The organism is Halomonas citrativorans (assembly GCF_014898005.1).
GTDB classification, from domain to species: domain Bacteria; phylum Pseudomonadota; class Gammaproteobacteria; order Pseudomonadales; family Halomonadaceae; genus Vreelandella; species Vreelandella citrativorans.
Genome location: NZ_JABUYX010000011.1, coordinates 1 through 85,179, shown reverse-complemented (window position 1 = coordinate 85,179; position 85,179 = coordinate 1). Strand labels below are relative to the sequence as shown.

The following is an 85,179-nucleotide window of genomic DNA, read 5'->3' as shown; positions in this document are numbered from 1 at the left end:
TTCCGAAGCGACGGGCCTATCTATTCATGATATTGCAAAACTGCGTATCGAAGGTAAGCACTGACTGAGAAAGCAGCGCCCCGCGCTGCCGGGGTAAGGGCAGCTAGCGCCGCCATCGCCGAGTGAACTCAGCTCCCACAAAACCACTGGCTCCGCTTCGAAAACCGCGCATTGCCCCAATCATTACCCGCTGGGTGAAGCGCCACCTGCAACGGCTTGGCGCAGGCATCAACCTGGAAGCGCTTACAAGTTTGGTGGAGGATAAAAACATGCTGGCAGAAAACCTGGAAAACCTGGTGAAAAAAGAGCGTCAGGAAGGCCGCCAAGAAGGTCGTCAAGAGGCTGAGAAGTACGCGTTACAAGAAAAACGTGAAACGGTACGCCACCTCTTGTCGTTTGGAGTGCTAAATGATGAGCAGATTTCCGAAGCGACGGGCCTATCTATTCATGATATTGCAAAACTGCGTATCGAAGGTAAGCACTGACTGAGAAAGCAGCCCCGCGCTGCCGGGTAAAGGGCGGCTAGCGCCGCCATTGCCGAGTGAACTCAGCTCCCACAAAACCGCTGGCTCCGCTCATTGTGAGAAACCAACCGTAGAGCGGCGTAACGAGCGAAGCGAGGCACCCGCAACGCAGCGCCCCGCGCTGCCGGGGTTGAGTAACGCAGCTCTATAGGCCAACATGGCAGCTAGCGCCGGGTAACCTCAGCCTCCACAAGAGTCAGCATAAACGTATCCCCCACAAAGCGCCTGCCACCACATGCCTTGTGTCGAATGTTGATAATCCCCTCGTTACCAAAAATTACATAATTTTTTACGACTTCCCCCTAAAGATTTCCTCCGTTGCGCCGTTATTAAGTATAACGGCGCACAACACGCCGAACAGCGGGCCACGTGGCCAGTCTTATTGAAAGGGGAATACCACCATGTCAGTGATCAATACCAACATCACAGCAATGATCGGTCAGCAAAACCTGAGCAAATCTCAGAGCGCGCTGTCTACCTCTATGGAGCGTCTGAGCTCTGGTCTGCGTATCAACAGTGCGAAAGATGATGCAGCTGGTCAAGCCATCGCTAACCGCATGTCATCACAGATCACTGGCCTGTCTCAGGCGCAGCGTAATGCCAACGACGGTATCTCTGTTGCGCAAACCGCTGAAGGCGCCCTGAACCAGGTAAACGACAACCTGCAGCGTGTGCGTGAACTGACGGTTCAAGCCCAGAACGACACCAACTCTGCTGAAGACCGTAAATCCATCCAGGATGAAATCGATCAGCGCCTGACTGAGATCGACCGTATCTCTGAACAGACTGACTTCAACGGCGTTAAAGTGCTTGCTGACGACCAAAGCCTGTCTATCCAGGTAGGTGCCAACGACGGTGAGTCTATCGATGTTGTCTTGGAAAAAATCACTGCAGGCACTTTGAACCTTGATAGCTTTAACGTTAATGGTCCGGATGGTGCTTTGACTGCTCTAGACACTACTGCGGGCGGTGCTGCTGAAGCCGCTTTTGAGAAGGCATACGGTACTGCTACAAGCATCAATACCACTACAGTAGCTGCATTTGATGCTGATTTGGCAACTGAGTTGGGTGTAGGTGCTGATGCAATCACTACTGGCACCACAGCTCAGGTTGATGAAGCCGGCAACTGGTACGTTGATGTAGTTGTTGAGACAAACAATGCCGCTGAAATTAACTCCTTGAACTTGCAAGGGCTTGAGATGGAGGCGGGCACTGCTAAAACCTTCCGTGTTGCCTTGGATCCAGCAGACGCTAATATTACTGGTACCGCTGATACTGCAGCTTTCACTGTTGATGGCTCCACGTTGGGTGCCAAAGACCTGCTAAGCGGAGCCACTGCTAATCCGATGGAGCAGCTCGATAGTGCTCTGAAGCAAGTTGATGAGCTGCGTTCTGGTTTGGGTGCGATCCAAAACCGCTTTGAGTCTGCAATTACCAACCTGCAAACCAACGAAACTAACCTATCCGCTGCTCGGTCACGTATCGAAGATGCTGACTACGCCAGTGAGGTGGCTAACATGACCCGTGCTCAGATCCTGCAACAGGCGGGCACCTCGGTTCTGGCCCAGGCGAACCAAATGCCGCAGAACGTACTGTCTCTGCTGGGTTAAACTTCCGCAGCTAGAAAGCTTCGGTAGGTATATCGAAACAGGCCCTGTTTACAGGGCCTGTTTTTTTTATAAAGCCAGTGTGCAAGTTGATATGATGGCTTGAGCCCTCTTTCCAGCAGTGAGTTTATATATGAGTCGTCATAAATCTCGTCGGTCTTCTTCAGTTAAGCTAGCCAACAAGTCAATTGCAACGCCCACTAATTCTCATACTGCCCGCAGAAGCAAAGGGGATGCTCTTCTTAAAAGTGGCAGATACTTGGAAGCAGCGAGTGAGTACCAAAAGCTGGTTGATGAAAATAGGGCAAACCATCAGGTTTATGGGCGCTTATCAGAAGCCAAATATCGACTAGGCAATGTTCAGGAAGCCGAAGAACTATTAGCTAAAGCCTTGGAAATAGAGCCAAATTATGCCGAAGCACACCACGGCATAGCTTATTTATTACACCATCGCCGTCAAAATCAGCAAGCATTGACTCATATACAGACCGCATGCCGTTTGGATCCGGATAAAGCAGAGTACCTTTCGCTTCAAGGAATGGTATTGGTCGCCTTGCATCAGCATAGTGAAGCATTAAACTGCTATGAAAAAGGGCTTCAAGTTTCTCCTGGTTATACATCACTATGGAATAATTATGGTAATGCCTTGAACGATTTGGGCCGACTTGATGAAAGTATGGCTGCTTATCGTAGAGCGTTAGAACTTCCTAATAGTAGTCGTTTAGCTTTTTCCAACCTTTTAACAACAGCTCATTATCATCCTGGAATGTCCGAAAAGGATATTTTAGATATTATACAACAGTGGGGGGTTAAATATTCTCCTTCTAATGTAAATAGAAGACCTGGAACTAGTAAAGTTTTGGATCGCAAGCTAAAAATTGGAATGGTTTCTGATGGTTTTCGAAGCCATCCCGTTGGTCAAATGATCATATCCGTACTCGAAGAGTGTGGGAGTGCGCAGTTTAAATTCTTTTTTTACTCTACAAATAATCATGAAGATCATATAACTAGTCGATTCAAAAAGGTTGCTGATGTTTTTCTATCAGTTGAGTACATGAGTGACGAGCAATTTGAACGGCAAGTGTTGGGAGATGATGTCGACATACTCTTCGATCTTTCCGGGCACAATGCTGGTAATCGAATGATGGCTATTGCAAATGCCCCAGCTCCGATAATAGTTAAATGGGTTGGCGGTTTGATTAATACTACTGGTGTAGCTTCAATAGATTATTTGTTGAGTGATAGCCTGGAAACTCCTTTAGGCGTTGATAGCAATTATACAGAAAAAATAATTCGATTGCCTGATGACTATATTTGTTATACGCCTCCTCGTTACAGACCTTCAGTGTCATCGCTGCCCGCTGACAAAAATGGGTATGTAACTTTTGGCTGTTTTAATAATGCTACTAAATTAAATGAGCAGGTGTTAGCTCAATGGTCTAAGTTGATGCATAAAATACCAAACTCAAGGTTGTACCTTAAAAGCATGCAGCTCGGTAGCCCTGAAATGCGTGAGCGTATTATTAATTTAATGAAGGCAGAAGGGGTTTCGGCAGACCGACTGCGTATTGAAGGACCTTCCCCTCATGTTGAGCTCCTCCAGTGCTACAATGATGTGGATATTTCTTTAGACCCATGGCCATATTCAGGTGGATTAACTACCTGTGAATCTTTATTAATGGGAGTTCCGGTGGTCACTCTCCCAGGGCCAACCTTTGCAGGGCGCCACAGTGCTACTCATTTAATTAATGCGGGCATGCCAGAACTTGTCGTTAGTTCTTGGGAGGAGTATCGAGAAAGAGTTTTAGAGCTTGCATCTGATTTAGATAGCCTTGCCACTATCAGGCAGCACCTCCGTCAAGTCTTATTAGAGTCGCCTGTATGCGATGCTACCCGCTTTGCAAAACACTTTACCGATGCCATGCGCGCTATTTGGCAGCGTCACTGCGAAGGAAAGCAGCCTGCTGCGCTAACGTTTGATAAAACTGGGCTGGCGAAATTTGAAGATGAAGAAATACCCGTTGATGTTGTTTATGCAGAAAGTATGGAAGTCGAAGCGACTGGGTTTAACTGGTCGCTACCTGGCAAGATTATAGTGCTGGATAATGGCTCAAAATTGGTTGTTGAGAAGGGCATCGATACCCTTAGGCAGCTAAATTCTTTTGGCATAGTGGCCTTCGATCCAGCAAGCCAAGTAATAAATGCTGAGCGGTTCGAGGGCAGTAAAGGTGTCCAAGTCTTTACCCATGCTGTTTTAGGGGATGGAAAGCCAGCGACACTTTATTCCTGTTTAGACCCAGTGTTTAGCAGCACCTTGGAACCGCTGCCAATGGAGCAGCAGTACGGAGCCAACCCTGCTGGTGCAAGCGTGCTTGCTAAGCTTCCGATCAATACCATCGCGTTAGATAGCATCGAAGGGCTGGATAGTTTGGATTGGTTAATTCTGGACGATTTAAGCGATGCGGCCGTAATTCTTGAAAATGGTGAAAAAGCCCTTAAAGACACGCTGGTCATTCAAGTGCGTATTGCCTTTCAACCGACGCATAAACGACAGCCAAACTTAGCTGAAATTCAGCACTGGATGTCACGTCATGGTTTCCGTCTATACCGTTTCAACAACCAACAGCACTTAAGCCACCTGCCGGACAGCGTGCCTGCAGAAATTCGCCAAGCTACCGAGCTTCAAAGTGCCGATGCAGTTTTTCTCCCCACTTACGAGCGGTTGGCTGAGCTAAATGAAAATCAGCGCTCCAAACTGGCTTTTTTGTTGCACACGGTGTATGGCATCAAGGATCTAACATATAAGCTATTGGTTGAAATTGATGAAGAAAAGGCAGAAGAGTATTTGATTCTGCAAAAGTTAGCTGACACTCAACTCGAAACTTCTACTGAGTCATTGTTGAATGAAAAAATAGAAGTGTCTGACAAAATAGAAGTATTGGAATTCCCGCTTCCTGATGCTCCTTTCATGTCGCATGCGGAACGAAAGCTGTTTAAGAAATATTTAAAAAAAGCAAAGCACTATTTTGAATTTGGCTCAGGTGGATCTACAGTTTGGGCGATAAAAGAAGGCTTGAGAGTAGAAGGTGTGGAAAGCGACGCTAAATGGGTGAGGGCACTAAAAGATAAACTGGGTGATAAGTGCCAAGTTGAGTCTGTCAATATCGGGCCAACTAAGGAGTGGGGGGTACCAGTCTCAGGTGAATTCCAGCATCATTTTTCTGAATACAGTCAGGCGATTCATCACCATAAACAGTCATTTGATTTGATTCTTGTGGATGGTCGTTTTAGGGTCGCATGTACGATTGCATCAGTTATCCATATTATAGAGCACATGCATGACCAGGAAATGGCTCGGATTTTTATCCATGATTTTTGGAACCGACCACAATACCATGTAGTGCTTGAGTTTTTAGAGGTGGTCGATCAGGTTGATACTGCTGGCGTATTTAAAGTTAGGCAAGGTGTTGATAGGAAGAAATTAGATGCTTTGTGGGCTAAATTCTCGAAGAACCCGCTATAGGTTGTTTCTTAAAGGAGAGCGGCTCTTTTTCGTGTTTTCGAATTACGTTAGTTCAGTGGGGGTGATTAACAAGATGCAGGTGCTTTAGTGCCTGCATCTTGTGAGTGATAATTGACCGAGCATTCTTTGTGTATGTATGGACATTTAGACGTCTGGTCGCATGGTGCGAGCGTCGGGCCGACATCCACTATGCGCTTTCGCTTATGGGGGCTCGTTTTCTTTAATCGATGCCAGGGCAGGTGTTGAAACGTGCTTTTGGCAGATTTTTTAGTTGTGTGCATAGACTCTGTGGCGAAGGGTAGGGAGTTAATAGCTCTCCATACCTGACGACCAGTTGAGTTCTTGTAACTCACTGGTAAAGTTTTTTATAGCCGGGCCGATAAGCAAGTAATTACTACTAATAGGCAGGCCCGTAAATGGCGTCGATCCATACCAATTTGCCATCTATGAACGGCCAAGCGAACCTGAAGCGCAATCAGTCTGCGCTGGCGACGTCCATGGAGCGCCTTTCATCCGGCTTGCGTATCAACGGCGCTAAGGATGATGCCGCAGGCCAGGCAATTGCTAACCGCATGACCAGCCAGATTAGCGGGCGCGGCATGGCGATGCGTAATGCCAACGATGGCGTGTCGTTGTCGCAAACCGCACAAGGCGTGCTGGAGGCAGTGAACGGTAAGTTGCAGCGTATCCGTGAGCTTACCGTGCAGGGGTTGAGTGAAATTTATAACGGCGAAATGGGCGACCGTATCCAGGCGGAGATTAATCTCAACCTGAAGGAAATCGAGCGCTTGAACCAGGTGGCCGAATATAACGGCATTCCGCTTCTGGATGGCACGGCGGGGCATCTTTCCCTGCAAGTAGGCGCCAACGATGGCGAAACCCTGAGCGTTAATTTAGACGCCCCCGGCTTTAGTGTGCAAACACTGGGGCTTAAGGATTTTACCTTCCAGGGTGAACCTGACACCATCACGCATACTGACACCCTGCCGGGCCGCTCGGCGCGTATTCCTATCGACGATGCGGAGCATTCACGCGTTGCTTATGTGCCTGCTGATAACGAACCACATTTAGTGCGCTTTAATAACCGCGATGTTATCCAGCTAGGTGGCGATGGCGGGCAGCTTAAAAATGTATCGATTAACGCATCACACGATACGGATACCCGCAATAACGACGTAACGATTAATGTTCGAGAGGCAGTGACTGAACGCACGTTAGGTGAAGCTATATACACCCGACGCGCTGTCGACTTGGACGGCAATAGTGGGCCGTTAGGTAGCGCGGATATCGTACGTTCGGGAGGGGAGTACTGGATAGCGCGTGGGAACGACTATACGCCCGTTGAACTTATCATGGATAACAGCCAGCGAAGTGTGGTGGCTCAGGTGCTGGAAGACACGCATGTAGCCCCGGCTGATATGCCAGGCCCCATTAGTGAAGTACGTTATATGCCAGCAGTGCAAAAAGGCAGCGCGGACTATAGCCTGACTCTGGATGGTCAGGATGAAAGCAGCAGCGGTAGCATCTCTCTCGTGCAGTTAAATAGCACATATTATGTCGAAGAGCAGTTGGCGGGAGGGCAGTATGCGTATTATCCCGCCGATGTGACCAGCCAAACAGGTGGTTCGGAGAGTACGTTCACCGTGGTAAGTGAACGTACACCCATGGGGGCAGTCACCGACCAGCCTTTTGTTGCTGGTTCGTCGTTCGTGCATTTTAAGCCGAGTAATGCCAATGTGCAGGTTAACTATGTCGAGTTAAACGGTACAACGCATCAAGATGTTATGGCCGCTGAGCCTGAAAATGGTTACGTGTTTAATGTAAATGCCTTTTCAAATGGCAGCGGTGCGATGAAAACAGCCAACATCGTGCTGAACCAAAAAGGCGAACATTTGCTGCAAACCGTTAATGGAAACGGTGAAGTAATCCTTTATTACCCAGTGCGTAGTTCACTTAGTACAGACGTGGATAACAACCTGACCACGGTAACAATACGTGAGACAGATGAAGCTCGCCGCATCCGCAACCCTGCTGATCCACTGGCGGCATTAGACCGAGCAATCGCCCAAGTGGATAACAAGCGCAGCGAGTTTGGCGCTTTGGATAACCGGCTATTAGCCATCATTGAAAATCATGACGAAACCAATCGTCACCTTTCTGCCGCCCGCTCGCGTATTATGGATGCTGACTACGCGGTGGAAGTGGCCAGTATGACCAAAGCGCAGATTCTGGAGCAGGCAGGTACGTCTGTACTGGCCCAAGCGAACCAGGTTCCACAGAACGTGCTTTCTCTGTTGGAGTAATTGAGGCTTGAGGATAAAGCTCATGCCTTATTATTAGACATTATAAATAGGCTTCTTAAAGGGGCCATTTTTTAGAAGAACTTATGAAAACGAATGTGCCGACTATTTCAGCCTACGATGTTATTTATGACGTAGTGCCTAAGCTTGATACCCTCGAAAAGCTGGTGGGGGGCACCCTTGATGAAGCGCTAATGGCTAACCAGGAACTGGAAAGCATTGCGCATATAAACACGCTGAAAACGGAGTTTCAGCTGGAACTGACCATGATCCGTATGAACCTGGAGCATTTGTTAAAGCGTTATCAGAAAGAGTTGAATGCCGTGGTAGAAGATAAGCGCCATGATCAGCTATTAACGCTTGACGCGTTCGAGGCAATGGCGATTGAAAGTGCTGCCCAGCTTTATCGGCGAGCGCAAGCTCGTTAAGCACTCATCCATGAAACCCAAACAACCATCGAGCAGGCCGAAACCCACGGGCTTGATACAACCATGCCTGATGATGACACACAGCGTTTCTATATCCTCGATGAAAAGTAGTGCCAACGTGCCTGGGCTATGTTGTCTAATAGGAAGGCGACAGTTTCTGAATAACACTTCGATAGAACCAGTCGGGCAGGTTCTCTTCTTTTAGCTGAATGTCGCCATTGGGGGTTACTTCCGCTAGCCATATGTCTTGAGTGCCCGAGTTGTCGAATATAAAAGCACGATCAGCAAGCTTGATAGCCTTCAAGAGTAAATCAAGAGAACGATCATAACGCTGACGGATTTTTTCTTCAGGTACGGGGTGACCGCCGGTTTTTACTCGGTTATGCACTCTCTGAACATTGATCGCTGGGTCGTCGGTAGCAATATAGTAAAGGTAGTTTTTAAAACCTTTAGCACGAGACGCTTTCAGTACGTCAATCTTGTCTTCTGATGACATGACTGTTTCAAAGGTGAAGCTGATGTTAGACGCAGTGAGTTGCTCTCGAATAAGTGCAGAGGCAATAGACGCAATATAAGAATTTGGTGGTAAGGAGGGAGGGAATCTAATGCAGTTGTCTGCAAAGACTAATGCATCAAGCTGCGGTGCTAATGACGCTTTTAACGTTAATGACGACTGATAGAAGTAGTGCTTGATAGCCGTGCTGGATAAATAAACCGAGTAGTCCTCGAAATAGAGAGTACCTGACTCTTTGGCATTACTTTCTATGTCATCAGGGTTAATATAAACCCCTTTTTGATGAGTGGGGATGACATCCTTGATCGTACTTTTTCCTGAGCCGTTAGGCCCAGCAAACATACGCAACCGTGGCGTCTCGGCCATCAGGTCACCTTGAGCTTTATATCAATTGAAACCTTGTGCTTAGGCGGTGCCTTTCTTATAAAACGAACACTGCCGTCTGGTGAGGTTTCAACAAGATTGTCATCGACTATTTCAACCACGGTATGGCCGCTATTTAATGATGCCTGGTATGCACGACGTGTGTAAAGCGATGTCTGTGCTGCAAATCGCTGTTCTGCATCTTGCATGATAACCATGGGAACTCCTTCACATAATGGGTTCACTATATAGCATACTACAAATGGCGGGGGGAAAGCGCCAGGGCTATGTTCGTGTCTTGCGCATTGAAGGCCGCGCATAAAAGTCGTTAGGGTAGCCACATAAACAGTGCGCAAATGAAGGATGACGATAGGTATGACGCCTGATGAGCATGAGCGTGTAGCACTGGAATTGGAAAGCGTCATACGCGAAACCCAAACAACCATCGAGCAGGCCGAAGCCCACGGGCTAGATACAACTATGCCTGATGATTATGCCCACCTTCTCGATATTCTCGATAAAGCGATCAAGCAGCAGCGCGACCATACGTTAACGATGCTAAAAGACGATAGCTAGTCGTTAATTTTCCACACATGCAACGGATGTTTTGCCTTTCTCTCCTTCTCTCGTTCCCCACCATGCCACTAATTGCCTAGCCCGCTAAAATTGCTTTTTCGCCATACTGGCCGATACTTTTCGTCTAACAATAAAACGTGGGTTATAAGCAATGAATGCGCATACGCTGGCGCTGACCTGTGCCATTGGGGCCGGGTGGTTAAGCTTTAATACATTGGTGGTGGCTGGTTATTTATTGGTATATAAAAGAGAGACGCTGGGGCTGGGAGAGCGGAATAGCTTTTGGCTAACGGTTGCGGGTAAACGTGATGAAAAATCCGCGGCTTCCCCTGCGGTTCCCCCACGCTCACAGCCTAGCCAAAAGCCTATAGAAGAACGTGTGCCCATGGGCTTGCCTGAGCAAGAAGAGCCGTTCCTGGAGGAGCCCATTGGCAAGCCTGAAGAGGTACCTACGCATGTATTTTACGTAATGTTCCAACAGCCGAGCATTGAGCTTAATCAGAAGGTGCAATTAGTCCTGAATAAATGGGGCGCTTACTTCGATGCAGAGTTGAAAATTTATGTGGCATTGGGCGTTACCCCACAAAACCCCTTACGTATTGCCAATGCGTATCCGCCTGGCTTGATGCCTACAGAAGAGGTATTCCAACAAGAGGACCACCTGCTGGGCGGGGTCAGCATTATCCTCAATAAGCCCAAGCGCAAACGTGGCTTTGACAAAGTGCAATTGGGCAAAATGGTGGAGTTGAGTGAAGAACTTGCCGCGTTAGGTGGGGCCTTGCTTGATGAAGAGCGCCAGCCAGCTTCGCGTAAAACCATCAGGGATATTACTGGCGGTTAATGCCCATTATGACTGCGCTATTAAGCGTGGTGGTAATTTGTAGCTACCTTTCTATTAGCGCCTGCTATCAAACACATGGCGCAGAGTGGTTTCGCTTGTCGAACTCTAATAACCTCAATGCATAAAAACTATTTTTAATATTCTTTTTTGTGTTTATGATGTGCGTGTAACGGCTACGCTGTCTTTGTGCCTGCCGCGCCTATACTCTGCAAAAGGCAAACGATCTTGCCGATGAGGATGCTTCTGATGACTCGATCACGTCGTTTAAACACGTTAGTCGCCGCGCTTACCTTAAGTGTGGCAGGTGGTTTTGCTGCGGTTCAGGCCCAGGCAGATACGCTGCGAGTGGGCATGTCGGGCGGCTATTTCCCGTTTACCTTTGTTGAGCGCGACGAACTCAAGGGCTTTGAGGTCGATGTCATGAACGCGGTGGGGGAGGTCACCGGTGATGATGTCGAGTTTGTCACGGCGAGTTTTTCGGGGCTAGCGGGCATGCTGGATTCCGGGCGTATCGACACTATTGCCAACCAGATTACGATGACGCCGGAGCGTGAAGCCAAGTATGTATTTACGGCGCCCTATGTGTATGACGGTGCGCAGGTCGTTGTCCGGAAGGGTAATGATGCTATTAACGGTGTTGAGGATCTTTCCGGTAAATCGGTTGCGGTTAATCTGGGCTCCAACTACGAGCAGTTGTTACGCGAGCTGCCGAACGCCGACGAAATTGATATCCGCACCTACGAATCCAACGTAGAGCAGGACGTAGCATTGGGGCGCACCAATGCCTTTATTATGGACCGCGTTAGTGCGACTCAGGTGATTAAGGAGCGCGGTTTGCCTTTGGAACTGGCGGGCCAACCCTTCACCGTTATCGAGAATGCGCTGCCGTTTCGTGACAACGAGGCAGGCAATGCCCAGCGCGACCGTGTGGATGAAGCGCTAACTGAACTTCGTGATAACGGCACGCTGCGTGAAATTTCCGAAAAATGGTTTGATACCGATATCACGCAGCAGCCGGAATAACCGCTACGCTGTAAACGGAAGCCTGTATTGAACGCGGCCGTGGGTAATCCACGGCCGTTTTGCTTATAAGCGATGCTGACATGCTAAACCTGGATTATATGTGGGGGCTGTTACCGGTCCTTTTAAGCTATGTGCCGCTCACGCTTGAAATGGCAACCCTCGCCATGCTGCTGGCGCTGGTGCTTGCCTGTCTTCTGGCCGTGATTCGCGTGACCCGTGTGCCGGTGTTGAACGGCTTTTCGCTGCTGTTTATCTCGTTTTTCCGCGGTACACCGCTGTTGGTTCAGCTTTTTCTGTTCTATTACGGGTTGCCCCAACTGGTGGAGGCGTTGGTGTCGATTAACGGCATAACTGCCGCCGTGATGGGCCTGACACTGCACTTTTCCGCCTATATGGCTGAGTCTATTCGGGCGGCCATTGTGGGGATTGACCGCAGCCAGACAGAAGCGGCGCTCTCTATCGGCATGACGCAGTCGCAGCTAATGCGACGTATTATTCTCCCTCAGGCGACCCGTGTGGCGACGCCCACATTGATGAACTACTTCATTGATATCATCAAGGCGACGTCGCTGGCCTTTACGCTGGGCGTCACAGAATTGATGGGAGCCACACAAAAAGAGGCCGCCAGTAGCTTTCTTTATCTGGAGGCTTTTTTACTCGCGGCGATGATTTACTGGGTCATAGTGGAAATTCTCTCCTGGGGGCAGCGTCGCCTGGAAATTTACCTGAATAAGGCGTACCAACGATGATCTCGCTTGAGGCCGTTACCAAGCGCTTTGGTAAACAAGATGTATTCACCGACATTGATTTGTCGCTTGAGCGGGGCGAGATCATTGTCATCATTGGCCCTTCAGGCACGGGTAAGTCAACGCTATTACGCTGCATTAACTTTTTAGAGCGGCCTGAGTCGGGGCGTATTACCGTCGGCGATGTGCGCGTGGATGCGCAGCAGGCGAGCCGTGCCGATATTTTAAAGCTGCGTCGGCGTACCGCGTTTGTCTTTCAAAACTATGGTTTGTTTGCCAACAAAACGGCGCTTGAGAATATCAGCGAGGGCATGATCGTCGTTGATAAAATTCCCAAGGAAAAGGCCCATGCCCGCGCCCGAGAAATCCTTGAGCGGATTGGGCTTTCAGATAAAGCTGATGCTTACCCGGCGGCGCTTTCTGGCGGGCAGCAGCAGCGTATCGGCATTGGCCGCGCCATGGCCGCGAACGCCGATGTCATTCTGTTTGATGAGCCCACGTCATCGCTGGACCCGCAGTGGGTGGAGGAAGTGCTGAGCCTGATGAAGCAGCTTGCCGCCGAGCAGCAAACCATGATTATCGTTACCCACGAGATGCAGTTTGCGCGTGACGTAGCGGATCGCGTGATCTTTATGGATGAAGGGCAAATTATTGAACAAGCACCGCCCGAGGAGCTGTTCACCGCCCCCAAGGACCCGCGCACGCAGCATTTCCTGCGCAAAATTCTTGCCCCAACAGGCCAGCCGCTGCCTTAACAGCATGTGGTTATTGGCAACTGCAGTCGGCAGCTTACGGCGTTGAAGCATCGTTTGTGCGTTATATCGACATTAACCACATATTAATGTGTGCTTTTCGTACCTATGGTATTCTTGGTGGACATGAATGGCGCTTTTTAACGTGGTTTCTGTAGCCCAAGGGGGTGAGGTGAAACAAAGCGAAGCGATCAAACGTCTTGCTGAGTTCGACCAGCGCGAGCGTTATGTCTTTGCTGTACGAGACATGTCGAAAGTGCTTCATGATGATACGCCCCGTAGCCGAGAGGCCACACTGAAACGCCTGGTTAACGCGGGCATTCTGGAGCGCCCATCCAAGGGCGTGTATTTGTATGCGTTGTCGAAGAACAAAGGCCCGGATACCCTGGAGCTGATTGCCAAGACACTACGCAGGGGGGAATATAGTTACATCAGCCTTGAGTCTGCTCTATCAGAGTATGGCGTGATCTCCCAAATCCCGGTAGGCCGACTAACGGTGATGACCACTGGCCGTAAAGGCGAATATAAAACACCTTATGGGGTCATTGAGTTCACTCATACAAAGCGTCCGATATCGGATATTTTATCTGTTATCAAGGATCGCGGGCGCCCTTTGAAGGTTGCAACCAGGCAGGCGGCACTCCGGGATCTTAAGCGCGTTGGTCGCAACACCCACCTGGTTGATGAGGGGGATGCATATGATGATTGAGTCTGTTGATTTCAAATCCCTGGTAGATCAAGTAATGAAAGATGCAGTGTTAGGGCATATGCGGCCGGTTGTCGAAAAGGAGTTGCTGCATTACGACCTGTTGTATGCGCTGGATAAAGAAAGCATGCTCGACAGCCTGGTTTTTCAGGGCGGTACATCGCTGAGGTTGTGCTATGGAGGCAGTCGTTTCAGCGAAGTTCAGTCTTACCTGACCGCTACCTTGAGGGATCAACTGATAACCGTTCAGACAGCCTTGGGTCGTGAGCAATCAGCAGAGCCATCTTTCCGGATGTAACGATTGCTTGATGTAGCACTGTTTTAAACGTCATGGTTTCTCAGGTGTAGGCGTTTTTCAGCAGCTCACCGCTGCCCGTCGTGGGCAGCGGGGCACTAACCGATGAGCATCGATTACATCACCGGGCTGAAAATGGTGGCAACGTTATCGCCGATGCGGCGTAACAACGAGCGATGAATGACCTGGTCGGGGACCACTTCATTGGCATCGGAAAGCCAGGCGTTTTGGCGTTCTCTAATGCTTTTCGCTACGTCGGGGGAGTGCAGTAGAATATTATTCTCGAAATTAAGTTCAAGGCTGCGTCGGTCCATGTTCGCCGAGCCGACTAGCGCCACTGCTTCATCCACCACCAGTGTTTTTGCGTGCAAAAGGCCACCGCGAAACTCAAAGATCTTCACGCCAGCGGCAACAAGCTGTGCATAGTAGGCTTTGCTGATGGCGCCTACCACGAAGGAGTCGTTGCGTTGGGGCAGGATGAGCGTGGTTTGAACGCCGCGCCTGGCGCATCCAATCAGTGCCGAAAGCAGTGAGGCGTCCGGAACAAAGTAGGGGTTCGAAATCACGACCTCATGCTGGGCACAATGCAGAAGGCTGGCGAACACATCCGACATGGCACCTTTTGGTGACAGCGGCCCGGTGCCAAAGGCAATAGCCGCGCTGGCGCTGTTCATGGCGTCCGTGCTGGCTTCTGTGCAGGGTTGCGGCGGTGCCTCCCAGGCGACATCAAGGTGCTCGTTGGATTCGATCAGCCAGTTGGCCGCAAACAGCAGTTGGTTTTGCATCACTACTGGCCCCTCGAAACGCAGCATGATATCCACCCAGGGTGCATACTTTGCCTTGACGCGAAACTCGGGGTCGGCGCAGTTTTGGCTTCCGCAGTAGGTTAGTCGGTTATCCACCACGACGATCTTGCGATGGTTTCGAAGGTCTGCGCGGTTTCCAAGCAGCGCGTCAAGCCCAAAAGAGACCTTCAGCGATACGCACAGTTGAACACCGGCGGCTTTCATTGCGGCCCAGTGCTCCGAACGGGTAAGCGCTCGCGAACCAATACCGTCCACAATGATGCGGCATGTCACGCCACGTTCAGCCGCGCGCTTAACGGCCTCTACAATCTTGAGCCCGTTGTTGTCAGTAAGCCAAATATAAAAGGAGATATGAATGCTCTCCTTGGCGGCATCGAAGTCTTCCACCATCGCGTCGATCGCTGCATTGGAGTCGGCGGTTAGCGTAGCGGTGTTGTGGTTAGTGACGCCGCTATGCGCCAGATGCTCACAGGCGCGAAAGGCGGGCCGAAAGCGGTCTGGTACATGCTCCAGAGCCGATGTTTTCCCTACGTTATAGGCTTTTACCAACCGTGTGACGGTGCCAATTGCTTTGCGTCGTGAACGGCGCGATATCCATGGTTCGCCAAGTAGCAGGTAAGCAATGATGCCTAAACCAGGTAGAAACGAGAGAATCAATATCCATGCGGCTCGGGAGGCGGGCTCTTTGCCCTCTACCGTCAGCACGCGGATCACCAGGGCGACGTAGGCCAGCATATGAGCGGCAAACCAAAGAGAAAAATCCGACATAGTGAGTCCGTCTTTAATAGTGAAGTTGTTCGAGAGTCTGACTATCCCTGAGCGCCATAGGGCCTCCATTAGTAGCCACGGGGGCTGTGCGGCTAACGCAGGCCTCAGAGGTAAATAAGCTAGCGGATCGGCCGCCAAAGAACGCCGCTGCAAACACCGGTTTTTTATATTTAATAGCAATAATGTAGAAGATGCTGGGCAAAGTCCATGTCGCTTCTTTTGAGAGCGCCTTGTAAACCATTCGGTTAGCCGGCTGATGCAATAAAACATTGACAACGTGTGGCAAGCAAGAATAGTGCGTGATAGACTACGCCATCCTCTCAGACAAGACCCGTGGGCGGGCAGGCAATTTGACTGCCGGTCACACTATTTGACAGAGCTTAAAGGCTTGTCGAATCAATTGGTTGTTAAGGAAAGTCGCGTTTAGAGTGAACATGAGCGTGGCGAACACATAGTTAATCCGTTGCCGAATTTGCGGCAACCTTTATTCTCCAAGGAGATACCTGTGGCGAACAGCAAGCAAGCACGCAAGCGCGCCCGCCAGGCCGAGACTCGTCGCGTCCTGAAAGCCAGCCAGCGCAGCATGGTCCGCACCTATATCAAGCGTGTGATCAAAGCGATCAACACCGGCGACCACGGCAAGGCGATGGAAGAGTTCAAGGTAATGCAGCCGGTCGTTGACCGTATTGCTGATAAAGACGTGCTGTCCAAGAAGAAAGCAGCGCGCCTGAAAAGCCGTTTGAACAAGCGTATTAAGGCACTGGCGGCGTAAGCCGGCAGGCGCCATAAAAAAAACCGGCTACGGCCGGTTTTTTTGTGTCTGATGGTTTTATCTAATGACTCTATGATGGGTATTGGCCATCCGCGCCTATGGATCCAAAATGACCTCAAACACGCCGCCGAATGAAACTTCCGCCGCGCCTGGCGCGCCGCCACGCCGTGGGCTAATGCGCTCGGGGCTGGTGGTTAGCTCCATGACCATGCTTTCTCGCGTGATGGGCCTGATCCGTGATGTGGTGGTGGCGACGCTTTTGGGCGCCGGGAATGGCGCGGATGCCTTTTTTGTCGCTTTTAAAATCCCTAATTTTTTGCGTCGTCTGTTTGCTGAAGGTGCCTTTAACCAGGCCTTTGTGCCGGTACTTTCCGAGTACTCGACCCAGCGCAGTAAGCAGGAAATTCGCGAGTTACTCAACGCCGTAGCCGGTAGTTTAACCGCACTGCTGGCTTTGATTACCGCGCTTGCGATGCTGTGCGCGCCCTGGCTTATCTGGGTGTTTGCGCCCGGTTTTGGCAGTGACCCCGCCAAGCATGCCTTGACCGCCGATATGCTGCGTCTAACGTTTCCGTATTTGCTGCTGATTTCGCTCACGGCTTTTTCTGGCAGCGTGCTAAATACCTGGAACCGTTTTGCAGTGCCCGCCTTTACGCCGGTTTTGCTCAACCTGTCACTCATTGGCGCCGCGCTCTTTTTAATGCCGTTAATGGATGAGCCCGCCATGGCGCTGGCCTGGGGCGTGCTGATAGCAGGTGCTGCCCAACTGATTTTCCAGGTGCCGTTTTTAATGCGTTTGGGCTTGATGCCCACGCCTTGGCCGAACTTCGCTCATGAAGGCGTTAAACGCATTTTAAAGCTGATGGGCCCGGCGCTGTTTGGGGTCTCGGTCTCGCAAATTAACCTGCTGCTGGATACGGTGTTGGCGTCACTGCTGGTGGCGGGCAGTGTCTCCTGGCTTTACTACTCTGACCGCTTGGTAGAGCTGCCGCTCGGCGTCTTTGGTGTGGCGATAGCAACGGTGATATTGCCCGCGCTTTCCAAGCGCCACGCTGAGCAGTCAAAGGCGCATTTTGCCGCCATGCTCGACTGGGCGATTCGGTTAGTGCTTTTGGTGGGCCTGCCTGCCGCACTGGCGCTGGCGGTATTGGCCGAGCCGCTATTGATCACGCTATTTCACTATGGCGCAATGACCGACCACGATATTCAGATGGCCGCGATGAGCCTGCGTGCCTATGCCTTTGGCCTGGTCGCCTTTATGCTGATTAAGGTATTGGCACCAGGTTTTTTTGCCCGCCAGGACACCAAAACGCCGGTGAAGGTGGGTATTATCGCCATGGTCGCTAATATGGTGTTCAACCTGATGTTGATTTGGCCGCTTGCCCATGCCGGGTTGGCGCTTGCTACGGCGCTTTCGGCATTTTTGAACGCGGGTATGCTGGGGGTGTTGCTGTACAGGCAGGATGTGCTGGTTTTCCAGCCGGGCTGGGGTCGGTACGCGGTGCAACTGCTGGGCGGTAGCGGTTTGATGTGTGCCGCGCTCTATATGGTGTCGCCAGAGTGGCACGCGTGGCTTGCGTTTAGCCTGTGGCAGCGTGTTGCCTGGGTGGCCGGGCTGGTAGGTTTAGGGGGCGGGATTTATGTTGTCTGGCTTACCGCGCTGGGTCTGCGGCCACGGCATTTTAAAATGCAGAGCTAAACCCTACAGCGGCAATGCGTGGCCGAACGCTTAAAAGTCACGTTGGATCGGCAGAGAGTTAGACATATATCACGGTAGGTTCGCTATAATCAGAGCTTTTTAAGCTTCACCCAAACCCAACAAGGCTTGGGAGCGGCAAATTATTAACACGGCTGAGGTGCCATGCGCGTCATTCGAGGACTGCACAATCTGGTAGCGGCACAGCGTGGCTGCGTCGCTACTATTGGAAATTTTGACGGTGTGCATCGTGGCCATCAGGCAATTTTGCAGCAGTGCCGCGAGCACGCCGCACGCCTAAACGTGCCGCTAACCGTGGTCGTGTTTGAGCCCCAGCCGCGTGAGTACTTTGCGGGTGACCAGGCACCACCACGGCTAACGCGCTTGCGTGAAAAGGTGCGTCTGTTGGGCCAGTACGGCGCTGAACAGGTGCTGTGCCTGCCGTTTAATAATGCCCTTAGAAGCCTGACCGGGCGCGAATTTATTGATCAGGTGCTGATCGAAGGGCTAGGTGTTAAACATCTGGTCGTTGGTGATGACTTCCGTTTTGGCTGTGACCGTCAGGGCGACTTTACGCTGCTGGCAGCGGTGGGCGAAGAGCAGGGCTTTGGGGTTGAACATACCCGCACCTTTACGGTTGAGAACGAGCGAGTTTCAAGCTCACGCGTGCGTACCTTGCTTGCCAGCGGTAACTTTGCCGCAGCGGCCAATCTGTTAGGGCGGGCGTATTCGCTGGATGGGCGTGTGGTACGTGACCAGCAGCTTGGTCGCACCATTGGTGTGCCCACGGCGAACCTGCCCCTGTTGCCTCAGCCCTTAACGCTGCGCGGTGTTTATGCCGTTGGGGTGACGCTTGAAAACGGCCAGCGCTACCACGGAATTGCTAACGTCGGCTTTCGGCCGACGGTTGGCTCCAAGCGGCCCACGCTGGAAGTTAACCTGTTTGATTTTGACGGTGACCTCTACGACAAACGCATGACGGTATTTCCCTGTGCGCGGCTTCGTGGGGAAGTGAAATTCGACAACTTTGATGCGCTAAAAGCGCAAATTGAGCGCGATCAGAGCCAGGCACATCGCTACTTTGCGACGGCCGTCACTGACTGTCATAACGCGCTGCCACTAGCTTCGGCCCCGCTTGGGCGTGAGGCTATGGCCTCCAAGACTCAGGCTTCCAAGCCCCAGGTTTCCAAGACTCAGGTTTCCAAGACAATTTCTTCTGATCCTTCTTCGGCGGATGACGCTGCCGATGCTAACAACGGCTGACCGAACCATGGACTATAAGCACACGCTAAACTTGCCTGAAACCGACTTTCCTATGCGTGGCATGTTGCCCAAGCAGGAGCCGGGACGCGTTTCACGCTGGCAAGATATGAACCTGTACCAGCGCCTGCGCGAAGCGCGTGCTGGCGCACCGCTGTTTGTACTGCACGATGGCCCTCCCTACGCCAACGGCAGTATCCATATTGGTCACGCCGTTAATAAAATTTTAAAAGATATTATCGTTAAATCGAAAAACCTGGCGGGCTTTGATGCGCCTTACGTGCCGGGCTGGGACTGCCATGGTCTGCCCATTGAGCACAAGGTAGAAACCACGCACGGTAAGCACCTGGCGCCTGCAAAAGCGCGTGAGCTTTGCCGTGAGTACGCGGGCGCTCAGGTTGAAACACAGCTGGCTGATTTTGTGCGCTTGGGAATTATCGGCGATTGGAATCATCCCTACCGCACTATGGACTACGCCAATGAAGCAGGCGAGATTCGCGCACTGGCCGACATGGTCGAAGCGGGCTACGTCTTTAAAGGCCTGAAGCCGGTTAACTGGTGCTTTGACTGTGGCTCGGCGCTGGCTGAGGCGGAAGTCGAGTATCAAGACAAAAAGTCCGACGCGATTGATGTCGCCTTCCCAGTGGAAGATGCCGATAAGCTGGCCGCTGCGTTTGGCCTGAGCGAGCTGCCCAAACCGGCGGCGGTGGTGATCTGGACCACCACGCCCTGGACGATCCCAGCCAACCAGGCGCTGAACGTTCACCCCGAATTTACCTACGCGCTGGTCGATACCGGCGAGCGCCTGCTGTTGCTAGCCGAAGAACTGGTGGAGAGCTGCCTTGAACGCTTTAGTTTACAGGGCGAGGTCATCGCTACCACTCGCGGTGAAAAGCTAGACCTGATCAACTTCCGCCACCCGTTCTATGATCGCCTGTCGCCAGTTTACCTGGCTTATTACGTCGAGTCGGAAGTGGGCAGCACCGGTATCGTTCACTCCGCGCCTTCTTACGGCCTGGATGACTTTAATACCTGCCGCGCCCACGACATGAGCTTTGACGACATGCTGAACCCGGTACAGGGCAACGGCGTGTACGTTGATGACCTGCCGTTCTTTGGCGGCCAGATGATCTGGAAAGCCAACCCGAACATCGTCGCCAAGCTTGACGAAGTGGGTGCGCTGATGGCGCATAAGCCCATCGTGCACAGCTACATGCACTGCTGGCGCCATAAAACGCCGGTCATCTACCGCGCGACAGCCCAGTGGTTTGTGGGCATGGATATTCAGGGGAAAGACGGTAAAACCCTGCGTGAACGTGCGCTGGAAGGCATCGAGGCGACCCAGTTCACGCCCGCCTGGGGGCAGGCGCGCCTGCACAGCATGATCGCTAATCGCCCGGATTGGTGCATCTCGCGTCAGCGTAACTGGGGCGTGCCGATTCCGTTCTTCCTGCACAAACAAACCGGCGAGCTGCATCCGCGCACCATTGAGCTGATGGAAGAAGTCGCCAAGCGCGTGCAGGAGCAAGGCATTGATGCCTGGTTTAGCCTCGACGCTGCTGAGCTGCTGGGCGCGGAAGCTGCCGAATACGACAAGACGACTGATACGCTGGATGTCTGGTTTGACTCCGGCACCACGCACCGCCATGTGCTGCGCGGCTCTCATCCGCATGGCCATGAAAGCGGCCCGCGAGCTGATTTGTATCTGGAAGGCTCTGACCAGCATCGCGGCTGGTTCCACTCGTCGCTACTAACCGGTTCAGCAATTGACGGTCACGCGCCGTATCGTCAGCTATTGACCCACGGCTTTACCGTCGATTCGCAAGGCCGTAAGCAGTCCAAGTCGTTGGGTAATGTCATCGCGCCGCAGTCGGTGATGGATAAGCTGGGTGCCGACATTCTACGTCTCTGGGTGGCCTCGACGGATTACTCCAATGAAATGGCCGTGTCGGATGAGATCCTCAAGCGTACAGCGGACGTGTATCGGCGTATTCGTAACACGTCGCGCTTTCTTTTGGCCAACCTGACCGGCTTTGACCCGGCGCGCGATATGGTGGCTTTTGAGGATATGATCGCCCTGGATCGCTGGGTCATCGACCGCGCACTGCAGCTCCAGGAGCGCATTCAGAAAGCGTATGAAGAGTACCGCTTCCTGGACGTGTATCAGCAGGTGCATACGTTCTGCGCGCGCGACCTGGGTGGTTTTTATCTGGATATCATCAAGGATCGCCAGTACACCACGCAGGCTGATTCGCTGGCACGCCGCAGCTGTCAGAGCGCGCTCTATCATGTTATCGAGGCGCTTTCGCGTTGGGTCGCTCCGATTCTCTCCTTCACCGCTGAGGAGATTTACGAGCATATCCCGGGCAAGCGTGGCGACAGCGTGCTGCTGGAAACCTACTATACCGACCTGAAGCCCCTTGATGCTGACGCTGAGATGGGGCATGAATACTGGGAAGCAGTGCTAGAGGTCAAGCAGGCGGTGAATAAGCGCTTGGAAGAAGCGCGTAGCGAAGGGGCCATCAAAGGCTCGCTGGACAGCGAAGTCACCCTTTACGTCAGCGACGAACTCAATGTGTTGCTGTCACAACTGGGCGACGAGTTACGCTTTGTGCTGATTACCTCGGAAGCGACCCTCAAGCCGCTAGCGGATGCCGAGGCATCTGCCTACAGCGAGCTAGAAGGGCTCAAAGTAGCGGTGGTCGTCAGTGCGTTTGAGAAGTGCGAACGTAGCTGGGAGCGCCGCCCTGACGTAGGCTCGCATCCTGAGCATCCCACGCTGTGCAAGCGCTCGATTCTTAACCTGCCGGATGGCCCGGGTGAGGTGCGTCACTATGCCTGAGTCGGTCTCGTCCAACGCGCGGCCGCCCATGCGCCAGCCGCTGCGCTGGCTGTGGTTGGCCGTTGCCGTGATTGTGCTGGATTTAGCCACCAAGGCGATTGCCAGCAGCCAGCTGGGGTATCTGCAGCCGGTAGAAGTGCTGCCGTTTTTTAACTTCACCTTAATGCATAACACGGGGGCGGCCTTTAGTTTTTTGGCTTCCCACCCTGGTTGGCAGCGTTGGTTTTTCGCCATTATTGCCATTGGTGCAAGCGTGGGCCTGACCATCTGGCTTTCGCGGGTCAGGGCCGATGAAAAGCTGCTGGCCATTTCGCTTCCGCTGATTATCGGTGGGGCGCTTGGGAATCTCTATGACCGCCTGGTGCATGGCTACGTGGTCGATTTTTTATCGTTTCATGTGGCCGGTTGGTACTATCCCGCCTTTAACGTGGCAGACATCGGGATTACTCTGGGGGCCATTGGGTTGATTTGGGAGTCAGTGATGGGCGACCGGCGGCGTAAAAAAGCCCACTCAACGAAGTAACCCGCGACCTCTAACTCGGTTAGCATTAATCAGGCCCTGGTGGCAGTATGCCAGGGCCTTACCACATAGCGAGCAGTGTAATGAGTGATTACCTGATTGATGAGGGGATGGAAGTGACCCTGCACTTCACCCTGAAACTTGAAGATGGCACGGTAGTAGACTCTACCAAAGAGAAGGCACCGGCCACCTTTCAGTACGGTGACGGCAATTTGCCACCCGGCTTTGAGCACCCGGTTAAAGGCATGACAACGGGCGAGACAGGTACTTTTCAGGTCTCTCCCGAGCATGCCTTTGGGCAGCACAATCCGCAAAATATCCAGACGTTAAAGCGCGCTGATTTTGGCGATGAAACGCCTGAAATTGGTATGGTGATGTCGTTTGCCGATAAAGCGGGAACGGAATTGCCTGGTGTGGTCAAAACCATTGAAGGCGACCGCGTCGAGGTGGATTTTAATCATCCGCTGGCGGGGCGCACGTTAACCTTTGAGGTTGACGTACTGGATGTAAAACCGGTTACAACGCACTAGTCTTTAGCATTGGCTTTAGCATTAGCTGGGTTCTTATTCACTAAACGGTGCGGTAACGCATCAAGGCACTACTATGCAATCGACGCAAGCACAGCCCATACAGATCAAATTGGCCAATCCGCGTGGTTTTTGTGCCGGCGTGGATCGCGCTATAGACATCGTCAACCGTGCACTGGATGTGTTCGGGCCGCCTATCTATGTGCGCCATGAAGTTGTCCACAACCGCTTTGTAGTGGAAACGCTGCGCGAGCGTGGGGCTGTCTTCGTGGAAGAGCTCGACGAAGTGCCGGATGACGTGATCGTCATTTTCTCTGCGCATGGCGTGTCTCAAGCCGTACAGTCCGATGCTGACCGGCGTGGGCTGAAAGTGTTTGATGCCACTTGCCCGCTGGTCACCAAGGTGCATTTGGAAGTCTTGCGCTACGCCAAGCGGGGGCACGAGTGCGTGCTGATTGGGCACGCAGGCCATCCCGAAGTAGAAGGCACCATGGGGCGCTATGACACGGCGCATGGCGGTCGCATCTATCTAGTCGAAGATGAGCAGGACGTTGCCAGCCTGGAGGTCAAGGATCCTTCCAGCCTTGCCTTTGTGACCCAAACGACGCTGTCGATGGATGACACGGCCAAAGTGATTGATGCGCTGCGCGAGAGGTTTCCCGAGATCAGTGGGCCGCGTAAAGATGATATTTGTTACGCCACACAAAACCGTCAGGATGCGGTGCGTGAACTGGCCGCGGACAGTGATCTAGTGCTTGTAGTGGGCAGCCCCAATAGTTCCAACTCTAACCGCTTGCGCGAGCTTTCCGAGCGTATGGGAACACCGGCGTACCTGATAGATAATGCCGACCAGATTGAGCCAACGTGGCTTGAAAACGTCGGCCGCATCGGCGTAACGGCGGGTGCCAGTGCCCCGGAAGTGCTGGTGAAAGGCGTAATTGGCAAGCTTCAGTCATTGGGTGCTTCCATGCCGGAAGAGCTAAAAGGCCGCGAGGAGAGCATTACGTTCTCCATGCCCAAAGAGCTGCGCGAGCAGGTAATCGTCAGCAGCTGATGCACTGCGTATGCGGTGGCTGATGCAGGAGCATCACGTGAGGTTTTCGCTTTATCCTTACTCTATTCGCGCAGGCCGCTCGATAGAGCGTCAGCGCGGTTTTACGCTTCTTGAGCTTGTGGTGGTGATGGGCATTCTCGGCCTTGTCGCTGGCATGGCTTACTCTGCCTACACCCGCTACCTGCAAACATCCCTGCGCACGGATGCGCATGCGGGGTTAAGGCAGGCGGCGGCTGAGCTAGCGCGCTGTCACGCCCGAACCTACTCCTACCAAGAGTGTGAGATGTCCCGCTTGTCACCAAGCGGGCATTATCGCATTGCCTATTCTGAACGCCAGGACAGTCGCTATGTGCTAAGCGCGTCGACTGAGCGAAAAGATGGCTGTGGCCAGGCCATAACGCTCAGTAGTCAAGGTGAACGCTTGCCCGAGACGTGCTGGTAAGTGCGGCGCCAAGAGGGGGTTACTCTGGTTGAGGTGTTAATTGCCTTGGCCTTGCTGGCGTTTGGGCTGATTGGCATCGCCGCCATTCAGCTAACGTCGCTGCAAAGTGCCGCTTCGGGCTACCAATACTCCGTGGCAAGTGTGGCAGCCCTGGATGCCCAGGAGCGCGCCTGGGCGCAGCTGGCGGCGAAGCAGAACTGCCGACACCTCACGGCGGGGCTGGAGAGTGACTGGCAGGCCGAGTGGTTTACGCCTTCACAAGCACCGCTTAACGGCGCAACGGGCACGGTTGAGAGTGCTTTTGTATCCGGAGGCTGTCAATTGACCGTCTCCATTACGATGCGTGCACGGCCTTCCCATCAAGCGGCTGACCATTTTGACTACGTGTTTACCTTGCCCTTTATTGAAGCGCGCTATGCTGGCGAGGCGCCTAATGCTCAATAAGCGCCAAGGGGGATTTACACTGGTTGAAATGATGGTCGCGATGGTGATCGGCGCCATTATTATTTTGGGTGCAGGCCAGCTTTTGTTAACCACTGTGACGACCTTTCAGCGCGTCGAGGCCATCAGTCGCGAGCAGGAAGCGCTTGTTTTTGCCGTTCAATCGCTCACCCGGGACATTCGTAAAGGCAAGGCAGGCCAATATGAGATCAATGACTCGCTGGTCGATGCGACCACCTGTGCATTACGCCATAACAGCCAGCCCTTGATAGAAGGGCTTTATAAAGGCGGTCACGCATGCGACTCGCTTAGCCTGTTTGAGAAAGACGCCGGTGGTATAGCAGGGCTTTATCGGATAACGCTCCAATTTGCGGGCGAGCGCCAAGCACCGTTTGTATGGCATGTGATGCAGCGTGATCACGTTATTACGCGTCGTACACCTCTTCCCGCCACGGAGGGCAGCCCATGAAGCATCAGCAGGGTGCTGCGCTGGTGATCGTTATGGCACTTCTTTCTGCCGCGCTGCTGCTGGGCGTAGCGAGTATGCGGACGGCGTTAGTCGATGAGCGTTTGGCGGGTAATTTTCGAATTGCCGTTCAGGCCCAAATGCTGGACGAGAGCCTGCTGGCTGTCTTGTCGGACCGCCAGTATGCAGCATCGCGGGATGCCTTCTTGAACCGTTTACTAACGTATCCACCCGCCTTCAATATCGGCGATAAGCGACAGCTGCAAAGCGATGATAGTCAGGCGTTGTTGCCACGCCAGGCGCTCAACGCACTGCTTGAGGCATTGCCAATAGCGCAAGCCGAGGGCCAAAGGCGGTTACTTGATGACCTCATCATTGATATTGAACGGCTGGCGGATCAGCGCGTTGCCATCACGGCCAGAAGCGGTGGTACGTCTGCCAGTACACACGCTGTTTTTGTGAGGCAAAGCCCGGAAGAAGCAACGTGGCGGCTGGCAGGATTGCGCTGATGGCATTCGCCACGCGTAAATCTGCGCGTTATGATAGGGCTATTTGCCCAAGAGCCTAAACACAATGAGTCAAACTGCTAAAACCCGCGTCTTAACCGGTATTACGACGACCGGTACACCGCACTTAGGCAACTACGTTGGTGCGATTAAACCGGCGATTGAAGCAAGCCAGGACCCCAATGTTCAGTCGTTCTATTTTTTGGCGGATTACCACGCCCTGATCAAGTGCCAGGACCCTGCGCGCGTGCAAGCGTCACGCCTGGAAATTGCCGCTACCTGGCTGGCGCTTGGGCTGGATACCGACAACGCCATTTTTTACCGCCAGTCTGATTTGATTGAAGTTCAAGAACTCTCGTGGATGCTTTCCTGCGTGTGTGCCAAAGGCCTGATGAACCGCGCCCACGCCTACAAGGCCGCCGTGGCTGAGAACGAAGAAGCAGGCGACCAGGACGCGGACAAAGGCATCACCATGGGGCTTTTTGGCTATCCGGTATTGATGGCTGCCGATATCCTGATGTTCAACGCCAAAAAGGTGCCGGTAGGGCGCGACCAGATTCAGCATATCGAAATGGCACGTGATATGGCCGGGCGGTTCAACCACCTCTATAAAGGGCAGTACTTTACGCTGCCCGAAGCGGTGGTGAATGAGAAGGTGGAAGTGTTGAAAGGGCTGGACGGGCGCAAAATGTCCAAAAGCTATAACAATACGATTCCGCTGTTCTCACCCGAGAAAAAGCTTCAAAAGCTGGTGCGTAAAATCAAGACCAACTCGCTTGAGCCCGGCGAACCGAAAGACCCGGATACCTGCACCCTGTTCCAGATATACGCGGCATTTGCCAATGAGAGCGAAACGTCTGCTCTGCGTGAACAGTACGCCGCCGGTATTGGCTGGGGCGATGCTAAAAACCAGGTGTTTGAGTATATCAATGCGCAACTGAGCGAACCCCGCGAGCGCTACAATGCGCTAATGGATGACCCTGCCTATATTGAAGCGGTGCTGCAAAAAGGCGCTCAGCGTGCTCGGGAGGAGGCTGCGATAACCATGGATAAACTGCGCTCAGCGGTCGGCCTTGGGCGTTTTATTTAAGCTTATTAGCGGCTGAGTAACTAAAAACCCCTTCCAATTGGAAGGGGTTTTTTAATGCGAGCATCGAAAAGGTTTAGCCTTCGATAGGTGCGCGCCAATCGTCCGAGCCAGAGGTGCCGGCAACGGTGTGTTCCCAGTCAATCTTACGGTACGCCAAGGAGACGTCCATCAACTGGGTGAATTCTGACTTGTTAATGTCCTGAGCGTGCGGCATGCGCAGGTTGATATCAACAATAGTGGCATCCGTCAGTGACGTGGTGAAGAAGTGCTCTTGCTTGCCTTCCACAGAGGTGCGGTACCATTTCAGTGTCACATTGGGCAGCATCTCACCAGAGGCGAGAGCGTTATACATCAGTGGCACAGACTTGTTTAAAGCAACTGTGAAAACGAAGGGTTTGTGGGCGCGCTGACCGGAAGGCTGGCCTGACTGCGGGTCAGTTGGCACAGTGACGACATGCTTGAACTCTTGTACCAGCATTTCGTCTTCGTGGCCCTCAACGTAGATGTTGCCTACGGAATCAGGTGTAAAAGCACCGGCAGTAATGTTGCCCTGAGTTTGGCCTTCGATGCTGATATAACATGGTGTTGGCATAGTCTGCTCCTTGACGAAAAAGTGAATAATGTCCAGTGGACACGAATATAGAGGGCAAGTGCTATGCCATTGTTTTTTTTTGTTTATTATTCATAGGGTTATTTGTTTAGTTAGTTATAATTAGGCAATGGTTCGCTTGTTTTCAAGCAACTCCTTGCCTGCCTGGCAATAAATTGCTTGTTTTCGCGCTAGAAATAGGTATGTGCGTAACTTTGTGTATAAAAAGATTCTTTTTGTATCTTTGGGTAAGTAGTGTTGTTCGTGTTTGTTATTGGCTTGGCCTGTTTTACAGCTAAAAACAGCCTTGGCCTCCTCTTATTCTGTTTCCTTTCCATGAAGATTGCGCTTAAAAGTGGGTAATCATGTAAGCCATCACTGATAGTTTTTGTAAGATATTTCTTACAAGCGCCTTTTCTAAAAATATAATATTTAAGTCTTGCTCTAATATGCTGCGTTCTTCGCGGATAATCCGGTTAAATGGACGGTTTTTCACTGCCAGCGTTTTGTCTCCACTTTTTGGGGGCAGGTAGAGAATTTATCCCTGTTTCGCTAACGTTGCCTGATTGAGAATTGTTCACGGTTACATTAAGAAACTTCTTCCAGGGCGGAGTGACATGGCTAAACAAGGAACCGTTGCGCCTAAAGAGCGCATCAACATTAAGTACGTGCCAGCTACCGATGGCCAACAGGCTGAGACTGAGCTTCCGTTAAAATTGCTGGTTGTTGGCGATTTTAAAGGCGGTGAAGAAGAAACCCCTATCGAAGAACGTCAGGCTGTTTCGGTTGATAAAAACAACTTCCAGTCTGTTATGCGTGAAGCCGGACTGACGCTTCAAGCTGCTGTGCCTAATCGCTTGGACGATAGCGAAGAGCCGTCGGATATGGCGGTTGATCTCACCTTCAAATCGCTCGACGATTTCTCGCCAGATGCCATTGCCAAGCAAGTTCCCGAACTGCGTAAGCTGGTCGAGTTGCGCGAAGCCCTGGTAGCCCTTAAGGGGCCGTTGGGCAATGTCCCGGCATTTCGTGACCGTTTGCAGAAGCTTCTTGAGAACGATGATGCTCGCCAGCAACTTTTGAACGAGCTGGAACTGCTGGATACCGATAGCACGAGCGAATAACGGTTTATCGCAAGTAGCGCACCTATCAAACGGTAAAACGAATTCGAGGCACAGCAATGAGCAAAACGGCTAAGCAGCAAGCAGCAGTAACAGAAACAACAGAAGGTTCGCTTCTTGATCAGGTCATGGCCCAAACGCGGATGGCCCCGGCAGATGAAGGCTACGACGTTGCCAAGCAGGGCGTGGCTGCCTTTATAGCAGAGCTTTTGAACAGTAACGATGAAGCACCTACCGTCAATAAATCACTTGTTGATAGCATGATTGTTGAGCTTGATCGCAAAATTAGCTATCAAGTCGACGAAATTCTGCATGAACATGATTTCCAGCAGCTGGAATCTGCCTGGCGTGGTTTGAAGCTGCTCGTGGATCGCACTGATTTTCGTGAAAATATAAAATTAGACGTTCTACATGCAACAAAGCAGGAACTGCTTGAGGACTTTGAATTCGCCCCTGAAATAAGTCAAAGCGGTCTCTACCATCACGTTTATAACGCGGGATATGGTCAATTTGGTGGTGAACCTGTTGCCGGCATCATTGGGCATTACGATTTCACGCCTTCCACCCCGGACATGAAGCTTCTGCAGCACTCCGCAGCCGTAGGTGCAATGGCGCACGCTCCCTTCATGTCGTCGGTCGCGCCTTCCTTCTTCGGTATTGATAGCTTTGAAGAACTGCCTAACATCAAGGATTTCAAGGCTATTTTTGAAGGCCCGAAATACGCGCGCTGGCGCAGCTTGCGTGAGTCCGACGATGCACGCTACCTGGGGTTAACGGCGCCACGTTTTCTGCTACGCACTCCGTACGACCCTATTGAAAATCCGGTTAAAACCTTTAACTACCGCGAAACGGTTAGTGAAGATCACGAGCATTATCTCTGGGGCAACACCTCCTACCTGTTGGCCGAGCGCTTAACGGACAGCTTCGCTAAATACCGCTGGTGCCCCAATATTATTGGCCCGCAAAGTGGCGGTGCTGTCGAAAATTTGCCGGTGCACACTTATGAGGCTTTTGGCCAGCTACAAGCCAAAATCCCGACCGAAGTATTGATTACTGACCGGCGCGAGTTTGAGATGGCCGAAGAGGGCTTTATCTCACTAACCATGCGCAAAGGCAGTGACAATGCTGCTTTCTTCTCAGCTAACTCAGTGCAAAAGCCGAAGGTGTTTCCTAATACCGCTGAAGGTAAAGCGGCGGAAACAAACTTCAAGCTGGGTACACAGCTTCCCTACATGTTCATCATTAACCGCTTGGCGCATTACATCAAAGTGCTGCAGCGTGAGCAGATTGGTTCCTGGAAAGAGCGCCAGGATCTTGAACGCGAACTTAACGCATGGATTCGCCAATACGTAGCTGATCAGGAAAACCCGCCATCCGATGTGCGCAGCCGCCGTCCGCTGCGTGCCGCCTCGATTCAAGTATCCGATGTTGAAGGCGAGCCAGGCTGGTACCAGGTCTCAATGGCAGTACGCCCGCATTTCAAATATATGGGGGCAAATTTTGAGCTATCACTGGTCGGACGTCTCGACAAGGAATAAAGGGCTGGCGAGGTCATGGCAACTGGCAGTAGTAGCTTGTTAAGTAGTCGGTTGTTTGAACGCCTTGCTGCACCCCATCAACCTGCGACTCTTAAAGAAGAGGAGCGGTTGATGGAGGTGGTCGAGTCGATCAAACGTCACTTGGTTGAATTGCTTAATAGCCATCCAGGCAACAGCCCCTGCGCGCCTGAACTGGGCCTGCTTGATTTCAATGACGCCACCATTGGTGTGCTGGACCTGGAACTCAACATCCAGCAGGCCATTCGCCAATGCATTGAACAATTTGAACCGCGTGTAAAGCGGGTTGATGTCGAGTCGCTGCCCAATTCCGGCGACCCGTTGCAGCTGCATTTTCAGGTTCATGCAACGGTAGCGTTAGGCAGGGACAGTGCGCTCACCACTATAGATCTACTGTTAAACAACAAGCGTTATCAGTGTCTCAATTGATGGACCCAAGGGGCACACATGCTCAACCGTTATTATCGCGATGAACTCAATTTTTTAAAACGCCAGGGACGCGAGTTTGCTGAAGCAAACCCGAGCCTGAGCCGGTTTCTGTCTGAACGAAGCACGGACCCGGACGTTGAGCGGTTGCTTGAGGGCTTTGCATTCCTGACCGGGCGCATGCGAGAAAAAGTGGAAGATGAGTTCCCGGAACTTACTCACTCATTGATCAGCATGTTGTGGCCGAACTACTTGCGGCCCGTGCCAAGCATGACCGTTGTGCAGTTCACGCCCATGTGGCACTCCTTGAGCCAGCATCAGCAGGTGAGCCGGGGAACCGAGCTTGCCAGTAACGCTGTTGAAAACACGTCTTGTCAGTTTCGTACCTGTCATGACGTTAGGCTTTATCCGCTGGAGCATGCAGGTGTAGAGGCGCGGCACACGCGTGAAACCTCACTTGTCGAGCTAGCGATGGATGTACAAAGTGACCAGCCCATGAACGAAATGGGGATAACGTCACTGCGTTTGCACTTGGGAGGCGATACTTACACAGCGCGCACGCTTTATTTGTGGATGAGCCATTACCTTTCACGTCTTGAACTCGACATTGATGGGAACCGTCAAACGCTTCCTGCCAGTGCGCTGAAGGCCGTGGGGTTTGAGCGTGAGCAGGCATTGCTACCCTATCCAAGCAATGTGCACCAGGGGTATCGCATACTGCAGGAGTATCTCTGTTTTCCAGAGGCATTCCATTTCTTTGATGTGCTGGGACTGGATCAGGCGCTACCGGCAACGCCTGCGCAACGGGTCACGCTTCGGTTTGTTTTTGCGCGGCCGTTGCCTACGGATGCTCGCCTCCAAAACGAACACCTGGCGCTTTACTGTACGCCTGCCATTAATCTTTTTGAGCATGATGCAGAGCCTATCGACCTGACGGGCGAGCGTAGCGAGTACCGCATTAGGCCCAGTAGTAAGGCGCCCTCGCATTATGAAATATTCAGCGTGGATAATGTGTCAGGCCGCCTGGAAGGCGAACAAAGTAGCTCGCAGACCGTTTCGCGGCGATATGTTCCCTTTGAGAGTTTTCAGCATCAGATTGAACGGGATAGAGGGCGCCAAGCGCTTCACTTTCGTGTGCGTGTTGGCAATAGCCTGCGCAGCGATGGGTTTGATCACGATATTGCGTTTATACGTGAGGATGAGCAGGAGTGCCTGGGGCGCCGGGAAACCGTTTCTCTTGCGCTGACCTGTTCCAATCGGGAACTGCCAGAGCAGCTAACCGTTGGCGATATATGTGTCGGCACGGAAAAAAGCCCCTCGTTTGCCACGTTTTCCAATATTACCCGGCCCACTCCCGTGCTTCGGCCAGCCATTGACGATGGGTTGTTATGGATACTGATTTCAAACCTGTCGCTTAACTATCTTTCGCTGCTCAATCGCGATGCGCTGTGTTCGGTATTGAGAGCGTATGACTTCCGCGCCCTGGTTGATCGTCAGGCCGAGCGCATTGCCCAAAAACGTTTGGCGGGCATTATCAGTATCGACACACAGCCGGTTGATCGTCTTCGTAAAGGCCTACCGGTGCGCGGTTTGCGCTCCGTCATGACGCTTGATCAGGATGCGTTCGGCGATGAAGGCAGTTTGTACCTGTTTGGCAGCGTGCTCGCCCGCTTCTTATCACTTTACGCCAGCATTAATTCGTTTCACGAGTTGCAGGTCATTAATCGCCATAACCAGGAACGCTACGTATGGAGCCTACAGGAAGGGCAACAGCCACAGATGTAGCGTTGGCACCCCTGATTCAAAAGGCGCGCCGCTACGAGTTTTTTCAACTGGTCGAACTGCTGCACCGGCATCACGAAGATGATCAGGAGCAACGCCATAGTGAGGGCGTGCCTTCTTTTCAACGGGTGCGCTACAAGGCCTCATCCTCGCTCGGTTTTCCGGGAAGCGATGTGTTGGCACTGGGCGTTGGTGAGCGTGGCCAGTATGAAATGGAAGTGAGTTTCCTGGGACTGCAGGGGGCGCAATCTCCGTTACCCAGCTACTACCTGGAGGCACTGGCGCATGAGTCTGCGCATCAGGAGGGCGCGGCAGGCGACTTTTTGGATTTTTTCAATCATCGCCTGTTGACCCTGATGCATCAGAACTGGCGGAAGTATCGTCACTACGTGCGCTATCAGGACAATGCGCGGGATGGCTTTTCAGCAGCCGTCTTTGCATTGGTGGGGCTTGCCGACAGTGACCTGCGCGGCGAGACCCCCATCAACTGGAGCAAGATGCTGGCTTATGCGGGGCTTCTGGCAGGTCGCTCACGCTCGCCGGATGTGGTCACTGGTATCGTCAGCCACTGCTTTGACTTGGCCAGTGTGGACATCGAGGAGTGGGTTCACCGTTGGGTGGAGATCCCGCTGAACCAGCGTAGCCGCATGGGAATGACGGGAATGACGCTGGGTGAGGACATGGTCGCAGGCGAGCGTGTGGCCGATGTAAAAGGCAAATTTGCGCTGTGTCTGCGTGGCTTGACCCTGGAGCGTTTCCGAGACTTTCTGCCCGATGGGGAAGAGCATCAACCGCTAAAGACGTTGGTTAGCTTTGTACTGCGAGAGCCGCTCGCCTATGACCTGGAGCTTGAGCTGCTGGAAAGTGAGGTTAAGCCCATGCGCTTGGGTGATGGTGGATCATGTCAGTTGGGCTGGACAACGTTTGTAGACCCTGATGGTGACGATACCTCTACGCGTCGCCGTGTACGCATTCAGATGATGAGTTAACGCATGCAAGTCGATCCGTTTGACGCCGTGACCTTAGTGGTTATGAACAGCGAACAGCTGGAAGGCTGTTCGTCCAGTAGCTATGTCTTCCAGGGGGAGGGAGGAACGCTTGGCAGCAGTGATTACGATGACTGGTTGCTACAGGACCACGCCGGAAAAGTGCGCCCTCAGCATGCCGAGATTACCAGGATGGATGGCAAGTTTTGCCTGATTGACTCAAGCGGCCACACGTATATCAATCGCGCCACGCTGCCGGTAGGGCGCAATCGTAAAGTTGCCCTGCGCGATGGTGATGAGCTGACGATTGGCGTCTATCGCCTGAAAGTACACTCAGGCGACCGGCACGCCTGGCAGCCTGGGGTCCATTCGCTCACCACGCTGATTGATGAAGAGCAAGACGACGTCACGGCGCATGAACATGCCGCTTGGCCGGTGGGAAGTAGGCAGGAGCGGCAACACCCTACTCAGCAGGAAGACCCTATAGAAGCGTTAGGCGGTGTTGTGCCCGGGGCCATGCAGCATGACCCCATGGTCGCGCTTGATAAGGAGGCCGCGCCACCCTCCACGTTGGAGCCATTGGATGCGAATCCCGGCTCGTACCGTAGCCACGCCAACGAGTGGCCACAGAAAGAGCATCGCGATGACGCGGTGCGCCTTCCCGATATCAAACCCTTGAATGGCACGACAAAACAGAGGAGCAGTGGCATGGATGAACGGCAGCTAAACGACTTGGAGCGCTCTGTTGGCGAACAGTTAGAAGATCGCTGGCAGCAGCCAACCACTCAGGCGCTGGGTCATATAGGTGCCGACCCGTTGCTGAGAGGGTTAGGGCTTGATCTGCCTTTTCGAAATAGTGAAGAACAGCAGGCGTTCCTGGAAGAGGCGGGCCATACGCTACGCGCTACTATCGATGGTCTCCGGTTACTGCAACAGAGCCAAAACGATAGCAAGTACCCGCTTCGCGATCGGCGTTTGCAGCCTATTGAAGATAATCCTATCCGGCTTGGCCTGTCGTTTGAAGAGACGGCAGAAACCATGTTCTCTGCACAACGCAGCCCCGTTCACCTGTCAGCCCCTGAAGCGGTTGCTGAAAGCCTGCGTCATCAAGGGCAGCATCAGGCAGCGGTTGAAGAGGCCATCGGTCAAGCGCTGGGTGCCATTTTGGATGCCTTCTCTCCCGAGGCGTTGCTCAAACGTTTTCACGCCTATCGAGGCGCTGGAAATCGCATTGAGAACGAAGATGGCTGGGCCTGGGAGATGTATCAGCACTATTACCGCGAGTTGAACTCTGGCCGTCAGCAGGGCTTTCAAAAGCTTTTCTGGGAAGTGTTTGAGCAAGGCTATGACCAGTCCGTACGCCGCCAGCAACGGGAGGGTGCATGAGCGCCTCAGGCCTGAGCGTGACGCTAATTCGCCTTGCCGGGCTGTTCTGCGTGCTTCTTCTGTTGGCCGGTTGTGCATCGACTCGGGAGGCTGCGGGTAAAACGTGGCAGGTAATGCGCGATCCCTCCATTCCCGTCGGCTACCCCGAAGAGCGCCCCACGACGGTGGATCTCAGCATGGTGGCCGAGCCCAACATGAACCCCAATGTGGAAGGCGATGGCGCGCCGCTACGTTTTCAGGTGCTACAGCTGAAAGATGACTCCATGTTGATGGCTGCTGACTTAAGCCAGCTGCAGGAAGACCTGGAGGGAGCGCTGGGTACGAATTACCTGACCCATGACGACTTTACCTTGCTGCCGGGCCAGTGGAAGTTCTATGAACCGTTCGCGGTTGATGAAGAAACACGCTACATCGGGCTAATTGCTTTTTATGCCACGCCTAACGAGGCGGAATGGAAAAAAGTCGTGAAAGTAACCAGCAGTGGAGAGCATTACCACCTGTTGGTTCACCTCCGTGACAATGAAGTTGAGCTAAGGAAGGAGGAGTAATGGCTAGCCGGAATCGAGTGGTATGGAGCGAAGGCCTGTTTATCAAGCCTCAGCACTTCCAACAGCAGCAACGTAGCCTTGAAGGGCTGTTGGACACGCGTCTAAAAGGGGTCAGCCACTACCTTTACGGGTTTTTGTCCCTTGAGTTGAATAACGAATTTCTAAGCTTTGGGCGGGTAGCGATCAGTCGGGCCAGCGGTGTCATGCCTGATGGCGTGGCCTTTCATTTGCCTGTCGACGATGTCGAGCCAACGCCGCTTGAAATTGATGATGCAAGCATCACCAACCAGGTCGTCTATCTTGGCTTGCCGCTGGCAACCGATGGGGTGGGCGAGGTGCGCTGGCCAGGCGATGACCTTCCTGCCCGTTATCGTCACGCATCGCGTAGCGTACGGGATCTTCACTCACAAGATGGCGCCACCGCCGAACTTGAAGTCGCCAGGGTGTCGCCGCGCTTACTGCTGGAGCGTGATGACCGCAGTGGCTATGCCTGTCTAGCCGTGGCGCGCATCGTTGAGCGTCGGCCAGACGGTAGCCTGGTATTGGATGAACAGTTCCTGCCCACCCTGCTAAACGTGCAAGCGGCGCCGGGGTTACAGCGCTTTGTGGGCGAAATGGCGGGCCTGATGCGCGAGCGCGCTCGCAATATCGCCCAGAGGCTTTCTACGCCCCACCAGGCAGGCGTTGCGGATGTGGCTGATTTTATGCTCCTTCAGCTGCTTAATCGTGCTCAGCCTCGCTTCCAGCATCTGGCGCGTTTGGGGCAGCTGCATCCTGAGCGTCTCTACGACACCATGCATGAAATCGCCTGTGAGCTGGTGACTTTTACGGATGAGTCCCGGCTGCCGCCCGAATGCCCGGCCTACGACCATGATCACCCCGAACGGGCCTTCAAGCCGTTGATGAAAATGCTGCGCCAAGCGCTTTCTACCGTGCTTGAACCACGGGCAGTGGCTATCCAGTTGCAGTCACGCCGCTTTGGCCTGCTGGTCGCACCGCTTTCTGATCTCAGCCTGATCGAATCTGCCGAGTTTATCCTTGCCGTGCGCGCTGACATGCCCAACGAGCGCCTGCGCAAGCTGTTTCTTCAGCAAACCAAAGTCGCCAGCGTCGAGCGGATCCGTGATCTTATTAGCCTGCAATTGCCCGGCATACCGCTTGAGCCGCTGCCGGTGGCACCTCGCGAGCTGCCTTATCACGCAGGCTACACCTACTTCCAGTTGGACCGCCAAAGCGAAGCGTGGGGAATGCTTAACGGTGCCAGCGGCTTTGCGTTCCACGTGGCCGGGGAGTTTCCGGGGTTGGAAATGCAGTTCTGGGCGATCAGGAGTTAAACCATGCAACATCTTGTCACTGATGGGCAACGCTCGACGCGTGGGGTTGCCGCGCCGCAAAAAATGCGCCACGAGGACCTCATTAACGAGCGAGGGTTAGAGCACCTCATTCATAGCCATGCAGAGCAGCTGGACGCTGACGAGGACTACTGGTTCCGGCTGCGCGGGCATAACCTGAATCCCTTGGTAGATGCTGCCAGCAGCCTGTTAGGCATGGTGGTTAGAGTTCGCCAACTTGATAGCGCGAGTGATATCGAGCGTCTTTACCGCCAAGTGGTGGATGAAATTGCGGCTATTGAGATCGAACTGACCGAGCAGGGCTATGATCGCGCCACGCTGCTTGCCTACCGCTATGTGCTTTGCTCCTTTATCGACGAAGCGGTGATGGGTATGCCTTGGGGGCGGCAAAGCAAGTGGGCCGAACACTCGTTGTTAACCCGGTTTCATAACGAAACATGGGGAGGCGAAAAAGTGTTCTCCATTCTGGCGCGCCTGCAGCAAGAGCCTCAGCGCTATCGCGACATGCTGGCCTTTATCTACCTGTGCCTGTGTCTTGGGTTTGAAGGCCGTTATCGCGTCATGTCCCATGGCCGCGATGAATATGAACAGATTGTTCGCGCGCTAGGCGACCAGCTCTCCTCTCTGGAACAACCCGCTGAAGACACACTGACTCAGCCGCTTAAAAACGTGGTGCAGGGGCGCTCTCAGCGCACGGGTAGTTTTCCGACCTGGGGAATTTTTGCGCTCTTCGGCATCGCCATGGTGGCTGTTTATCTAGGGTTCTCATGGTCGCTTGATCAGCAGGCCGAACAGATTACGACGCTTCTTAACCAACTTTATCGCTAGGAGATACCATGCTCAGGGTAGAGCTACCGGCGCTTATTGACCGCCTTAATACGATTGCTCGCCAAGGGCTTGAGCAAGCGGCCGTGCTGTGCGCGCAGCAGCAGGCGCCTGAGGTTACCGCCGGGCATTTGCTACAGGCGATGCTTGATCAACCCCTATGCGATGTACGCTGTATCTGTGAAGACCTTGAGGTCGATACCGCTGCCTTGCGTGCCCAGTTGGCAGAAGAAACGCGCCCGCCGCGCAATCTGGAGGTGGCAACTCCCAGCTTTTCACCGTTGCTGGTTGAACTGCTCCAGGATGCGTGGCTACTGGCATCCACCGAGTACCAGCATCAGACGCTGCGTAGCGGTGCCGTCTTTACTGCTCTTTTGCATAACCCGGAGCGCTATCTTGGCGCGGGTTCAGTGCGTTTGCTTGCCGAGATTAACCGGGAAAACCTGCGCCGCCACCTTAACCGCTTGACGGCTGATTCGGCAGAGGCGCCTCAGGAAGCGAGTGCCAGCACTCAGCGTGTAGGCACGCATGGCTCTGGCGATGATAGTGCGCTTGCACGCTTTGCGACCTCACTTACGGAGCAGGCACGCAAGGGTGAACTTGACCCTGTACTTGGCCGGGATCCTGAAATTGACCAGATGCTCGATATCCTTGGGCGTCGGCGTAAAAATAACCCTATTGTGATTGGCGATGCGGGGGTCGGCAAAAGTGCGGTGGTAGAAGGGCTGGCTGCACGTATTGTGGCAGGCCAAGTGCCTACCGCGCTGGCAGGTGTAGAGCTATTGACGCTGGACCTCGGCGCTTTACAAGCGGGTGCTGCGGTCAAAGGCGAGTTTGAAAAACGCCTTAAGGCGGTGATTGATGAAGTTAAAAACGCCCCGTGCCCCACGCTACTGTTTATCGACGAAGCGCATACGTTAATTGGTGCCGGTAATCAGGAAGGTGGTGGCGATGCGGCCAATTTATTGAAACCGGCGCTGGCGCGTGGCGAGCTACGCACGATTGCCGCGACGACCTGGCGCGAGTACAAAAAGTACTTTGAGAAAGACCCGGCGCTTTCACGCCGTTTCCAGCCCGTCGCGCTTTCCGAGCCCAGCGTCGATCAGGCCTTGGTCATTCTACGCGGATTACGAGACGTGTATGAGCGTGCCCACGGCGTACTGGTCGGCGACAGCGGCCTGCGCGCGGCGGCGTCTCTTTCTGCCCGCTATTTGGCCGGTCGTCAATTGCCGGATAAAGCCATTGATGTACTGGATACGGCGTGTACACGGTTGGCGCAAGCACTGGATACGCCGCCGCGCAAATTAAGTCACCTGCAAAGCGAGCACACCGCTGCCCTGCGCGAGCGCGATCACCTGGCTCGCGAACAGTTACTGGGCCGTGAACCAGATGCCTCGATGAGCCAAGCGCTTAACGAGCGTTTGATGTCGCTTGAAGCTGAACTCGCCACGCTTGAAGCCGCTTGGCACGAGCAGCGTGAATGCGTTGATGCGATTGTGACCCTGCACCGCCAACTGTTGGATGCCGATGGCGTCTATGACAGCGATCAAAACGACGATCAACATGCTGAACTTGCCGAGCGTGAACAACAGCTGGCGCGACTGCAGCAGTCTCATGCGCTGGTCAATCCAAGCGTTGAAGAGGCCCAGATCGCTCAAGTCATTGGTGACTGGACGGGCGTACCGGTTGAGCGGATGACCAGCGATGAGCTGACGCGTTTGACCGAACTCCCCGCTCACTTGGGCGAACAGATTCAAGGCCAGAACACGGCGATCGAACGTATTCACCGCCATCTGCTGACGGCGCGTGCCGATTTGCGTCGTCCGGGTCGCCCGTTAGGTGCTTTCCTGCTTGTTGGCCCGAGTGGCGTGGGTAAAACGGAAACCGTGGTACAGATTGCCGACCAGCTGTACGGCGGTCGCCAGTTCCTGACCACTATCAATATGTCTGAGTATCAGGAAAAGCACACGGTTTCACGGTTGATAGGTTCTCCTCCTGGCTATGTAGGGTTTGGCGAGGGCGGGTTACTGACCGAAGCGATACGCCAGCGCCCTTACTCGGTGGTCCTGTTGGATGAAGTCGAGAAAGCTCACCCTGATGTGCTGAATCTCTTCTACCAGGCGTTCGATAAAGGCGAGCTGGCCGATGGCGAAGGGCGACTGATCGATTGTAAAAACGTACTGTTCTTCCTCACCTCTAACCTGGGCTACGAAGCGATTGTGGCCCACGGGCAGAATGCCACAGCGCTGGATGCGGCGCTTTATCCCGTGCTTGCCGAGTTTTTCAAACCGGCTCTGCTGGCGCGCATGGAAGTGGTGCCTTACTTGCCGCTGGATAGCGATACGCTGCGCGACATTGTTAAAGCCAAGCTCAATACCCTGTCAGCCCGTATCCGTGAGCGTCATCGTCAGGCGGATGTGGTGCTGGAAGAGGCCTTGGCTGAGGCGATATGTGCACGTGCCACACGCAGCGAAAACGGCGCTCGTATGTTGGAGTCAGTGATCGATGGTGAGCTGCTGCCGCCGCTTTCCAAGGCACTGCTTGAGCGCATGGCGCGCCGTGAGGCGGTTTCCAGCGTAGTGCTGGGCGTCGACGCGCAAAGCGGCACCTTCACGGCAGAGGTTGCCTAGCCCATGACGGAGCCTGCTGTTCCCACTACCGCTGGTTCGGCGCTATCGGCTGAGCTTTCGGCCATGCCGTTGGCGTTAACCCTGGTGGAGAGCCTCAGCGCTGCTGCTCTGCGTCAGCGCTCGGCCACGCTCTTGCAGCGCCACCTTGGGTTGGCGCTCGCGGAGTGCCTTTACATTGATGGGAGCGGGCGCTGGCTGGGTCGAGATGTCGGCGAGGACCAGTTCGACTGCGGCGACTTTCATCATCCCTATGCGCATGTTATTCGCAGTGGCAAGCCGCTGCTGCTTAGCGTTGCTGATGCACGCATTCGCTTGGATCATCCCGGCTTCCAGTCCCAGGTGGCATCGCTAGGCGCTTCACTGCATCTTCACATTCGGCCACTGCGTGGAGGGCAAAGCGGGCGTGAATGGTTGGGAGTAATCGTGCTGGCGGGTACGCAAGCACGGTTGAAGGTGCTCGCTGAAGATCCCGGCATGGCAGCGTTTGAAGGGCTTCTGTGTCGGCTATGGACGCGACTTGCCAGGGAGCAGGGCGAGCGTCACCGCTCGCAGATACTGCAAGACTCCTTGACCAAACTGAACGATGGCGCGCGGCGTCAGGCGCTGGCTGATCGGCTAGCTGAGGAGCTGCTCGGACACTCTAGCGCCATGCAGGCACTGCGTCGGCATATCGTACGAGCGGCAGAGACAAACCTGGCGGTACTTTTGCAAGGTGAAACCGGTACCGGCAAGGATCGCGTAGCGCGCGCCATGCACCAGCTTTCGGCGCGCGCGGAAGGCCCCTTTATGGCGATCAATTGCGCCGCCATCCCTGAAACGCTGCTGGAGTCTGAATTGTTTGGGCATGGTAAGGGCGCGTTCTCGGGGGCTGAGCATGCTCGAGAAGGGCTTATCAGTCAGGCTGATGGCGGTACGTTGTTTCTCGATGAGATCGGGGATATGCCGCTGGCGCTGCAAGCCAAGTTGTTACGCGTACTCGAAAGCGGTCGCTACCGCCCGCTGGGAGAAAACGAGGAGCGCTGCGCCGACCTGCGCGTGGTGGCTGCAACGCACCAGCCACTGCGTGAACAGATCAAGGAACAGCGATTTCGTGCGGACCTTTACTACCGGCTCGGTCAGTTTCCGATCACCCTGCCGCCCCTGAGCGAGCGCCGGGATGATATCGCCCAGCTAGCACAATCCTTTATTACCGATTTCTGCGCCCGAGAGGGGCGCGACGAAATGGGAATTACCCCAGCGGCCTTGCGCCTGCTTTATCGTCGGGAGTATCCGGGCAACGTCCGTGAGCTTAAAAACGTGATTGATTACGCCTGTGCGATGACACCTCACGATGCAGACATTGATACGTACCTGCTGCCCGGCGAGCAAGGTGGCTTTTTAACCGGCAGCGGTTTGGAAGAAACGCCGCCACCTGGCGAAGACGCTACGCTGGCACTGCCCAACGACATTGTTGATCTTCGCCAAGCGATGCGTGATATCGAATCCATCATTATTCGTCAGCGATTGAGTCGCTTTGGTGGTAATCGTGCGCAAACGGCGCAAAGCCTTGGGCTGCCCAAGCGAACTCTGGCTCATAAATGTCAGCTACTGGAACTGGATATTAAATGAACGCGATGCTGCTAAAACGCCAGTGGACCATCGGTGGCTTGCTGATGCTCTGCCTGTTGGCCTGTGCGCCTTCAAAGGCAGATGAACAAAGCGGATTGCTTAAGAGCGCTCAAACCTGTGCGGAAGAGACCTCGCGCCTGGAGCGACTGAATTGCTATGACGCGCTTTTTCTGGAGGCAAATCTCAGTGTTGGTGAAAACGAACTGCCCGCGCTCTGGCGAGCCATTGAGCGTCAGGAGTCAGCCCGGCCTGATGACAACGTTGGGCTGATAGTGAATGAATCCGGCGAGAGCGTGCTGATCAGCGTGCCCGCACTGGGAACGACACCACCCAGGCCCATCATGGTGGTGGCCTGCGAAAGGCTGATCACTCGTTTCCAGCTACATCTTCCCACGCCTATCAGCGGTGCCCGAGTGGACCTGCAGATCACAGGAAATGGGCGTGCAGTGCAGCAGCAGTGGCGCATACGCGACGGTGGCCGGGTCGTTAGTGGTGGGCGTGGACTACCTGCCATCGACACGCTGCGCCAATTGCTTGATGCCAATGAAGTCACGCTGCGCAGCGATATAAAAGAACTGGATGGACTGCGTTTTAACGTGGCGGGGCTGCGCCAGGACATTGCCCCGCTACGCGAAGCGTGCCGCTGGTAAGGAAGGTTTTATGCGCATTACTGCCGAGTCACAACTAGCCCCCTTACTGGCACCCTTGGCCGCCAATGCTCAGGGGGAGCAGGTGGGCGTTCCCGTTGAAGATAGCAATGACTATCTGACGCTGGATGAGGAAATGATGAAGATAGGTTCGCTCCAGCACGCAACGGTGGAGTGGGACGTCGCCGAGGCGCTGGCCATCCGTATGCTGAGCGAGCGAGGCAAGGACCTAAAAGTGCTGGGGCATTTGATGCACTGTATGCAGCACGGTAGTAGCGGCGTGCGCTTTGCACTCTCGCTTCGTTTGCTTGCCCGGAGTATTGCCCAGCCCTGGTGGGAACAGGCTTACCCGTTTGCAGGAAAACGCGGCGCCAAGATGCGCCCCAGGCTGTTTCAGCAGTTAATCCAGCGCAGCGTCAAGCTCGTATCAACGCTCGATTTTCACAATGCCGATGATGAGTTTGAAGCGTGCCAATCCTCGCTGAAAGAGCTTGAGCATCAGGTGGCCGAGAAGTCGCTGCCGGACGAGGCGGTTGCCGAATTAAGCCGCCAGTTAAACGCCAAGCGGCCCACTCAACAGCCTGCGCAAGCCGCTTCTCAAGCGCCTTCTCAAGAGTCATCCGGGCAGGCAGCAGGGCAATCTGCTGGCCGCCAGGAGCAGGCCACCACCACGCCTTCAGCGGCCAAGGCGCCTGAGCTTCGCCTGGAGGCGGGAAACGAGCGTTCTAACCGTCAAGCGCTGCTCAAGATGGCGGAGTTTTTAGGCGAGCAATCGCCAGGAGAACCCTTAGCCTACCGCCTGCGCCGTTATGCGGTATGGAGCACGATTCAAGCGCTGCCCGCCGCCAAGGAGAACGGCAAAACTGAACTTGCGCCGGTGTCGGCTGATCGTGTCGCTGATTATCGTGAGGCGCTAGCCAAGGGGGGAGACAACGAGCTTTGGCAGCGTATCGAAAATAGCCTGGCGCTAAGCCCCTATTGGTTGGAAGGGCATCGCCTGAGCGCCGGGCTTGCCAAGCAGCTTGGCCACACCCGCTGCGCGGAGGCGATCCGAGATGAAACACTGCGGTTTGTAGAGCGCTTGGCGGGTATCGAGGCGCTTACTTTTAACAGCGGCGCTTTGTTTGTTGATGAAGAAACGAAGCGCTGGCTATACAGCACCGAAAACAGCGGCGGCGCGGTTGGGGGTGGCGAGGCTTGGCATGCCGGGCTTGAAGAGGCGCGCGAAGCCGTGGAAAGCGGCGATATAGGCAAGGCGCTAAAGGTGCTTGATCAGGGCCTAAGCAGTGCCAGAACACCAAGGGAAAGTGCGTACTGGCGACTGGCCAGTGCTGATTTGCTGCATGAGACAGGGCTGGAAAGCCTGGCTCAGCAGCACTATCGCACGTTGCAGCAAACGGTAACTGCGCTTGCGTTAGAGCAGTGGGAACCCGCGTTGGTATCACGCTTGAACGCTGCGGTCCAAGAAACGCACTGATAACGGTCATCATTAAAGGGACGAGGGATAAGGCTAATGTGGTCAACCATAACGTCGAAGCTGAGCCGCTGGGTGCCTGGCTTGTCGCGGGCGCAAACAGCAAAAAATCGAGCCAATGCTCACGGCAATAAAGCCAAAGGGCTGCTGCGGCTATCCACGCTGCTATGGGCGCTACTGTTGGTTGTCCTAGTGGTCGCAATCTGGTGGTTGGGGCCACGCTGGGAAGTGGGTGACATGATGCCTCTTGCCCCGCTGACCAACCGCCTGCTGGCAACGCTAGCGGTCGTAACGCTCGTTGCTGTTATATGGGGCGTACGTCTTGCCCGGCGGCTACGCAGCCTGGATGACGAGCGCCAGCAAGAAGAAGCGCGCCTGCAAGACCCGATCATGTCTCAGGTTGAGCGTCAGGAAACCTCTCTTAACCTTGCGCTCAACGAGATTTCCGACAGCCTGGGGGGCAGCAACAGCCGTTATCGCTTGCCGTGGTATTTGGTGATGGGCGTGGAAAATGCTGGAAAAACCAGCCTGATCAACCGCTCCGGCCAGAACTTTGCCCTCACCCATGTCATGAAAGCCTCGGGGCAGAGCAGTAAACAAGGCCAACTGGGGTTCGATTGGTGGATTGGCGATAAGGCCGTACTGATTGACCCTGATGGCGAGCTGTTAACCCAAGGGGCAATGGAAGGAGGCGAGCCTCAAGAGCTTCAGCGCAGGCTGTGGGACCACTTTGTTGGCTGGCTGGAGCGTAATCGCCCCCAGCGCCCGCTGGATGGTGTCGTGCTGGTGCTGGATCTTGCACGACTAAGCCATGCCCAGGTTGCCGTTCGCAAAGCCTATGCCGCGCTTCTGCGCAGCCGATTACGCGAACTGATGGAGCGTCACGGCACTCGCCTGCCCGTTTACGTCACGTTCAGCAAGATGGATTTGCTGCACGGCTTTGATGATTTCTTTCGTCACTACTCTCGTGCTGCTCGCCGAGCGCCGCTGGGCTTTACGTTTACCCCTGCATCCATGGACACCCCGGGCAAGTGGGAAGCAGAGTTCGAGGCCGACTACGACGCCATGCTGGCGCGCCTGAACCAACTGATGCCTTCCATGCTTTCCGAGTGCCGCGACCGTGAAGAGCGTGAATCCGTCTTCCGTTTTGTGCGGCAACTGGCAGGGCTGCGCGAGGTGCTGTTTGGCTTTTTGACGGAGGCACTTTCCAGTGACCGCTTTTCAACCGCTGCCATGGTGCGTGGTGCCTACTTTACGTCGGTGTATCAGCAAGGCGTGCCGGAAGACCCGTTCGTGGATGCTGCTGCCCGGCGCTATGGAATGGATGACAGTGTTCAGCCTGCTCATCGGGCCACGCGCAGCGCGCTCTACTTTACCGAAGAGCTGTTCGATAAGGTTATTTACCCGGAGGCGGGGCTTGCCGGTGACAACGCCCGAGTTACTCAACGGCGCAGGCGCGTGCGCAAGGCAAGCCTGGCGGCATGCCTGGTGCTAGGGGTTATTCTGGTAGGCGGTTGGACGCATTTTTATCAGAAAAACAGCGTATCGCTCGCGGCGGTTGAGCAGCGAGCAGAAACCTTTTTGGCCACCCAGCCTGAAGCCTTCCAGAGTGATGATCCCACTGGTTTTGAACTACTGGACCCACTTGACCGGCTGCGCTATGCCCTGGAAACGTTCGACGGATACCGCACACATACGCCTTATTTAGCGGATATGGGGCTGTATCAGGGGCATGTCATTGGTGCCCAGGTGGAACGTGCCTATCTTGCCATGCTGGAGCGTCAGTTCCTGCCCGCGCTGATGATCGGCATCATGGACGATATGAACCGCGCCGAAGAGGGCAGTAACACGAAGCTTTCTCTATTGCGTGTACTGCGCATGATGTCGGATGCCAGTGGCCGTCAGCCGGAGCGCGTTGAGCGATTTATGGCCAACCGCTGGCAGGGGAGCTTTCCCCAGCAGGGCGAGGTTCAGCAGCGACTATTGATGCATTTGGACTACGCGCTGGAACATAGCGACCTTGAAGGCCGTATTGCCGAAGGCAGCCCGAGCGCCGAGCAGGCTATGGCCCCGCTTCAGGGAAGTATTGCCGCCTCTCAGCAGGAGTTGTCACGCCAGCCCATCGACGAACGGGTATACGCTGCCCTTAAGGCCGCCGGTAATCGTCAAGGGGAGCCGTTGGACCTACGCCGCAGCGTGGGCACGCTGTTCAACACCGTGTTTATGTCGCGTAACGATGACCCTGAAAATGTGCGCTTGCCGCATCTGCTCACCCGCGATGGCTTTGAGAACTACTTCCTACAAGAGCTTGACCGGGCGACGGAGCTTGCTCTGATTGATGTCTGGGTGCTGGGTCAGCGCGATAACATCAATTTCAGCGAAGCCGACCGGCAGCAGCTTCAGGTGGCCCTGCGTGAGCATTATGTAGGGGATTACCATGCCAGCTGGCGCGATGCCCTGCGTGATACCCAGCTAGTGCCACTGCCCGATATTCATCAGGCCATTGTGGTGGCAGATGCTCTGGTGGGCAGTCAGCGTCCGCTTGACAGGTTGTTGGCCGCGGTGGAACGCAATACCAGCCTCTACCCCGAGCTCCCCGACGATGACGAGCAGGCCCGTGAGGCGCTCCGCCAATCGCAGCGTTACCAGCTTGCGTTTGCCATTGAGCAGCCGTTCACGCCCATCAATCAGCTAAGCCAAGCGCGTAACAATAATCCCTCTTCGCTTGAGGAGATTAAAACGGCGGTAACCGCGTTGCGTGATTACTTGATGGAGATTGAGGAGTCGAGCAATACAGGGCGTGCCGCCTTCGTTAGCGTGCGTGACCGCCTGTCGCTGCGCGGTAATGACCCCATCTACAACCTGCAGCGCATTGCCGATAGTACGCCAGAGCCGGTGGGCCGCATGCTGCACAACCTGGCCGACCAGAGCTGGCAACTGATGATGGCCAGTGCCACGCGTCACCTTGAAAGCCAGTGGCTGGATGACGTGGTCGCGCCCTATCAGGAGCGCCTGGCAGGCCGCTACCCGCTGGCGCCTAATGCCAGCCAGGAAGTGGCGCTGAGCGATTTTGAGGACTTCTTCGCCCCAGGTGGCACGCTGGACACCTTCTACCAGGACAGCTTGCAGCCTTTTATCGAAGGTGCGCCTGAGTACCTGGTGGATGCCGAAGGTAATTCGCTGCTGCGCGACAGCCTGTACACCGCCATTCAGCAGGCCGAGCAGATCCGTCGCGCCTACTTCAGCCGCGACGGCGCGCTGGACGTGGAGTTTGCGCTTGAACCCATCAGCCTTTCACCGGACAAGCGGCGCAGCGTGATCAGCGTCGATGGGCAACTGATCGAGTATGCCCACAGTGCTAGCCAGCGTGTGTCGATGATTTGGCCAAACGCGCTACGCGGCGGCACCGAAAGCCGCATCACCATGGTGCCGAGCGAGGTGAACCGCTCACCGCGCAGCGTTACCCAGGATGGCGCCTGGGCATGGTTTCGGCTTCTGGAACAGGCCGATATTACCAGTGTAAGCGAGCGCGAACTTGAACTCAGGTTCAACGTTGACGGCGGCACCATGCGCTATCGCCTGTTTGCCAACGGCGCGCCTAACCCCTTCACACGCCCGCTGGCGGCAGGCTTCCAACTGCCGTCTGCCCTTTACGCCGAGCGAGGTGGCAATGCTGACCAAACTTAAGCAGCTGTTTACCTCGGGCGGGGTAACGCCCGCCACACGCCAGCGTCATGGCGCAAAGCGCTCGCGCCCATTGGAGGATGCGCGCAACGAGGATATCGACAGCTTTATCGAGGCGGTGTATCACGCCGATGCAAAAGGCCACTCACCATGGGTGCTGCGCGATAAAAGCGTGCTCGACACGTTGCGTCGAGCGCTTGAATTCACCGTTAATCGCCAGGTGTGGATGCAGCGGGAAAATGGCCAGGTAGTGCACTGGCAGGGCCGCCTGCTAGCACTTCGTCATGGTGAAGGCCCACCGCTGGGTATGGTGCTTGTCTGTCGGCCTGATGACGAAGCCGCCTGGCAGCTCAAGTTTTTCTATATCAGTCGGGAGTGGAAGGGCAGTGGCCACGGTACTCGCCTGCTGATGGCGATACGGCGCAGCTTAAGTGGCGTACCACTGCAAACACGCCTGCCGCTGGCCTGCCATTCGGCCATCGACAGCCTGGAGGCGGCAGGCTTTACCCGTCAGCACGTGGATGCCCTGGAAGTGGCAAGTTACGAAGCCCCCGCTCAGTGGGATGAGTAGCCCGCCAGCACGACAGCAGAGTGGCAGGCAGGACGGAAGATACGGGACCAGAAAAGGAGCAGTGGTAATGGGCCAGAAATTTGTACTCGTAGGTGATATAGGAACCGACCATGATGGTTATCCCCCTACGCCCGTCATTGCGGGTAGTGGCACGGTCATCATGGATGGCAAACCGGTGGCCCGAGTAGGTGACCCGTTAGAGCCTCACGATAAGCCCAATCACCCCCCGCACCCACGGGCGATAGCCCAGGGTTCCGGCACGATTCTTATTGACGGCAAACCAGCTGCTTTAACAGGCCATGCGGTCGATTGCGGTGGTGTCGTCATTGGTTCAGGTTCAGGAGAGGGCAGTTAAGATGGCAAGCACAGGATTGCAATTTACCCTGACGTTACCCGGCGTTGATGATATCGCGGTGATCGACTTTACCCACCGCGAAGCGCTCTCCCAGCCTTTTGAACTGGTACTCAACCTGGCCAGCCGCGACGGCCGCCTGGACGCCGCCGAGCTGCTGGACCGCGAAGCCACCCTGACCGTTTGGCAGGATGGTGAAGCGTTGCGTCACGTGCACGGTATCGTTAGCGAGTTTGGTCGCGGCGACCGCGGCCATCGGCGCACCTTCTACTCCCTGGTGCTGCGCCCGGCGCTCTGGCGGCTTTCGTTGCGCCATAACTCGCGTATCTTCCAGAAAGTCGACCCGCTAACCATCATCAATACCCTGTGTGATGAGCGCGGCATTACCGATGTGGCCTTCGCCGTCACCCGCGAGCTGCCCGAGCGTGAATACTGCGTGCAGTACCGCGAGACCGATCTGGCATTTATCGAACGCCTCGCCGCCGAAGAGGGCTTGTTCTACTTCCATGAATTTGAAGAGAGCGCTCACCGGCTAGTGTTTGCCGATGATCCTCAAGTGCTGGCAAATTTAGGCGAGCGCACCTACCACAGCCGTGCTGGCGGCACCGCGCCCACCCGCCATGTGCGCAAGCTCAGCCACACTGCCCGTGTGGCGGCGGCCACTGCCACCCTGAAAGACTACAGCTTCAAGAACCCGGCCTACGCCCAACTGCACGAACACCTGGGCCGCGACGTGGAAGCTCACGGCCAGCAGACGGATTACGAACACTTCGATTACCCCGGCCGCTACAAGCAGGACGCCTCGGGCCAGCCGTTTACCCGCATCCGTCTGGAAGAGCTTCGCCGCGAAGCGATCACCGCGAATGCTGAAAGCGACCTGCCCGAACTTGCCCCCGGCGTGCGCTTCAGCCTGACCGACCACGACACGCAAAGCCTTAACCGCGACTGGCAAGTGGTAGAGGCACGCCACGTAGGCGAGCAGCCCCAGGCGCTGGAAGAAGATGGTATGACGCACAGCGATGCCAGCGGCATGACACGCTACGCCAACCAGGTCACCCTCATACCCGGCGACGCCCCCTGGCGCCCCACGCCCAATCCCAAACCCCGCGTGGACGGCCCCCAGGTCGCGTTTGTGGTCGGCCCGGAAGGCGAGGAGATCTACTGCGACGAACACGGTCGCGTAAAAGTACAGTTCCCTTGGGACCGCTACGCCGAACCCAATGAAACCGCCAGCTGCTGGGTGCGTGTGGCTCAGGGCTGGGCAGGCGGCGGTTATGGAAGCATTGCGATTCCGCGCATCGGCCACGAAGTGATCGTTTCCTTCCTCGAAGGCGACCCCGACCAGCCGCTGGTCACCGGACGTACCTATCATGCGGGTAATCTTTCACCGTACCCCTTACCCGAGCATAAAACCCGTACCAGTATTAAAACCCAGACCCATCAGGGCGAAGGGTTTAACGAACTCTGTTTTGAAGACCAGGCGGGGGAAGAGTTCATCTACATGCATGCTCAGAAGAATCTGGAGCTGCATGTCCTGAACTCCCGCCAGAAGCGCGTCGAGTTCGATGATACCGCCACCATTGGCAATAACTCACACCTGGCGGTGGCCAAGGATCGTGTGGAAACCATTGATGGCAATCGTGATGTCACCGTGCACACCAACCACACCGAACAGATCGATGGCGAGCGCGGGTTAAAGGTTGGGGGCAACTATCAAACCCATGCCAATGGCGATATTACCTTCAAGGCCGACGGCGAACTCATTCTCGATGCGACCAAGATCACGCTGGTCGCGGGCGGGTCGGCACTGGTACTCTCCGGCGGCAGTGTGGATGTGACACCGGTACTGAACGTGGGTTCGGCATCACCTAGCGCCGCAGCTCTGCCACCGGTGCCTGCCGTACTGGAAGTAGCCGCGGGCGAAGGCAGCCCCTTCGTGTCTCACTGTCCGCTGGAAGAGGAGTAACCATGGCGACGCCGGATTACTGGGTTGCCCGTTGCCATATTGTGGCCAATACCCCGGCAGCCAGACAGTGGGAGGAAGAAGCCGATGAGGCCGTCGTTTCCGTAGCGGTACTGGCCGCATCAGAAGATGAGGTGCGTGCGCTTCTTCAAACCCGGCTCCAGGAAGAAGGCTTGAGCCTTCTGAAGCTGGAGTCAGTGCAAACGCTTTTACAACGCTTTCGGCGCCAGGGAATGTCGCAGATGCTGGTGGAACTGGCCCATGCGACGTCATCTAAACAGCCGGTGGTGTACGGCGAGATGCTGCCCCTCATCGCCGAGCCGGAGCCTGTTGTGCCCGCGCCTTACATTGCCCCCATGACTTATAGCGAAACCTCATGGCAGGCATTGCTGAGTGCCAACCAGCCGCCCCTATGGGCAGTGGTGGACGGGGTGAACTGTCGCGAGGTGCAGGCACGCCTGGCTCAAACCGATGCGCAGCATACGTGCCTGTACGCCTCTACCAATGCCACGACTCAGGCCAATGCCCCCTGGCTTGTGCGTATTGAAGCCGACAGCGACATTCGCACTTGGCTGGAAAGCCTGCCCCAGGACCAGCACTGGGGCGTGCTGTTTCACTCCCACGCCACGCTCAAGCAACTGCGCACGCACCTTCGCAAGTTCACCATGCTCTGGACGTCCGCCAACGACCAGGCCCCGGTGTACTTCCGCTTCTACGACCCCCGTGTAGCCCTGGATATGACCCAGGCGCTCGAGCCCTGGAAGCTGGCGGCCTTTATGGCGCCGCTGGAAGCGATCATCGCGCCGGTGTCGCCGCTGATGGCGTTGCCATCGGAGCTAACGCTAACGCCGTCGGTAGCACTTGATACCCAGGCAAGCGAGGTGCAGGGCCGGCTGGTGCAGGTGTCGCTGAGTAGCCAAGCCCGCGATACCGGTAGGCAGAGCCGTCAGTTTGCTATCGGCCAGGAAGAGTTCGAACGCTTTGGCGTCCTGATGCAGCAGCGCGCCCAGGCGAACCTCGCCCTATCGCTTGGTGAGCAATACCCCCGAACCTTGATTGACCAACGTTTGTCAGCTGTTCAAACCGCCGCACAACTGGGGCAACGCTACGGGCTGGGGTCCAAAAAGCAGGTGCGAACGTTGACGAAGTGCGTGATCGAGTTTGGTGAAACGTTCCCCGACGGCCACATTGAGGCTCAGCGCATCCTGGAAAATCCCAAAATGGCTGGCTGGCGAAAGCGTGACCAGTTGGATGCTTGGCTACCCCGAGGACGCATTCGGCATGTGTTACTCGCACCGTATCGTCATGAGGAAGGCAATATGCAGCACGACAACTATCGACCCATTGTCAGTGAGGAGCGGTCATGAGTTATCAACCGACTCTTGAGGACATGGCGTATCTGGTGCAAGAGCAGTCAGAGGCTTTCAGACAGCCTGAAAGGTTACTAAGCAGGATCCAAAATGCGATGGCGAACGACGATAGCCATCCAGGAACGGTCGTCGCTCAGGGGCAAGTCAGCAATAGTATTTATAGTGAATATGTCTCTAGCGGCGCTGACCGGCTCACTGAAAGCCCAATTCCTTGGGAGCCAGCAGACGGAGAAAGCCGTCAAGACCCTGAATTTGGTGAAATGTGTGTTATATGCGCTTCGCAAACCCCTTGTATCGAGAAGGTTGAAGTTGTCTGTCACGGTGGTAGCAATGCACGGGTAGTTTTGCAGGGCGTAAATGAGCTAGAAGATACCGACTGCAAAATCTATTTCGTAGCCGACCAAGCGGTAGCGGGGGAGTTGAGCTTTGAAGGATTTCTGAGCGGTTCGACGTTCAAGGATGAGGGCACTGTCACCATCATGCTTGCCGATGACTGCCCACATCAAATGCACACGTTGTATTGGACCGAAGAGTTAAGGGGTACGCCTATTGGCTCGGGAGTTGAGATACCATTTAAAGTTGAAACGAATCCCCGTTCTCCTCTGACCAACATTCCTCGGTTAGGGGATTATGGCCTTGCTTTCGAGACGGCTGTCATTATTCTCGATATCATCATGAATCGAGGCATCATGGCAAAGGAGGAGCAATTCAGGATCAGTTATGACGGTACAAGAGACTTTCTTTTTACCTCTGTCACTGTGCCTAGCCTGAAATTTAAAGGAAAAGTGAGTGTACAGCCGCCTCAAATAGGAACCGAGAATATTCCACGAAGTGAGGCTAGGCGATTACGTGTTGAATTGGATATGGGGAGTAACCCCAGGCAGATTACGCATGAGCAGGGCTGGCAAGTCGATGCTGAAATAGGCGTAACGTGTGGCAGTAATACCAAAAATATCAAAGTAGGAAAATATCGTAGCGCAACCACGACCTACGATAGTGCTCCATCGCTTCGCAGGCAGCAAAATGCTCGTCAGCAAGGGAGTTCAATTGATCAATTTATTGATTCGTTGACAACCAATGCCAAGAGCTTGGCAAAAAGGCTGAGTACTGAACATGATACAGATAAATTAGCCAATATTTTTACGGTAGGCCCAAAGCTAAGTATGCAAGTTGGGACCGAGCAGATTGAGCAGGATGGAGGCCCTGAGCTTACGTGGAAGCTAGATGTAGGCCTTTCGTTGGATTTTGCATTTGGTGTCAAGGTCGATATTTATCTAGCGCTGAAGCGTGCGTTAAGAAGGCTGCCCGTCGTTACTCCTTTAGGAGCAGCGGCTCATACGCTAGTCACATTCTTGGAAGATGCGGAAACAGGAAGAAACCTGCTTGTTGCCCAATATCAAATTGATCCTTCGCTTTTCATGGCAATCTCGCTTGGGGCGGGGTTCAAGGCATCGGAGGATGCTACTGCCGATGAACTGCTTGGAGGCGTTTACGACTTTCATGAGGGGAAATTCGACGAATCAACTGTCAGAGGTCAGGTTGAAGTCAAACTTACCGCTAAGGCCATGGGCGGTATTCTTGGCTATTTTGACTCGATCATCACCGATAGACATGTTTTCAAATACGAGGCTGAAGTCGTTACCGAAGGTGGTATTCGAATTAAAACAAACGAAGGCCGTTGGGGGTATCAGCTTTACCACAAAGGCGCTGCCTTAAAAATAAAGTCGTTCAAGAAAGTGAATGTAGAGTCAGGTGGTCGACAATCAGATGCTGGTGGTCGCCCAAGCCCCAGTTCTAATAATTCACGACAAGCCGTACTAAACACCATGACAATCAACTGGGTTGAAGATTCAGAAAATACTAACACTTACCCCCTCGCAGAGGGCTATACAGGGGAGTTTATAACTTTCTCATGAAAACATTAGTGGCGTTATTACTATCTTTTTTAGTTATGATGGAGACACAGGCAATGGCCCAAGAAACACAGTACCAGTTCGGCGTACGCTGGAGCGTGAATGGGTTGGCATCTTCAGTAGACATGCAAGAGATAATGCTAAATTTTTCAGGGGTGCCGGGGCATCAAAATACAATGCTGCCAGCATCCCAATACATACGTAATGGTCGTAACGAAATCCAGTTCTACGCATGGCCAGTGCCCTCTGATAAACCATTTGAAGAGCAGCATGAGTTGCGCCTCTCCATGGAGTATTGGGAGCAGGGGGAAAACCCCAACACTGAAGCCAAAACCGCCTTTGAGGTTGTTATACAACCTGGTCTCGAAGGTTTTAAACCAGAAGTTGTTAATGTAGATGATCAAGCTCCATTAAATGTGGTAGCTAGTTCCATCCGTTGGGATGATGACTATTTCAGACTGGAGGTGCCTTTTAACAACCGTCAGCCGATGCCCACTTGGTGCTGGGAGGAAGGCGACGTATTAAGAGACAGTAATGCTACCCGTGATAGCCTAGCCCGTGAATATCGCCGACTATATACACTCTTTGAGGCCCAAGATAACAATGCGCTAATGGACGCATCGAAAACCATGATTGAAGAGCTTGCTTTAGCTTCAGGAGAATCCGAAGCCTACGTGCGCCAGCGAGCAAGTTTTAGCATGTTCTTTGATAATCCTAACCTTTTCCAGCTAGATCCTTTTCCAGAAGAGCCGATGACATTGAATTTAGGAGCGGATAATCGTGTGGCTTGGCTTACCCGTGAGGGAGTAGCAGCGCCGATTCGATTTGGGCACGCAGGAAGTGATGAACAAGTCTCAAACGTAAGACTCTACTTCATCCAACGCGATGGCCAGTGGGAAATCTGCCGATGAAACCCGTAGCTCGTAAAGGCGACCTGCACAGTTGCCCCATCCATGGCCACGGCACTACCGAAATCACCTCCGGTTCGCCCTCTCAAGTAGAGGGCCAGCCCGTAGCGCGGGTGGGGGATAAAACCGGCTGCGGTGCGACCATTATCGAAGGTTCCAGCCACTCCCATCATGATGGCCGCCCCACGGCATATCTTGGCTGCAAGACGGATCATGGCGGTGAGATTATTACCGCGTCGAGCAGTGCTAAGGTCGAGCCCTAAACCGCGTGTAGGCCAGCTGCTGAATCCGCGCTTCCCTAGGCAGGCGGCTACGGCAGTATCGTCATCCCCAAGATTGGCCACGAGGTCATCGTTTCCTTCCTGGAAGGCGACCCGGATCAGCCGTTGGTCACTGGGCGTACCTGTCACGCGGATAATCTTTCACCGTACCCATTTCCCGAGCATAAAACCCGTACTGGCATTAAAACGCAGACCCATCAGGGCAAAGGGTTTAACGAACTCTGTTTCGAAGACCAGGTGGGGGAAGAGTTCATCTACATGCATGCCCAGGAAAACATGGAGCTGCATGTTCTGAACTCCCGCCAGAGGCGGGTAGAGTTCGATGACATCGCGACCATTGGTAATAATTCCCGCTTGTTGGTCGCCAAGGACCGCATCGAAACCATTGACGGCAATCGCGATGTCACCGTGCACACCAACCACACTGAACAGATTGATGGAGAGCGCGGGTTAAAGGTTGGGGGTAGCTATCAAACCCGTGCCAATGGCGATATTACCTTCAAGGCGGACGGGGAGCTTATGGCGCGTGTCAAAGAGCAATGTCTGCTGGCCGCAGCATGTCAAAACCTCAAGAAGATCGCGCAGGCGCGTTGGCGCTGGCTTTTTTACGTGTTGTTACGTCACCTGAGGGCTCATATGGCTTATCAACGGGCGCGTGAAGAGGCAACCAAAACAATGGACAAGCTTCGTTCAGCGGTCGGCCTTGGGCGGTTTTGTCTGATGGATGATTGACGCACTTTTTAGCGTAAAAAAGCCAGCCTCAACGAGGCTGGCTAGCGGTTTTCAATGACTGCCCAACTGTATTACTTCACTACCGGGCAACGCTCGCGGCGCAGTGACTTCATTAGTGTGTCATCGACGTCCAGGTGGCCTTGAGCAATGCTGGCGGGTGTCAGTGCCAGCCATTGGTTCAGTGAGACATCGCGGTAGTCGCCCTTGTTGAATACGTTGAGAACATACACTGGCTCGTCACCGATATTCTCAATGTAGTGCGCCAGGTTTTTTGGCACATAGCCGACGTCGCCGGGGCCGTAGTTAAAAGTACGCGCATTGCTGACAGCATTGAACACCGTCATGCGTGCTTGGCCAGACAGGTAGTACTGAATTTCATCAGCATCGGGGTGTCAGTGAATTTCTCGCATACCGCCGGGCTCAAGCTTAATCATCAACATCGCCATGGTCGTGACGTCGAAACTTTTCGAATCGATGATTTTGGTCGCGCCGCCTTGCCATGTGTTTTCAGGAATATCGCCTCCCCGGAACACATATTTGCCGGTCATGTTACCAGCGCCGAGCTCTTCGCGAACCTGCTCAATGGGCGCTGGTTGTGGCTGACGGAAAATATACTTTTCAGAAGGCGGGATGTTGTCGAAGGCACTTTCCGGAACACCGAAGTTCTTGGCCAGCACCTCTTTCGGCATATGTGCGAAGAGCTCTGTGACGAGCAGTGTCTCGTTTTCGGAGAAGTTACCGTCATTGAAGATCAGCACGAATTCGGTACCTTCTTCAAGACCCTGAATGGCATGTGGAACGCCTGCGGGGGCAAACCAGAGATCACCTGGCCCGAGATCTTCAACCAGCGTTTGACGGTTTTCGTCAACCAGGTAGAAACGCACGCGGCCTTCCGTTACATAGGCCCATTCGGCTTCTTTATGCCAATGGAGTTCACGAATAACACCAGGGCCAAGGCGCATATTAACGATAGCGAGTTCTTCCAAAGCCGGGCACTCGCGCAGCGTCACTTCCCGCGCCCAGCCGCCGTCTTCAAGACGGTTATGAGCCATGGCGAACGGAAACTTCAGGTTCGGGATCCCGGCATTGTCGGTTTCTGGAGGCAGGAAGATATCTGGGTTCATTTTATCCAGAACAACATTACGTGGGCCTGGGTCGTCAGCGCCCTGGGTTCCGCGAATGGGCTGAGGTACGTCTTTATCAGTCATGGCTTTGCTCCTGTATTTACTTACAACGTATTGGTCAATGTAGTTATTGTTACAGTTGAAGTGGATAACAGCCGGGTGATGCTATTCAGAAATTAAACGAACTCCTCACTCTCCTTCGCGCTATATAACCGTACGGCCAGAGCATCAAACTCCAGGTTCGATATGTCTGCTTTAGAAACGTTATCATTGAACTTTCAAGATAAAGTGGTGTGCTATTTTTCTTAGGCACCTGCAAGTCCACTGCCAACCATATCTAGCGGCTTAATAGTCTTGTCGAAGAGTTCGGCACTAACCTTGCCTGAAGCCAAGGCAGCATCACGCAGGCTTGTGCCGTCCGCGATTGCCTTTTCGGCTATGTGCGCTGCATTTTGATAACCGATCACGGGCGATAGAGCCGTTACTAGCATCACACTTCCTGCGACGTATTCTTTGATTTTCTTCTCGTTCAGTTCCGTGCCTTCCACAGAAAACTCACAAAATCTACCGCATCCATCGGCGATAATCCGGGCAGAATGCAAAAAGTTATTGATGATCACAGGCCGCATGGCGTTAAGTTCGAAGTTGCCTTGGCTGCCAGCGACGGAAACAGCTGTATCGTTGCCCATTACCTGGATAGCAATCATGACGATTGCTTCGCACTGGGTTGGATTAACCTTTCCAGGCATGATAGAAGAGCCAGGTTCGTTGGACGGCAAGGTGAGTTCGGCGAAGCCGCAACGCGGTCCAGAAGCCAGCCAGCGCATGTCGTTGGCAATCTTCATTAACGCTACTGCAAGCCCACGAAGTGCTGCATGTGCTCGGACCATTGCATCCAACGAGCCTTGTGCGGTGAACTTGTTAGGTGCTGTAATGAAAGGCTTGAAAGTCAGTTCGGCGATTTTTGCAGCAACGTCGACGGCAAAGCCTTTAGGCGCATTCAGGCCAGTGCCAACGGCCGTTCCACCGACAGCCAGCTCGTAGAGCCCCGAGCGGCTGGCCTCAATGTCAGCAATTGCTGCTCTAATCTGCCCGGCCCAACCGTGCCATTCCTGGCCAACCGTTAAAGGGACAGCATCTTCCAGGTGCGTACGTCCAATTTTTACTACGTCCATCCAGCGGTTGGCTTTGCTCTCAATCGTCTCCACAAGCTTTGTTACTTGGGGCAACAGTACCTCATCAATCGCGAATACTGAGGCGATGTGCATGGCGGTAGGAAATGTATCGTTTGACGACTGGCCCATATTGACGTCGTCGTTTGGAGCAACGGGTTGCTGAGAACCGATGCTACCGCCAAGAAGCTGAATTGCCCGGTTCGAAAGTACCTCATTAACATTCATGTTCGACTGAGTACCAGATCCTGTCTGCCAGACATACAGCGGGAAGTGGGCGTCGAGCTTACCGGTGATCGCCTCATCAGCGGCATGAATGATTGCGTCGCGCTTAGTGTCAGACAATCGACCAGCCGCCGCATTTACCATAGCGCATGCCTTTTTCACGTATCCATAGGCGTGATATACCTCTTTTGGCATTAAATCATCACCAATATTAAAGTGAATCAGCGAGCGCTGAGTCTGGGCACCCCAGTAACGATCCGCCGGCACGTCGACACTTCCCATAGAATCGAATTCAGAACGTGTGCCGTCGGCCTCAATGCCAATGGGGAGATCACGTAAGGCATCTGCTTGATTATTCGTCGTCATAGCTTATTATCCTGTATACAAAGATATAAAAGCGTAGCTGTCGTTGGAATGGGGGGAGACGCTGATGGCGTCATTGAAATATCGTCAGCGACAATGAACTGACAGCCTGCCCCCTATGTGAAGGTAGACTGTCAGTTCGCACTACTTTAATCAGCTTCCACAGGGTTATAGACTGGCCACCACTGAGCCTCACGTACGGCTTCCACAGGGTCCGAAAGATCCTTGGCGCGCACCAGCCCTTGACTCTGAGCAACCCGAATTACTTCCACAGCGACTGCACTGGATGTGGTGCGCAGCTCTGCATTCGATGGTAGAAGCGAAGCGCCGGGCTTATCTTCAGGACCTTGGCCCGCGACCGCTTGCGCGGCAGCAAAAATCATTTCATCCGTAATCTTGGCCACGCGTCCAACAATGGCGCCAAAGCCCAACCCAGGATAGAGAGCTGCATTATTAGCCTGGCCAATGACATAGTTGACACCCTTGTACTGCACGTCATCGAAGGGAGCGCCGGTGGCGACAAGTACCTTGCCGTCTGTCCACTCTATGAGATGAGCAGGAGTTGCTTCATGCAGTAAGGTGGGATTAGAAAGCGGAAAGATGATGGGCCTCTCAACATTGGACGCCATGTCACGGACGATGCTTTCGGTAAATCGGCCTGGGGTCGTCGACGTTCCAATAAGGATAGTTGGCTTCACTTCGGAGACTACCGCCGCAAGGTCGATAATTCCGCTAGCGGCAGCGCGTGCTGCGCGTAGAGCCTCCATTGCAGGCCAGCGACTTTCGTCGGCCGGAATTGGCTCACAGGGTGTGCGTTTCCAATTAGTGACTTCATCAAGGGGCCGCGCATATGGACGCTGGAAATCAAGTAGGCCGTCCGTCATGTCGTCAGTAAGCAAGCCAGGAAGGTCCACCAACCAAATTTTACGAGTCGCCTCTTCTTTAGATACTCCGTGGCGAACCATTTGGTCCCGAATCTGATCTGCAATGCCGCACCCTGCTGTACCAGACCCTACGACTACAACGCGTTGTTCATTCCAGGGGTTTCCTGTGCGTTCTACCGCGTTTAGTAGACCTGCGAGTACGATTGCGCCCGTACCCTGCATGTCATCATTGAACGTTGGCAGCTTATCTCGATGACGCGCCAGAATGCGGCGTGCATTGGTGGAACCGAAGTCTTCCCAGTGCAACATTGCTTTAGGGAACAACTTATGCGCTGCGGCCGCATAGGCGTCCACAAAATCATCATACTGCTTGCCTCGTATACGACCATGGCGGTACCCAACATACTGGGGGTCATTCAACAATTTCTCATTGTCAGTCCCTACATCCAGTATCACCGGCACCACTCGGTGCGGATCTACGCCAGCAGCTGCAGTGTAAACAGCCAACTTACCAATAGAAATATCGATGCCGTTGGCCCCCCAATCACCGATACCAAGGATTTCCTCGGCATCAGATGCCACAAGCAAATCAATGTCATTCGCGCCTGCACCGAAGGCCGCAAGTTTCTCCTCGATTTTTTCTGGCTCATTGATTGAAAGGAAGATCCCACGTGGCCGGTGCATGATCTCACTAAAGTTCTCAATTGCCTCACCAACGATAGGGTCATAGACGATGGGAAGCATTTCCATCATATGACGTTGAAGGAGAGCATAAAATATTGTCACGTTGTCATCATGGAGATCCCACATATATATATGTTTTGCGAGATCAGTAGGTGCCGCGCTATAGGCCGCATAAGCGCGGATGAGTTGCGGTTCAAGTTCAGTAGTAATAATTGGGGGAAGCAGCCCGTTAAGACCAAGTGCGTCACGCTCACTCTGACTAAACGATGTTCCCTTATTTAAAGATGGGTCGCGAAGTACTGCGTACCCACGTGCTGCTGTTGTAATGCGCGTGCGACCAGAGCTATCTTTCGATATGTTGGCTTGCCTGCTAAACATTATAACTCTCCGTTTAATCGTTGCGACCCATCGTCGCTTTTTTCGCCAAAAGCCTGTAGTACAGGCGTTATTAGTTACCCATCATCTGATCTTGATAGTTCTTGTAATGGTTGTTGCTCATGAATAACTTCTTTTTAAACTGCTTAAGAGGTCATTAATGATACTTACCAATGTAGATTAGCTTATGAAAAAAACAATATAAAAGTTAGGATGATTTGACGCTTTTTATGGATAGGTATGAGAGAAGCAAATAAGCCTTTAATATTAATATTGTTTTATAAAAAATATTGCTTATTTATTTTTAAAGTGATGGATGCAGCTTCTAAGTGAGCAACAAAACAGTCATCATGGAGTGGGTGGCGGAGCACCCGTGGTGCTTCGCCATCAGTTCGCTCATCATCTCAACACTGGAAGTCAAGCCGCTTCACGGATGCATGTTGAATTTTATGAAAAACTGTTGGCGCACTGCCCTCTTGATCAGATGGCCTTCTCAGCGTCCTTGAAATTCGTGTTTTCCACCTCGGGAAGACATGGTTGAATGCTGGCGATGCTAAAAACCAGGTGTTTGAGTATATCAATGCGCAACTGAGCGAACCCTGCGAGCGCTACAATGCGCTATAGAGTACTTCGTATTTCTAGTCAATCTAATATAAATAATATTTGGGATGTGTTTTTTGTTATTGATTGTTCTTTCATGATGGGGTATTAATTATTTTTTTGTCTTATATTGGTAGTAATAATGCAGCTAGTTTGTGTTAGCGGGATTTTTTGGTTAGGACTGTGCGAGGGTTAACGGTTCTGCGTTATGCTTTTTCTGACTATGTAAAGAAACGCTATAGAAGTTGATAAGAATAGGTTTTTAAAAGGTATTCAGAAAGTGCTAGGGCGGTAATCGTTGCTGCACAGAGGTTGTTCTTGGTGTTCTCTCTAAATTCTTCTTATAAAATATCGCAGCGATTTCAAATTCGTTATTAGACGCTATACGGTAGCGTCTATATTGAATTACCCCGTAAGCGCGTTAACGGTTCGGTCGTTTCGCGTTAACCGCGTATTTCAGGCCTTGCTAGGTCGATAGCACTGCAGTACCAGGTATTCGTTTGTACGGCTCCGGAATGGGGCAGCGAATACTTTCGTGTGCTGTATTGAGAGGGTCTTCCCGCTTGGACGTGTATTGGATCAGTAAGGCCATCACATATCACACAAACCCACTGTTCACTTCGCTGCTAGCCTGATGTATTCAAAGCATCCGCAAAGGGAGTATTGAATGCGATCAACGTATTTACATCAGCGGTTCACGGAGTGCGTACTTATCACCTTCATGTTGGCAGCCCTCGCTCTGATACTTTGGAAGCTCGTAGGGTTGTTGATCTTGATTTTTGGTGCGGTGGTGGGCGCCTGTGTTTTGCAAAGCTGCATGGCGCCACTACTAAACCGCGGCGTGCCGCGTTGGCTATCGTTGCTTATTGTGTTGGTAGTGTTGTGCGGTGGATTGGGATTCATGAGCTGGGGGTTCGGGGCACAGATTGCAGCTGAAATGGAGTCGCTTACGACCATGCTGCCTGAGGCGTGGGAACAACTACGAGAACGTCTTGAAGATTCGCAGTTGGCGCCCTTGATCGATAATGCCGTGGAAAATGCGGGAAGCATCATGCAAGGCGGTGTGTCTCAGGTCGGCATGATCGTGGTTTCAATGGGCGGCAGTATTATCAATTTGTTCGTGTTGATTGTTGGGATGGTCTATTTTGCGGCTCAGCCGGACTTATACCGCCGTGGTCTTTTATTACTGGCACCGGTTAAAAGCCGTCCGCGCTTGGGCGAGGCGTTGGATGCGAGTGGTAAGGCATTGCGCTATTGGCTAGGCGGTCAGGTAGTCGCCATGACGGTAACGGGCGTACTGGTGGGTATCAGCATGTGGCTGCTGGGCGTGCCAGCGCCATTAGGACTGGGACTAGTTGCCGGTCTTCTGGACTTTGTACCGTTGGTCGGCCCCATTGCCGCCGCTATTCCTGCCCTGCTGTTGGCGTATACGGTCAGCCCTGAGACGGCGCTCTTCGTACTGATGGCTTACGTTATTATTCAGCAGATTGAAGGTAATATTTTGCAGCCTTTGGTGCAGCAGCGTGCCGTCAGCCTGCCACCGGCGCTATTGTTGTTTGCGCTCCTTGCAAGCAGCACGTTGTTTGGCTTACCTGGCGTTATTTTGGCCGCACCCTTGGCGGTTGTTTTATTCGTAATGGTGAATCGTCTCTATGTGGCGCATGAAGACGACGATAAAAAAGAGCCGTAATTTTTCGTTAGCCCTGTAACGATTAGCCATAAATGATTTACCCCCTGTTGGCTGGGCGGTAAGCTTATAACGATTATCCACATCGACCAGAGCGCCTGTCTATCCACGGGCGCTTTTGGCGTTACCTATAGGTGAATTTATGTCGACGACGGCTGCCGCGACTCCGGCCAGTTATCGGGTACCACTACTGGCGACTGCGGCGATTGTATTAGGAGCGCTAACGATTGGCGTCATATTTGGCGCTAATACCGGTTTGCTAATGATTGTAGGCGGTCTGCTGGGCATGGTGTTGTATCACGCTGCCTTTGGGTTTACCTCTGCCTGGCGCGTGTTTATTACCGAGCGCCGCGGCCGCGGGCTGCGTGCGCAAATGGTGATGCTGGCCATTGCCGTGGTGCTGTTTTTCCCAGCGCTGGGTGCCGGTACATTGTTTGGTACGCCGGTGAGTGGTTTTGTCTCCCCTATCGGCATTTCCGTGCTGGTGGGCGCGTTTCTTTTCGGGATTGGTATGCAGTTGGGCGGCGGGTGCGCTTCAGGCACGCTGTTTACGGCGGGTGGCGGTAATGCCCGTATGTTGATTACGCTTGTCTTCTTTATCATCGGTTCGGTAATTGGCTCGGCGCATTTTGCGTGGTGGCAGCGTTTGCCAGCGTTTGAGCCGATATCGTTGATTGATATTGCAGGTACGACGGGCGGTATCGCCATCAGCCTGGTACTGTTTGTGGCGATTGCGGTGTTTACCCTCGTGATGGAAAAGCGTCGTCATGGTCAACTTGAACAGGTACCCATGGTTGAGAAACCCGCTACTCTGCGTTGGTTAAGCGGGCCTTGGCCGTTATTGGCGGGTGCCGTGGCCTTGGCGCTGCTGAATTTCGCAACGCTTGCGCTAGCTGGTCGCCCGTGGGGCATTACGTCGGCCTTCGCGCTTTGGGGAGCCAAGGTATATGAATTGTTCGGCGGTAGCGTAACGGGTTGGGGATATTGGCAGGCGCCAGGTAATGCGGCAGCGCTTGACGCTAGCGTGTGGAGTGATATGACGACGGTCATGAACGTCGGTATTATGTTGGGCGCTTTAATGGCTGCACATTTGGCCGGTCGGTTTGCGCCTAATTTTAGAATCCCTCTGCGCTCGGTGGTGGCTGCGGTAATTGGTGGCTTAATGCTGGGTTATGGCGCGCGCCTGGCGTTTGGTTGCAACATCGGTGCTTACTTCAGTGGTATCGCGTCGGGTAGCTTGCACGGTTGGGTGTGGCTGGTGGCTGCCTTTGCGGGCAATATTGTCGGTGTGAAGCTGCGTCCGCTGTTCTTTACCGGTGAAGCAGGGCGCCAGCCAGCGGCAAAAACCTGCTAATTATAACGTATTGATTTTCAGCTGCCCCGGCAAATGTCGGGGCATTTTTTTGGCTAGAGAAGTATGACTGTGCCACCTTTGTCGTAGTGACATGGTACATTATGTCGATAAACCGTAAACGCTTGAAATTGCTGCGATGCAGCGGTAATGGAAAAGAAGAGAGCCCCTATGACGACGAGTAAGCGCCCCTTATATATTCCTTACGCCGGTCCTTCCTTACTTGAAATGCCGCTATTGAACAAAGGCAGCGCGTTTACTCAAGAGGAGCGTTTGGCGTTTAACTTGATTGGTTTGCTGCCGCAAAATGTTGAAACCATTGATGATCAGCTAGAGCGCGCTTATCGGCAGTACCAGCAGTGCAATAGCGATCTTGAGCGCCATATTTATTTGCGCGCCATTCAAGACGACAACGAAACGCTCTACTTCCGCTTGGTATCTGAGCATCTTGAAGAGATGCTGCCGATCATCTATACGCCAACCGTTGGCCAGGCATGTCAGGAATTTTCCAATATTTATCGCAATCACCGGGGCTTGTTTATCGGCTACCAGGACCGCGATCATCTGGATGATATTCTGCGCAGCGCCACCAAGGATAACGTTAAAGTTATCGTAGTCACTGACGGCGAACGTATTTTAGGGCTGGGTGACCAGGGGATCGGTGGTATGGGGATTCCCATTGGTAAGCTGGCGCTTTATACCGCCTGTGGCGGTATTAGTCCGGCCCATACGCTACCCATCGTGATTGATGTGGGCACTAATAATCAGGCGCTGCTGGATGACCCCATGTACATGGGCTGGCGCCATAAACGCGTGGGCCAGGAAGAGTACAACGCCTTTATGGCAGCGTTCATCTCAGCGCTGAAGCGCCGCTGGCCGAATGTTTTGCTGCAGTTTGAAGATTTTGCCCAAGCCAACGCCGTACCGCTGCTTGAGCGCTATCGCAACGAGTTGTGCTGCTTTAACGATGATGTTCAGGGCACGGCATCCGTTGTCGTGGGAACGCTCATGGCAGCCTGTCAGGCGCGTGAAGAAAGCATTGCCCAGCAACGCGTGGTGTTTGTTGGCGGTGGTTCAGCCGGTTGTGGTATCGCCGAGCAGGTCGTGGTGGCCATGGAGGCCGAAGGTCTCTCCGAACATGAAGCGCGTGCGCGTATTTTTGTTGTCGACCGCGAAGGCTTGATGACGACGGATCAAGAGTGGCAGCGCGATTTTCAGCGTCGTTTGGCCCACGATCCTGCGCTGGTCGCGGATTGGAATGGCCAAGGGTTGGAAGAAACCATTGCCCAGATGAAACCGACTATTCTGGTCGGTGTTTGCGGTCAGCGTGGGATATTCACCGAGCAGGTGGTTAAAACCATGCATGCAGGCTGTGAGCACCCGGTGATTATGCCGCTCTCTAATCCAACGTCTCAGGCAGAAGCTGTTCCTGAGGATGTGATCCGCTGGACCGACGGCCAAGCACTGGTCGCCACCGGTAGTCCGTTTGCTCCTGTGGTGTATAACGGGCGCACATACCCCATTGCCCAGTGCAACAACGCGTATATCTTCCCGGGCATCGGGTTGGGCGTCATTGCTTCGAATGCAAATCGGGTGACCGATGAGATGTTGATGAGCGCGTCTCGTGCGCTGGCGCGTGAAGCACCCATCGTTAAAGAGGGTAAAGGTGCGCTGTTACCGCCGCTTTCGCGTATTCGTGAAATCAGCCAGTCGATTGCCTTTGAAGTAGCCGCCACTGCTCAGCATAACGGCGTTGCGCTAACGACCAGTGGCACCAAACTGCGCGAAGACATCGAGAAAGCAAGCTGGTCACCTGAGTATCGTACCTATCGCCGCCGCGCCGTTTAAACGAGCGCTCATAAAAAACCCCCACCGAGGTGGGGGCATACAAGCATTGGTAGGTATTACTTATGCGGCGCCGATCATTTTGCGCAGCACGTAGTGAAGGATACCACCATGACGGTAGTAAGCCAGCTCATTGACCGTATCAATTCGACACTTGGCATCAACGGTATGCTCTTTTTCACCGGTTTTAATCACTACCTGCACCGTTTTGCCGGGGCTTAAATCACTTAGTCCCGCAATGGATATCTCTTCATCGCCGGTTAATCCCAGCGTTTCGCGGGTTTCACCTTCCGGGAACTGCAGCGGCACCACGCCCATGCCGATCAGGTTGGAGCGGTGAATACGCTCAAAGGATTCCGCGAGAACCGCGCGAACGCCTAGCAAGCGCGTACCTTTGGCTGCCCAGTCACGCGAAGAGCCGGTGCCATACTCTTTACCAGCAATAACGACCAGCGGTGTGCCAGCCTCTTGGTATTTCATGGCGGCATCGTAAATCGCCATTTGCTCGCCACTGGGAACATAGCGCGTTTCGCCGCCGACCACGCCGTCCAGCATCTCGTTTTTGATACGTACGTTGGCAAAGGTGCCGCGCATCATGACCTCATGATTCCCCCGGCGCGAGCCGTAGGAGTTAAAGTCGACCGGCTTAACGCCATGTTCTTGCAGGTAACGGCCTGCGGGGCTATCCGGTTTGATCGCGCCTGCGGGTGAAATATGGTCAGTGGTCACCGAGTCGCCCAGCATGGCCAGAACGCGGGCATTGCTGACGTCCTCGATCGCATCTGGTTCGCGTCCCATGCCTTCAAAGAAGGGTGGGTGCTGGATGTAAGTAGATTCGGGCCATTGGTAGACCTGACTTTCAGGAACATCAATTGCCTGCCAGGTTTCATCGCCTTTAAATACCTCACCGTACTCTTTACGGAACATATCAGTATTTACTTTCTCGACGGCCTCGGCAATTTCGGCTTGAGAGGGCCAAATATCCTTTAGATAAACCGGGTTGCCGTCACTGTCCTGGCCGAGTGGCTCCTGGGTTAAATCACGCTGTACATTGCCCGCCAGCGCATAAGCGACGACCAAGGGGGGAGAGGCAAGCCAGTTGGTTTTGACCAGCGGATGAACACGGCCTTCAAAGTTACGGTTGCCTGAAAGGACCGATGCGACGGTTAAATCTCCCTGGTTTACCGCTTTCTCAATCGCTTCAGGCAGTGGGCCTGAGTTGCCGATGCATGTCGTGCAGCCATAACCCACCAGGTTAAAGCCCAGCGCATTCAAATCCTCGTTCAAGTTGGCCGCGGCCAGGTAGTCGGTGACGACCTTGGAGCCAGGCGCCAGCGAGGTTTTAACCCAAGGCTTAGTGGTTAGGCCTTTTTCACGCGCTTTGCGCGCCAGTAGGCCTGCAGCCATCATCACGCTGGGGTTGGACGTATTGGTGCATGAGGTGATGGCAGCAATGACCACCGCGCCCGGGTCCAGGCTGAAATCCTGGTCGTCAATGGTGACTTTCTGGCTGGAGGCGTGCTTGAAGTCCCCCTCAAGGCTGCGCTCAATGCCCACGGCTGTCTGGCCGCCTTCTGAGTCGAATTTGCCTTTTTCCGCGTTGGGCTGTGCCTTGGCATCCTCCTGCATGACTTTATTAAAGGCGGCGGCCATGTCTTTTAAGGCAACGCGATCCTGCGGGCGTTTAGGGCCAGCGAGACTGGCTTCCACTTCGGTCATATCAAGGTGCAGGGCATCGGTGAACACTGGCTCATCGCCTGGCTCACGCCATAAGCCCTGCATTTTGCTATAGGCTTCTACTAGCGCAATCTGGTCATCTTCGCGCCCGGTTAAGCGCATATAGTTTAGCGTTTCGTCATCGACCGGGAAGAAGCCGCAGGTAGCGCCGTATTCCGGGGCCATATTGGCAATGGTGGCGCGGTCAGCAAGCGGCAGGTCTTTTAGGCCATCGCCGTAGAATTCGACAAACTTACCCACAACCCCTTTTTTGCGCAGCATCTCCGTCACGGTGAGTACCAGGTCGGTGGCGGTAATGCCTTCTCGCAGTTTGCCGGTCAGTTTGAAGCCGATAACTTCTGGGATCAGCATGGAGACTGGCTGGCCGAGCATGGCCGCTTCCGCCTCAATACCACCCACGCCCCAGCCTAGCACGCCCAGGCCGTTGATCATGGTGGTGTGGGAGTCGGTGCCCACGAGGGTATCCGGGTAGGCAAATGTGATGCCGTCCTCTTCCTTGGTCCACACGCTTCGGCCCAGGTACTCAAGGTTTACCTGATGGCAAATGCCGGTGCCGGGCGGCACCACGCTGAAGTTATTAAAGGCCTGTTGGCCCCAGCGCAGAAACTCATAACGCTCACGGTTGCGCTGCATTTCAATTTCGACGTTCTCTTCAAACGCTGTCGCGTTACCAAACTTGTCGACCATGACCGAGTGGTCAATCACCAGGTCAACCGGGGAAAGAGGATTGATGCGGGCCGGGTCTTCACCCAGTTTTTCTACCGCTGCGCGCATGGAGGCCAAATCGACCACACCGGGTACGCCGGTGAAATCCTGCATTAATACGCGCGCCGGGCGATAACCGATTTCACGACTGGATTTGCCCTCTTTCTGCCAATCGACAAGGGCTTGCATATCGTCTTTTTCAACGCTTTCATCGTCGGCAAAGCGCAGTTGGTTTTCGAGTAAAATTTTGAGCGACTTGGGGAGTCGGTCAATGTTGCCAAGCGCATCGGCCGCCTTGGGAAGGCTGTAGTAGCGGTACTGTTTGCTACCTACTTCCAACGTTTGAAGCGTATCGGGTGTATTGCTCATGCCTTTCTCCTCTCATTGCGTTGCACGGTATGTCACGCCGCGAAACGGTCACAGTCTTCCTTTTTAGTATGGCTTACATAGTAGTAGGACATGGGTGTTTATAAAGGTTGATTCAAGGTGTCTTCGCCTAATAGTCAATACTTAACCTTGCAATAGCTTGTACTTGGCACCATTTCAGGCAAACTCTTTGCGACTTTATCAGCTAGACATTTACAAGGTGGTGTCATGGAAACGCGTCATGAACGTTTGATTATTCTTGGGTCCGGCCCGGCAGGTTATACAGCGGCCGTGTATGCAGCACGGGCTAACTTAAAGCCTTTGCTGATCACCGGAATGCAAGCGGGTGGCCAGTTAACCACCACGACAGACGTTGATAATTGGCCAGGCGATGCCCAAGGGGTACAAGGCCCTGAGCTGATGGAGCGGATGAAAGCGCACGCCGAGCGCTTTAATACCGAGGTGCTGTTCGATCATATCAATGAAGTTAGCCTTGATGAAAAACCGTTCACCCTCAAGGGCGACAGCGGTATTTACACCTGTGACGCGCTGATTGTGGCCACGGGCGCCAGTGCTCGCTATATCGGGCTACCGTCTGAGCAGCAGTTTATGGGCCAAGGTGTTTCAGCATGTGCCACCTGCGACGGGTTCTTCTACCGTAACCAGGAAGTCATTGTGGTGGGCGGCGGCAATACGGCCGTGGAAGAGGCGCTGTATCTCTCTAATATTGCGTCGAAAGTTACTCTGGTACACCGCCGCGACTCCCTTCGCGCGGAAAAGATCCTGCAAGACAAGCTGTTTGAAAAAGTCGAAGCAGGCACTATTGCGCTGGAGTGGTTCCAGGAAATTGATGAAGTACTGGGCGACAACACTGGCGTTACCGGCGTACGGTTGAAATCAACACGGGATGGCACGGTAAAAGAAATCCAGGCGCCAGGCCTCTTTATTGCCATCGGCCATCACCCCAACACCGGGATGTTTGAAGGCCAACTGGTCATGAACGGCGGCTATATCAAGGTGAATTCAGGGCTTGAAGGAAATGCTACCGCCACCAGCGTGCCGGGTGTGTTCGCGTGTGGCGATGTGATGGATCACATCTATCGTCAGGCCATTACTTCGGCGGGCAGTGGCTGCATGGCCGCGCTGGATGCCGAGCGTTATCTGGACGGTATCGCCTAATCAAGTTGTTCAAGAGGGGAAAGCCGCCTGCTGCTAACAGCTGGCAGGCGGCTCTGCAATACGAGCCTGGCCAAGCGTACTGAGTACCAGGCTCGCTCCCGCAGTGCTGCTGTGTGTGCTGGGGCAGATGGAGAACGTACTGTTAAACCCCGTGGCATGCCCGAGCGGGGTATATTTGATCCGCGCATGACCGTTCTTGCTAACGTTAACGCCGTTGGTGGATGGAAACACCCGGATTATCTCGTCTTTATGGATGCCACGGGTCTTGTCGGCGCTAACCACCATCAGTTCATTCCCCCAATCACGGGCACAAGCGCTGCGGTCAGCCGTCGCGGGGCACAAGGTAATATCGCGGTGCTGAGTAATGGCGGTACTGCGGGCTAACGTGAGTGCGGTTTGTAGTCGGTTCACTTCGCTGGTAACCGCAGTACGCTCACTCAGTGATTGAAGGCCGGGTATGCCCCAAGCCGCCAATATGCCTGCCAGAATCAGCACAATCAGCAGCTCAATGAGCGTAAACCCTTGAAGGTAGGTTGGATATTCGCTGTGCTTGTGCGTCATGCAGTCTTCCCTGTGACTTGACCTGCTCGGCCTCCTCGCTATGCTCACTGTCCGTATCCGGCCTGGGCCGGTCATCAAGTAAGCCAGAGTAGGCAATGCCTGTGAGCGATTTTCTAATTATTGGCGGCGGTGTGATCGGCATGCTGACCGCGTTGCAGTTAGCGGATGCCGGTCAACACGTCACTCTTGTTGAGCGCGGCATGTGTGGCAAAGAGGCCTCCTGGGCGGGTGGTGGCATTGTATCACCGCTCTATCCGTGGCGTTACGCACCGCCCATTTCGCAACTTTCTCGCTGGTCGGAAGGAGTTTACCCAACGCTTGCGCTACGTTTGCTGGAAGAAACCGGCATTGACCCTGAGTATCGTCAAAAGGGGTTGCTCTATTTAAATGTCGATGATGACGATAAAGCACTGCAGTGGGCGCGTCAGCTAGGCAAACCGCTGGTGCAGGTTAACGCTGATTTCGTGCAACAAAAAGAACCCGATGTTGCCATTGCCCATGAAAACGCCTTGTGGATGCCAACCCTTGGCAGTGTGCGAAACCCACGGCTTGGCCAGGCGCTGCGCGCTAAATTACTCGCCATGCCCAATGTAACGCTACGGGAGCAGTGCGAGGTGCATGGCGTGATACGCCGTGGCGGCCAGGTGGTGGGTGTTAACACCTCGCAAGGCGTGGTGGAGGCGGGGCGGTTGGTCGTGTGCGGTGGTGCCTGGAGTGCAGGGCTTTTGGCTACGCTTGACGTGGCGTTACCCGTACGCCCAGTGAAAGGCCAGATGATCGCCTACCAGGCGCCTGCCGGGCTTGTGCAGCGGGTCGTCTTGAAAGATGGTCGCTATGTAATTCCGCGCAGCGACGGTCTGCTGCTTGTCGGCTCCACCCTGGAAGACACCGGGTTTGATAAAGCTACCGATGAGGAGGCGCTGGCCTCATTAAAGCAGAGCGCTGAGCGTATTGTTCCCGCGTTGGCGGACTGCCCGGTTGCTTATCACTGGGCAGGCCTGCGCCCCGGCTCACCCGATGGCATCCCGTTTATTGGCGCACTTCCAGAGCTGCCCAACGTCTACGTAAACGCCGGGCATTACCGCAATGGGCTCGTGCTGGCGCCTGCTTCCACCCACTTGCTGGTGGACCAGCTGCTTGATCGGATGCCGTTGATTGATCCTACGCCCTACTTGCCGACGCAAGCACGGTTAAAGGGTTAAGCGCCGTCGTTTTTATCCTGTTGTTCTTGAAGATAACGGTCGCGATGGGCGCTGCAGCAGAACCACTGTTCGTGGTCGCGCAGTGCCTCGCTTTCCGGTACATGGACCTCACACCAGCGGCAGCGCACCATTTGGCCGCCTTCGTGACGGTTCAAGGCATTGCGCTTTGCGTCGCGGTCGAGTTTGTGCTGCCGATACATGCCGTAAAGCTTTAGGCCTGCGTAAAACAGCACAGCGAAAATTATCAAGCGAATAATCAAAAGGTTCATCCTTGCCAGTCCTCCTGAACGGAGCCGAAAACGATCAATGCGCATGCGGGCTTTGCCAGCAGGCAGTCCTTGCGGGACAATGCATTGACGCAGGTAATAATGTTCCAAGGATTCTCAAGAGATTTTAACGCCCATGCAAGATTTAACGCTGGTAATGGCCCAACTCGATCCGCTTGTCGGGGATATTCCCGGTAATGCGGCGCGCGCTATTGAAGCCGTGCGCGAAGCGCGCATTGAGCATGGGGCAGATATTGTTATCTTCCCTGAGCTGTTTTTGTCCGGTTACCCACCGGAAGATTTATTGCTGCGCCCCTCTATGGAAGCACGGTTGCGCGAAGCGCGGGCCAAAATGGCAGAAAAGGTCGCCCGCGACGTGCTGGTGATTATTGGTTATCCGGGGACCCGTGAAGGCAAGTGCTATAACATGGCGGGCGTGCTGTATAACGGCCAGTGGGAGGCCGAATACGCCAAGCAAGCGCTACCCAATTACCAGGTTTTCGATGAGCAGCGCTACTTTACCCCAGGCACAGAGCCGTTGGTGTATGAGCATAAGGGTGCCAAGCTCGGTCTTTTAATTTGTGAGGACCTGTGGGAAGGCGCGCCTGCACGGGCTGCCACCGCTGCCGGGGCGGAAGTGCTGATTAGCCTGAACGCCTCCCCTTATCATCAGGATAAACCAGACGAACGGCTCCGCTTGCTGGAGCTGCGCGCGCAAGATGTAAGCCGCCCGATTGTGTATGTGAATACCATTGGTGGCCAGGATGAGCTGGTGTTCGACGGCGGTTCCAGTTGTGTGGATGCACAGGGCCAGCTAAAAGTGCTTGCTCCGTATTGGCAGGCAGGCTTAATGCCGGTGCAACTGCTGCAAACCAGCGCCTCTACCTGGGAGCCGCAGTCAGGTGAAATTGAGCCGGATGCCGAGCCAGAAGAGAGCCTGTACTGTGCGCTGGTAACGGGGCTGCGTGATTACGTCAATAAAAGTGGCTTTGAAGGCGTGGTGCTGGGTCTTTCCGGCGGAATCGACTCGGCGCTGTCCTTGGCGATTGCGGTAGACGCACTGGGCCCACAGCGCGTTCAGGCAGTGATGATGCCGTACCACTACACTGCGGATATCTCTCGGCAGGATGCTGCCCTTCAGGCAGAAATGCTTGGCGTGCATTACGACATTTTGCCTATCGAGTCCATGGTCGATGCCTTTATGGCGACGCTTTCGGAAAGCTTTACGGGCACTGAACGTGATACCACCGAAGAGAACCTCCAGTCGCGCTGTCGGGGCGTACTGCTGATGGCACTTTCCAATAAGAAAGGCCTGATGGTACTGACCACCGGCAACAAAAGTGAAATGGCGGTGGGCTATGCCACGCTGTATGGCGACATGGTGGGTGGCTATAACGCCATCAAGGATGTCTATAAAACCTGGGTATACCGCCTGGCCCGCTGGCGTAATACGCAGTCTCCTGCTATTCCTGAGCGCGTCATTGAGCGTCCGCCCAGCGCAGAGCTTGCGCCTGACCAGCAGGATAGTGATTCGCTACCGGATTACGATGCGTTGGACGCCATCCTTATGCGCTATATAGAAGGTGATATGAGTGCTGAAGCGATTATCGCGGCGGGTTATGACCATGAAGATGTGTATCAAGTGGTCAAGCTGGTAGACCGCTGTGAGTACAAGCGCCGCCAGGCACCGGTGGGCGTGCGCGTTACATCGCGCGGCTTTGGCCGCGACCGCCGTTACCCCATTGTTAACGGCTGGCAGCCGGGCGATTAACAGGTATTAGCGTAACGCCAACTAAAAAACCACGCCGAGGCGTGGTTTTTTGGGAGGGTAAACCGTACTGTCATCAGTCCATTGCGTTCATTTTAGTGCTTGGGTACAAAGCGGTCGCCTTGAAGTTGCTCGTGGTCGGGAGCATTTTCACGCAGTACGATGATGACTTCTTGAGCGCGATCGTTCATGCCCAAACCCTGATAACCCTCGATCATAACGGCCAGTGCGTCGCGGGTGGCATTGGATTCGGGGTAGTTTTCGATCACCCAACGCCCACGCTCGACAGCGGCCAGGTAAGCCCCACGGCGCAGGTAATAGTCGGCAACATGCAGTTCATGCTGGGCCAGCAAGTCGCGCAAATAAATAATGCGCTGCTGCGCATCCGGGGCGTATTCACTTTGCGGGTAGCGCTGGATCAGTTCACGGAAGTCGTTATACGCATCACGCGAGGCGCCTATGTCGCGCTTGGAAATATCAATTAAGCGAAGGCGCTCAAGGCTGAAACGACCCGCCTGCCAGGCAGAAAGTCCGCGCAGGTAGTAGGCATAATCAACCTGCGGGTGGTCGGGGTGCAGGCGAATAAACCGACTGGCGGCGGCGCGTGCTTCTTCCCAGTCACCGTTTTCATAGTAGGCGTACACCAGCTCTAATTGCGCCTGTTCAGCATGGGGGCCGAAAGGATAGCGTGTATCCAACGCTTCCAGCCGCTCAATCGCAATGGGGTAGCGATTGCTATCCAGCGCGGTGCGAGCAAGTTCGTAGAGCTCACGCTCTTGCACTCCGGAAAACTCATCTTCTTCTTCCGGGGTCGTGTCATTACTGGCGCAGCCTGCCAATAAGGCAAGACTTAAAGCAAGGGCACCAAAGCGGTTGGCAGCAGAAAAAACGCGCATCATCATCCTCGTTGCAAACAAGCCTCAATCACCGAAAAGCGACGATGGCCATAAGTAGAAATGGTAGAATAGGTCGCAGTAAGCCCACTATAAATCACCTCGACGCAAAACGCAGGCTTAGTGGCGTTTTGTCGAGTGTTGTCAAAGGAAATAACGTCATGCCCCGGATAGTTGAAGCCATGCAGCGCGTGCCCGCAACACTTGCAGGTGCACGGTTGGATCAAGCAGCGGCGGAGTTATTCAGCGATTACTCACGCGAGCGCCTGAAAGCATGGATCAACGCGGGTGAGCTAACCATCGATGGCGCCCAGGCCAAGCCGAAAGCGAAGCTGCACGGTGATGAAATGCTGGTGCTAAAGGCCACCATTGAAGAGGATCTGCGTTTTGAAGCGCAGGACATACCGCTGAGCATTGTCTATGAAGATGATGCCGTGATGGTGATCAACAAACCCACCAATATGGTGGTGCATCCTGCGGCGGGCAATCGTGATGGCACTTTGCTCAACGCGCTGCTTTATCATCACCCGGCGCTTGCTGAAGTGCCTCGCGCGGGGATTGTTCACCGCTTGGATAAAGATACCACTGGCTTGATGATGGTGGCTAAAACCATTCAAGCGCAAACGGCCCTGGTTGAGCAACTGCAGGCACGCAGCGTATCACGCCAGTATGATGCGGTGGTGATCGGTAAGCTCGTGGCAGGCAGCACCATTGATGCGCCTATTGGCCGCCATCCTAAAGACCGTAAACGCCAGGCTGTCACCAACGCTGGTAAACCTGCCGTGACCCACTTTCGCGTTGTGGAGCGTTTTCGCGCGCATACGCACGTTCGCTGTAAGCTGGAAACCGGGCGCACGCATCAGATACGCGTGCATATGTCCCATGCCCGTTACCCATTGATTGGCGACCCGCTCTATAGCGGACGTGCCAAGCTGCCACCTGGTGCTGCCGGACCGCTTAAGGAGATCCTGCGTGAGTTCCCACGCCAGGCGCTGCATGCCCGCGAGCTAAGCTTTGTGCACCCGGTGAGCGGTGAAACGCTGACTTTTTACGCCGATCTGCCCGATGATCTACTAATGTTGTTGGACTACCTGCGCGAAGACAGTGAGACCATGCAATGAGTGATGCCATTGATTTACGGCCAACGCTACTAATACCGGATTGGCCTGCGCCTGATAATGTGCAGGCCTTTGTGAGCACCCGGGAAACGGGCCCTAGCCAAGAAGAATTTGCCGCTTTTAACCCCGCCTCTCACGTCGGTGATAACCCTGAGCATGTGGCGCTTTGCCGCCGCTTGATGCAAAAAGAGATTGGCGATGAGCGCCCGCTGCTATGGCTAAATCAAACGCATGGCGCGCGCGTTCAGCAGGGCTACCAGGCCGACGTGCCAGAGGCCGATGCTGCCGTCGCCACCTCCAATGAATACGCCTGTGTCGTGCTGACCGCAGACTGCCTGCCGGTGATGTTTTGTAATCAAGCCGGAACGCAAGTGGCGGTTGCTCACGCCGGTTGGCGCGGGCTGGCCGGAGGCGTTTTAGAGGCGACAGTGGCCGCCATGAATAGCGAGCCCGAGGGTATTCTCGTATGGCTAGGCCCGGCTATTTCCAATGCTCAGTTTGAAGTTGGGCCGGAAGTGTATGGCGCCTTTGTTGCCGTACACCCAGAAACTGCGGAAGCGTTTGACCATAGTCCCTATCGAATGGGGCACTACATGGCCGATTTGTACCGGCTGGCGCGGTTTCGCTTGGAAGCGCTCGGTGTTGAACATATTAGCGGTGGGCACTTCTGTACGGCCTGCGAATCGCGTTTTTACTCTTATCGGCGTGATGGCGGTACGACGGGGCGCATGGCCAGTGTGATCTGGATCAAAAAATAACCAGGTTGGCATTATCTCCTCTTGAAAACGGCGGAACTAGCACCATTTAACTTACAAAGCTAATATTTATTAGGAAAGTGGACAGCAGTTTTTTCCGAAACGCCGTGCGTTCGGGCGCAGGGCTAATCCAAGAGGCTCACTATGCGTTTTGATAAGTTTACTGCCAAGCTTCAGGCCGCTATTGCTGAAGCGCAATCCTTGGCCGTTGGCCGCGGTCATAACCAGTTAGACCCTTCCCATCTTCTTCTTGCGCTACTGGATACCAAGGATACGGGTATTAAAGCCCTGATCGAAAAATCCGGAGGCTCAAGCTCGCGTCTGCGTGATGGGTTAGTGCAGCAGCTTGATAACTTACCTAAAGTAAGCCAGTTCGATGGCGAAGTGCAGCCATCACGGGATTTCATTAAATTATTCAACCTGACCGACCGTGAAGCACAAGCGCGTGGCGACCAGTTCATTGCCAGCGAACTCGTGCTGCTGGCGGCGCTGGAAATGAATGGCCCGCTTGCCAAGTTAATGAAAGAGGCGGGCGTTAACCGGGAGTCCCTTGAGGCGGCGATTAATAGCCTGCGCGGTGGGGCAAGCGTTGATGATCCTAACGCTGAAGATCAGCGGGAATCGCTCAACAAGTACACCCTTGACCTTACTCAGCGCGCGCTGGATGGCAAGCTTGACCCGGTGATTGGCCGTGATGATGAAATCCGCCGCACCATTCAGGTATTGCAGCGCCGTACCAAAAATAACCCGGTTTTGATTGGCGAGCCTGGCGTCGGTAAAACGGCGATTGTTGAAGGGTTGGCGCAGCGTATCGTTAATGGTGAAGTGCCGGAAGGCTTAAAAGACAAACGCGTACTGTCGCTGGATATGGGCTCGCTGTTAGCAGGTGCCAAATTCCGCGGTGAGTTTGAAGAGCGCTTAAAGTCGGTTCTTAAAGAGCTTGCCCAGGAAGAGGGGCGGGTCATTCTGTTTATCGATGAGTTGCACACCATGGTCGGCGCCGGTAAGGCGGAAGGCGCGATGGACGCGGGCAATATGCTCAAACCTGCGCTTGCACGGGGTGAGCTGCACTGCGTAGGCGCGACCACGCTGGACGAGTATCGTAAATATATTGAAAAGGACGCGGCACTTGAGCGTCGGTTCCAGAAAGTGTTGGTCGATGAGCCGACGGAAGAAGATACCGTGGCCATTCTGCGCGGCTTAAAAGAGCGTTATGAAGTGCACCACGGCGTGGATATTACCGACTCGGCGATTATTGCTGCGGCGAAGCTTTCCACTCGCTATATCACTGATCGGCAGTTGCCCGATAAAGCGATAGATCTGATTGATGAAGCGGCTTCGCGGATCCGTATGGAGCTTGATTCCAAGCCCGAAGCAATGGACCGCCTGGACCGGCGTTTAATCCAGCTCAAGATGGAGCGGGAAGCGCTTAAAAAAGAGACCGACGAGGCGACTAAAAAACGCCTTGAAGCGCTTAACAACCAGATTCATGAGTTTGAGCGCGAGTATGCCGACCTGGATGAAGTCTGGAAGGCAGAAAAAGCCAGTATCCAAGGCTCGGCTCAGTTCAAGGCAGAATTGGAGCAGGCGCGCCTTGACCTGGAACAGGCGCGACGGCAGGGCGATTTAGGACGCATGTCGGAAATTCAGTACGGGCAAATCCCTGAGCTGGAAAAGAAAATTGCCGAAAGCGGTGAAAGTGAAGCCGATATTACCAAGCACCAGCTGCTACGCTCCAACGTGACGGAAGAAGAAATAGCAGAGGTGGTATCGCGCTGGACCGGCATTCCAGTGTCCAAAATGCTGGAAGGCGAGCGCGATAAATTGCTGCGGATGGAAGATGCTCTGCATGAGCGGGTCATTGGCCAGGATGAGGCAGTTGAAGCTGTTGCCAACGCCGTGCGGCGCTCACGTGCGGGGTTGTCCGACCCTAACCGGCCGAACGGTTCGTTCCTGTTCCTTGGGCCTACCGGGGTGGGTAAAACCGAGCTTTGCAAGTCATTGGCCAACTTCCTGTTCGACACCGAAGAGGCCATGGTGCGTATTGATATGTCGGAATTCATGGAGAAGCACTCCGTGGCGCGGTTGATCGGTGCGCCTCCCGGCTATGTAGGTTACGAAGAGGGCGGCTATTTAACCGAGGCGGTGCGCCGTAAACCTTACTCCGTGCTGTTGCTGGATGAGGTGGAAAAGGCCCACCCGGATGTTTTCAATATTCTGCTGCAGGTATTGGAAGATGGTCGGTTAACGGATGGCCAGGGCCGCACGGTGGACTTTCGCAATACAGTGATCGTGATGACCTCCAACATGGGCTCAGACATTATTCAGCGCATGGGCGGTGACGTCAGCGCTGATAAAGAAAGTGCCTATGAGGACATGAAAAACAAGGTCATGGAGGTGGTGGGCAATCACTTCCGCCCTGAGTTGATCAATCGGATTGATGAAGTGGTCGTCTTCCATGCCTTGGGCCAGGAGCAAATTCAGGCAATTGCAGGCATTCAACTGGAGCGCTTGAGAGCCCGCTTGGCTGAGCACGATTTAGGCCTTGAGGTGAGTGATGACGCTATGGCGCAGCTGGCGGTTGTTGGGTTTGACCCTGTCTATGGCGCGCGGCCACTCAAACGTGCTATTCAGAGCCGGATCGAGAATCCGCTGGCGCAAGACTTGCTGGCAGGCAAGTTTTCACCCGGCGATGTCATTCGGGTGAGTGCCTCGGACGGTAAGCTTGCGTTTAATAGCTAACCGCCCACTGATAATCAGACGTTCCTGGTTATAACCATATGCCCCGCTCGGCCTTGCCAGCGGGGCTTTTTTTGTCTCAAATCGCTCCTTTGCACATTCATCGGGCATTGATGGTTGACATGCCAAGAGCCTAATGGAATCTTATCTGTTCCTGATTTGCGGGCGCGGACCTACGGGTAACCCCTTTTCACCGCGCGAAGGGTAGGCGTAAGCCTTTACCCGCCGAAGGACTTCCGGGTTTGAGCTAACCGCTCAGCCTGGCCAACGCCCCGACACGGCAATCAGCCGTGAAAGAGAGCCACTGATGTATGTTGTCATGGATCAGTGCCTCTCAGAGAGTGCAGGCCCTAACCGGGCCGTATGCCAGGGTTTGGCATCAGGTGCCGGCATGGGCCGGCAGCGGCATACCGCCGCACTCGACACCGCAGGATGTCCTGCGGATCGCACTCGAGACCTCCAGGGGAGAAATACAGTGGAACTGCTTTCCGGCGCAGATATGATCGCCCGCTTCTTGAAAGATGAGGGCGTTGAGTACATTTATGGTTATCCCGGCGGCGCGGCGCTGCATATTTATGATGCGCTGTTCCGCCAGGACGATGTGAAGCACATTCTTGTGCGTCACGAACAAGCGGCCACGCATGCCGCCGACGGTTACGCCCGCGCCTCGGGTAAGCCAGGTGTGGTGCTGGTCACATCAGGGCCTGGTGCAACCAATGCCGTTACCGGTATTGCGACTGCCTATATGGATTCCATTCCGATGGTGGTGCTGTGCGGCCAAGTGGCCAGCCATCTGATTGGCGAAGACGCCTTCCAGGAAACCGATATCGTGGGTGTCACCCGGCCTATCGTGAAGCACAGCTTTTCGATTCGTCATCCGTCTGAAATTCCGGAAGTGCTTAAAAAAGCCTTTTATCTGGCTTCTACCGGGCGCCCCGGCCCTGTGGTGGTCGATATTCCCAAGGATATGACCGCGCCGACCGAGCGCTACGAGTACATCTACCCGAAAAAGGTCAAGCTGCGCTCGTATAACCCGGTGACACGTGGCCATACAGGGCAGATTAAAAAAGCCATTGAGCTAATGCTCAAAGCCAAGCGCCCGGTGTTTTATACCGGTGGTGGTGTAGTAACCGGTAAGGCCAGTGAAGGCTTAACCGATCTGGTCAAAAAGCTGGGTTTCCCGATTACCACCACGCTGATGGGCATTGGCGCGTACCCGCAAAGTGATCGTCAAAGCCTTGGCTGGCTGGGCATGCACGGCTCTTATGAGTCCAACATGGCCATGCACCACGCTGATTTGATTATCGCTATTGGTGCACGCTTTGATGACCGGGTTACCAACAACACGTCGAAGTTCTGCCCCACGGCGAAAATTATTCACGTCGATGTTGATCCCAGCTCTATCTCTAAAACCGTGCGTGCCGATGTGCCTATCGTAGGGCCTGCCGCTAGCGTTATTAATGAGATGATTAGCCTGGTTCAGGGCCATCCCATTGCGCATCCTGAAGCACTTGCTGAGTGGTGGGAAAAGATCGACGGCTGGCGTGCCGAGCGTAAAGGCAAGCTTTACGAGCCCTCCAAGCCAGGTGAAGCGTTAAAGTCGCAGGAAGTTGTTGAAGCGCTGTGCCGGATAACGCGCGGTGAAGCATTTGTTACGACCGACGTAGGTCAGCACCAGATGTTTGCGGCTCAGTACTACAAGTTTGATAAGCCCAACCGGCTGATTACCTCAGGCGGTCTTGGCACCATGGGCTTTGGCTTCCCGGCCGCCATGGGGATCAAGCAGAACTACCCGGACGACGACGTCGTGTGTGTTACCGGGGAAGGCAGCTTCCAGATGATGATGCAGGAACTTTCCACCTGTAAGCAGTACGGCGTAGGTGTCAAAATTCTCAATCTGAACAATGCCTCGCTAGGCATGGTGCGTCAGTGGCAGGACCTGAACTACAAGTCACGTCATGCGCACTCTTATATGGAATCACTGCCTGATTTCCATCTGTTGATTGAGGCTTATGGATTTACCGCGATTACCGTCACTACTCAGGATGAGCTTGAACCGGCGCTTGAGCGTGCGTTTGCCGACAAGCACGAACTGGTGTTCCTTGACGTGAAGGTGGATCCTTTCGAGCACGTCTACCCGATGCAGGTGCCGTTAGGCTCCATGCGCGACATGCTGCTGTCTAAAACGGAGCGTACCTGATGCGACATATCATCTCGATTCTGTTGGAAAACGAACCGGGTGCGCTGTCACGTGTGGTCGGCCTGTTTTCCCAGCGTAACTTCAACATTGAAACGCTTAACGTAGCGCCTACGGAAGATGCGTCGCTTTCGCGGTTGACGGTGACCACGGTTGGCGATGATCGTGTTATTGAGCAGATCACCAAGCACCTCAACAAGCTGATTGATGTGGTGAAGCTGGTTGACTTGACCGAAGGCAACCACATCGAGCGTGAGCTGATGATGGTGAAGGTAAAGGCATTGGGGGCTGCCCGCGATGAAGTGAAGCGTACCGTGGATATTTTTCGGGCGCAGATCGTCGATGTCACACCTAATCTGTATACCGTGCAGATTACCGGTGATGCCGCCAAGTTGGATGCTTTTCTGCAGGCCATGGCGCCAGTAGGGATTCTTGAAGTAGCACGTACCGGCGTTTCTGGTATTGCGCGTGGTGACAAGGTGCTATCGATTTAATTACCTGATCACTGCACGTTTAGCCAAGCCGTATTGCTCGACTCAAAAGCACCGTCTCGCCGAGGCGGTGCTTTTTATAATCGATTAGCGTTCGCTAATCGCAGACCAAAGCGCCTCAATAAGCGGATTTTTTAAACGCCGATTTAGAACGCAAAGGCCCACGTCATAGTGGGGCAGCTCAGGTTTTACGTTTAACATGCGAACGCGGTTGGCAAGCGGGCTGTTATCCAACACGATTTTGGGAACCACGCCTACGCCAAAGCCCAGCCCCACCATACTAACAATCGCTTCGTGCCCGGCCACCTGAGCGTAAATTCGTGGCGTGATACCCATCGCTTTAAACCAAGTGTTGGCGTACTCCCGCGATAAGCCTGCTTCAGAAAGAATCATGGGCACTTGCTGCCACTGCGCTGCCGTGGAGCTTTCAGGGAAGCTGGGTAGCCAATCGCACGGTTCGTTAGGCGCAATAAACACCAGCGGTGAACGTGTTAATGACTTAAACGCCAGCGCATTAGGGGGAATGCGGGGGCGCGGCGTAATCGCCATATCATCGTCACCCTCCATTACTCTTTTCATGGCATTCGCCGGATCACCGGTATGCAGCTTTAACTCAATACCGGGATGACGTGTTCGTACATCGCTTAATAGCTCATACAGAAAGCTGTAACTGGCAGTTACTGAGCAGTAGATGCTGATCTCACCGCTCAGCATGGTCGCTTCATTGGCCAGGCGACGCTTGGTCATTTCCCACTGTTCTAACGTTTCGCGTGCGTAGTGCTGAAAACTGAGCCCTTGGGGAGTCAGTGCGACATGGCGGTTGTCACGCTCGAACAGCCGAGTGGCCAACTCTTCCTCCAACTGCTGAATAGAGCGGCTAAGCGTCGAGGGGCTAATGTGGCTCAACTCGCTGGCGCGGCCAAAATGGAGCGTGTCAGAAAGCGTGACAAAGTGCTTCAGTAAGCGAAAATCCATGCCAGTACCGTCATTTCAATATGTGAAATAGTTTGTTGCAAATACAGCGTTTTACGCAAATATGCGTGTGTCGTAAAGTTGCTTGACGCTTTACCAGCGCTGCACTAGACGGCGCGGTGGCCATCAGCGCTGACACGCTACTATAACAACGTAATGACTAATAATGGTTTTCTGAAACCTCGCTTACGGTTGTCACGGTAAAAATGGTGACCTTTTCCTGGTTTAAGACCAAAAGTCACTGCAGATGAAATTGCCAGATAAGCCCTAAACTGCATGATGCTCTGGATCACGGTCAGTTGGTTGGCAAATCCAGGGTTAGTGTTTTCAAGCAGTAGGTGCTTACTAACTTGGTGACGGGGTGCGCTTTGGCGCACCCCGTTTGTTTTATAGGGCTAGCCGTCATGCATTTTTGTCTACGTGCGGTAATTGACTGGCTGACTAAAGCTCACCGTGTAGAATGAAAGTGTTCACTATTTGTGGCTTTTTATTAAACGGATGACACCTATGATTCAGGACGCTCGCGATCAAGAGCAGGCCAGTACACCCCAGCCCGAAAACCACGACCAGACTCAAAAGGTCGACAATGAGGATTTAGCTGCCGCCTTTCTACGCGACACAGAGATCGTCGAAGATGCGGTAGAGGATGGCAAGAAAGTTCGCCGCAAGGGAATCTACTTACTGCCCAACCTGTTTACTACGTCCGCTCTGTTTTCAGGCTTCTTTGCCGTTGTCGCCGGTATTAACGGTGATTTTACGTCGGCTGCAGTCGCTATTTTCATTGCTATGGTGCTGGATGGACTGGATGGCCGCGTTGCGCGTATGACCAATACGCAAAGCGAATTTGGGGCTGAGTACGATAGCCTGGCCGATATGATTTCCTTTGGTATGGCGCCTGCGCTTGTCGCGTTCACCTGGATTTTGCAGGATATCGGGAAGACCGGCTGGGTGGTCGCGTTTCTCTATGTCGCCTGCGCGGCACTTCGCTTGGCACGCTTTAATGTACAAAACGGAAGTGTTGATAAGAAGTGGTTTATCGGCCTTCCTAGTCCATCAGCGGCAGCACTAGTGGCTGCGTGTGTTTGGACCTTCCACAGCTTTGATGCGGATGCGTTTGGCTTCAAGCTGTTGATGTTGGTCGTTGTGGCGGCCGCCGGCATTCTGATGGTCAGCAACATCCGCTATTACAGCTTCAAAGATCTCGACTTTAGAAAGCCCGTACCCTTTGTAGTGTTGCTGGCCGTTGTATTGGGGTTTGTCATGATTTCGGTTGAACCGTCCGTAATGCTGCTCTTGCTGTTTGGTGCCTATGTGCTCTCAGGCCCGGCGTATGCGCTTATGCGCAAGGCAAAACCTAAAAGCTGAGCTTTTTAACTGAACTTTTTGAAACTATCTTTAAAAAGGCCTTGCCAAACCGGCAGCGAATCCGTAAAGTACGCATCCGCTGCCGGGGACGCCCAGCGTTACCAGCGGTGAAGAAGGTGAAAACCTTCGGTTTGTCAGGAAGTTAGCGAGGTTTAAGTCGCTTGCTTCACCCGCTGAAAACAACGGTTGACAAACATCAGGAAATGCGTAGAATACGCCTTCCTCGCTGAGGCAAGCGGCTCCGGTCATCGAGTCGAGTGTTGGTAGTCTCAAGCGAAACAGCTCTTTAACAATTTGATCAGGTAATTCATGTGGGCGTTTGCCGATGAGGGTGACAAGTCACCAAATATCAAGGCAAGCGCACAAGAAGAATTTTCGAATTCTTCAAATTCGTTTGAACCTTGAGCCAGGATTGATTCACCTTTGTCACTTTCGAGTGACAAGCAAGAATCACACTGATTTT

The 85,179-nt window shown here is 54.0% G+C and carries 71 protein-coding genes and 1 pseudogene; 58 read left to right on the top strand and 14 right to left on the bottom strand.

Annotated features, from left to right (window positions below; genetic code table 11):
• Nucleotides 1-122: 122 nt before the first annotated feature.
• The 5 genes from INT20_RS11660 (at nucleotide 123) to INT20_RS11640 (ending at nucleotide 8,382) form a co-directional block, all read left to right on the top strand.
• A complete protein-coding gene (locus tag INT20_RS11660) occupies nucleotides 123-485 on the top strand; it encodes a hypothetical protein (RefSeq protein ID WP_226912150.1) in 363 nt (120 codons plus the stop codon).
• A gap of 440 nt (nucleotides 486-925) precedes the next feature.
• Complete coding sequence (locus INT20_RS11655; RefSeq protein WP_193056977.1) at nucleotides 926-2,134, top strand: FliC/FljB family flagellin; 1,209 nt, start codon at nucleotides 926-928, stop codon at nucleotides 2,132-2,134.
• A 130-nt stretch (nucleotides 2,135-2,264) separates the two neighbouring features.
• Nucleotides 2,265-5,654, top strand: coding sequence for an O-linked N-acetylglucosamine transferase, SPINDLY family protein (locus INT20_RS11650; RefSeq protein ID WP_193056976.1), 3,390 nt, complete (start codon nucleotides 2,265-2,267; stop codon nucleotides 5,652-5,654).
• Between the two features lie 416 nt (nucleotides 5,655-6,070).
• A complete protein-coding gene (locus INT20_RS18300) occupies nucleotides 6,071-7,957 on the top strand; it encodes a flagellin N-terminal helical domain-containing protein (protein ID WP_193056975.1) in 1,887 nt (628 codons plus the stop codon).
• A gap of 83 nt (nucleotides 7,958-8,040) precedes the next feature.
• On the top strand, nucleotides 8,041-8,382 hold the full coding sequence (locus INT20_RS11640) for a hypothetical protein (protein ID WP_193056974.1): 342 nt from the start codon (nucleotides 8,041-8,043) through the stop codon (nucleotides 8,380-8,382).
• A gap of 136 nt (nucleotides 8,383-8,518) precedes the next feature.
• On the opposite strand, the gene INT20_RS11635 is transcribed toward INT20_RS11640, so the two are convergent.
• Nucleotides 8,519-9,262, bottom strand: coding sequence for a zeta toxin family protein (locus tag INT20_RS11635; protein WP_193056973.1), 744 nt, complete (start codon nucleotides 9,260-9,262; stop codon nucleotides 8,519-8,521).
• Nucleotides 9,262-9,477 (bottom strand): hypothetical protein, encoded by a 216-nt coding sequence (locus INT20_RS11630; RefSeq protein ID WP_193056972.1) that lies wholly within the window; start codon nucleotides 9,475-9,477, stop codon nucleotides 9,262-9,264. Before INT20_RS11630 ends, INT20_RS11635 begins: the two co-directional genes overlap by 1 nt.
• 157 nt (nucleotides 9,478-9,634) lie before the next feature.
• On the opposite strand from INT20_RS11630, the gene INT20_RS11625 reads away from it, so the two are divergent.
• The 7 genes from INT20_RS11625 to INT20_RS11595 all read left to right on the top strand — a co-directional run bounded on the left by INT20_RS11625 (nucleotide 9,635) and on the right by INT20_RS11595 (nucleotide 14,201).
• Nucleotides 9,635-9,835: a hypothetical protein gene (locus INT20_RS11625; RefSeq protein WP_193056971.1), complete on the top strand. Its 201-nt coding sequence runs from the start codon at nucleotides 9,635-9,637 to the stop codon at nucleotides 9,833-9,835.
• 151 nt (nucleotides 9,836-9,986) lie between these two features.
• On the top strand, nucleotides 9,987-10,676 hold the full coding sequence (locus INT20_RS11620; RefSeq protein WP_193054749.1) for a cell division protein ZipA C-terminal FtsZ-binding domain-containing protein: 690 nt from the start codon (nucleotides 9,987-9,989) through the stop codon (nucleotides 10,674-10,676).
• Nucleotides 10,677-10,922: 246 nt separating this feature from the next.
• Complete coding sequence (locus INT20_RS11615) at nucleotides 10,923-11,699, top strand: amino acid ABC transporter substrate-binding protein (RefSeq protein ID WP_193056970.1); 777 nt, start codon at nucleotides 10,923-10,925, stop codon at nucleotides 11,697-11,699.
• Nucleotides 11,700-11,779: 80 nt separating this feature from the next.
• The gene (locus tag INT20_RS11610; protein WP_172118967.1) at nucleotides 11,780-12,448 is read left to right on the top strand and encodes an amino acid ABC transporter permease; all 669 of its coding nucleotides are present in this window, start codon (nucleotides 11,780-11,782) and stop codon (nucleotides 12,446-12,448) included.
• The gene (locus INT20_RS11605) at nucleotides 12,445-13,200 is read left to right on the top strand and encodes an amino acid ABC transporter ATP-binding protein (RefSeq protein ID WP_172118966.1); all 756 of its coding nucleotides are present in this window, start codon (nucleotides 12,445-12,447) and stop codon (nucleotides 13,198-13,200) included. Before INT20_RS11610 ends, INT20_RS11605 begins: the two co-directional genes overlap by 4 nt.
• A gap of 127 nt (nucleotides 13,201-13,327) precedes the next feature.
• Nucleotides 13,328-13,906, top strand: a complete 579-nt coding sequence (gene abiEi, locus INT20_RS11600; protein ID WP_226912149.1) for a type IV toxin-antitoxin system AbiEi family antitoxin — start codon at nucleotides 13,328-13,330, stop codon at nucleotides 13,904-13,906.
• Nucleotides 13,896-14,201: a nucleotidyl transferase AbiEii/AbiGii toxin family protein gene (locus INT20_RS11595; RefSeq protein WP_226912148.1), complete on the top strand. Its 306-nt coding sequence runs from the start codon at nucleotides 13,896-13,898 to the stop codon at nucleotides 14,199-14,201. Before abiEi ends, INT20_RS11595 begins: the two co-directional genes overlap by 11 nt.
• 113 nt (nucleotides 14,202-14,314) lie before the next feature.
• On the opposite strand, the gene cls is transcribed toward INT20_RS11595, so the two are convergent.
• Nucleotides 14,315-15,772 (bottom strand): cardiolipin synthase, encoded by a 1,458-nt coding sequence (cls, locus tag INT20_RS11590; RefSeq protein WP_193056969.1) that lies wholly within the window; start codon nucleotides 15,770-15,772, stop codon nucleotides 14,315-14,317.
• 505 nt (nucleotides 15,773-16,277) lie between these two features.
• Here cls and rpsT point away from each other — a divergent pair.
• From rpsT to INT20_RS11530, 12 genes are all read left to right on the top strand, one after another.
• Nucleotides 16,278-16,544 carry a 30S ribosomal protein S20 gene (gene rpsT, locus INT20_RS11585; protein WP_009097974.1) on the top strand — a complete coding sequence of 89 codons (267 nt, stop codon included), beginning with the start codon at nucleotides 16,278-16,280 and terminating at the stop codon, nucleotides 16,542-16,544.
• Between the two features lie 109 nt (nucleotides 16,545-16,653).
• The gene (gene murJ, locus INT20_RS11580) at nucleotides 16,654-18,243 is read left to right on the top strand and encodes a murein biosynthesis integral membrane protein MurJ (protein WP_193056968.1); all 1,590 of its coding nucleotides are present in this window, start codon (nucleotides 16,654-16,656) and stop codon (nucleotides 18,241-18,243) included.
• 162 nt (nucleotides 18,244-18,405) lie between these two features.
• Nucleotides 18,406-19,503 carry a bifunctional riboflavin kinase/FAD synthetase gene (gene ribF / locus INT20_RS11575; protein WP_193056967.1) on the top strand — a complete coding sequence of 366 codons (1,098 nt, stop codon included), beginning with the start codon at nucleotides 18,406-18,408 and terminating at the stop codon, nucleotides 19,501-19,503.
• Between the two features lie 7 nt (nucleotides 19,504-19,510).
• Entirely contained in the window at nucleotides 19,511-22,342 is a 2,832-nt protein-coding gene (ileS, locus tag INT20_RS11570; protein ID WP_193056966.1) for an isoleucine--tRNA ligase, read from the top strand.
• Complete coding sequence (lspA, locus tag INT20_RS11565) at nucleotides 22,335-22,865, top strand: signal peptidase II (protein WP_193054744.1); 531 nt, start codon at nucleotides 22,335-22,337, stop codon at nucleotides 22,863-22,865. The genes ileS and lspA overlap by 8 nt, the downstream gene beginning before the upstream one ends.
• Nucleotides 22,866-22,945: 80 nt before the next feature.
• Nucleotides 22,946-23,392: an FKBP-type peptidyl-prolyl cis-trans isomerase gene (gene fkpB, locus INT20_RS11560; RefSeq protein WP_193054743.1), complete on the top strand. Its 447-nt coding sequence runs from the start codon at nucleotides 22,946-22,948 to the stop codon at nucleotides 23,390-23,392.
• A gap of 73 nt (nucleotides 23,393-23,465) precedes the next feature.
• Entirely contained in the window at nucleotides 23,466-24,443 is a 978-nt protein-coding gene (ispH, locus tag INT20_RS11555; RefSeq protein WP_193054742.1) for a 4-hydroxy-3-methylbut-2-enyl diphosphate reductase, read from the top strand.
• 37 nt (nucleotides 24,444-24,480) lie between these two features.
• Nucleotides 24,481-24,885: a type IV pilin protein gene (locus tag INT20_RS11550; RefSeq protein ID WP_287078285.1), complete on the top strand. Its 405-nt coding sequence runs from the start codon at nucleotides 24,481-24,483 to the stop codon at nucleotides 24,883-24,885.
• A complete protein-coding gene (locus INT20_RS11545; RefSeq protein ID WP_193054740.1) occupies nucleotides 24,886-25,329 on the top strand; it encodes a type IV pilus modification PilV family protein in 444 nt (147 codons plus the stop codon). It abuts the gene before it with no gap.
• A complete protein-coding gene (locus INT20_RS11540; RefSeq protein WP_192528343.1) occupies nucleotides 25,319-25,795 on the top strand; it encodes a PilW family protein in 477 nt (158 codons plus the stop codon). The genes INT20_RS11545 and INT20_RS11540 overlap by 11 nt, the downstream gene beginning before the upstream one ends.
• Nucleotides 25,792-26,301, top strand: a complete 510-nt coding sequence (locus INT20_RS11535) for a PilX N-terminal domain-containing pilus assembly protein (RefSeq protein WP_193054739.1) — start codon at nucleotides 25,792-25,794, stop codon at nucleotides 26,299-26,301. The genes INT20_RS11540 and INT20_RS11535 overlap by 4 nt, the downstream gene beginning before the upstream one ends.
• Nucleotides 26,302-26,365: 64 nt before the next feature.
• Nucleotides 26,366-27,388: a tryptophan--tRNA ligase gene (locus INT20_RS11530; protein WP_193054738.1), complete on the top strand. Its 1,023-nt coding sequence runs from the start codon at nucleotides 26,366-26,368 to the stop codon at nucleotides 27,386-27,388.
• Between the two features lie 73 nt (nucleotides 27,389-27,461).
• Here INT20_RS11530 and INT20_RS11525 read toward each other — a convergent pair whose 3' ends face one another.
• Nucleotides 27,462-27,980, bottom strand: a complete 519-nt coding sequence (locus INT20_RS11525) for an Hcp family type VI secretion system effector (protein WP_193054737.1) — start codon at nucleotides 27,978-27,980, stop codon at nucleotides 27,462-27,464.
• Nucleotides 27,981-28,594: 614 nt separating this feature from the next.
• Between INT20_RS11525 and tssB the strand changes: the two genes are divergently transcribed.
• From tssB to INT20_RS11415, 22 genes are all read left to right on the top strand, one after another.
• Nucleotides 28,595-29,101: a type VI secretion system contractile sheath small subunit gene (gene tssB, locus INT20_RS11520; protein WP_193054736.1), complete on the top strand. Its 507-nt coding sequence runs from the start codon at nucleotides 28,595-28,597 to the stop codon at nucleotides 29,099-29,101.
• 56 nt (nucleotides 29,102-29,157) lie between these two features.
• Nucleotides 29,158-30,636 (top strand): type VI secretion system contractile sheath large subunit, encoded by a 1,479-nt coding sequence (gene tssC, locus INT20_RS11515; RefSeq protein WP_193054735.1) that lies wholly within the window; start codon nucleotides 29,158-29,160, stop codon nucleotides 30,634-30,636.
• A 15-nt stretch (nucleotides 30,637-30,651) separates the two neighbouring features.
• On the top strand, nucleotides 30,652-31,083 hold the full coding sequence (gene tssE / locus INT20_RS11510; RefSeq protein WP_193054734.1) for a type VI secretion system baseplate subunit TssE: 432 nt from the start codon (nucleotides 30,652-30,654) through the stop codon (nucleotides 31,081-31,083).
• An 18-nt stretch (nucleotides 31,084-31,101) separates the two neighbouring features.
• Nucleotides 31,102-32,865 (top strand): type VI secretion system baseplate subunit TssF, encoded by a 1,764-nt coding sequence (tssF, locus tag INT20_RS11505; RefSeq protein WP_192528348.1) that lies wholly within the window; start codon nucleotides 31,102-31,104, stop codon nucleotides 32,863-32,865.
• Nucleotides 32,829-33,851: a type VI secretion system baseplate subunit TssG gene (gene tssG / locus INT20_RS11500; protein WP_193054733.1), complete on the top strand. Its 1,023-nt coding sequence runs from the start codon at nucleotides 32,829-32,831 to the stop codon at nucleotides 33,849-33,851. The genes tssF and tssG overlap by 37 nt, the downstream gene beginning before the upstream one ends.
• A gap of 3 nt (nucleotides 33,852-33,854) precedes the next feature.
• Nucleotides 33,855-35,234, top strand: coding sequence for a type VI secretion system-associated FHA domain protein TagH (tagH, locus tag INT20_RS11495; RefSeq protein ID WP_193054732.1), 1,380 nt, complete (start codon nucleotides 33,855-33,857; stop codon nucleotides 35,232-35,234).
• Nucleotides 35,231-35,782, top strand: a complete 552-nt coding sequence (gene tssJ, locus INT20_RS11490; RefSeq protein WP_193054731.1) for a type VI secretion system lipoprotein TssJ — start codon at nucleotides 35,231-35,233, stop codon at nucleotides 35,780-35,782. The genes tagH and tssJ overlap by 4 nt, the downstream gene beginning before the upstream one ends.
• A complete protein-coding gene (tssK, locus tag INT20_RS11485) occupies nucleotides 35,782-37,116 on the top strand; it encodes a type VI secretion system baseplate subunit TssK (protein WP_192528352.1) in 1,335 nt (444 codons plus the stop codon). The genes tssJ and tssK overlap by 1 nt, the downstream gene beginning before the upstream one ends.
• Nucleotides 37,117-37,119: 3 nt before the next feature.
• Nucleotides 37,120-37,962, top strand: a complete 843-nt coding sequence (icmH, locus tag INT20_RS11480) for a type IVB secretion system protein IcmH/DotU (RefSeq protein WP_192528353.1) — start codon at nucleotides 37,120-37,122, stop codon at nucleotides 37,960-37,962.
• Between the two features lie 8 nt (nucleotides 37,963-37,970).
• Nucleotides 37,971-40,589 carry a type VI secretion system ATPase TssH gene (gene tssH / locus INT20_RS11475; RefSeq protein ID WP_193054730.1) on the top strand — a complete coding sequence of 873 codons (2,619 nt, stop codon included), beginning with the start codon at nucleotides 37,971-37,973 and terminating at the stop codon, nucleotides 40,587-40,589.
• Nucleotides 40,590-40,592: 3 nt separating this feature from the next.
• Nucleotides 40,593-42,197 (top strand): sigma-54 interaction domain-containing protein, encoded by a 1,605-nt coding sequence (locus INT20_RS11470; RefSeq protein ID WP_193054729.1) that lies wholly within the window; start codon nucleotides 40,593-40,595, stop codon nucleotides 42,195-42,197.
• Nucleotides 42,194-42,847, top strand: coding sequence for a type VI secretion system-associated protein VasI (gene vasI / locus INT20_RS11465; RefSeq protein WP_193054728.1), 654 nt, complete (start codon nucleotides 42,194-42,196; stop codon nucleotides 42,845-42,847). The genes INT20_RS11470 and vasI overlap by 4 nt, the downstream gene beginning before the upstream one ends.
• Nucleotides 42,848-42,857: 10 nt before the next feature.
• Nucleotides 42,858-44,321, top strand: a complete 1,464-nt coding sequence (gene tssA, locus INT20_RS11460; RefSeq protein ID WP_193054727.1) for a type VI secretion system protein TssA — start codon at nucleotides 42,858-42,860, stop codon at nucleotides 44,319-44,321.
• A gap of 36 nt (nucleotides 44,322-44,357) precedes the next feature.
• Entirely contained in the window at nucleotides 44,358-48,005 is a 3,648-nt protein-coding gene (gene tssM / locus INT20_RS11455) for a type VI secretion system membrane subunit TssM (RefSeq protein ID WP_193054726.1), read from the top strand.
• A complete protein-coding gene (locus INT20_RS11450) occupies nucleotides 47,989-48,573 on the top strand; it encodes a GNAT family N-acetyltransferase (protein ID WP_192528359.1) in 585 nt (194 codons plus the stop codon). The genes tssM and INT20_RS11450 overlap by 17 nt, the downstream gene beginning before the upstream one ends.
• A gap of 67 nt (nucleotides 48,574-48,640) precedes the next feature.
• The gene (locus INT20_RS11445; RefSeq protein WP_192528360.1) at nucleotides 48,641-48,928 is read left to right on the top strand and encodes a type VI secretion system PAAR protein; all 288 of its coding nucleotides are present in this window, start codon (nucleotides 48,641-48,643) and stop codon (nucleotides 48,926-48,928) included.
• Between the two features lies 1 nt (nucleotide 48,929).
• A complete protein-coding gene (locus tag INT20_RS11440) occupies nucleotides 48,930-50,891 on the top strand; it encodes a type VI secretion system Vgr family protein (protein WP_193054725.1) in 1,962 nt (653 codons plus the stop codon).
• A 2-nt stretch (nucleotides 50,892-50,893) separates the two neighbouring features.
• Complete coding sequence (locus INT20_RS11435) at nucleotides 50,894-52,255, top strand: DUF4123 domain-containing protein (RefSeq protein ID WP_193054724.1); 1,362 nt, start codon at nucleotides 50,894-50,896, stop codon at nucleotides 52,253-52,255.
• Nucleotides 52,252-54,174: a hypothetical protein gene (locus INT20_RS11430; protein ID WP_193054723.1), complete on the top strand. Its 1,923-nt coding sequence runs from the start codon at nucleotides 52,252-52,254 to the stop codon at nucleotides 54,172-54,174. The genes INT20_RS11435 and INT20_RS11430 overlap by 4 nt, the downstream gene beginning before the upstream one ends.
• On the top strand, nucleotides 54,171-55,082 hold the full coding sequence (locus INT20_RS11425) for a hypothetical protein (protein ID WP_226912147.1): 912 nt from the start codon (nucleotides 54,171-54,173) through the stop codon (nucleotides 55,080-55,082). The genes INT20_RS11430 and INT20_RS11425 overlap by 4 nt, the downstream gene beginning before the upstream one ends.
• The gene (locus INT20_RS11420; RefSeq protein ID WP_193054722.1) at nucleotides 55,079-55,342 is read left to right on the top strand and encodes a PAAR domain-containing protein; all 264 of its coding nucleotides are present in this window, start codon (nucleotides 55,079-55,081) and stop codon (nucleotides 55,340-55,342) included. The genes INT20_RS11425 and INT20_RS11420 overlap by 4 nt, the downstream gene beginning before the upstream one ends.
• A gap of 57 nt (nucleotides 55,343-55,399) precedes the next feature.
• Nucleotides 55,400-56,092: a bacteriophage T4 gp5 trimerisation domain-containing protein gene (locus INT20_RS11415; RefSeq protein WP_407647900.1), complete on the top strand. Its 693-nt coding sequence runs from the start codon at nucleotides 55,400-55,402 to the stop codon at nucleotides 56,090-56,092.
• 71 nt (nucleotides 56,093-56,163) lie between these two features.
• On the opposite strand, the pseudogene INT20_RS18090 reads toward INT20_RS11415, so the two are convergent.
• From INT20_RS18090 to INT20_RS11400, 4 genes and pseudogenes are all read right to left on the bottom strand, one after another.
• A pseudogene (locus tag INT20_RS18090) lies at nucleotides 56,164-56,472 on the bottom strand (cupin domain-containing protein); the annotation flags it as partial.
• A 12-nt stretch (nucleotides 56,473-56,484) separates the two neighbouring features.
• On the bottom strand, nucleotides 56,485-57,300 hold the full coding sequence (locus tag INT20_RS11410) for a cupin domain-containing protein (RefSeq protein ID WP_226912146.1): 816 nt from the start codon (nucleotides 57,298-57,300) through the stop codon (nucleotides 56,485-56,487).
• 221 nt (nucleotides 57,301-57,521) lie between these two features.
• A complete protein-coding gene (gene fumC, locus INT20_RS11405; protein WP_193054720.1) occupies nucleotides 57,522-58,979 on the bottom strand; it encodes a class II fumarate hydratase in 1,458 nt (485 codons plus the stop codon).
• 146 nt (nucleotides 58,980-59,125) lie between these two features.
• A complete protein-coding gene (locus tag INT20_RS11400; protein WP_193054719.1) occupies nucleotides 59,126-60,922 on the bottom strand; it encodes an NAD-dependent malic enzyme in 1,797 nt (598 codons plus the stop codon).
• Nucleotides 60,923-62,186: 1,264 nt separating this feature from the next.
• Here INT20_RS11400 and INT20_RS11395 point away from each other — a divergent pair.
• The 3 genes from INT20_RS11395 (at nucleotide 62,187) to INT20_RS11385 (ending at nucleotide 66,405) form a co-directional block, all read left to right on the top strand.
• Nucleotides 62,187-63,209, top strand: a complete 1,023-nt coding sequence (locus INT20_RS11395; protein ID WP_193054718.1) for an AI-2E family transporter — start codon at nucleotides 62,187-62,189, stop codon at nucleotides 63,207-63,209.
• A 139-nt stretch (nucleotides 63,210-63,348) separates the two neighbouring features.
• Nucleotides 63,349-64,560 (top strand): YeeE/YedE family protein, encoded by a 1,212-nt coding sequence (locus INT20_RS11390; RefSeq protein WP_193056965.1) that lies wholly within the window; start codon nucleotides 63,349-63,351, stop codon nucleotides 64,558-64,560.
• A gap of 168 nt (nucleotides 64,561-64,728) precedes the next feature.
• A complete protein-coding gene (locus tag INT20_RS11385; RefSeq protein WP_193054716.1) occupies nucleotides 64,729-66,405 on the top strand; it encodes an NAD-dependent malic enzyme in 1,677 nt (558 codons plus the stop codon).
• A gap of 60 nt (nucleotides 66,406-66,465) precedes the next feature.
• On the opposite strand, the gene acnA is transcribed toward INT20_RS11385, so the two are convergent.
• The gene (acnA, locus tag INT20_RS11380) at nucleotides 66,466-69,213 is read right to left on the bottom strand and encodes an aconitate hydratase AcnA (RefSeq protein WP_193054715.1); all 2,748 of its coding nucleotides are present in this window, start codon (nucleotides 69,211-69,213) and stop codon (nucleotides 66,466-66,468) included.
• Nucleotides 69,214-69,438: 225 nt separating this feature from the next.
• Between acnA and trxB the strand changes: the two genes are divergently transcribed.
• Nucleotides 69,439-70,389 carry a thioredoxin-disulfide reductase gene (gene trxB / locus INT20_RS11375; RefSeq protein WP_087107294.1) on the top strand — a complete coding sequence of 317 codons (951 nt, stop codon included), beginning with the start codon at nucleotides 69,439-69,441 and terminating at the stop codon, nucleotides 70,387-70,389.
• A gap of 33 nt (nucleotides 70,390-70,422) precedes the next feature.
• Here the strand turns inward: trxB and INT20_RS11370 are convergent, their stop codons facing one another.
• Nucleotides 70,423-70,950 carry a GspH/FimT family pseudopilin gene (locus tag INT20_RS11370; protein WP_193056964.1) on the bottom strand — a complete coding sequence of 176 codons (528 nt, stop codon included), beginning with the start codon at nucleotides 70,948-70,950 and terminating at the stop codon, nucleotides 70,423-70,425.
• A gap of 101 nt (nucleotides 70,951-71,051) precedes the next feature.
• Between INT20_RS11370 and thiO the strand changes: the two genes are divergently transcribed.
• On the top strand, nucleotides 71,052-72,152 hold the full coding sequence (thiO, locus tag INT20_RS11365) for a glycine oxidase ThiO (protein ID WP_193054713.1): 1,101 nt from the start codon (nucleotides 71,052-71,054) through the stop codon (nucleotides 72,150-72,152).
• Here the strand turns inward: thiO and INT20_RS11360 are convergent.
• Nucleotides 72,149-72,421, bottom strand: a complete 273-nt coding sequence (locus INT20_RS11360; RefSeq protein WP_193054712.1) for a PP0621 family protein — start codon at nucleotides 72,419-72,421, stop codon at nucleotides 72,149-72,151. The genes thiO and INT20_RS11360 overlap by 4 nt on opposite strands.
• A 133-nt stretch (nucleotides 72,422-72,554) precedes the next feature.
• Here INT20_RS11360 and INT20_RS11355 point away from each other — a divergent pair, with 133 nt between their 5' ends.
• Entirely contained in the window at nucleotides 72,555-74,189 is a 1,635-nt protein-coding gene (locus INT20_RS11355) for an NAD+ synthase (protein WP_193056963.1), read from the top strand.
• 92 nt (nucleotides 74,190-74,281) lie between these two features.
• On the opposite strand, the gene INT20_RS11350 is transcribed toward INT20_RS11355, so the two are convergent.
• The gene (locus INT20_RS11350; protein ID WP_172118945.1) at nucleotides 74,282-75,082 is read right to left on the bottom strand and encodes an outer membrane protein assembly factor BamD; all 801 of its coding nucleotides are present in this window, start codon (nucleotides 75,080-75,082) and stop codon (nucleotides 74,282-74,284) included.
• Between the two features lie 158 nt (nucleotides 75,083-75,240).
• Between INT20_RS11350 and rluD the strand changes: the two genes are divergently transcribed.
• The 5 genes from rluD to ilvN all read left to right on the top strand — a co-directional run bounded on the left by rluD (nucleotide 75,241) and on the right by ilvN (nucleotide 82,382).
• On the top strand, nucleotides 75,241-76,200 hold the full coding sequence (gene rluD / locus INT20_RS11345) for a 23S rRNA pseudouridine(1911/1915/1917) synthase RluD (RefSeq protein ID WP_193056962.1): 960 nt from the start codon (nucleotides 75,241-75,243) through the stop codon (nucleotides 76,198-76,200).
• Nucleotides 76,197-76,955 carry a peptidoglycan editing factor PgeF gene (pgeF, locus tag INT20_RS11340; RefSeq protein WP_193056961.1) on the top strand — a complete coding sequence of 253 codons (759 nt, stop codon included), beginning with the start codon at nucleotides 76,197-76,199 and terminating at the stop codon, nucleotides 76,953-76,955. Before rluD ends, pgeF begins: the two co-directional genes overlap by 4 nt.
• Before the next feature lie 141 nt (nucleotides 76,956-77,096).
• Nucleotides 77,097-79,694, top strand: a complete 2,598-nt coding sequence (clpB, locus tag INT20_RS11335; protein WP_193056960.1) for an ATP-dependent chaperone ClpB — start codon at nucleotides 77,097-77,099, stop codon at nucleotides 79,692-79,694.
• A gap of 472 nt (nucleotides 79,695-80,166) precedes the next feature.
• Nucleotides 80,167-81,891 (top strand): acetolactate synthase 3 large subunit, encoded by a 1,725-nt coding sequence (locus INT20_RS11330; protein ID WP_172118948.1) that lies wholly within the window; start codon nucleotides 80,167-80,169, stop codon nucleotides 81,889-81,891.
• Nucleotides 81,891-82,382 carry an acetolactate synthase small subunit gene (gene ilvN, locus INT20_RS11325; protein ID WP_172118949.1) on the top strand — a complete coding sequence of 164 codons (492 nt, stop codon included), beginning with the start codon at nucleotides 81,891-81,893 and terminating at the stop codon, nucleotides 82,380-82,382. The genes INT20_RS11330 and ilvN overlap by 1 nt, the downstream gene beginning before the upstream one ends.
• A gap of 84 nt (nucleotides 82,383-82,466) precedes the next feature.
• Here ilvN and ilvY read toward each other — a convergent pair whose 3' ends face one another.
• Complete coding sequence (gene ilvY, locus INT20_RS11320; RefSeq protein WP_172118950.1) at nucleotides 82,467-83,354, bottom strand: HTH-type transcriptional activator IlvY; 888 nt, start codon at nucleotides 83,352-83,354, stop codon at nucleotides 82,467-82,469.
• 504 nt (nucleotides 83,355-83,858) lie between these two features.
• On the opposite strand from ilvY, the gene pssA reads away from it, so the two are divergent.
• Nucleotides 83,859-84,716: a CDP-diacylglycerol--serine O-phosphatidyltransferase gene (gene pssA, locus INT20_RS11315; protein ID WP_087107270.1), complete on the top strand. Its 858-nt coding sequence runs from the start codon at nucleotides 83,859-83,861 to the stop codon at nucleotides 84,714-84,716.
• Nucleotides 84,717-84,985: 269 nt separating this feature from the next.
• Here pssA and INT20_RS18085 read toward each other — a convergent pair.
• On the bottom strand, nucleotides 84,986-85,179 hold a 194-nt coding region (locus INT20_RS18085; RefSeq protein WP_226912145.1), incomplete at its 5' end, for a hypothetical protein.

Excerpts from the sequence above, each read along its gene's own strand:
- INT20_RS11420 (WP_193054722.1), top strand. The coding sequence starts at position 55,079 with ATGAAACCCGTAGCTCGTAAAGGCGACCTGCACAGTTGCCCCATCCAT.
- INT20_RS11360 (WP_193054712.1), bottom strand. The coding sequence starts at position 72,421 with ATGAACCTTTTGATTATTCGCTTGATAATTTTCGCTGTGCTGTTTTAC.
- INT20_RS11395 (WP_193054718.1), top strand. The coding sequence starts at position 62,187 with ATGCGATCAACGTATTTACATCAGCGGTTCACGGAGTGCGTACTTATC.
- ispH (WP_193054742.1), top strand. The coding sequence starts at position 23,466 with ATGCAATCGACGCAAGCACAGCCCATACAGATCAAATTGGCCAATCCG.
- INT20_RS11650 (WP_193056976.1), top strand. The coding sequence starts at position 2,265 with ATGAGTCGTCATAAATCTCGTCGGTCTTCTTCAGTTAAGCTAGCCAAC.
- INT20_RS11635 (WP_193056973.1), bottom strand. The coding sequence starts at position 9,262 with ATGGCCGAGACGCCACGGTTGCGTATGTTTGCTGGGCCTAACGGCTCA.
- acnA (WP_193054715.1), bottom strand. The coding sequence starts at position 69,213 with ATGAGCAATACACCCGATACGCTTCAAACGTTGGAAGTAGGTAGCAAA.
- INT20_RS11615 (WP_193056970.1), top strand. The coding sequence starts at position 10,923 with ATGACTCGATCACGTCGTTTAAACACGTTAGTCGCCGCGCTTACCTTA.
- tssC (WP_193054735.1), top strand. The coding sequence starts at position 29,158 with ATGAGCAAAACGGCTAAGCAGCAAGCAGCAGTAACAGAAACAACAGAA.
- INT20_RS11370 (WP_193056964.1), bottom strand. The coding sequence starts at position 70,950 with ATGACGCACAAGCACAGCGAATATCCAACCTACCTTCAAGGGTTTACG.
- cls (WP_193056969.1), bottom strand. The coding sequence starts at position 15,772 with ATGTCGGATTTTTCTCTTTGGTTTGCCGCTCATATGCTGGCCTACGTC.
- INT20_RS11470 (WP_193054729.1), top strand. The coding sequence starts at position 40,593 with ATGACGGAGCCTGCTGTTCCCACTACCGCTGGTTCGGCGCTATCGGCT.
- INT20_RS11430 (WP_193054723.1), top strand. The coding sequence starts at position 52,252 with ATGAGTTATCAACCGACTCTTGAGGACATGGCGTATCTGGTGCAAGAG.
- INT20_RS11525 (WP_193054737.1), bottom strand. The coding sequence starts at position 27,980 with ATGCCAACACCATGTTATATCAGCATCGAAGGCCAAACTCAGGGCAAC.
- pgeF (WP_193056961.1), top strand. The coding sequence starts at position 76,197 with ATGAGTGATGCCATTGATTTACGGCCAACGCTACTAATACCGGATTGG.
- tssM (WP_193054726.1), top strand. The coding sequence starts at position 44,358 with ATGTGGTCAACCATAACGTCGAAGCTGAGCCGCTGGGTGCCTGGCTTG.
- INT20_RS11390 (WP_193056965.1), top strand. The coding sequence starts at position 63,349 with ATGTCGACGACGGCTGCCGCGACTCCGGCCAGTTATCGGGTACCACTA.
- murJ (WP_193056968.1), top strand. The coding sequence starts at position 16,654 with ATGACCTCAAACACGCCGCCGAATGAAACTTCCGCCGCGCCTGGCGCG.
- INT20_RS11535 (WP_193054739.1), top strand. The coding sequence starts at position 25,792 with ATGAAGCATCAGCAGGGTGCTGCGCTGGTGATCGTTATGGCACTTCTT.
- tssB (WP_193054736.1), top strand. The coding sequence starts at position 28,595 with ATGGCTAAACAAGGAACCGTTGCGCCTAAAGAGCGCATCAACATTAAG.
- tssF (WP_192528348.1), top strand. The coding sequence starts at position 31,102 with ATGCTCAACCGTTATTATCGCGATGAACTCAATTTTTTAAAACGCCAG.
- pssA (WP_087107270.1), top strand. The coding sequence starts at position 83,859 with ATGATTCAGGACGCTCGCGATCAAGAGCAGGCCAGTACACCCCAGCCC.
- tssA (WP_193054727.1), top strand. The coding sequence starts at position 42,858 with ATGCGCATTACTGCCGAGTCACAACTAGCCCCCTTACTGGCACCCTTG.
- tssK (WP_192528352.1), top strand. The coding sequence starts at position 35,782 with ATGGCTAGCCGGAATCGAGTGGTATGGAGCGAAGGCCTGTTTATCAAG.
- INT20_RS11540 (WP_192528343.1), top strand. The coding sequence starts at position 25,319 with ATGCTCAATAAGCGCCAAGGGGGATTTACACTGGTTGAAATGATGGTC.
- vasI (WP_193054728.1), top strand. The coding sequence starts at position 42,194 with ATGAACGCGATGCTGCTAAAACGCCAGTGGACCATCGGTGGCTTGCTG.
- INT20_RS11620 (WP_193054749.1), top strand. The coding sequence starts at position 9,987 with ATGAATGCGCATACGCTGGCGCTGACCTGTGCCATTGGGGCCGGGTGG.
- INT20_RS11445 (WP_192528360.1), top strand. The coding sequence starts at position 48,641 with ATGGGCCAGAAATTTGTACTCGTAGGTGATATAGGAACCGACCATGAT.
- ribF (WP_193056967.1), top strand. The coding sequence starts at position 18,406 with ATGCGCGTCATTCGAGGACTGCACAATCTGGTAGCGGCACAGCGTGGC.
- fumC (WP_193054720.1), bottom strand. The coding sequence starts at position 58,979 with ATGACGACGAATAATCAAGCAGATGCCTTACGTGATCTCCCCATTGGC.
- INT20_RS11400 (WP_193054719.1), bottom strand. The coding sequence starts at position 60,922 with ATGTTTAGCAGGCAAGCCAACATATCGAAAGATAGCTCTGGTCGCACG.
- INT20_RS11640 (WP_193056974.1), top strand. The coding sequence starts at position 8,041 with ATGAAAACGAATGTGCCGACTATTTCAGCCTACGATGTTATTTATGAC.
- lspA (WP_193054744.1), top strand. The coding sequence starts at position 22,335 with ATGCCTGAGTCGGTCTCGTCCAACGCGCGGCCGCCCATGCGCCAGCCG.
- INT20_RS11440 (WP_193054725.1), top strand. The coding sequence starts at position 48,930 with ATGGCAAGCACAGGATTGCAATTTACCCTGACGTTACCCGGCGTTGAT.
- INT20_RS18300 (WP_193056975.1), top strand. The coding sequence starts at position 6,071 with ATGGCGTCGATCCATACCAATTTGCCATCTATGAACGGCCAAGCGAAC.
- INT20_RS11385 (WP_193054716.1), top strand. The coding sequence starts at position 64,729 with ATGACGACGAGTAAGCGCCCCTTATATATTCCTTACGCCGGTCCTTCC.
- tssG (WP_193054733.1), top strand. The coding sequence starts at position 32,829 with ATGGAGCCTACAGGAAGGGCAACAGCCACAGATGTAGCGTTGGCACCC.
- INT20_RS11450 (WP_192528359.1), top strand. The coding sequence starts at position 47,989 with ATGCTGACCAAACTTAAGCAGCTGTTTACCTCGGGCGGGGTAACGCCC.
- INT20_RS11355 (WP_193056963.1), top strand. The coding sequence starts at position 72,555 with ATGCAAGATTTAACGCTGGTAATGGCCCAACTCGATCCGCTTGTCGGG.
- INT20_RS11625 (WP_193056971.1), top strand. The coding sequence starts at position 9,635 with ATGACGCCTGATGAGCATGAGCGTGTAGCACTGGAATTGGAAAGCGTC.
- tssE (WP_193054734.1), top strand. The coding sequence starts at position 30,652 with ATGGCAACTGGCAGTAGTAGCTTGTTAAGTAGTCGGTTGTTTGAACGC.
- INT20_RS11350 (WP_172118945.1), bottom strand. The coding sequence starts at position 75,082 with ATGCGCGTTTTTTCTGCTGCCAACCGCTTTGGTGCCCTTGCTTTAAGT.
- tagH (WP_193054732.1), top strand. The coding sequence starts at position 33,855 with ATGCAAGTCGATCCGTTTGACGCCGTGACCTTAGTGGTTATGAACAGC.
- ilvN (WP_172118949.1), top strand. The coding sequence starts at position 81,891 with ATGCGACATATCATCTCGATTCTGTTGGAAAACGAACCGGGTGCGCTG.
- abiEi (WP_226912149.1), top strand. The coding sequence starts at position 13,328 with ATGGCGCTTTTTAACGTGGTTTCTGTAGCCCAAGGGGGTGAGGTGAAA.
- trxB (WP_087107294.1), top strand. The coding sequence starts at position 69,439 with ATGGAAACGCGTCATGAACGTTTGATTATTCTTGGGTCCGGCCCGGCA.
- INT20_RS11655 (WP_193056977.1), top strand. The coding sequence starts at position 926 with ATGTCAGTGATCAATACCAACATCACAGCAATGATCGGTCAGCAAAAC.
- tssH (WP_193054730.1), top strand. The coding sequence starts at position 37,971 with ATGCTCAGGGTAGAGCTACCGGCGCTTATTGACCGCCTTAATACGATT.
- INT20_RS11410 (WP_226912146.1), bottom strand. The coding sequence starts at position 57,300 with ATGACTGATAAAGACGTACCTCAGCCCATTCGCGGAACCCAGGGCGCT.
- INT20_RS11630 (WP_193056972.1), bottom strand. The coding sequence starts at position 9,477 with ATGGTTATCATGCAAGATGCAGAACAGCGATTTGCAGCACAGACATCG.
- INT20_RS11435 (WP_193054724.1), top strand. The coding sequence starts at position 50,894 with ATGGCGACGCCGGATTACTGGGTTGCCCGTTGCCATATTGTGGCCAAT.
- tssJ (WP_193054731.1), top strand. The coding sequence starts at position 35,231 with ATGAGCGCCTCAGGCCTGAGCGTGACGCTAATTCGCCTTGCCGGGCTG.
- ilvY (WP_172118950.1), bottom strand. The coding sequence starts at position 83,354 with ATGGATTTTCGCTTACTGAAGCACTTTGTCACGCTTTCTGACACGCTC.
- INT20_RS11605 (WP_172118966.1), top strand. The coding sequence starts at position 12,445 with ATGATCTCGCTTGAGGCCGTTACCAAGCGCTTTGGTAAACAAGATGTA.
- icmH (WP_192528353.1), top strand. The coding sequence starts at position 37,120 with ATGCAACATCTTGTCACTGATGGGCAACGCTCGACGCGTGGGGTTGCC.
- clpB (WP_193056960.1), top strand. The coding sequence starts at position 77,097 with ATGCGTTTTGATAAGTTTACTGCCAAGCTTCAGGCCGCTATTGCTGAA.
- INT20_RS11530 (WP_193054738.1), top strand. The coding sequence starts at position 26,366 with ATGAGTCAAACTGCTAAAACCCGCGTCTTAACCGGTATTACGACGACC.
- ileS (WP_193056966.1), top strand. The coding sequence starts at position 19,511 with ATGGACTATAAGCACACGCTAAACTTGCCTGAAACCGACTTTCCTATG.
- rluD (WP_193056962.1), top strand. The coding sequence starts at position 75,241 with ATGCCCCGGATAGTTGAAGCCATGCAGCGCGTGCCCGCAACACTTGCA.
- INT20_RS11595 (WP_226912148.1), top strand. The coding sequence starts at position 13,896 with ATGATGATTGAGTCTGTTGATTTCAAATCCCTGGTAGATCAAGTAATG.
- INT20_RS11425 (WP_226912147.1), top strand. The coding sequence starts at position 54,171 with ATGAAAACATTAGTGGCGTTATTACTATCTTTTTTAGTTATGATGGAG.
- INT20_RS11610 (WP_172118967.1), top strand. The coding sequence starts at position 11,780 with ATGCTAAACCTGGATTATATGTGGGGGCTGTTACCGGTCCTTTTAAGC.
- fkpB (WP_193054743.1), top strand. The coding sequence starts at position 22,946 with ATGAGTGATTACCTGATTGATGAGGGGATGGAAGTGACCCTGCACTTC.